107 protein-coding genes and 1 pseudogene (2 of these 108 cut by a window edge) are annotated in these 115343 nt (G+C 34.4%); 23 read left to right on the top strand and 85 right to left on the bottom strand.

From position 1 onward, the window contains the following. Positions 1–1162, bottom strand: a pseudogene (locus tag AC6CHR_RS01185) (rhamnogalacturonan lyase); its annotated part reaches 743 nt to the left of the window's first position; the annotation flags it as partial. A gap of 635 nt (positions 1163–1797) precedes the next feature. Continuing rightward, complete coding sequence (locus tag AC6CHR_RS01190) at positions 1798–2322, bottom strand: nitroreductase family protein (RefSeq protein WP_498246614.1); 525 nt, start codon at positions 2320–2322, stop codon at positions 1798–1800. Positions 2323–2910: 588 nt separating this feature from the next. Between AC6CHR_RS01190 and AC6CHR_RS01195 the strand changes: the two genes are divergently transcribed. Then, a complete protein-coding gene (locus AC6CHR_RS01195; protein ID WP_498246615.1) occupies positions 2911–4686 on the top strand; it encodes a methyl-accepting chemotaxis protein in 1776 nt (591 codons plus the stop codon). A gap of 169 nt (positions 4687–4855) precedes the next feature. Here the strand turns inward: AC6CHR_RS01195 and AC6CHR_RS01200 are convergent, their stop codons facing one another. Then, positions 4856–7147, bottom strand: a complete 2292-nt coding sequence (locus tag AC6CHR_RS01200) for a beta-L-arabinofuranosidase domain-containing protein (RefSeq protein WP_498246616.1) — start codon at positions 7145–7147, stop codon at positions 4856–4858. A 277-nt stretch (positions 7148–7424) separates the two neighbouring features. On the opposite strand from AC6CHR_RS01200, the gene AC6CHR_RS01205 reads away from it, so the two are divergent. Then, positions 7425–8297 carry a helix-turn-helix domain-containing protein gene (locus tag AC6CHR_RS01205; protein ID WP_498246617.1) on the top strand — a complete coding sequence of 291 codons (873 nt, stop codon included), beginning with the start codon at positions 7425–7427 and terminating at the stop codon, positions 8295–8297. A gap of 49 nt (positions 8298–8346) precedes the next feature. Here the strand turns inward: AC6CHR_RS01205 and AC6CHR_RS01210 are convergent, their stop codons facing one another. Together AC6CHR_RS01210 and AC6CHR_RS01215 are read right to left on the bottom strand one after the other, a co-directional pair. Beyond that, entirely contained in the window at positions 8347–10059 is a 1713-nt protein-coding gene (locus AC6CHR_RS01210; protein ID WP_498246618.1) for a methyl-accepting chemotaxis protein, read from the bottom strand. Between the two features lie 132 nt (positions 10060–10191). Further along, complete coding sequence (locus AC6CHR_RS01215) at positions 10192–10572, bottom strand: YbaN family protein (protein ID WP_498246619.1); 381 nt, start codon at positions 10570–10572, stop codon at positions 10192–10194. 149 nt (positions 10573–10721) lie between these two features. Here AC6CHR_RS01215 and AC6CHR_RS01220 point away from each other — a divergent pair, with 149 nt between their 5' ends. The 4 genes from AC6CHR_RS01220 (at position 10722) to AC6CHR_RS01235 (ending at position 14962) form a co-directional block, all read left to right on the top strand. After that, positions 10722–11075 (top strand): ASCH domain-containing protein, encoded by a 354-nt coding sequence (locus tag AC6CHR_RS01220; protein WP_498246620.1) that lies wholly within the window; start codon positions 10722–10724, stop codon positions 11073–11075. A gap of 9 nt (positions 11076–11084) precedes the next feature. After that, positions 11085–11528, top strand: coding sequence for a hypothetical protein (locus AC6CHR_RS01225; RefSeq protein WP_498246621.1), 444 nt, complete (start codon positions 11085–11087; stop codon positions 11526–11528). A gap of 266 nt (positions 11529–11794) precedes the next feature. Then, positions 11795–13129, top strand: a complete 1335-nt coding sequence (gene brnQ, locus AC6CHR_RS01230) for a branched-chain amino acid transport system II carrier protein (protein WP_498246622.1) — start codon at positions 11795–11797, stop codon at positions 13127–13129. A 1086-nt stretch (positions 13130–14215) separates the two neighbouring features. Beyond that, positions 14216–14962, top strand: a complete 747-nt coding sequence (locus tag AC6CHR_RS01235; protein ID WP_498246623.1) for a L,D-transpeptidase family protein — start codon at positions 14216–14218, stop codon at positions 14960–14962. Positions 14963–15075: 113 nt separating this feature from the next. On the opposite strand, the gene AC6CHR_RS01240 is transcribed toward AC6CHR_RS01235, so the two are convergent. From AC6CHR_RS01240 to AC6CHR_RS01250, 3 genes are all read right to left on the bottom strand, one after another. Then, the gene (locus AC6CHR_RS01240) at positions 15076–16245 is read right to left on the bottom strand and encodes a serine hydrolase domain-containing protein (protein ID WP_498246624.1); all 1170 of its coding nucleotides are present in this window, start codon (positions 16243–16245) and stop codon (positions 15076–15078) included. A 208-nt stretch (positions 16246–16453) separates the two neighbouring features. Continuing rightward, positions 16454–17731, bottom strand: a complete 1278-nt coding sequence (locus AC6CHR_RS01245) for a glycoside hydrolase family 27 protein (RefSeq protein ID WP_498246625.1) — start codon at positions 17729–17731, stop codon at positions 16454–16456. A gap of 116 nt (positions 17732–17847) precedes the next feature. Next, a complete protein-coding gene (locus AC6CHR_RS01250; RefSeq protein WP_498246626.1) occupies positions 17848–18738 on the bottom strand; it encodes an AraC family transcriptional regulator in 891 nt (296 codons plus the stop codon). Between the two features lie 247 nt (positions 18739–18985). Here AC6CHR_RS01250 and AC6CHR_RS01255 point away from each other — a divergent pair, with 247 nt between their 5' ends. Further along, positions 18986–19159, top strand: coding sequence for a Fur-regulated basic protein FbpA (locus AC6CHR_RS01255; protein ID WP_498246627.1), 174 nt, complete (start codon positions 18986–18988; stop codon positions 19157–19159). A 552-nt stretch (positions 19160–19711) separates the two neighbouring features. Beyond that, on the top strand, positions 19712–19849 hold the full coding sequence (locus AC6CHR_RS01260) for a hypothetical protein (RefSeq protein ID WP_498246628.1): 138 nt from the start codon (positions 19712–19714) through the stop codon (positions 19847–19849). 42 nt (positions 19850–19891) lie between these two features. On the opposite strand, the gene AC6CHR_RS01265 is transcribed toward AC6CHR_RS01260, so the two are convergent. The 15 genes from AC6CHR_RS01265 to AC6CHR_RS01335 all read right to left on the bottom strand — a co-directional run bounded on the left by AC6CHR_RS01265 (position 19892) and on the right by AC6CHR_RS01335 (position 36441). Further along, on the bottom strand, positions 19892–20104 hold the full coding sequence (locus tag AC6CHR_RS01265) for a hypothetical protein (RefSeq protein WP_498246629.1): 213 nt from the start codon (positions 20102–20104) through the stop codon (positions 19892–19894). Then, positions 20073–20237, bottom strand: a complete 165-nt coding sequence (locus AC6CHR_RS01270; RefSeq protein ID WP_498246630.1) for a hypothetical protein — start codon at positions 20235–20237, stop codon at positions 20073–20075. The genes AC6CHR_RS01265 and AC6CHR_RS01270 overlap by 32 nt, the downstream gene beginning before the upstream one ends. Positions 20238–20492: 255 nt before the next feature. Then, positions 20493–20633 carry a hypothetical protein gene (locus AC6CHR_RS01275; protein WP_498246631.1) on the bottom strand — a complete coding sequence of 47 codons (141 nt, stop codon included), beginning with the start codon at positions 20631–20633 and terminating at the stop codon, positions 20493–20495. 351 nt (positions 20634–20984) lie between these two features. After that, positions 20985–21608 (bottom strand): class D sortase, LPxTATN-specific, encoded by a 624-nt coding sequence (gene srtD / locus AC6CHR_RS01280; RefSeq protein WP_498246632.1) that lies wholly within the window; start codon positions 21606–21608, stop codon positions 20985–20987. Positions 21609–21749: 141 nt separating this feature from the next. Further along, on the bottom strand, positions 21750–23399 hold the full coding sequence (locus AC6CHR_RS01285; protein ID WP_498246633.1) for a hypothetical protein: 1650 nt from the start codon (positions 23397–23399) through the stop codon (positions 21750–21752). Between the two features lie 490 nt (positions 23400–23889). Next, positions 23890–25023 (bottom strand): hypothetical protein, encoded by a 1134-nt coding sequence (locus AC6CHR_RS01290; RefSeq protein ID WP_498246634.1) that lies wholly within the window; start codon positions 25021–25023, stop codon positions 23890–23892. Beyond that, positions 25007–26350, bottom strand: coding sequence for a F390 synthetase-related protein (locus AC6CHR_RS01295; RefSeq protein WP_498246635.1), 1344 nt, complete (start codon positions 26348–26350; stop codon positions 25007–25009). The genes AC6CHR_RS01290 and AC6CHR_RS01295 overlap by 17 nt, the downstream gene beginning before the upstream one ends. Then, a complete protein-coding gene (locus AC6CHR_RS01300; protein WP_498246636.1) occupies positions 26343–27194 on the bottom strand; it encodes an MBL fold metallo-hydrolase in 852 nt (283 codons plus the stop codon). The genes AC6CHR_RS01295 and AC6CHR_RS01300 overlap by 8 nt, the downstream gene beginning before the upstream one ends. Next, positions 27184–28176 carry an NAD-dependent epimerase/dehydratase family protein gene (locus tag AC6CHR_RS01305; RefSeq protein WP_498246637.1) on the bottom strand — a complete coding sequence of 331 codons (993 nt, stop codon included), beginning with the start codon at positions 28174–28176 and terminating at the stop codon, positions 27184–27186. The genes AC6CHR_RS01300 and AC6CHR_RS01305 overlap by 11 nt, the downstream gene beginning before the upstream one ends. Next, positions 28173–29327 (bottom strand): ATP-grasp domain-containing protein, encoded by a 1155-nt coding sequence (locus AC6CHR_RS01310; RefSeq protein WP_498246638.1) that lies wholly within the window; start codon positions 29325–29327, stop codon positions 28173–28175. The genes AC6CHR_RS01305 and AC6CHR_RS01310 overlap by 4 nt, the downstream gene beginning before the upstream one ends. After that, on the bottom strand, positions 29317–30306 hold the full coding sequence (locus tag AC6CHR_RS01315; protein ID WP_498246639.1) for a beta-ketoacyl-ACP synthase III: 990 nt from the start codon (positions 30304–30306) through the stop codon (positions 29317–29319). Before AC6CHR_RS01315 ends, AC6CHR_RS01310 begins: the two co-directional genes overlap by 11 nt. Positions 30307–30610: 304 nt before the next feature. Next, on the bottom strand, positions 30611–32230 hold the full coding sequence (locus tag AC6CHR_RS01320; RefSeq protein WP_498246640.1) for a glycoside hydrolase family 9 protein: 1620 nt from the start codon (positions 32228–32230) through the stop codon (positions 30611–30613). Between the two features lie 462 nt (positions 32231–32692). Continuing rightward, on the bottom strand, positions 32693–34198 hold the full coding sequence (locus AC6CHR_RS01325) for an alpha-glucosidase/alpha-galactosidase (RefSeq protein WP_498246641.1): 1506 nt from the start codon (positions 34196–34198) through the stop codon (positions 32693–32695). Positions 34199–34468: 270 nt separating this feature from the next. Then, positions 34469–35266: an AraC family transcriptional regulator gene (locus tag AC6CHR_RS01330; RefSeq protein ID WP_498246642.1), complete on the bottom strand. Its 798-nt coding sequence runs from the start codon at positions 35264–35266 to the stop codon at positions 34469–34471. A gap of 131 nt (positions 35267–35397) precedes the next feature. Further along, positions 35398–36441, bottom strand: coding sequence for an NAD(P)-dependent alcohol dehydrogenase (locus AC6CHR_RS01335; protein ID WP_498246849.1), 1044 nt, complete (start codon positions 36439–36441; stop codon positions 35398–35400). A gap of 294 nt (positions 36442–36735) precedes the next feature. Here AC6CHR_RS01335 and AC6CHR_RS01340 point away from each other — a divergent pair, with 294 nt between their 5' ends. Beyond that, positions 36736–37350 carry a DUF3298 and DUF4163 domain-containing protein gene (locus tag AC6CHR_RS01340; RefSeq protein WP_498246643.1) on the top strand — a complete coding sequence of 205 codons (615 nt, stop codon included), beginning with the start codon at positions 36736–36738 and terminating at the stop codon, positions 37348–37350. A 76-nt stretch (positions 37351–37426) separates the two neighbouring features. On the opposite strand, the gene AC6CHR_RS01345 is transcribed toward AC6CHR_RS01340, so the two are convergent. The 3 genes from AC6CHR_RS01345 to AC6CHR_RS01355 all read right to left on the bottom strand — a co-directional run bounded on the left by AC6CHR_RS01345 (position 37427) and on the right by AC6CHR_RS01355 (position 40950). After that, the gene (locus AC6CHR_RS01345; protein ID WP_498246851.1) at positions 37427–38452 is read right to left on the bottom strand and encodes a LacI family DNA-binding transcriptional regulator; all 1026 of its coding nucleotides are present in this window, start codon (positions 38450–38452) and stop codon (positions 37427–37429) included. A gap of 357 nt (positions 38453–38809) precedes the next feature. Beyond that, positions 38810–39640: a sugar phosphate isomerase/epimerase family protein gene (locus tag AC6CHR_RS01350; RefSeq protein WP_498246644.1), complete on the bottom strand. Its 831-nt coding sequence runs from the start codon at positions 39638–39640 to the stop codon at positions 38810–38812. A 236-nt stretch (positions 39641–39876) separates the two neighbouring features. Further along, positions 39877–40950, bottom strand: a complete 1074-nt coding sequence (locus AC6CHR_RS01355) for a Gfo/Idh/MocA family protein (RefSeq protein WP_498246646.1) — start codon at positions 40948–40950, stop codon at positions 39877–39879. A gap of 193 nt (positions 40951–41143) precedes the next feature. On the opposite strand from AC6CHR_RS01355, the gene AC6CHR_RS01360 reads away from it, so the two are divergent. Then, complete coding sequence (locus tag AC6CHR_RS01360) at positions 41144–42019, top strand: helix-turn-helix domain-containing protein (protein WP_498246647.1); 876 nt, start codon at positions 41144–41146, stop codon at positions 42017–42019. 89 nt (positions 42020–42108) lie between these two features. Here AC6CHR_RS01360 and AC6CHR_RS01365 read toward each other — a convergent pair whose 3' ends face one another. Continuing rightward, positions 42109–42855, bottom strand: a complete 747-nt coding sequence (locus tag AC6CHR_RS01365) for a sugar phosphate isomerase/epimerase family protein (protein WP_498246648.1) — start codon at positions 42853–42855, stop codon at positions 42109–42111. A gap of 504 nt (positions 42856–43359) precedes the next feature. On the opposite strand from AC6CHR_RS01365, the gene AC6CHR_RS01370 reads away from it, so the two are divergent. Together AC6CHR_RS01370 and AC6CHR_RS01375 are read left to right on the top strand one after the other, a co-directional pair. Further along, entirely contained in the window at positions 43360–43566 is a 207-nt protein-coding gene (locus AC6CHR_RS01370; protein ID WP_498246649.1) for a hypothetical protein, read from the top strand. 170 nt (positions 43567–43736) lie between these two features. After that, positions 43737–44162, top strand: coding sequence for a DUF2621 domain-containing protein (locus tag AC6CHR_RS01375; protein WP_498246650.1), 426 nt, complete (start codon positions 43737–43739; stop codon positions 44160–44162). An 85-nt stretch (positions 44163–44247) separates the two neighbouring features. On the opposite strand, the gene AC6CHR_RS01380 is transcribed toward AC6CHR_RS01375, so the two are convergent. From AC6CHR_RS01380 to AC6CHR_RS01390, 3 genes are all read right to left on the bottom strand, one after another. After that, positions 44248–44733, bottom strand: a complete 486-nt coding sequence (locus tag AC6CHR_RS01380) for a CcdC family protein (RefSeq protein ID WP_498246852.1) — start codon at positions 44731–44733, stop codon at positions 44248–44250. Between the two features lie 371 nt (positions 44734–45104). Further along, positions 45105–45464, bottom strand: coding sequence for a response regulator (locus AC6CHR_RS01385; RefSeq protein WP_498246651.1), 360 nt, complete (start codon positions 45462–45464; stop codon positions 45105–45107). Positions 45465–45676: 212 nt separating this feature from the next. Beyond that, the gene (locus tag AC6CHR_RS01390; RefSeq protein WP_498246652.1) at positions 45677–46384 is read right to left on the bottom strand and encodes a cytochrome c biogenesis protein CcdA; all 708 of its coding nucleotides are present in this window, start codon (positions 46382–46384) and stop codon (positions 45677–45679) included. Positions 46385–46587: 203 nt separating this feature from the next. On the opposite strand from AC6CHR_RS01390, the gene AC6CHR_RS01395 reads away from it, so the two are divergent. Then, complete coding sequence (locus AC6CHR_RS01395) at positions 46588–46767, top strand: Spo0E family sporulation regulatory protein-aspartic acid phosphatase (protein WP_498246653.1); 180 nt, start codon at positions 46588–46590, stop codon at positions 46765–46767. Positions 46768–47132: 365 nt separating this feature from the next. On the opposite strand, the gene AC6CHR_RS01400 is transcribed toward AC6CHR_RS01395, so the two are convergent. The 5 genes from AC6CHR_RS01400 to yneA form a co-directional block, all read right to left on the bottom strand. Continuing rightward, positions 47133–47354, bottom strand: coding sequence for a YneF family protein (locus AC6CHR_RS01400; protein ID WP_498246655.1), 222 nt, complete (start codon positions 47352–47354; stop codon positions 47133–47135). A gap of 85 nt (positions 47355–47439) precedes the next feature. Then, positions 47440–47889, bottom strand: coding sequence for a sporulation inhibitor of replication protein SirA (gene sirA, locus AC6CHR_RS01405; protein WP_498246656.1), 450 nt, complete (start codon positions 47887–47889; stop codon positions 47440–47442). 221 nt (positions 47890–48110) lie between these two features. Beyond that, on the bottom strand, positions 48111–48341 hold the full coding sequence (locus tag AC6CHR_RS01410) for a DUF896 domain-containing protein (protein ID WP_498246657.1): 231 nt from the start codon (positions 48339–48341) through the stop codon (positions 48111–48113). A 156-nt stretch (positions 48342–48497) separates the two neighbouring features. Further along, positions 48498–49154: a YneB family resolvase-like protein gene (locus tag AC6CHR_RS01415; protein ID WP_498246659.1), complete on the bottom strand. Its 657-nt coding sequence runs from the start codon at positions 49152–49154 to the stop codon at positions 48498–48500. A gap of 381 nt (positions 49155–49535) precedes the next feature. Continuing rightward, a complete protein-coding gene (yneA, locus tag AC6CHR_RS01420) occupies positions 49536–49847 on the bottom strand; it encodes a cell division suppressor protein YneA (protein WP_498246660.1) in 312 nt (103 codons plus the stop codon). Between the two features lie 156 nt (positions 49848–50003). On the opposite strand from yneA, the gene lexA reads away from it, so the two are divergent. Then, entirely contained in the window at positions 50004–50627 is a 624-nt protein-coding gene (lexA, locus tag AC6CHR_RS01425; RefSeq protein ID WP_498246661.1) for a transcriptional repressor LexA, read from the top strand. 208 nt (positions 50628–50835) lie between these two features. On the opposite strand, the gene glnA is transcribed toward lexA, so the two are convergent. From glnA to hflX, 4 genes are all read right to left on the bottom strand, one after another. Beyond that, positions 50836–52170, bottom strand: coding sequence for a type I glutamate--ammonia ligase (gene glnA, locus AC6CHR_RS01430; RefSeq protein ID WP_498246662.1), 1335 nt, complete (start codon positions 52168–52170; stop codon positions 50836–50838). 54 nt (positions 52171–52224) lie between these two features. Further along, complete coding sequence (locus AC6CHR_RS01435) at positions 52225–52626, bottom strand: MerR family transcriptional regulator (RefSeq protein ID WP_498246663.1); 402 nt, start codon at positions 52624–52626, stop codon at positions 52225–52227. 99 nt (positions 52627–52725) lie between these two features. Then, positions 52726–54000 carry a methionine gamma-lyase family protein gene (locus AC6CHR_RS01440; RefSeq protein WP_498246664.1) on the bottom strand — a complete coding sequence of 425 codons (1275 nt, stop codon included), beginning with the start codon at positions 53998–54000 and terminating at the stop codon, positions 52726–52728. A gap of 5 nt (positions 54001–54005) precedes the next feature. Then, positions 54006–55277, bottom strand: a complete 1272-nt coding sequence (hflX, locus tag AC6CHR_RS01445; RefSeq protein ID WP_498246665.1) for a GTPase HflX — start codon at positions 55275–55277, stop codon at positions 54006–54008. Positions 55278–55657: 380 nt separating this feature from the next. On the opposite strand from hflX, the gene AC6CHR_RS01450 reads away from it, so the two are divergent. Next, complete coding sequence (locus AC6CHR_RS01450; RefSeq protein WP_498246666.1) at positions 55658–56290, top strand: trimeric intracellular cation channel family protein; 633 nt, start codon at positions 55658–55660, stop codon at positions 56288–56290. A gap of 300 nt (positions 56291–56590) precedes the next feature. On the opposite strand, the gene AC6CHR_RS01455 is transcribed toward AC6CHR_RS01450, so the two are convergent. Then, complete coding sequence (locus AC6CHR_RS01455) at positions 56591–56956, bottom strand: hypothetical protein (RefSeq protein ID WP_498246667.1); 366 nt, start codon at positions 56954–56956, stop codon at positions 56591–56593. A 384-nt stretch (positions 56957–57340) separates the two neighbouring features. On the opposite strand from AC6CHR_RS01455, the gene AC6CHR_RS01460 reads away from it, so the two are divergent. Beyond that, positions 57341–57733, top strand: coding sequence for a hypothetical protein (locus AC6CHR_RS01460; RefSeq protein WP_498246669.1), 393 nt, complete (start codon positions 57341–57343; stop codon positions 57731–57733). Positions 57734–57877: 144 nt separating this feature from the next. On the opposite strand, the gene AC6CHR_RS01465 is transcribed toward AC6CHR_RS01460, so the two are convergent. The 5 genes from AC6CHR_RS01465 to AC6CHR_RS01485 all read right to left on the bottom strand — a co-directional run bounded on the left by AC6CHR_RS01465 (position 57878) and on the right by AC6CHR_RS01485 (position 61575). Further along, positions 57878–58213 carry a hypothetical protein gene (locus tag AC6CHR_RS01465; protein ID WP_498246670.1) on the bottom strand — a complete coding sequence of 112 codons (336 nt, stop codon included), beginning with the start codon at positions 58211–58213 and terminating at the stop codon, positions 57878–57880. Between the two features lie 216 nt (positions 58214–58429). After that, positions 58430–59398, bottom strand: coding sequence for a stage V sporulation protein K (gene spoVK, locus AC6CHR_RS01470; RefSeq protein WP_498246671.1), 969 nt, complete (start codon positions 59396–59398; stop codon positions 58430–58432). Between the two features lie 367 nt (positions 59399–59765). Continuing rightward, on the bottom strand, positions 59766–59990 hold the full coding sequence (gene hfq, locus AC6CHR_RS01475; RefSeq protein ID WP_498246672.1) for an RNA chaperone Hfq: 225 nt from the start codon (positions 59988–59990) through the stop codon (positions 59766–59768). A gap of 38 nt (positions 59991–60028) precedes the next feature. Continuing rightward, positions 60029–60970 (bottom strand): tRNA (adenosine(37)-N6)-dimethylallyltransferase MiaA, encoded by a 942-nt coding sequence (gene miaA / locus AC6CHR_RS01480; protein WP_498246853.1) that lies wholly within the window; start codon positions 60968–60970, stop codon positions 60029–60031. A gap of 320 nt (positions 60971–61290) precedes the next feature. After that, positions 61291–61575 (bottom strand): hypothetical protein, encoded by a 285-nt coding sequence (locus tag AC6CHR_RS01485; RefSeq protein ID WP_498246673.1) that lies wholly within the window; start codon positions 61573–61575, stop codon positions 61291–61293. A 111-nt stretch (positions 61576–61686) separates the two neighbouring features. Between AC6CHR_RS01485 and AC6CHR_RS01490 the strand changes: the two genes are divergently transcribed. Further along, the gene (locus AC6CHR_RS01490) at positions 61687–62028 is read left to right on the top strand and encodes a YolD-like family protein (protein WP_498246674.1); all 342 of its coding nucleotides are present in this window, start codon (positions 61687–61689) and stop codon (positions 62026–62028) included. Between the two features lie 11 nt (positions 62029–62039). Then, complete coding sequence (locus tag AC6CHR_RS01495) at positions 62040–62210, top strand: YhjD family protein (RefSeq protein ID WP_498246675.1); 171 nt, start codon at positions 62040–62042, stop codon at positions 62208–62210. A gap of 468 nt (positions 62211–62678) precedes the next feature. Here AC6CHR_RS01495 and mutL read toward each other — a convergent pair whose 3' ends face one another. The 3 genes from mutL to AC6CHR_RS01510 all read right to left on the bottom strand — a co-directional run bounded on the left by mutL (position 62679) and on the right by AC6CHR_RS01510 (position 68108). Continuing rightward, positions 62679–64595, bottom strand: coding sequence for a DNA mismatch repair endonuclease MutL (gene mutL / locus AC6CHR_RS01500; RefSeq protein ID WP_498246676.1), 1917 nt, complete (start codon positions 64593–64595; stop codon positions 62679–62681). Positions 64596–64698: 103 nt separating this feature from the next. Next, complete coding sequence (gene mutS / locus AC6CHR_RS01505) at positions 64699–67290, bottom strand: DNA mismatch repair protein MutS (RefSeq protein WP_498246677.1); 2592 nt, start codon at positions 67288–67290, stop codon at positions 64699–64701. Between the two features lie 275 nt (positions 67291–67565). Then, positions 67566–68108 carry an outer spore coat protein CotE gene (locus AC6CHR_RS01510; protein WP_498246678.1) on the bottom strand — a complete coding sequence of 181 codons (543 nt, stop codon included), beginning with the start codon at positions 68106–68108 and terminating at the stop codon, positions 67566–67568. 603 nt (positions 68109–68711) lie between these two features. Between AC6CHR_RS01510 and AC6CHR_RS01515 the strand changes: the two genes are divergently transcribed. Beyond that, a complete protein-coding gene (locus AC6CHR_RS01515; protein ID WP_498246679.1) occupies positions 68712–70304 on the top strand; it encodes a diguanylate cyclase domain-containing protein in 1593 nt (530 codons plus the stop codon). A gap of 55 nt (positions 70305–70359) precedes the next feature. Here AC6CHR_RS01515 and ricA read toward each other — a convergent pair whose 3' ends face one another. The 10 genes from ricA to AC6CHR_RS01565 form a co-directional block, all read right to left on the bottom strand. Further along, entirely contained in the window at positions 70360–70794 is a 435-nt protein-coding gene (gene ricA, locus AC6CHR_RS01520) for a regulatory iron-sulfur-containing complex subunit RicA (protein ID WP_498246680.1), read from the bottom strand. Beyond that, positions 70795–72321: a tRNA (N6-isopentenyl adenosine(37)-C2)-methylthiotransferase MiaB gene (miaB, locus tag AC6CHR_RS01525; RefSeq protein WP_498246681.1), complete on the bottom strand. Its 1527-nt coding sequence runs from the start codon at positions 72319–72321 to the stop codon at positions 70795–70797. 277 nt (positions 72322–72598) lie between these two features. After that, positions 72599–73954 carry a YheC/YheD family endospore coat-associated protein gene (locus AC6CHR_RS01530; RefSeq protein ID WP_498246682.1) on the bottom strand — a complete coding sequence of 452 codons (1356 nt, stop codon included), beginning with the start codon at positions 73952–73954 and terminating at the stop codon, positions 72599–72601. A gap of 339 nt (positions 73955–74293) precedes the next feature. After that, positions 74294–74890: an SCO family protein gene (locus AC6CHR_RS01535; protein ID WP_498246683.1), complete on the bottom strand. Its 597-nt coding sequence runs from the start codon at positions 74888–74890 to the stop codon at positions 74294–74296. Between the two features lie 69 nt (positions 74891–74959). Then, a complete protein-coding gene (locus AC6CHR_RS01540; protein ID WP_498246684.1) occupies positions 74960–78613 on the bottom strand; it encodes a multicopper oxidase domain-containing protein in 3654 nt (1217 codons plus the stop codon). 17 nt (positions 78614–78630) lie between these two features. Continuing rightward, on the bottom strand, positions 78631–78939 hold the full coding sequence (locus tag AC6CHR_RS01545) for a hypothetical protein (RefSeq protein WP_498246685.1): 309 nt from the start codon (positions 78937–78939) through the stop codon (positions 78631–78633). Between the two features lie 107 nt (positions 78940–79046). Continuing rightward, positions 79047–79481: a hypothetical protein gene (locus AC6CHR_RS01550; protein WP_498246686.1), complete on the bottom strand. Its 435-nt coding sequence runs from the start codon at positions 79479–79481 to the stop codon at positions 79047–79049. A gap of 28 nt (positions 79482–79509) precedes the next feature. Continuing rightward, the gene (locus AC6CHR_RS01555; protein WP_498246687.1) at positions 79510–80313 is read right to left on the bottom strand and encodes a hypothetical protein; all 804 of its coding nucleotides are present in this window, start codon (positions 80311–80313) and stop codon (positions 79510–79512) included. Positions 80314–80517: 204 nt separating this feature from the next. After that, the gene (locus AC6CHR_RS01560) at positions 80518–80982 is read right to left on the bottom strand and encodes a hypothetical protein (protein WP_498246688.1); all 465 of its coding nucleotides are present in this window, start codon (positions 80980–80982) and stop codon (positions 80518–80520) included. A gap of 20 nt (positions 80983–81002) precedes the next feature. Further along, complete coding sequence (locus tag AC6CHR_RS01565) at positions 81003–81422, bottom strand: hypothetical protein (protein ID WP_498246689.1); 420 nt, start codon at positions 81420–81422, stop codon at positions 81003–81005. A gap of 203 nt (positions 81423–81625) precedes the next feature. Between AC6CHR_RS01565 and AC6CHR_RS01570 the strand changes: the two genes are divergently transcribed. Next, on the top strand, positions 81626–82462 hold the full coding sequence (locus AC6CHR_RS01570) for a hypothetical protein (RefSeq protein WP_498246690.1): 837 nt from the start codon (positions 81626–81628) through the stop codon (positions 82460–82462). An 86-nt stretch (positions 82463–82548) separates the two neighbouring features. On the opposite strand, the gene AC6CHR_RS01575 is transcribed toward AC6CHR_RS01570, so the two are convergent. From AC6CHR_RS01575 to AC6CHR_RS01590, 4 genes are all read right to left on the bottom strand, one after another. Further along, on the bottom strand, positions 82549–83271 hold the full coding sequence (locus tag AC6CHR_RS01575; protein WP_498246691.1) for a hypothetical protein: 723 nt from the start codon (positions 83269–83271) through the stop codon (positions 82549–82551). Between the two features lie 222 nt (positions 83272–83493). Then, positions 83494–85656, bottom strand: coding sequence for a DNA topoisomerase III (locus AC6CHR_RS01580; RefSeq protein WP_498246692.1), 2163 nt, complete (start codon positions 85654–85656; stop codon positions 83494–83496). Between the two features lie 260 nt (positions 85657–85916). Next, a complete protein-coding gene (locus AC6CHR_RS01585; RefSeq protein ID WP_498246693.1) occupies positions 85917–86210 on the bottom strand; it encodes a spore coat protein in 294 nt (97 codons plus the stop codon). A 65-nt stretch (positions 86211–86275) separates the two neighbouring features. After that, complete coding sequence (locus tag AC6CHR_RS01590; RefSeq protein WP_498246694.1) at positions 86276–86479, bottom strand: hypothetical protein; 204 nt, start codon at positions 86477–86479, stop codon at positions 86276–86278. Positions 86480–86806: 327 nt separating this feature from the next. Here AC6CHR_RS01590 and AC6CHR_RS01595 point away from each other — a divergent pair, with 327 nt between their 5' ends. Together AC6CHR_RS01595 and AC6CHR_RS01600 are read left to right on the top strand one after the other, a co-directional pair. Further along, a complete protein-coding gene (locus AC6CHR_RS01595; RefSeq protein ID WP_498246695.1) occupies positions 86807–87523 on the top strand; it encodes a 2-phosphosulfolactate phosphatase in 717 nt (238 codons plus the stop codon). A gap of 43 nt (positions 87524–87566) precedes the next feature. Then, complete coding sequence (locus AC6CHR_RS01600) at positions 87567–88031, top strand: DUF441 domain-containing protein (RefSeq protein ID WP_498246854.1); 465 nt, start codon at positions 87567–87569, stop codon at positions 88029–88031. Between the two features lie 2 nt (positions 88032–88033). Here AC6CHR_RS01600 and AC6CHR_RS01605 read toward each other — a convergent pair whose 3' ends face one another. Then, on the bottom strand, positions 88034–89296 hold the full coding sequence (locus AC6CHR_RS01605) for an MFS transporter (protein ID WP_498246696.1): 1263 nt from the start codon (positions 89294–89296) through the stop codon (positions 88034–88036). A 197-nt stretch (positions 89297–89493) separates the two neighbouring features. Between AC6CHR_RS01605 and AC6CHR_RS01610 the strand changes: the two genes are divergently transcribed. Further along, complete coding sequence (locus AC6CHR_RS01610) at positions 89494–90612, top strand: mandelate racemase/muconate lactonizing enzyme family protein (RefSeq protein WP_498246697.1); 1119 nt, start codon at positions 89494–89496, stop codon at positions 90610–90612. A 222-nt stretch (positions 90613–90834) separates the two neighbouring features. On the opposite strand, the gene comA is transcribed toward AC6CHR_RS01610, so the two are convergent. The 22 genes from comA to AC6CHR_RS01720 form a co-directional block, all read right to left on the bottom strand. Next, complete coding sequence (comA, locus tag AC6CHR_RS01615; protein WP_498246698.1) at positions 90835–91656, bottom strand: phosphosulfolactate synthase; 822 nt, start codon at positions 91654–91656, stop codon at positions 90835–90837. Between the two features lie 90 nt (positions 91657–91746). Further along, positions 91747–92061: a hypothetical protein gene (locus AC6CHR_RS01620; protein WP_498246699.1), complete on the bottom strand. Its 315-nt coding sequence runs from the start codon at positions 92059–92061 to the stop codon at positions 91747–91749. A 325-nt stretch (positions 92062–92386) separates the two neighbouring features. After that, positions 92387–93151 (bottom strand): sulfite exporter TauE/SafE family protein, encoded by a 765-nt coding sequence (locus AC6CHR_RS01625; protein ID WP_498246700.1) that lies wholly within the window; start codon positions 93149–93151, stop codon positions 92387–92389. Between the two features lie 252 nt (positions 93152–93403). Then, on the bottom strand, positions 93404–94279 hold the full coding sequence (locus AC6CHR_RS01630) for a 2-oxoacid:ferredoxin oxidoreductase subunit beta (RefSeq protein ID WP_498246701.1): 876 nt from the start codon (positions 94277–94279) through the stop codon (positions 93404–93406). A 1-nt stretch (position 94280) separates the two neighbouring features. After that, on the bottom strand, positions 94281–96017 hold the full coding sequence (locus AC6CHR_RS01635; protein ID WP_498246702.1) for a 2-oxoacid:acceptor oxidoreductase subunit alpha: 1737 nt from the start codon (positions 96015–96017) through the stop codon (positions 94281–94283). Positions 96018–96337: 320 nt separating this feature from the next. Beyond that, positions 96338–97261, bottom strand: a complete 924-nt coding sequence (locus AC6CHR_RS01640; protein WP_498246703.1) for a dipeptidase — start codon at positions 97259–97261, stop codon at positions 96338–96340. Positions 97262–97416: 155 nt separating this feature from the next. Further along, the gene (gene spoVS, locus AC6CHR_RS01645; protein ID WP_498246704.1) at positions 97417–97677 is read right to left on the bottom strand and encodes a stage V sporulation protein SpoVS; all 261 of its coding nucleotides are present in this window, start codon (positions 97675–97677) and stop codon (positions 97417–97419) included. Positions 97678–98015: 338 nt separating this feature from the next. Beyond that, positions 98016–98810, bottom strand: a complete 795-nt coding sequence (ymdB, locus tag AC6CHR_RS01650) for a 2',3'-cyclic-nucleotide 2'-phosphodiesterase (RefSeq protein WP_498246705.1) — start codon at positions 98808–98810, stop codon at positions 98016–98018. Between the two features lie 363 nt (positions 98811–99173). Then, the gene (rny, locus tag AC6CHR_RS01655; RefSeq protein WP_498246706.1) at positions 99174–100736 is read right to left on the bottom strand and encodes a ribonuclease Y; all 1563 of its coding nucleotides are present in this window, start codon (positions 100734–100736) and stop codon (positions 99174–99176) included. A gap of 631 nt (positions 100737–101367) precedes the next feature. Continuing rightward, positions 101368–102408, bottom strand: coding sequence for a recombinase RecA (gene recA, locus AC6CHR_RS01660; RefSeq protein WP_498246707.1), 1041 nt, complete (start codon positions 102406–102408; stop codon positions 101368–101370). A gap of 282 nt (positions 102409–102690) precedes the next feature. Beyond that, positions 102691–103935 carry a competence/damage-inducible protein A gene (locus AC6CHR_RS01665; protein ID WP_498246855.1) on the bottom strand — a complete coding sequence of 415 codons (1245 nt, stop codon included), beginning with the start codon at positions 103933–103935 and terminating at the stop codon, positions 102691–102693. Positions 103936–103971: 36 nt separating this feature from the next. Then, positions 103972–104550 (bottom strand): CDP-diacylglycerol--glycerol-3-phosphate 3-phosphatidyltransferase, encoded by a 579-nt coding sequence (gene pgsA / locus AC6CHR_RS01670; RefSeq protein WP_498246708.1) that lies wholly within the window; start codon positions 104548–104550, stop codon positions 103972–103974. Between the two features lie 244 nt (positions 104551–104794). Beyond that, the gene (locus tag AC6CHR_RS01675) at positions 104795–105664 is read right to left on the bottom strand and encodes a helix-turn-helix domain-containing protein (RefSeq protein WP_498246709.1); all 870 of its coding nucleotides are present in this window, start codon (positions 105662–105664) and stop codon (positions 104795–104797) included. 16 nt (positions 105665–105680) lie between these two features. Further along, positions 105681–106472: a DUF3388 domain-containing protein gene (locus tag AC6CHR_RS01680; protein WP_498246710.1), complete on the bottom strand. Its 792-nt coding sequence runs from the start codon at positions 106470–106472 to the stop codon at positions 105681–105683. A gap of 217 nt (positions 106473–106689) precedes the next feature. Continuing rightward, the gene (locus tag AC6CHR_RS01685) at positions 106690–106947 is read right to left on the bottom strand and encodes a DUF3243 domain-containing protein (protein ID WP_498246711.1); all 258 of its coding nucleotides are present in this window, start codon (positions 106945–106947) and stop codon (positions 106690–106692) included. Between the two features lie 209 nt (positions 106948–107156). Continuing rightward, entirely contained in the window at positions 107157–107879 is a 723-nt protein-coding gene (ymfI, locus tag AC6CHR_RS01690) for an elongation factor P 5-aminopentanone reductase (RefSeq protein ID WP_498246712.1), read from the bottom strand. A 175-nt stretch (positions 107880–108054) separates the two neighbouring features. Next, a complete protein-coding gene (gene yfmH, locus AC6CHR_RS01695; RefSeq protein ID WP_498246713.1) occupies positions 108055–109341 on the bottom strand; it encodes an EF-P 5-aminopentanol modification-associated protein YfmH in 1287 nt (428 codons plus the stop codon). Then, a complete protein-coding gene (gene yfmF / locus AC6CHR_RS01700) occupies positions 109338–110618 on the bottom strand; it encodes an EF-P 5-aminopentanol modification-associated protein YfmF (protein WP_498246714.1) in 1281 nt (426 codons plus the stop codon). The genes yfmH and yfmF overlap by 4 nt, the downstream gene beginning before the upstream one ends. A gap of 187 nt (positions 110619–110805) precedes the next feature. Further along, positions 110806–112044, bottom strand: a complete 1239-nt coding sequence (gene bcbE / locus AC6CHR_RS01705; protein WP_498246715.1) for a bacillibactin exporter BcbE — start codon at positions 112042–112044, stop codon at positions 110806–110808. Positions 112045–112232: 188 nt separating this feature from the next. Further along, positions 112233–113186, bottom strand: a complete 954-nt coding sequence (locus AC6CHR_RS01710; RefSeq protein WP_498246856.1) for an ABC transporter permease — start codon at positions 113184–113186, stop codon at positions 112233–112235. A 6-nt stretch (positions 113187–113192) separates the two neighbouring features. Beyond that, entirely contained in the window at positions 113193–114242 is a 1050-nt protein-coding gene (locus tag AC6CHR_RS01715; protein ID WP_498246716.1) for an ABC transporter permease, read from the bottom strand. After that, positions 114239–115343, bottom strand: the 3' portion of a protein-coding gene (locus AC6CHR_RS01720) for an ABC transporter ATP-binding protein (protein ID WP_498246718.1). The gene runs 425 nt beyond the window's last position; the window shows 1105 of its 1530 coding nt (coding positions 426–1530); its start codon lies beyond the right edge, outside the window; it ends in the stop codon at positions 114239–114241. The genes AC6CHR_RS01715 and AC6CHR_RS01720 overlap by 4 nt, the downstream gene beginning before the upstream one ends.

Genomic DNA, 115343 nt, shown 5'->3' on the forward strand with positions numbered 1-115343 from the left:
CGTATATAATCTCATCTTTTCCATCATCATCTACATCAGCAACGCTTAAATTATGATTTCCTTGACTTGAATATGCTTCATTACCTGGTGTGTCACTATCAAACGTCCATTCTTTTGTTAATTTTCCATCTCGGAAATTATAGGCTACTAGCATCGTTTTTTCATAATAACCCCTTGTCATAATTAAACTTGGTCTTTCACCATCAAGATAAGCTATACCTGCCAAAAAACGGTCTACTCGGTTGCCATATCCATCTCCCCAATCTGTCACTGCGCCTCTTGCTGGTTCAAAATCAGTTGTCACGAGTTCTTGACCTGTTTCTCCATTAAAGATTGTTAAATATTCAGGTCCTTCTAAAACTCTACCTTCCACATTTCGATAATCTGCATTCGCATCACCAATGACTTTGCCAGTTGAGTCCACTGATCCATCTGCTGTTTTCATCGCAACCTCAGACTTTCCATCTCCATCAAGGTCATAAACCATAAATTGTGTATAATGTGCACCAGCTCTAATATTTTTCCCTAGTCCTATTCGCCATAAATGACTCCCATCTAATTTATACGCATCTATAAATACCTCACCTGTAATCCCATTTTTAGAGTTATCTTGTGAGTTGGAAGGATCCCATTTCAAGATGATTTCATATTGTCCGTCTCCATCAAGATCTCCAACACTAGCATCATTTGCATGATATGTGTAAGATGATCCATCTGGATTTACTCCATCATTCGGTTTTTTAAGTGGCATTGAAAGGTAATTCTCTCCCCACGAATCGACCTCTTCAGATTTTGTTTGTACTTTGCCGCTTTTCACACCTTGTATCGAATAAGAAGATTCAGCTGTACCTTTCTCATCAAGAAAATTTGTGCTTGATTTAATAGGTGATGAATTAACTTTCTTTCCATCTCGATACACGTTAAATGACATATCTTCTGATTCATTACCTAGTAAACGCCAGCTAATAAAAACTCCATTATCAACCTTTACCGCTACTAAACCACGATCTAAATACTCCATTTGATGAGAATTTGTTGAGCTAGCCTTTCCAGGTTTGGCTATTGCCAGGGAAACCTGGGGGACTAGACAAGACGCTACTAATATAGTACTTAATAAGAACCTAGATGCCTTTTTATATCTACTTTTGTTGTTTGATAACATAATATACCTCCAATTTTTTACACTCACTCATAGGTTGTTTTCGATAAAAGTTACATTTTCCGCTATATTACTTTGCCAATAATCTTCAATTAGGTCTGAGAGCAACAAACTTATAGAAAAGGGACAACTACTAAAAATTTCATATTACGAACGTGTATAAAGCGCTTCCATTTTAATCACCTTGAAATGGATTACTCATCTCTTTTCAAGGTGATATCTATCCTATTAAAGTGATATCAGATAAAATCTTCCTATGTATTTATCTTAATGTTGCGAAAAATAGTTCTTTTTGCTATAATACATACAGGAAATAATACCCAACTCCAATTAAAGTCAAGTCCCTCCCTTCACTTACTTCTAAACTTTTATAGTTATCCCATCTCCAAACTACCGGAAATTTTTTTTACCCACAACCAGACTTTTTTGTTTATCCGTGGTCATATAAATATTGCACTATTTTGCATACTAAGATTTTTTTGTAAACTGATCCAACCTATTACTTCTAGTCACTGAATCCTCTATTACAATGATAGAACTCCTAAAAAAAATGTTGTTTAGTTAATCTAAACAACATCTTTTCTCATTAAATATTTGATTACCAAGTTACATACCCTTTCCTTTATTCTAAACTACTATTAACTGAATGATCCATAATGGATAATCTCAGTTTTCTTTGACAATTTCTTTTTATTTGGCTTTTCTTTAGCATAGCCTATTCCTAATATTGCTAGTACTCTTCTGTTTTTTGGAATATGTAGTTCTTCTTTAACAAAATCTTCTCTTTCTACAGATTCCTTTTCATCCATAGCATTAAAAACAGCGCCAAATGCACAGCCTATCCCTTCTTTTACAGCCGCTAACCAAATATAACCCGCTGCTATTGACCCATCTTGAATCCAATACTTACTTATTTCTGGTCTACCTGTTATTACTATGGCGCAATTAGCATCTTTTAACCAAGGAACATAAGGAGTGGTCCTAGAGAGGTTGATAAGTACCTCTTTATCTTTTACAACAATAAACTCTCTTGAAGGCAAATTATTACCCGTCGGCGCTAGCCATGCAGCATCTAATATATTTTCTAACTCATTATTAGAAATACATTGATCTAAAAAACTAGTAATTTCACGTCGATTATGGACAACATCGTTAAAATCCATGATAAAGCCTCCAGTTAAAGTTAGATTAATTGATTTACACTATATTTTTTAGTAATCCTCCTAGTCTATTATACTAGGATGAGGATATATCACTAGCAATATGATTGATTGTGTAACATGGAAAGCAATAAAGGTTTCTCTCGTCGTTTAAGATTCCTTCTAAAAAACCATCTGAACAATAAATTGCTTTTTTACACTTTATACAATTCCCAACGAATTCTTTCAATTATTTTCCCCCTACAATATTTAGATGTTATGCACCGTTTTATTTAATCCCACTCTCATTCTAATACTTTTCTGGATAAATATTAACATAGTTTTACAAAAAGGTTTCACAGAAAGAAACCTTAAAATCCCATATCAACTGCAAATAGCCAATGCCGAGATAATCATCCCATACTTATTTACTATTTAAATGAAAAGAATTGTGAATTGATTTTTCAATGGTTATCTTATAAAAGCTCTAAAATAAACTAAATTGTTTTTAAAACGTACTAGATAAAGTTTGTGATTAAGTTTAATATTAATGTAAATATTAATTACTAATATTTACATAGTGCTTTTAGCATAATCTTGGGGGGGATTTATGTGTTAAAACGTAAAAAGAGGAAAGATGTACAGAATACAAAGATTAACTCAAAAGAAAAAGTAGGTTTTTTTAACTACTTCAAAACCATTCGCGGAAAAATAATCATGTCATTTGGACTATTAACAGTCGTGCTACTTATCTCTGCTGCAACGTCCTACACAAACATGAGTAAGCTCGAGAATGAGATTCATTTTTTGATTGAAAATGATTTAGAAATAAATCAGCGAACACAGGATTTATCAGAAATTTTGTTGAAAATGGAAACAAGTCAAAGAGGTTTTATCATCACAGGTTTAACGGATTTTATCTATCCTTTTGAAAATGGAAAATATGAATTTACTGATGAGTTCGAAGGATTACAGATATTGTTTGATGATAATCCTGCACAACTAAAAAAACTTGATATCATCAAAGAAAACTATGAATTATGGCTTACTTATTCTGATGCTCTTGTAAACACGAGGAAAACAGAAGGTCTTGAAGCTGGAGCAACCATAGTCGAAGCAGGAGAAGGAACCGAGTATATGGGTTCAATTCAAACTGAAGTAGAGATGATCATCAGTAAACAAAAAGAATTACAGGAAAATAGAATTGATAATTTGAATCAACAAGTCTCACTTTCTAAAATCATCACAATTAGTTTAACCCTTTTTGCAATTATCCTAGCTGTCCTCTTTGCCATCAGGTTATCTAGAGGAATTAGGTTAAATGTCAATAAAATCAGTCAATCAATTCTAGAAATTGCAACTGCTGGTGGAGACTTAACAAAAAGGATCCACGTTAACTCACAGGATGAACTTGCTGATCTAGCAAATGATACAAATAAGTTAATTGAAGGAATTGCTGTTATCGTAAGACAGGTATCGCAGATGGCACAAAATGTAACTGCGACTAGTCAAGAATTATTAGCTTCTGCTGAAGAAACAGCGACAACTATCCACTCAATTGCTGAGACTTCAAGTGAAATTGCATCTGGTAGCGAAAATACCAAATCAAAAATGAAAGTATCCTTTGAAAAGATGCATAGCCTTGAGGAAGCAGCTAAATTTTTAAACGAGCAAGCTGAAATGGTTAAAACGAATGCTGTAGAAATGCAAAAGGTAGCACAAAGTGGTGGTAAATCTGTAAGGGCATCTTCGGAAAAAATGATGTCAATTGAAGAAACCATGTCAAATACGAGTCAAACCGTCGAAGTTCTAGGAAAGAAATCCAATGAAATTACATCAATCATTGCAACAATTACCGAAATAGCAGAGCAAACAAACCTGTTAGCACTTAATGCTGCTATTGAAGCTGCACGCGCTGGTGCACACGGTAAAGGGTTTGCTGTAGTAGCTGTCGAGGTCCGTAGATTAGCCGAACAATCTCAACAAGCCGCTCGTGGAGTGAAAGATATCATCTCGTCCATTCAACAAGAGGTACAGGTTATAATCAATCAGAATCAAGACGGAGTGAAAGAAGTTATATCAGGAGTAAGTTTGGCCAATGAGACAAATACTTCTTTTGACGATATTATCAACCAAACACAAAGAACAACTATAGTCGTCACGGAAATGGTTGATCATATTCAACAAACATTGATTCTGAGTAAAGAAGTTGCGGACGCATTTGCTGAAGTCATCGATATTACAGCAGAAACAGCTTCATATACGGAAACAACTGCAGCTGCTTCAGAGCAAGGATCTGCAGCGATGCAGGAGATAACTGATTCAACATCAAACCTATCTAAACAAGCTGAACATCTGATGGGAATTGTTGAAAATTTCAAATTATAAAGGTCATCTAATAGATCTAGACAACTTGTGAAGATCTATTGATTTTGATTATATAACATTACCCTCGTCTCCAGTGAGTACCATAACATAAAACAGAACAGAACAAAGACAGGTAACATAGCATTAACGCTGTGTTACCTGTCTTTATTTAATTATTTTTAGTAATAAACTACAAATCCCCTTCTGTATATCCTTTATCATTTACAATCCTAACACCGTAAACCCCACCTGCAACCTTTCCTTCTTCTGAAGAAAAGGCAACCTCAACTTTATCCTTACCATTTGTAATCGATAATGGGATTTCATAGCAAACATTAAAAAGTTTACCTGGCTTGTTCCCTTCAAGCGTTTGGTGTGCAATAACCGAATTATTTACTTGAATCGTAAAATCTCGTGGATAAGCTTTGCCATCTTCATGAAGTTTTGCATCATTTCCACTATAAGTAACAAGGAGATACATTTGTTCTTCAGGCGACACAGTCATTTTATAGCTGAAATAACCTTCGTTTATACTATCCCGCCACCCCCTATTGAATGTATTTAAATAACCAGATCGAGAACTTTTCTTCTTTATTGAATGATCTACTTCAGGTTGTTGTTCATTTGGATTGACAACATCTACTGTCATTGCTCTTAATCTAGCAGCATCTTCCTTTTCTTTGTCTACGAATGATCGATATGAAATCTCATCCATTACATTCCAATAAATCGTATAACGTTGATGATGCAATTTATAAAACGGAATTAGTGTAACACGTTTGTTTCCTGGCTGTCCGACCGCATCAGTTATAAAAGTTAACGGATCTGAAGTTGGTTTTATCCATTTTGTCAGATCGCTTTCATTAGAAATCAAGTCAGGTACTTCTACTAACGGATGATTGTTTAGTTTGAGATGGTCAGCTTGTATATCTGATTCTGGAAAATTCTCAGTGCCTAGAGCACCAGCTAATACAATTGGTCCATAAAGGATTGCGGATTTATTTACATCATGCTTTGATCTAGTAATATTTAATTCCATTGGAAGTTGAATTTCAATAATATCCCCTGCATTCCACGTTCCTTCAATCGTTAAATAACCATTCTTTGAGCTTGCATATTGCTTCTTTTCATTTACAGCTGCAAAAACTTGACCAGATATCCACTTTGGAACTCTAATATGTAAGATTATGTTTTCGTCTGTAGCACTATCAAAAACTAACGTCGTTTTTTCTGTTTCTGGAAATGTGGTAACTTGTCTAATCATTACATTCTTATCCTCAAGACGAATTTCTGATGCAATAAATAAATTAATATAAAGATCATCTTGATCGCGATAGTAAATTGCCCTATTATATCGTGCAGGATTTTCCATTCCTGTCCCAGTGCAACACCAAAACGATTCGTCAGGTGAACAATATACTTTAAAATGCCCTGGCTGCGTTGATACGAAATACGTTTTCATTCCAGAATCAGGATCTTGAGAAGCGAGTATATGATTATATAGTGCCTTTTCATAGTAATCAATATATTCAACATTTTGAGTCCAATTAAATAAATGTTCGGTTAACTTTAACATATTATAAGTGTTACATGTTTCAGTTGTTGTTATTCCTAGTTCTTCGGTATTCGATGGACCAAAATGCTCCCCAATACTATTTCCACCGATTACATATGAGCGATGATTTGTTACTTGACTCCAGAAAAATTCTGCAATTCTTTTATATTTATCATCACCCGATAATTCAAATAACTTCGCAGCCCCAATTACCTTTGGAATTTGCGTGTTAGCATGCTTTCCCTGAAGATCATCAACTCCTTTAGAAAGAGGGTCTAATACAGCTTGATGATAAAAACGAATGGCAAGGTCTAAATATTTTTGATTATTTGTAATCTTGTAAAGATCAGCCATTGCTTCGATCATTCCACCATGCTCACAAATAAGCATCTTTTGAAATTGATTATCATCTAGTCGATCAGTACCACGCTTTGCCCAATCTGCAAGCTTAATTACAACTGTAAGAGCCTGCTTATTTCCAGTTAGTAGATAGGTATCAATTAATCCTGCATATATTTTGTGAATGCTATACCAAGGTACCCACCCTCCACCTAAACTAAAATTATCAACTTCAAAATCGCCGGTAAATACGTTATCAAAACAATTACGCGAAAACCCACTTACAAATCCATCTCCATCTATCTCTTGAACACTAGCTAACTCGTTAACAGCATATTCAAGCTTTTCCAAAAGTCTGTCATCATTAGATAATGAATACATTGTTGCTGCTGCAGACAACCAATGACCGATGGAATGTCCACTAATACCGGTAGTTTCCCACCCTTGATAACGGGGCTTTTTTGGGGTTTCAGATACACCTTCATAACAAGGTGCTACTAGTCGATCTACATCAAGGTATAATAAATATTCTTTTCCCTTCTCTTGTGAAGCTCTATATATACCATCTAACAATTGAACATTTTGCACAATGATCTCCTCCTTAACCAATTACATCTTACCCTTTCTATTATGAAGAAAATAGGATAGGAAACGGAATTCACAATAAGACATAATGCATATCTTATTTTTCGTTTTTTGTGATATAATTACAAAAAGTTAGCTTCACGTGCAAATTGTCGTACCTTGAAAAAATTGTTTACTCTTTTTATAAAATAATATCAACTATACTATCCTTTAATAGTCAAATAAAAGGATAGATTTGGAACATTTTTGTAAAGTTGAAAATTCCAGAAGGTGATTAAATATGCATGAGATAAAGATAATGACAAACAATCTCCCCCTTATCAGGGAAATAGGTCATATGAAAGATGAAGATGGAACAAGTGGTCACCCTGATCGACTTATGGAAAAGATAAATGTGTTCGTGTATGTAAAAAAAGGACATATTCAAGTATATGAAGATGGGATAGAATACAACCTAAAAGAAGGAGCATATCTCTTTCTCAGAAAAAACATTCCACACTGGGGTAGTTCACTATATTCTCCAGGTACTGAGTGGTTTTATATCCATTTTTACGATTCAACAAATCAAGATAATCCGGAAACCCAGTCAGAATACTTACATTACCAACAGTCTTCATTGATTTTAGAAGAAACCTATGCCTCACAGATTAAATTACCAAAGCACGGTGTGGTTTTTAATTGTGAATACACCGAATTACAGTTAAAGAAATTGGTTGAAAGTTATAATTCTCCACATTCTTTACGGCCTCTCTTTTTATGTACGGTGACATTTCAATTTTTTGTTGATTTATATGCGAGAAAAATTGAAGAGAAGAATAATTCAAAACAAAATCGAATAGTTGGTAAAATGATTGAGCTGTTTATTAACAACTCAAGCAAGAAACTGTCGAGCAAAGATATCGAAACAGCCCTGTGCATGAACTATGCTTATTTATCAACTTTATTTCGAAAAGAAACCGGGAAAAGTATTACGCAATTCCAAGACGAACTATTAATTGAAAAAGCGATCACGATGTTGAAAAATGAATCGGTTAATGTTTCGGAAGTAAGCAATGCTTTAGGGTTTTCGAATCCTTTTTACTTTAGTCGAGTCTTTAAAAAAGTAACGGGTGTTTCACCAACAACGTACTTGAATCAAACATATCGAAGCTAGAAAAGCTGAGTAAGGTGATTTACCTTACTCAGCTTTTTGCATAATATCATTATATTTTAAATTGGCGAATTAATTGTTGTAGTTCTTCAGACATTTTCGCTAAGTTTGTCGCTGACGTTTCAATTTCTTCCATTGAAGCTAATTGTTCTTCTGTAGCTGCTGATACATTTTGGTTACTAGCAGCTGATTCTACTGCAATATCTTTTACTAGTTTAATTGAAGTCGCAACTTGGGAAGAACCAGAAGATAATTGTTTAATTGCTCCAGCTACATCACTTATTTGCGAAACGACACTACTAATAGAGTGTTCAATTTTATCAAAGGATTCTCCCGCCTCTTCAACAATGATAAGACCTGCATCTACTTCAATTGTTGCTGATTTCATTGATTTTAAGGTTTGATTTGTATCACTTTGAATGACATCAATTATTTTTGTGATCTGTTCCGCTGAGTCAGCTGATTGTTCAGCTAACTTTCTTACTTCATCTGCGACAACTGCAAAACCCTTGCCATGCTCTCCTGCTCTAGCTGCTTCAATTGCAGCATTTAAGGCCAAAAGATTTGTTTGAGCGGCAATCGCTGTAATCACTTCATTAATCCGACCAATTTCAGTAGACCGTTCACTTAGGCCATTTATTGCACTACCTAATCCAAGAACATTATCATTAATTTTATTCATTTGCAGCTTAACTTTTACAATTGACTGCTTTCCTTCAACTGACATTTCAGACGTTTCTTGGGCACTTTTTGACATATCATCTGCATTTAAGGTAATTTCTTCTGAGTAATTTGTCATTTCATTGATCACCTGTGTACTATCTTCAACTGTACGTACTTGATGATCCGAACCGACAGCCAACTCTTGGACTGTTGACGAGATGTGTTCACTAGCACGACTATTTTGCTCGGCACTCGCACTCAATTCTTCAGATGAAGCGGCCACCATATCAGAGGTTTCACTTACTGTTTTGATAATTCCTCTAATACCTCCAATCATCGTATTAAAGGAAGAAACCAATTGACCTACTTCATCCTTAGACTTATAGCTACCACTGACTGTAAAATCTCCGTTCTCTGCCTGAGACATTAAGATCTGCAATTGCTTAATGGGGTTAACGATCATTCTTGCAATAATAACTCCAATGAAAAGAGATATGATAATTCCTACACCAATAACGAAAAATAAAATAAAGGAAGAGGTTTGAAACCTATCGCTATTCTCATTCATTACTTTTTCCCCTAAATCCTCTTTAAATATCTGAAGGTCAATGATCGAATCATTTAATGCTGTCTGTTTTTCTTTTACTAGATCAACATAATAGTTATAGGCTTCAGTATTTTTATTTTCCGCTGATAAACCTATTGCTATATTTCTTGCTTCTAGATACTCAAGTAGTTTTTCATTATTTGCCTTTAGCAATTCGATCTCATCAGGAAGTAGATTTGTTTTTTCATATTGTTGGATTAAACTAGCGTTCTCGTTGCTAGCACTATCTATTTTTTCTAGTAACTGCTCAATAACCTGACTATCTTTTGTTATCATTAATTCTAAGGTATATGAATCAATAGCTCGATTATTCGTCCTTATTTGTCCCAGCCAATTTATCGGCAGTAAATGCTCATTATAAATAGTCTCTGAACCACGGGCCATTTCTTTTGTGTATTTGTACCCTGATAAACCTACAATACTTAGCGAAAGGGTAAAGATGACCAAAAGGACGATTAATTTTCTGCTTGTTCTCATGTTGCTTAATAATTTCATCCGATTCATTCTCCTTTAAAGTGTTAGTCTATATTTACTTTATCGGATGTTACTACAAATTATTAAGTAACTATCTATTTAAAAGCTTAGTCTTAAAAGCAACAGAGCAAACAAAAATATTCTTCGTTCATTTTATTCCTTTGGTAACGTCTTTATTTTAAAAATAAAATAGTAATACTTATATCCAACAATTACAAGCAACGCAATTCGAATTATCATATTATCTACTAAGAAAAACGGTATAGCTATCATACAATCGGCCGTTAATAGAATTGTTATTTTCTGGATTTTCGTCATCGCCCTGCTGATTATATAGCTTTCTAAATATTTACTATATAGTTTAGTTCCTTTAAACCAAACTTCAAATTTCTTTGATCCTCTTACAAAACATACAGAAGCTAATAATAAAAATGGTGTTGTCGGCAGTAATGGCAAAATGATTCCAATAATACCTAAACCCATAAAGAAAAAACCAAATAGGATATAAAAGTATTTTCTAAAATGTTTGAACATGGTGTGGTTCCTCTATTCTAAACGTTATATATTTTCACTTATAGTTTGATCATATCATGTTTCTTAAAATAATTTGTACGAACCTCCATTAGATTTAGCGAACTTGTGATATATTTATAAAGATATTATTTTTGAAGGGAGTTTTTAATTTGACGAATAACGAACTAGATAAATCATTGCCACCCAAAACCTGTTCAGTTGATCGGTTAGTTACATTGGAAGAAGATGTAAAGAAGGTAATTTCAGGTATTAAAACGGCGACTCGTAGAAATGGCAGATATGCTGATGTAGGAGAAATCATGGAGCTAGCTGATAAAAAATTCAAAGTAGACCGTGTATATTCCCAATCATTAGGTGAACTAACAGATATACATGCCAAACAAGAAGGATTTTCTACTGTAGAGGAATATAAACAATCGATTTTATCTTATCATCCTGGCATGCCATGGCTTCCACAAATGAGAGTATGGGTTCATGAATTTAGTTCAGTTGATGCTAAATAGGCAAATATAATGGACTATCTTTTATATAGACTTTTAATTTTCATTCACGTTGTGAGTGTGATTGCTGCTATCGGACCTTTCTTTATTCTTTTGCCTCTGATAAATAAACTTAAGACAGCAAAAGATTTACAACTAGATTCTTACTTGGAGATATTCCGCTTTGTTGTTAGACTCTCAAAGCATTCAGGTCATGTCTTAGTCGGGTCTGGAGTTCTCCTTATTTTCACAGGTCCTTGGACATGGGGAACCCCCTGGATTATCATGACGCTTGTTCTTCTTTTTTGTTCACTATTTTTTCTAGCACGCGCCTTTTCACCAACACTTAAAAGGTTTCGTGAACAAGATCAAGACAAGGATGTACTAGCAGCAAAATTAACTCGTACGATTTGGACTTATATAACGCTTTTATTGTTAATGCTTTGGTTTATGGTTGGTAAACCCTCATTATGGTAAACAAAACGAATTACTTATATTTTATTACATAACAGCCTCATGATATCATTCAATTCCTGGAAAGGTTTTTTATAATCTGTAATGTGAAAAATTTACTTGTCCACTATTTGAACATATTAATGACAAGTTCAGAGTCAAAATAGGTAAGATAAAAGATAATATAAGGCATTTTGTTTATATCTATGTTAGGATATGAACGGTGCCTTTTTTCGTTTTTTACTGTTTCCTTGAGAATCGGTATGTAGTAAGTTTTATAGGAGGACTTTATGGGTAACAAACTATCCGGTAAGGAGACAATCGTTATCGGTTTAATGCTTTTCGCTCTTTTTTTAGGAGCAGGTAATATGATCTTCCCTCCCGCAATGGGACAACAAGCAGGTCAACATGTTTGGATAGCAACATTAGGATTTTTAATTACTGGTGTTGGTCTTCCTTTCTTAGGTATTCTTGCTATCGCTCTTTCTGGTAGTGATATTCAAGCAATAGGTAATAGAGTCCATCCAAAATTCGCAATAATCTTTCCAATTCTTTTATATTTAATCATTGGACCTTTTTTTGGGATTCCACGTACTGGAACTGTGGCTTATGAAATTGGAATCACACCCTTTTTATCTGATAATCTTGAGAATAAGAAAATCTGGTTATTGCTGTATACGATCATTTTTTTTGGTAGCACCTTTTTATTAGCGTTAAATCCAAGCAAACTTGTTGATCGTGTTGGAAAAATATTAACACCTTCGTTAATCATCATTATCGTCCTACTGACAATAAAAGCATTAATAACACCGATGGGAACAATAGAAGCTCCTACTGGTGAATACATTGAGAATGCATTTTTCACAGGTTTTTTTGAAGGTTATTTAACGATGGATACGTTAGGTGCCTTGGTATTTGGAATTGTTATCATTACTGCTGTTAAAGAACGGGGTATTGAATCAAGACAAGAAATTACAAAAATTTGTTTAAAAGCAGGTATAATCGCAGCTACCGGATTGATATTTGTTTATGTTTCACTTGCTTATATTGGTGCTACAAGTACCTCTTCTCTTGGTTATCTTGCTAATGGTGGACAGGTTCTGTCAGGAGTTGCGACTACTTTATTTGGTTCGATAGGTAATATTGGTTTAGCACTTGCTATTACATTTGCTTGTTTAACAACAAGTGTCGGATTAGTGTCTGCATTCGGTACTTATTTTGCAAAGTTTTCAGATAAACTATCCTATAAACAAATTATCTTGATCGTGACGGTTTTTAGTACATGTATAGCTAATGTGGGATTATCTCAACTTATTTCAATTTCTATCCCCCTTTTAATAACAATATATCCAATAGCGATTGTGTTAATTATTATCTCGTTTTTGGGTAATATCACAGAACTAAAGCCTATTGTCTATATAATAAGTTTAACGGCAACAACTTTATTTAGTATTTTTGATGGGCTGAAGGCTGCCAAAATTAACATGGGAACAACCTTTACTGAAATCGTTACACTTATTCCTTTGTTTAATCTTGGGCTAGGATGGCTACTTCCGTCAATCATTGGAGCGTTAATTGGCTTTTTGATTTCTGTATGTCAGTTAAAAATTTCAAATTTTCGTTAATATGCTTATTGAAATATTCATCATTTGTAAGCAATCTTGAGTAAAAGTTGATAATTTGAAAATTCAGAGGGACAGATACCTTATACAAGGGTGCTGTCCCTTTTTACGTTTTTTAGTATTATGATCGTTCAATTTATAACCCGTTATGATCAGAAATGACAGGCCTTTGAGTACATTTAAAAATATAGTAATTTCCTCACCCCCGGTTACTATCAATCAACAAAAAAATTTTTCTTTTACAGTACACCAGTATCCTTTTCTTCAGCTAAATCTAGTTATTTTAACACCTTTACTACATATTCATCCCTAGCCTCCATTACATATATTTGCAACGTTATTAAAGTCCCTCATAAGACTATAATTCATCAATCTTTTTAGCAAAATACTAGCTAATTTTCTTCCTGCCAAGAATGGAATTTTATGTTAATTACTTCATCTCCTTAACGGTATCTTCCTATTTATCTCTAATTAGTGAACACATAAATTGTTTTAAGCAAACGATTGAATAGTATTTCATTTGATCGTTTTAACGAATGTACTTTTATTCCTTCAATCTTCCATACAATGTTTATCATCCTAATTAATTAACACAATCGAGATTACTAATATTTCCATATTAAATTCAACGATAATACCGAACCTCAATTTATCCATTCATATAGTTAGTATAACCTTGATTAAATCAATAAATAGTCCTTTAGATTCATTTAAAAACAATATGAGATTACCCAGTTTAACTCAAAGCTAGTCCTATTATCGAAATCGTTAATATTATATGACATATTATTTATTTTTTCGCCATATTCAAACATTTATCGATTTTTTTGTGTTTTTTGTTCGTTATAACTAATTCGTATTAACTATTGTTATTATTTAATTTCTATATTATTTGCGGATCTATTTTTTTAACCTACTCCTTTGGACATATTTTACCTAAACAAGACTAATAGACTACGTCATTTCTATCTTTATATGAAAAAAAAATACAATAAAATAAGAGTTGTTGTCGATTAATTAATACATATAATCAAGGAATTATTTATTTATTTATTAGAAGATCATGAAAAATGAAAGCGAGGCATTTTGATGAAAAAACGTTACATATTATTATTCTTTTCGATCTTTATTTTATTTGGATTTAATAGCAATCATACAAATGCTGTTGATGGTGAACTCATTATTATTAATAAATCAAAAAATGAACTAGCATTTTTTGAAAATGGAAAGTTAGTTAGGGTATTTTCCGTAGCAACTGGCAGACAGGCTTCATATACACCTGAGGGAACGTTTAAAATTGTCAATAAAATAGAAAATAGACCATACTATTCAGGGAATGTTGCAGGAGGAGATCCTAACAATCCTCTAGGTAATAGGTGGTTAGGTATAAACCCAAGGGGTACAAATGGTGACACCTATGCTATTCATGGTAATAATAACCCCAGTTCAATAGGGACATATGCAAGCAGCGGCTGTATTCGTATGTTTGATGAAGATGTCGAATGGCTATATGATCATGTTAGTGTAAATACAACTGTTATGATCACAAGCTCTTCTAATACTTTCGAAGCAATCGCTGCATCAATTGGTTTCAATACAGAAAGTCATTCCACTGCTGTTGTAACTGATAATCATTTTTTAAAAATCGGAAGTAGAGGATCGGCAGTACGTGAAATTCAAGAATCCTTAACAAACTTTGGCTATCACACAAACGGTATTGACGGAGTATTCGGAAAACAAACAGAACAAGCTGTGATTAATTTTCAAAAGGATAATGGATTACTGCAGGATGGTGTGGTCGGTCCGATGACTAAGAAAGCACTAGGTACACAATAACCACGAATAATTAGGAAAACCAGGCATCTCATTAATTTTGAGACAGCTTGGTTTCTTTTAGGTTCGCTTCATCTAATGCTGTTTTTCGTACTATTTTTTCTATACTGATAAGATTAGATCGCTCCATAAATAACGGAACGCAGTCTAGGCTGATGGTACGCTTCTAGATTAGGCATCATCTGTTGCATGTAAACGGCAGAAAGTTTTTCTTTTGGGTCGATCAATACCCAAGTGCCCAATAAACCTGACCAACCAAATTCACCAACCGAACCATTATTTCCTCCTATAGCAGGGGTTATCATCACTCTAACTCCGAGCCCATAACCATAGCCTGCTAGGTAGTCCCAATTGTAGAACTGACTATTTTCTAATGTTAGATGATTAGTAGACATTAAATCAATTGTTTTGCGACCGATAATTCGTTCTCCGTTTCGTTCACCACCACAAGCTAACATATGGGCAAATTGACTATAATCTCTTAATGTTGATAATAATCCACCTCCACCACTTTCGAATATAGAATGTGGCTGAATATGAGTATCCATTTCAGAATTTTTTTCAAGAGAACCCTTTTCATCACGGGTATATAAACTACAAAGTCGATCAATGTTTTCATTCGACAATCTAAATGATGTGTCCTTCATATTTAATGGCTCAAAAATCTCATCTTTCAAAAACTGACCAAACGTCTTACCAGAAATGACCTCAATTAAGGTGCCTAAAACATCGTGACTCAAACCATAATGCCATTTTGTCCCTGGATCAAATGCCAACGGAATAGAAGCTACTAAACGAGACAACATTCGAGCATCTAATCCGTCTCCCGCGTCTTCTTTTTGTTGCAATTGCGACATAACCTTTGAGATTTGACGTTCTGTTTCATTTGAATCACCTGGATAGGTTATTCCTGAGGTCATTGTAAATAGATCCTTTATTTTAATGGAAGTAGCTGCTTTTGTTGTATAGACTTCGCCACTCTCAGTTTTACGGAACACTTGGAGATTCTTGAACTCTGGTAGATATGCTTCGAGCGGATCATTTAACAAGAATAATCCTCTTTCATATAACATCAAAGCAGCAGTACATGTAACAACCTTTGTCATTGAATAAATACGATAAATAGTATCCAATTCTATTGGCCTCTGTGTTTCAATATCAGCTAAACCTACGTATTCTTCATATAGATTCTTGCCTTGATGAGTAACAGAAAAAGCACATCCGGTAGGTCCTTTTTCTACAAAGCTTCTTAACAGTGGATTAAGTTTATTTTGTAATGAATTCAAATATTTTCTCTCCCTTAAAGAATCTCTATTTTATCTTTTGGCTCTTTCCAAAAAGATACTCTATCTCAAGCTTAAGAATTTCACATTAGGCTTTTCCTTTTAGAAACTACCTACCTATAAAATATTCTGCTTAGACCTTGAAAACCCTTTTAATTGAAAATAGGTAAACAAATTCATACTTAATCCTATTTCTGCCGCTCCAAGTCGTTTAATATAATTTAAGTAACATTGAACCATGGGCTGGAAGTGAAGCTTCTATAACATCCTTAACGATACCTTCATCTTCTTGATTCCATAGATTTAGATAATCCTTAGGTTCTGACAATCCTAACTGTTCTAGAGTAACTTTTACAGTCGTCGTTTGATCTGTTGCATTAAATAAAGCAACATATGTATTATCGTCCTCACTAGCTGTCCAGACAATCTTATCGTCCTCATGGTAAACAAGTTTATTATTTTGAATATTTTGGTGCATGCGTTGTACCTCTTTATTCGTCAACAAAGATAATGTCCAATCGTCATTATCTCGTAGCTCTCCTCCAAACATTAATGGTGATTTAAAGATACTCCACAATGTCATCATTGTTAGTTGTTCGTCTTTGGTAAAGCGTGTCCATCGGTCACTTCCTCCGCCATCGACTGACCTTATTCCAATATGACCTAACGGAAGCATATCGCAATCTGGCCAATTTCCTGCACCGATATGCTCACTCCATTTTCCACATCTCTCAAACATCGCATACAAGAGACCCCAATGATCCCAAAAATCATCCGTCATTCTCCACATGTTCGCATACTTCTTAAGCTCTTCTGCATGTTCTAGTGGAGCAGGTCCAGGTGATAAACTTAATACAATATCTCTTCCACATTTGTCAATTGCGTTTCGAATTAGTTCAATTTCTGGGATATGAATCGAATAAAGCTTAGATGCAGCTATATCATCAACCTTAATAAAATCTACACCCCATTCAGCATATAATTGAAACAAAGAATCATAATATTCTTGAGCACCTGGTTTTGTGGCATCCACACCATACATATCCGTATTCCATGGACAAATTGAATTAGTATGAGCTATGTCTCTAGCTCCTATAGTAGTGCCAAGAATCGGAGTATTTGCATGAACTGCCTGACGTGGAATTCCACGCATAATATGGATCCCAAGCTTTAACCCCAGGTTATGAATATACGTACCTAATTCTTTGAACCCCTGTCCGTTAATAGCAGATGGGAAACGATTACCTGCAGGAATTAAACGCGAATATTCATCCATTTCTAATGGAACAAACGGTCTATACGCTGAAGATACGGCACCTGGTTCATACCATTGTATATCTATTACTACATATTCCCATCCAAATTCTTTTAGATTGTTTGCCATGTATTCAGCATTTCCTTTTACTTCTTCTTCTGTTACCGTAGCCCCGTAACAATCCCAACTGTTCCAACCCATTGGAGGAGTTTTTGCTATTTTTAGATGATTCATTCGACACTCTCCTTTATCCTATATTGCTATTTAAAACTATCATAAAGGAGGACCTTTCTATTAATCTACAATAATTTTTTGCCTAGGTATGTATTATATTGCTATTTATAGAAGACTTAATCAAATTTCAGCTGGGTTATAGTAGCAAGATCCTTACCTAATCTAAATTCTCCTGGTGAAAAGCGCAGCCATTGCCTAAATACCTTTATGAAATAACTTCCATTTGAGTACCCGATAGCTTTAGCAATGTCCTCAATCGTTAAATCTGTTTGTCTGAGTAAATAAACAGCTCTTTCAATCCGAATCTTTGTTAAGTATTCAATTGGGGTATAACCTGTCGTCTTTTTAAAAATTCGGGTGAAATGATATTTGGACAATCCTACAGATGATGCAATATCTTCAAGGCTTTGTAAATCCGCGTAATTTCTTTGTAAATAACCTACAGCTGTTTGTATTTTTGGGGGCCAATTTTGTTTTTCTCTTTTATGTACATTACTAAATCTATACAATTCCATAATGAACTGATAGACAATTGTTGAGGCCAGGAATCCATCAGAGATACGATTTTTACCAGCATCAAGAAAAATATTTTTCAAATAGATTATCGCTAAATTGTCCAGTGGTATATTTAGAACTGGTCCAAGCTGTTCCACGAGTTTATTCCAATGTTCAAGTATACTCGTTGGACGAATGAGAATATAATAAAACTCCCAGGAAGAACTATTTTCTGGTAGGTAATATTTATGATTACTTGGAATATCCACCATAAAAGCTATTCCTGGTTCTACTCGGCAAACCTTCTTATTAATTTCCACTATACCAAACCCTGAGACGGTATATTGAAATAGAAGTAATGGTCCATCTATACGCTTAAGTCCATCCCAATGATAATTATGATCTGTAACATTTTCAAATCCCACAGCAAATAGCTGACAAAATGATTCATTCAAGGTGTCTTGAAAACGAAATCCATATGTTTCGTAATCTAGTTTCCATCCATTTCCCATAATACCGACTGCCTCCAGTTGTAAATAAATAAATATAATCCTATTTTAACTTCTACATTAACTTTGTTGTTTTTTTACCAAAAATGCAACAGTAATTGAAAGATAAAATTATTTACTTGTAAAATAACTTCCCCTTCTAGGAAAGGATAAGAACAACAAACTTTTTTAAAAGGACATTATTAATTGACAAATAACAGATAATTAGTTATTATTAATTTGTAAACGCTTACAAATAAGGAGTGATTTTATGTCTCAAATCACAGAGCTAACCAATAACAACAAGGTAGAGATTATTGATGAATTGCTACATAGAAATATGTACAAAATGCCTGATGGACGACAATTCTATGAGGCCTCGGAAAAGGAATTAGAGCATGTTCTTTATACACAAACTACATCAGAACAATTCTGCTCAATCTAATAGTTAGAATTCTCATATAAAGTTTGTAGCTCTTTGATGTATGACTATAAGTAAAATCAAGAGAAAGCGACTAATACTTATCCAGAAAGTAAAGCTACGTAGTTTAACTACATTCATTGTGAAATCAACGAATATTATATATATCACCTTAAATGGCCAATACAATTACGAAATATTGGCTTTTTATTTTTGTCTAAAATAAGATATTTAATTTCTGATCTCCTCTTTATTTCGTTCTGTTTCTCTTCTCCCATTTATTCATTCTTTACCTGCTAATAGTGTTTTAACAACCAAATAAAAATTATAAAAATATACCCTTAGTAAGGAATTCTCTCATTAAATCAGTGTGTATAAAAAGAAAAGACTAAAGCATTCTAAGAACAAAAGCATAAGTCTAATTCAGCCTATATGAATAATACTCACTTGAATTGAAGGTGTTTTATATTCTTTCAGTTGCTGACGACTTTTTTTAGGCATACTTCTGAATATGATGAAGTGCTTATCCCAGTACAAATATTTTTTAAAGTGAAAAAAAGGGGGGGGGGCAAACAAATGAAAGATGAAAACGAAATAAATTGCACAGAAGATGAAGAACAGGATTATTTAAACCACCTACTTAATGAGCAGATAACACGGATATGTGTTAGAGAAGAAGAAGAGCGTATTAGAGAAGATAATATTAAAAATTGACAACACAAAAGCACCTTTGAGTTAAATACTCTATTGGTGTTTTTATATGAGGGGGTTTTTCTGAAAGTTAGTTGCTATCACACCAAAAAAATCGGTTATTGTATTTTTCCCCTTAATTAGAGCCCAAGCTTGAATTTGAATATTTTCTAATCGACAATGTTCATTGATTCCAAAAGCAAAGTCTATGTCTGTTCCGTCCTTTTGGTTAACCCAAACACCTTGTTCAAGCAAGTGAATTCGCTTTAAACTTAACAATCAATGGTTCTGAATAATAGGCATTTAGTAATTTCATTAACGCTGCACTCATATTCGAAACACCAAAGTTTCTAAATTTACCAGATGCTTTTACCGTTTCAAATGCTTCAGAAACTTTTTCGAGTTCTACCAATGAATCTGGTCGATGTAATAATCAAATCAAACATCATTATATACGGTATGTATTTTGTTTACTATTCCATCAATTGAATTCAGAATATGCTGTTTAGAAACATCAAATTTGTTATGGTTGTTCCGCCTCAGGAACCGAATTCCATATTTGGATTGGATAATAATATTTTCTCTTAAATTTGGTTGTTTCTTCAATATACCGCCAAGATCGTCTCAGCCATTCCCATCTTGTAAATTTCAGTATGATCGAACATGTTTATTCAGTTGATAAAGCAGCATCTACCTCCTTTTCTGTGGTCAAAATGTCTTCATTTTTAATTGGATTATGATACCAACCTCCAACAAAATCCCTACATCCTAAGACAAGACCGCTAAAAGTGATTTCTCTTTTCTCCAATGGCATTTGTTCTCATTCTGCTTCTCCCTTCGATTTCACATCATGTATTAGTCGAAATAGAAATTAGAGACTATACCCCTATTTTCTATGTTCCTTAAATGTCCTCCTATTACATTTATCAAACTCAACATTAACGGCAACATTAATTATAATTCACAAAAAAATCAGCAGGCTAATTGCTGAAGGTTTTCAAGGAGATTTTAATTAGAGCCAAAGATCTCACTGAAGTTACCGTGAGTATCTATTGTTATAAATTCACAATAATATGCTCTCACTTTTTTAAATATAGTTGAGGCTGAATAAAGAAACACTCTATAGGTCCAGCCTCTTGATCATTTTTATTAGCAACAATTATTCTAATTCAGCTTGAATAATATATCTGTCTGGAGCAGAACCGATAAAATCAAACGGGTAGCAAGTTGTTAACGTTAAAGTTGGTTTTTCCTTTTTAACAATCACTGTCCGATCATCTTCATGAGTTATCCAGATATCTTTGATGTGATAGGTATAGATCTGATCTTCATATTCAAGTGTTAATATATCACCCAATTCTAACTCTCTAAGTTCAGTAAAAACAGTATCCCGATGTCCACTAACGACAGTATGACCACCAATCTCGTTTGGTATCGTCGTCCACTCGCTGACATACAACCCAACTCCTTTAGCAAGAGTCGATTCATCCGTATTCCAAAATACATTAAAGTTTGAATTTATTTTGGGGATTTTTAAATTTGCGATCTTTTTACCATTTTTATTGTCAAATTTCAAAGTAGACATGTCTTCAATTGTTTTATTATTGCTTTTTTCAATTGACTTTTTAGGGCTTAGCTCTGTTGTTTTTACTGAAACTGAATGAGTTTCTTCAATTGCCTGTACGGATTGCTTACTTTCCCACCAATTATATAAATTCCATGCAGAATAAGATATTCCACCAATTACTAGTATTAATGCAACAAATCCAAGGATTCGGGACATTATTAGCCTCCCATCATAATTATTAAAGAGGACGATTTCCGTCCCCTCATTTTACGAACTATTAATTTTCAGAGCGAAGTGTTTTTTTCTCTGCTCTAGCCCATGTTAACTTTGGCTTTTTGTTATTCTTTAAAGCCACTATTATTTAGAATTGGTATAATTCGGGAGTCTTTTTCTTACTGCAAGTATAAATGCTCCAAATGCTGCAATGGCTCCACCCATTAGAGCACCTACCGGGTCAGTTCCTGCTGTTTTTGGAAGTTTTCCACCTTGTATATCATCATTATCTTTTTTATCACTTACTGGTGTTACTGTTATCTTATCTTCATTGTCGTCTTGACCTTGATTGACATTATCATTATTCTTATCGTTATCAATATCAGAACCTGAATTGTCATTACCTGGTTTTTCGTTAGTATCACCCGGTGTTTCATCATTTTCATTTTCTTCATTATCATTTCCTTCATATTTTACAAGTTCAATTGGTGTCGTAATTTCTTCTACAACTTCATCTCCACTTGTAAGTGTAATTTTAACTTTTAATTCTTTAATTGCATTTAAACTCTGAGCACTTTCACCGATAGCCGAGAAGAATCCCTGGAACATTGTTCCAGATTCAACTGCCCCAATATCAACTGTTGCAGTATTTCCATTCCAATCAAGGTCTAATGAAGTAGTACCTAAACCTAGATCGCCACCACCTAGAAAATCATCTAATGCATCTGGAGTGTCTCCCTCTTTATAACCATCTGGCTCATGAATTTTTACACCCTTTGGTACAATAAATTCAATATTAACATTATCAACATTTTCAAGTGTAAGGTTTTGAAGTTTAAAACCGAATTGCATGCCAAATTGATTATCAGCTAAGCCTGGGAAGTCTGTAACAGCTTGTGCTTTCCCATCAAAATACATAGCTTGATTCATTGATCCATAATCAAGGTTGCTAGTACCTGAGATTGGTCCAATAGGGTCAAAAGTACCATCAATACGGTAAATATTAATTGAGTTAGTTAAACCTTCTCCAGTAGTCTTTCCTATTACCGGAATATCAAGGGATACATTCTTTGTTTCCCCAGCGCTGATTTTATCGAGAGAAACAGCTAATACATTACCTACTCCTTCTTCATCTAAAATTTCGATGCCATCTGGTGTTTCATCAGTTGAAAGTATCATAATATCTTCTGGGATATCTAATCCTGCATAAATATTTTCTATAGCTTGTGTAGAATTGTTCGTAACATTTACGTTAACACGTAATGTATAGTAACCTTTCTCTACGTCAAATGAGGATACTTGTCCACTAATGGATCCTTTCATAACTTCAAGAATTTCTAAATCAGTTAATTCTTGCTGATCTTGATCCTCATCTGTATCTTCTGTATCCCCACTTACTTCTTCTGAATTGTCACTTTCTGCTGGTACTTCTTCATCAGTTGTTGGATCATTATTCTCTCCTTGTTGATCTTCTTCAACTACTTCCTCTTCATCTTCAGGTATTTCCTCGCCATTTACATCTTCTGCTGGAACCTCTTTATCCGAAACCTGATCATCGGCTGAAACTTCCTCAGTTCCTTCTTCGGAGCCATCCTCAGGAACAGATGCATCTTCACTATCTACAGGAACAACTTCACTTGCACTGTTAGTTGTTTCTTCATCTTGCATTGGATTCTGATCTTGTACCTCTACCTGTTGTACTGGATTCTCACTTTCCTGCTCTGCTGCTAGTGCAGCTCCAGGGCTTACCGCTACTACAAGTCCTAATGTAACGATCGACGCTTTTTTTAACATTTGCTCATCTCCTTATTTTTAGCTACCAAACCTGTGTCCTATCTTATTCTCCTAAAATCTGAAACAAATAACTAAGTAACTTTATGTAAATTTCAGTATATAAATTGAAAAGATATCCAAACTTGGTAACTTAGCTCAATCAAATGATAAATCAATGTTTTGTCTATATCAATTGCCTCACAGACAAATAGATAATTAGTCTTAGTATGATGAAAATTGTAAATGTAGTGGAATTTCTCTTAACTATCCTTTCAATATTTTATTGAAATCATTGAATTGACTGGGTTTACCTTCTATAGCTATATGTGAATAGATACTTCAAAAACAATGAATGCTTATTTTAAAACAGGAAAATTTTACTATCCAAGCTTTCGTCTTCTTTGTGAGAAAGATAGTATTTGAGAAAACACATCAAAAAAATCTCCCAGTAAATACTAGGAGATTGATTCGATCTTTTACCGTTTTCTATTTAACATTTGCCTTTTAAAGACTAAAATTTCTTCTTCTTAGCTAGAGGTACTATAATAATATCCATAATCAACTTAATGCTACACCAGGCAACTCTTGAGATAAGAGATAAATGCTTTTGATAAAAATATGAATATTCTATTTCTTGAACAGAGCCCCGATTTCTCTTAAATTCACTTGCTCCAGCACTCCGATGTCCGAAATATTGTTTATCAAGAATTTCCTTTGTAATCAAGCCAGATAACACTCGGTATAATCCTAATTTTTTGTCACTCTCTACTACATAACCTAAGATCGGAGTTGTGAGGACACCATCTCTAATGATATTTCCAGTAACTCCAATTATCTTTGAATTTTGACAAAGAAGCTTGAAGTGGAACAAATGACGTTCATTTGTATATTTAATGAACTCATGAGTGAATTGAGGATTGTTGATTGAATATTTATCAATGTATAATTGTTTGTATAAATTCTCTATGATAAGATAATCGTCATCCTTCTCGATATCTTTAATGTTATAATTAAATTTGGTTATTAGTTTCTCATCTTGATACAGAGCCTTTTTCTGTCTTTTAGTTAATGGCAGAGAGGGATTAAATAAATAGATTGAGCGGGACATGATGCTTTTATAGCCTTCTTCTTTTAATCCTTTAATCATTTTGTTGTGTAGGGTTTGATTAATAGATCGAAAAAGAATCGTGTGCTGTGGAAATTCCGCTACTAGAAACACTGTTAACCTTGTAATCTGTGTATTTGATAAAGTTGGATATAAATTCGTTGACAGGAACCAGTTATTCACAATAACAACCTTGTTAATATTGCTTTTTTGAAGCACTATTCCAATTAAATCAATAAATCGTGAAAGTAACGCTTCCAAGTGCTTATTACCTAACTCCCATAACTCTTCCTTGGCATAGCTAATATAATGTGTATACGGTGAAACAACATATGAATTAGTGAATTCTTGCGTATTGACAGAAATCGGCAGAATCACATCATCAATTTCTAGTAAATAAATATCTGTTGCGATGTTTTTAATATACTTTTTTATTCCATGCTTCATCAATGGTTCAAAATAGTTTCGAGTTACTTCCCCGTCTCTTTTGGTTGCCCATTCAATCAAATCAATACTATTTTCATCATACAATTTTACCATGAAAGTCTTCCCTCATCTCATTCTCAATCCGTTTCCGTTTTTTATCAGATGGAACCAAATCATAGGGAGCAAATTGAAACTCAGGAACAACTAATTCTTTTTGATTCCACAACTTTGTTAACTCTGAGACAATGCTAATCTTAACTAAATCAATAGTAGCTGCAACCTTTATCTTAACTTCAATTTTCCTTATGCTCTGTTGCGTCACTTTATATTCAAGGATTTGATCGGAACTTAACATGATGGCTCTCCTTATAAAGTCGGGAAATAATACGTCTGTGCCAGATCCGTTTAATTTATCGCCATAAAATAAGTCATCACAGCGTCCATCAATTCTATCTAATGCTAGAAAAGGAGAACCACAGGGACAAGGGGTCTTTCGCTCAATTAAAAGATCATTTAAACGGTACCGTATAATCGGCTGTGATGTTCTAGTGAAATCTGTTAAGATCGGTACAAAAATCCCCTTTTCCTCATCCAAATAATCCTTTTGTATCGCTACTAAATCCTCATTCATATGCAGCGTTCCATATAAGCAAGTTGTAGCTAAAAATCCTTCCGTACATTGGTAAACTTGATGAAGGGTTAATTGGAAAATAGCTTCAATAAACTCTTTATCAATATCCTCTAACACTTCTGCTATAGAAACTATTTTTATTGGACGTATCTTTATTTTTTCTTCAATCTGCCATTCAGCTATTTTCCTTAACATAGAAGGTGGAGCGATGACAATTGTGGGTTGTAGATCATTTAATCGTTGTATATGAATTGAAAATCGATCCATTAAGTCAAAAAAGGCAAACGAAATTTGACCATTTTCAGTTGAACCATACAGATTATTATTAGCTCTTAGAAAGAAGGCAATTTTTTGCTTATGAAACAAACTACTAGGTAGGACCTTTGCTAAAACTGTGCCAGCCCATCTTGCAGATTCCTTATCACTTACTAAAAACAACCCCCTATTTCCACTTGTTCCTGAGGATAATCCAATTGAAATATTATCTGATTTTGGCGAAAAGTCCCTCGTTTTCTCCGCTTCAAAAGCTATTTCATAAGCCTTCTCTTTATTTATTCCAACTGTATTAAAATCATCAAAACGGTCCATCATTAGTGATTTATCAATCATTGGTAGCTCTCTCCAACGATTTTCTTTTAATTCTATTTGGTAATCTTCATAAAACTCATAATAAAACGGTGAATTTTTTAAAACAAATCGCAAATGATTTTTTATCTTCCTATTTTGATAGCTTTGCAAGGTATCTAAGTTTGAGAAATTTTGTCTGTATTTCGTTAACGCATATTGTTTTAGTAACCACAGTTTATTCAAAGACAACCTTCCTTTTTATATGTTCCCATGTTTTATGACAATGTGTTGGTAAGATCGCAATTTCTGGATTTACTTTTGATAAGTGATGAAGTTTAATCATATTGTTTTTATATTCGGCTTGATCCTCTATTAATAGATTGGTAATCTTGTGGGGGAAAATTAACTGTTCAAATGCTTGACTCACCCACACAGCATCTGCACATAGGAATACACGTTTTCCACTTTGAAGATTAACGAATATCCCATATTGTCCAATAGCATGTCCTGTTAAATCTACACCGATAATTGATTGATCACCAAATACATCATAACCCGTATTAAACTCTCCATAACTATCGCCTAATTGAATTTCGTTTGTCTGTTCTAAGAATGAGATTCTCTTATCTAAATCTTCAGGTAGCAATTCTAGTAAGCATCCTTTTGTTAGGGCACCGAATTTACTTAATGATTTAATATGAACATATCCCTTTTTACTCGAATAGATTTTTGCATGAGGGAAATCCTTGAGACCACCAGTATGATCACCATGAAAATGTGAAAGGATAATGGTGCTTATTTCATCTGGGTTAATACCATCACTTTCTAGTTGGTTTTTTATTGATTTCTCATCTGAAAAATATACAGGTGTTAGTTTTGCATATAGTGAATAAGGAAATTTCTTTGTTGCATGGTTAAAATATGATGCATAACCAGTATCAAATAAGATATAGCCCCTTTTCGGATGGTTTAACAAACCGACAATAGCTGGAAACTTTATTGGTTTCATCGACCCATTTGGTAAAACAATTTTTTCTGGGTGAGTACAATACCCACATTCATATAATTTCAGCGAATTAATATTCACGATTTTTCCACCACTTTACGAATTCTTTTGTACCCTGTTCGATCGAAATTTTAGGGTTATAACCCAAGTCTTGTACAGCCCTTTCGATCGATAGTGTTTGAGTTTGTGATAATACACTAACTGTATAACGAGTAAGTAATGGTTCTTTTCCACCCAATAATATGGTAGATATATATTCTAGCAATCTAGCAATAAAAAATGCCTTTTTATAGGATATATTCTTGTAGGTAACAGATTGATTTAGCTGCTTCATCACATTTTCAATCATTTCATAAAGATTAACATTTACCCCATTTGTTATATTATATTTTCTTCCTAACGTTTCTTCAGAAGATGATTGACATAGTAATAAGGCATCAACAACATTTTCTACATATGTAATATCTACCTCAACATTTCCATTCTCAATCATTGGGAGTCTGCCCTTTTCGCATACTTTAATTAATCTTGGCAGAATCGCATTATCTCCTGGACCAAATATAGCTCTAGGACGGATGGTTATCGTAGGTAATCCTTCTTTAAACGCTTTATCAACCGCTAGCTCTGCTAAATACTTGGTTTTTGAATAATGATTAACAAACTTTTTTGGTAACAAGTCTGTTTCTTTTACATTTCTTTGCTCATTATAATAAAATGATAGACTTGGTGTTGAAACATGGATAAGCCGTTTTACATTCCACCTTTTACAACCGTCTATGACATTTTGTGTTCCACTGACATTTGCTGCGTAAAAATCTTGATACTTCCCCCATGGTGAAGAAAGTGCTCCACAATGAAACACATACTGTTGTCCATTACATAATTCCATCATCTGCTCCCTATCATCTAATGCTACTTGTTTAAAAAGAATACCGTGATCAATTAAATTCTTACCTATCTCTTTATTGCGACCTACACCTGTTACAACATATCCAAGAGAAGCAAGTCGTATCGCTAATTTCTGCCCTAAAAATCCTGTAGCTCCTGTTACTAGTACGTTCACGACTCCTCACCATCCCAGCTTAGGTCAAATGTTGACTGTTCTAACATTGTTACTTGATTCTCTTTACTTTCCTTCCATATATTGAACATGCTAATGAATTGATAAAAATAAGGTTTTTTATCATGGTAGTGATATATACTATCTTTAAATGTAAAGAGGACATCGCAAAATTGTTTGGCTTGTTTTAACGATTTAATTTGTAAAACACCGTATAGTAAAACGGCTAATTTAATTGCTTGTTTTGTATCTTTTTTGGGGTAAAGTGTACAATCTTGTTGATCATTTATCACATTTGTTATTTCCTTACCAAATAAATGCAACCCACTTGTTGCTCGAGGATTGCATTCAATAGGGATCGCAACATCGTCTTTATTTATAATAAAATCAAATGATATTTGTCCAGTAAATGATAGCTCTTTTACGATTTCACGAACGAATGTTTCAATATCTTTTCTGTCGATATATTCGAATGTCAGTGTTGCTCCTAAACCCGCAGTAAATTCAGATTTATAGACTGAATGAGCAAGTAGCTTTCCATTTTTTGCAATCCCATATGAGCAATATTGTTGTCCTTCTATTCTTTCTTGTATGATCCATGTCGAGTCGTTACTTACTTTTTTAGGTAACTTTGCACCATGTTTGTAAAATGAAACAGAATCCGAAAAGCGTGAATAAACCTTCTTCAACACAAAATCATTGTTTAATTCAGATAATGTCGAACGATTTAATTCAGGTGTAAGTAAGGTTGTTCTAGGTGTGACAAATCCTAATTTTTTAACAAATTGGATAAATCTTTCCTTATTGTGAAGGAGATTCATTTTCTTAAATTCATCTACTAATACCTTATTGTATGATGATAATTTTTCTTGATACATTGATATATAGAAAACTTCTTCACAAGTCGGTAATAAAATATCAATTTGCCTCTTTAATTGAAAGTCTATTAAACAATTAATAAATTCATCAGTTTGGTATTTTGGTGAAGGATATAGTAAAAACGCACTAATACTGTTAGAAGATTTCGATAGAGCATAATCCACACTGTCACCCACATAAACATCCATACCGCCTTCATTCAGAATTCTAGCTAAATGCAATGTGATAGGTGCTCTTGCTCCTGTAATCAATACTCGTTTTCTATCAGTATTCAAGAACAATGCCTCCTATTGAAAAACCTGCTGAGGTCCCTAAGAGCAATATTTTATCTCCTCTCCTTACCTTTCCTTGGTTAATAGCAATACATAAAGCCATTGGAATTGAAGCAGCAATCATGTTGCCATAATCACCAATAATATTGATAAACTTTTCTTCATCTACACCGAGTTTTTTTCGAATAATGTTCATCGCCGATGCACTTGCTTGGTGCGGAATCACAATATCCATTTCTTTAATTGAAAAGGCAGTATTTGAAAATAACCGCTCGATAAAACCAGGAAGGAGTCTAAAAGAATGTTTGAAAATGGCTTTACCATCCATGTCGAACAAAAAGTCTTCTTTCGTTTGTTCATTATGCTCTCTAGGATGAATCCTTGTTCCCCCACCTCTAACCTCTGACAAATGTGCGCCTTCACTATATGTTTCCATTTGTGAACAGATAATCTTAGAATTGTCGATTGATTTTGATAACACAACCGCTGCGGCTCCATCACCAAATAAAATGCTGCTTTCTTCCTGTTTCCAGTTTAATCCGACAGATGAAATCTCTGAAGAAATAACTAAAACGTGTTTGTACTTACCGCAATCGATAGAAAATGAAATCATATCTAAAGCTGCAACAAAGCTTAAACAGGTAGAATTAACATCAAATGAAGGAATGCCAGATCTTTGTAGACCTAGTTGTTCCTGAATTAATGCAGCATTACAAGGAATCGCTTGCTCCATTGTTCCACTTCCACTAATTATGCAATCAATATCAGACAGTGTAAGTCCTGCATCTTGAACTGCTATTTTAGCAGCCTCTGCCGCCATAAATGAAGCTGTTTCATCGACAACAAAATAACGTTGCTTAACACCTGATTTTTTTTCTGACCATCCTTTTTTTACACCAATCAATTCATCTATTTCTGTTGCCTTTACAACCCGTTTAGGTAAATAGGAACCTATTCCATTTATTTTCACTTTACGCTTCATCCACGTGCTCCTCTAAATTATTCTGTTTTTAAGCTAAAACCTAGAAATCTAGTATCATCTGCTCTTTTAGGTTTTATCTTATGTTATCTTACCGCTTTTTGTTCATACCGAAAATAACGTTTTGAAATTATTTTAAATATTCGAAACCTAACTTAATACAAATTATCATACTGGAGCTTAAAGTATAAGTAATTATCCACAGAATAAGAAGTATTTTATAAATTCCTTAACAGTTAAAAAGTATGCTAGATTTAAAATTCTAATCCAGCATACTTTAACTATATTAACCTATGTGATTAGTTATTTACTTAGCCCAATGAGACAAAACAAACACTGCAGGAGAATTCCAATAGATTGTTACTTCATTGGTTGAGTAACTTTCTTGATGGTCGATATAAGCTTGTGCAGCGGGTTTCCCCTGCAAATACTCACGAGAGTATTCATCGTTTAGACCTTTGTCTGGACCACCTGAGACCAGACCTGGAACGGGATCGACAACTTCATCTCCAACAGAAGGACGATGATGTAAATTCATGACAGGTCGATCACCAAATCCTGTCACAAAACTTATATCTAACACATTTCTTCCCAATAAATAATGGATATGCTCTAATGCGCATGTTTCGAAAATAGGATCATTTGTAAAATGATAAGCTAATAATAAATGCATGGCATTGTTCATCACAATCATATTACTGCCCCATATATAGTCATCCTCGGTTAAGGAAATCATATATCCATCATTCTTACTTCTACTGACAAGTTGGATAGCAGTCTTTATCAATCCTTCCCTTAATTGTGAATAAAGGGTTTTATCTGTGTTAGTTTCACCATTTAATAAATAGGCAATTGTCCCATAACCACCTACTTCTGTCCAACCCAAGTTATACTTGTTAAAATCCTGTTTACTTATTGTCAGTAATGCATGATGGTAGTCAACATGCGTAGTTGTTCGGTAAAGTTCAGCAGCTGCCCAAAAGCGTTCATCCCGGTCGTCTGGATCACCGTATTCACCCGTATCTATATCTGGTGGATTTTTGAATCCAGTTTTATCCTGATGCTGTGTTAACCACTCCCATGAATAGATCGCTGCGTTTAAACAACGGTCAGCAAAACCTACATCATATTCCTTGTAAACTCTAGCAGCCATAGCCATTACAGCTGAAAAAGTGGCAGTAGCAGTCGCTGAAATTGGCGAAAAGTATAAATCAGCACTATCATCCTCAGGCATAACATCTAAGTCTGGAAAATTCAACGTCGTTAATTTATGGAAAACACCGCCATTAGTAGGATCCTGCATTTTAAACAACCATTCTAGCTCATAACGACATTCATAGAGAACATCAGGTGTGATTGAATCCGTTTCCGGAATTGGAATTGGTTGATCATACGCTGTTGGATACAGTTCAAAAGCCAATAATAAATCAGCAATTGCCTTTGCGCCAGCAACAGTATATTTTCCATAATCTCCAGCATCATGCCAACCCCCAGAGCTATCAAGGATTCTTTCTGGCTCACCATAGACAATCCCTTTCGTTAAATGACAAGCATTGTGTTTCCATGGACCAGCATATTTCTCCTCTAATTCCATACCACAGCGAAAAAAATAGAACGCTTTCAAAAGACTCTGATGTAGTTCTTGGTAAGGCTTGTCCTCTATAGTAAAAACTGCAGAAGTGCCATCCTGTGAGATCCGGTATGTTCCTGGTGTAGTAAACGTTGAAAAATCTCCTTGGTAAACTGTTTTACCACTTGCATTATCAATGATCGCTGCATTTGTTTCACCATGAAATACGATTTCGTTTGAGGCCACATTGACAATTTGAAAAGAACCTCCCATTGAAGTAAAAACAGCTGTTTTCATTCCTTCGGTTGGATACCCTACCTGGTTAACTGTAATCGAACGAAATTCTCTTTCAATCATAATGTTCATCTCCCCTTTTAAACAGTCTATTTTTCCTAGCGTTACCTTAAAGTTACTCTACCTAATAACGGAAATTATCTATTTTAACAATAGCATTTTTTCTTTGACTTGTTTGTAATAATTATTAGCAATGGTAACTTAAACAACTTTCGGTTTCTACTTTTCAGAATCTATTTCACTCTAAATATCGATTTAAATTCACTTCAAGACAGGCTATTTTCGCAAAAATTGTTATTTTCCGTAGAAAGAACTAATGTACACACCCTAAATTACTCTGATATCCCTCTAGAGATAGCTACAATTTACATCATAAAAATCCAAAAGTCGATTTTTATAAGTACTATATAACAACCTTTTAGAAAAGAGCCTATAGTAAAAAGGATGCATCCGAGCCTTCATGCACCCTGTAAGTCAAACACTTTTAAATGAATGTTTCAAAATAAAAACCTTTGTTTTTAACTATTAGTTTACAGCCGAAGGACGTTCCTTAGCTTTATCTGATTCACCTGCATTTTTGGTTGCCTCGTCTCTATTTTTAGCCATCTCTTCCACCGTTTTTACTTTTAAACGAGCGGCACCTTCATAATTCTTTGTCGGCAACAAATCTCCTGCTGCCATACGATTTTTAGCTTCAACGATCGCTTCTTGGTATTGTGGGAGCCATTGTTCCTGAGCTACGAGCATTTCGTCTGTCATTTGCCATATTTCCTTAGGATTACAAACAGCTCCAACAAGTGGATCCATCATCATAGCTTGACGAAGGAGGAAATCATCTCCTTTAATTGCTGCTTCAACAGCTAATCTTTGAACGGAGATACTTACATTACAAACAGCTGCACAACCTAATGGTAAGTCACCAACATGTGGCATATTGATACCATTACGATCCACATATCCAGGAGCCTCAATAATGGCATCATCCGGTAAATTTGCTATCACTCCATTATTCACTACATTAAAATGCCCTCGATAAACACGTCCTGTTTCAAGCGCTTCGACAATATATGAACCGTGCTCTTCTCCACGATTTTCTTGCTTATATTCCATAGCTGGCTCTTTCAACCAGTTTGGAAAATCCGTTTCAAACCAGTTTCGTCCTTCTTTACAAACCCGTAAATAACCGCCTGTTTCACCATTTATCCATGTCCCTAAGTCAATCCAATCATTAATTTCATCTGCACGTTTACGGTACCATGGTACATACTCACTCAAATGGCCATTTGATTCGGTCGAATAATAACCAAAACGTCTAAGCATATCAATTCGCACTTTTTCCGTGTTACTAAACTCAGGATGTTTCTCAAATGCCTCCAGTATTTCCCCTGTCATATCTTTCCCCTTATGCTTGACACTTACATACCATGTTTGGTGATTAATTCCTGCACAGATGATGTCCACTTCTTCTTTTTTAAAGCCTAATGCATCTGCAATTTGTCTGTGTCCACCTTGAACACCGTGGCAAAGTCCAATTGTTCTTACTCCACCATATGTATTACATGCCCAAGTTAACATGGCCATTGGATTAGCATAATTAAGCAATAAACAATCCTTTTCTGCAACTTCACGGATATCTTTACAAACTTTCATCATTTCAGCTATTCCACGCTGTCCGTACATGATTCCTCCAGCACATAGCGTATCACCCACACATTGATCAACTCCATATTTTAATGGAATATCTACATCATGCTGGAAAGCCTCAAGACCACCAATTCTTACCACTGAAAAGATATATCGAGCGTCTCTTACAGCTTCCCTACGATTTAATGTTGCATGTATCTTAATATTTAATCCATTCTCATCTATGTCGCGTTGACAAAGCTGTGTGACCATATCAAGATTTTGAGCGTTTATATCTGTAAAGGCAACTTCTATTTGATTAAATTCTCCTACTGCAAGTAGATCTCTTAAAAGCCCTCTGGTAAATCCAATACTACCTGCCCCTATAAATGCTATTTTAAATGACATTTTACAGCTCTCCTTTAGATCGTTACTTGATTTCAATTTAATTACATTGTAACAAGAACAAGCTAAATACGTTTTCAAATTAATAACTTTATAATGTAAAGGATTTTAACTTTTTATATCCAACTAAGCTGTCAGCTTAGTTAAAATAAAGCTAAAAACTCCAAAGGTTGAATTAAACAAGGAATAATCTAATCTGAGTAGTTTAGAATGGAAAGTAATTTCTAATTATTTAAAAAATGGAAAAACAGCTGTATTTAACAACTGTTTTACTTAGAAATTATGTTTTACAATCGTCTTCTTTGCAGATTTCCGATACTCAACCGGTGTGTTATTTGTATGTCTTTTAAATAAAAGGCTAAAGTATTGTCTACTATTAATACCAACATAATGTGAAATTTCAATGATTGGTATTTCTGTATCTGCTAGTAGCATTTTTGCCTTTTCAATTCGATGAGACGTTAAATAATCCATAATTGTACATCCCATCTGTTGTTTAAAAATCCGATGTAGATAACCTGGATGTAGATTCACTGATTTCCCAACATCTTTCATTTGAATATCACAATCATAATTTTGGTGAATATACTCAATTGCTTTTTTTACATAGACATTCGTTTGCTGATATTCTCGATCTTGTACTTTTTCCTCTACAACCATCCTTGCTATTTGGATAAGCAATTGCGCAAAAAGGATCTCCACCATTAGATCATTTTCTGCTTGCTTCTTATCCATTTCTAAAACTACATTTTTAAGGGTATGGTAAATTTCATTAGGATCTTTTAATACAACATACTCGTATCCTAATTCTAATAATTGGGTTAAACTTTTGTTTTCAGAAGCTAACTCCTTGATAGACAGAAATTTTCCCTTCCTCTGAACAAAAGAGAATTCAATATTTAACATTCGACAAGGATTATTCTTATCCACTAATAAACGATGTGCCACATTCGCATCAAGTAAAATAAAGTCACCCTTTTTCATCGAAAATGATTCTTGTTTCGTATCAATGATGCACTTTCCATCAATTACATACATAATTTCTACTTCTTTATGAGTATGGAATTCCATTTCATGACTATCCCATTGTTTATAGTAATAGGCACTTATTTTTGGATGAAAATGGTCTGCTAATAATTCACGTTGATAGAGACTAAATCTGTTTATAGCAATTCCCTCCCATAATCATTCAAATTAGTAAGCTATTTGTCTAACAATCCATTTGGATAAACAATTACCTTTAAGCTAGATTTTTTATTAAGTCGAGCTCTTTCCATCGCAGCCTTTGTTTCATCAAGGGAGAAACGGTCGGTAATTAAACTTTTTAAATTATGATCTTTCAAAAACTGAATCCCTTGGTAATATGTATTTGCATATCGGAATACCCCATATATATCTAACTCATAATCTGCTATTAGTGAAACATTCAATCCAATTTCATCTTGTGGAGGTAATCCGATAATCGCGAGCTTTCCACCACGTTTAACTGAGGCCAAAGCAGTCTGTAGTGCTTTTGGATTTCCTGCTGTTTCAAAGGCAACGTCAACACCCTTACCCTCAGTAATAGCCATTATTTCCTCGTTTGGATCTTGCTCTAAAATATTTATCGCATGTGTAGCTCCTAAATTCTTTGCTGCTTCCAAGCGATTATTTTCTAAGTCTGTGACGATAATATTTGTGGCCCCAAACGCTTTCACAGCTGCTATTGCTGTTAAACCAACTGGCCCCATTCCTAAGATAGCGACAGTTGAACCAGGTTGAAGGTTCGTTCTGTTTGCAGCATGTATCCCTACAGAAAACGGTTCGACAAGTGATGCCTCTTCAAAAGACAACTCATCAGGAATTGGAAATAGAAAATCCTCACGATGTTTAATATACTGAACAAAAGCTCCATTAATAGGCGGCGTTGCTAAAAACTGTACCTCTGGACAGAGATTGTATCTTCCCTTCTTACAGTAGTCACAACGACCACATGTAATCCCTGGCTCTATTGCTACACGATCCCCGACTTTTACTTTAGTTACTTGGTCTCCAACCTTTGCAACAACCCCTGCACATTCATGACCTAAGATTATTGGCTTCTCTACAACATACCTTCCAATCCTTCCATGCTCATAATAATGAATATCTGATCCACAAACTCCAACTGCCATGACTTTTACTAATACTTCATCACCACTAATTTGTGGAACTGCGATCTCCTTCATTTCAATCTCATAAGGTTTATTCATTACGGCAGCCTTCATCAAAGGTGGTACGTCCAATGTTTGTTGTGGTTCTAATTCCTTACTAGTTTTTGTTGTCAAATTAATTCGCCCCTTTTCCTTATTAATCAACAATGATAACGTTATCAGTTTTAGGTAATTAAAAACCATTAATCCTATTCATAATCACTTAGTTAAAGGATACCACCATCGTTAATAAAGTTAAAGATTAAGAATATAGCTAAAAGGTTACTCCATGTCTTTAAAAGCAATTGAACACAATCCATATAAATGAATAAGATAAACTAAATATGCAAAAAGGAATGTGTTTTTTTAATGGAGAATATTAACCTGCCTATCCCTATCCAAACGATGTTGATCTTTGCCCCAACAAGTAAAATATATTATCCTCAAATTCAATGGTTGAAAAATCCCGTTATCCAAAGCAAAATAAATAGGGCGATCGTAAAAAAGGTTAAACAAATGTTCAATAAAAGTTATCAACAAGATTACATGACAGCATTCACTGGAGGTTATGAGGTCAAAAATAACCAGAGAGGGATTATAAGTATAACGATGAATACTTTTGCCTCTGGACCAAAGCTTGCTCATCCGATTGATCAGTTAACATCGATAACGACAGATATTCGAACTGGTAAATTATATTCTTTATCAGATCTATTTACACCAAATAGTCCTTACATCGAACGTCTGTCAGACTTAATAAGGGAACAAATTAATAATAGAAATATGAGTACCTTTCAAGAATTTGATAAAATAAATAGTAATCAGTCCTTTTATATAACTGACAAAATGCTTATGATTTATTTTAAAAGATATGAAATCGCACCACGTCCATTTGGATACCCGACATTTCCAATTTCTATTTATGAACTAAACGATATCATTAACAAAGATGGACCACTTGAATTTATGCTCTCGGATTATTAATAGTATTCTACTTGCAAATGCTCGCTCTTGTTACAGAGAGCGAGTGTTTCATTCATGCTACTCATCTAACAATTATTTAAATCGATTTACATGAATTTCTAATTATTAACTTTGAACCTATTTGAAAGTGATTGGATTCGACTTTCATACCTTCTACAGCATCTACGATATTTGTTGTCAGCTTTTGCATCATTTCATCAAAATTGACCCGTAAAGTTGTTAGTGAAGGTGATGTATGTTCACTTAACATATGGTCATCGAACCCAATAATTGAGATATCTTCGGGTACTCGAATAGAAAATTCATTGAATGCCTGAATAGCACCAAAAGCAGTACTGTCGTTAGCTGCAAAAAAGGCTGTCGGAAGTTCTATGTTCTTTTGTAGAAATTTTTTAGTAACGTCATAGCCCGATGCTTTACTGAAATCACCTTCTAGTACCCATTCTTGATTAATTGGTAGACCATGTTTTTTTAAACCCTTTATATATCCCTGATATTTCTGAGGACCCGCAATTCTATTCATATTTCCATTAATGACACCAATTTTTTTATGACCTAAACTAGCTAGGTAATGAATTGCTTTCATTGCTCCCTTTTCATTATCAAAATTAGCAACAATTCGATTAGGCTCATTTACACCTGGTAATAATTGATCTACTATGCCAATTACAAATTTTTCTTTAATTAGCTCTTCAATTAACGGCTCATAATTATTCGCACCAATAAAGATTCCACCATCTACTCTTCTTTGAAAAAAGACTTCTTTTATCTTATCAATCGTATTATGGTTATTCGTATCACGGATTATATTTGTTAAAACGTAGTAACCCAATAGTGATGCGCTTTCAATTATGCTTGTGATCAAAAAGTTTGATAGACTATCCCCCGAAACCTGACCTCTTTCAATAATAAAGAGCCCCAATGTTCCTGTTTTTTTACCTGCAAGCACCTGGGCTGATAAATTAGGATAATAGTTTTTTTCATGGATAATCTCCATAATTTTTTTCCGAGTAGCTTCTGGAACATTAGGATAATTGTTTATCACCCTACTTACTGTACTTCTTGAAACACCTGCTAATCTCGCAATCTCAGTACTATTCACTTCCTTCAAAGAATTCCACTCCTATAAAACATCGTTTCTAACTCGAACAGGAAAAAATAAATTTGTTTTTTCAAGATAAACACGTGTTTATACAAATTAAAGTAATTTGTATTATTATACCATAATATATATAGTTTCAAATGAATCGCCGAGAGTTCATAATAAAATAAATACGTATTTATAGTTTAAAAAACAATAGCATTTAAATTAACTACCATTGGCTCACATTATATAAATTAATGTAGCAGAAATATATAAATTAAAGCTTCTTAGCTCTCCATGCTAATTCTTTCCAAAATAAGAAGCAGTGGTTGTCTTAACCAACTGCTCCTTGCTCGTAAACGATAAATATACTTTCTATAGCTTAGAAAAAACCTTATCATATCCATTCTTAGTACGTCTTAATAACTCTTCAACTGATTCTGTAGGGGTAGTAGTTGTAAGAACCTCTTGGGCTATAGGGCCAGTATACCCTGTTCGCTTAATACTATTTAAAAATAAAGGTAAATCAATAACGCCTTCCCCTGTAATTAGTCGATCATTATCCTTTAATTCCTTTATTGGCAGATTATATGCGTCATTAATATGAACATGGACAATTTGATGTTCAGTTAAGTTTGCCAAATCTTCACTTGTTAACCCCGTAGTATACCAATGGTAGGAATCAAGTAGTAAACCGACATTCGGTAAGCCAATCGCATCTATAAATTCTAACGTTTCTTGCTGTGTCCAAATAAATGGATTTGCCCATCTGTTCCTCAAATGATGTGGACCAACATATTCAAGACCTAAGCGGATACCATATGATCCTAAAATATCAGCACAAATTCTTAATCTCGTCACAGCAAGACTCATAAAGTTTGCTGATTTTAGGTCTGTAGATGGTAAAATATATGTACAACACCGTGTAATTCCTAGCTCTGCAGCTGCTTCCGCTACAGAAGCTAGCTTAGTTAGATCTTGGTTGAACTCTTCTGTTGATGTCCGCCACTCTACAGGGAGACCAATAGAACCAACTATCATGTTGTTTTCCATTAAAATTCCTCTTGCTTTTTCAAGACCATATTGATCTACGAAACTAAAAGCATCTAAATCAACTGATTGAAAACCAAATTCAGCAGCTAACTCAATGAACCGTTTATCATCTGAGATATTTCCCAAACCAGCTTTAGTTATTCCTCTTAACATGTCATCTTACACCCTTTCATGGAAAAAATGAGGTACCCAAAAGGGTACCGAATAGTAAATCCATTTTATTGTTTTCTTAGTAAAGCTGACTTTAAAAATTAGAATAAACTATTTTTCGCAAAGATTGTTTCTTCGTATAAAACACTACTGGCTCTTATTGCATAATTACTTTGACATTTTCATTGAAAATAGCTTAAATTCATATGAGTTGCATCTACTTTCAGAAAAGGACTACATTAAATATTCCAGTCAAGTAATACTTCGCGTCCTGTTTTGGATGACTCATAAATTGCATCTAGTATTAGATTATTTGCTAATCCAGTCATAGCAGATGTAATAGGTTGTTTTCCTTCATGAATACATTCAATAAAATGCTTACTTAAACGGACTCGTTCCTCTTCTTCATTTCCATTTTGCGAGAGGTCGAGATCAATTGGACGATCAAATTGTTCCGTTAATATTTTCCCAGTATTTCCAGATAGAGATGCCCCACCTTCTGTACCCATTAGATGAATAAATGGTTCATTACTAGTATCCATATGAACAGCCCAACTTACTTCGAGTGATAATGTAGAGCCATTATCCATTTTAATTAAAGCAGTTGCCAAGTCCTCCACATCGTAATGACCATCCCAGTTAGGAGTTCCCCAATTTCCAATTCCCTTTTTCTTTGGTCCAAATTCAGCATACGTAGAACCATAAACAGAAACTGGTTTAGGGTTGCCCATTAGATAAAGAGCTAAATCCACCATATGTACGCCAATATCAATTAAAGGACCTCCGCCTGCTTCTGATTTCTGAGTAAACCAGCTGCCCCAGCCAGGTATTCCCTTTCTACGGAACCATCCTGTTTTAGCATTATAAATTTCACCTAAAGCTCCTTTTTCAACTTGTTCCTTTATTTGTTGAAATTGCCATTGCCATCTCATTTGATGTCCCACCATGACAACCTTTCCAGACTCACGCTGTGCTCTCACAATGTCTTTTGCAGCATCACCGTTTATCCCCATAGGCTTTTCAACTAGAACATGCTTTCCAGCCTTTAACGCCTGTATTGCTAAGGGTGCATGCCATTTATTTGGTACGCCGATAATAACAGCATCTATTTCTGAATCATGAATCAATTCCTCAGTACTTGTATAAACCTTTTGGATACCGTATTCCTTAGCTTTTTGCTCTGCTAAAGGCAAGTATACGTCTGTAATACCTTGAAATACAATATCATCTGTGAGCACTCCAAAGGTTTCCAAATGAACACTCCCTATAGCGCCTGCACCAATCATACCTAATTTTATCTTTTGTGTTCCCATAAAAAATACCTCCATCTTATGTATTATTAAGTTTAGTTCACTTTTAACAATCATTTTATTCTACTTTTAATTGAAGCTTTTATTTCTAGTTGTTATAACGCTTACATAGTATGATAAAATAAAACTGTTATAATTGCAGATCATATTTTCATATGTTTATCTCATTTTTTCTGATAGGGAGGTAACTAAATTAATGACGACATTCCCAAAATACTTTTCTGAATATCCAAATATGAATACTACATTTCCTTTTCATTTATCTATTAATGAAATTAAATCAACTTTTCCTTCACATCGTCATGACTATCTTGAATTTTCTCTTGTAATAGAAGGTGAGGGTTTTGAAACAATAAACGGTAAAAAACATAAAATGAAACCTGGGACATTTACGTTTATCCTTCCGTACCAAATCCATGAGATTACTGCGGAAAGGGATACACCATTATTATTATTCAATTGTATGTTTGATTTAAGTCTCATTCATGAAATTGGATTACAAGATTTACTCTCAACTTCAGAAGAATATGAGTTGATTCCCTATATAAACTTAAAAAAACAACAGTTTTTGAAGATGAAAGAAAATTTATATGACATGCTTAATGAGTACTGCACAAAAAAACTTTATAAAGAAGTAGTAATAAAAGCAAAAATGGCAGAACTATTTGTTTTATTTGAAAGATTTCGTAAGGGTTCAGAACCCAATTTTCTATCAAATAAAAAGACGATGAAAAAGGCAATCATATGGGATATTATTCAGTATCTTCATCTTCATTATGTTGAAGAAATCACATTACCAAGTTTAGCGAAGCAATTTCATGTAAGTGTTCCCTATTTAAGCGAGTTGTTTAAACAACATATAGGACTAACCTTCGTTCATTTCTTACATGAAGTAAGACTTCGCCATGCTTGCAGTCTATTAACCTCAACTAGTATTCCTGTAACCGATATAGCATTGGAAGTTGGTTATCAGTCTTTTCAAACATTTTCTCGCGTTTTTAGAGAGCAAAAAGGAATTACGCCCACCACATATCGAAAAAAACATAAAGGTTTAAACCTTTTGCTAGATTAGATAAATATCTGAGCATATATATGGTTACTAAACATCATTTAAACGTCCAAATAAAAGGTATACCTACTTAGGTATACCCTTTTATTTTATCAAATTTTAGCTAATGTTTGTTTTAAATAATTGATACTAATTTCAATACTTTCAAATGGGGAACGTTTACATCTATCTTGTTCAACAATCCACCACTGTACTTTTGCCTCTTCACTCTTTTTAAGAATGGCTTCTATATTTACTCCACCAGTTCCTAATTCAGCAAATGTCTTCTCATCATCAGTCGTCATGTCTTTCAAGTGAATTAAAGGCATACGTCCATTATATCTATCCATCCACTCAAGAGGATCTTCACCTGCTAGTGTTAACCAATAAACATCCAACTCAGCCTTAACATATTCCGGGTTTGTTTCGGTAAAAAGCATTTCAAGATAGGATTTACCATTATTTTTTTCAAGTTCAAAATCATGGTTATGGTAACTTAATGCTATCCCTTCCTGTTGGCTTCGTTCTCCAAATTTATTTAAGGTCTTAGCTAATTTTGAATAATCTCCACGTTGATCTTCTTGCAAAAATGGAACGACAATATTTTTGCAGCCAATTGTTTTCAAATATGCTAATTCAGCCTCAAGATCTTCCTCCATTCTAACTAGTGAAACATGACTACTAATTGCAGTTAAACCAAGGTTATCAAGAGTTGTCTTTAAATCCTCAGCTTCCTTGCCCCAATAACCTGCTAACTCGACACCTGTAAATCCTAATTTAGCTACCTTTTCTAAAGTACCATAAAAATCTTCTTCACATTCAGCGTTCAATGTGTATAATTGTACTGCAATCGAATTCATTATGTATCATCCTTTCCCCATTTTGTACTAACATTTATTATAATAACAAACAAATCGGATCTTTACATTAAATTTCAGGAAAACGGTTTCTTTTTGTTTGATTAAGTACCTTCTAACAACTAAATTTTATGAAATTGAACCTTCACTAGCATAATTAAACCTAGTTAGTATATAATATTAATATCCCTTCCGAGACATTCGCTTGTTGCGGGACACTTAACCATGTACGGATCGGAAGGGATTAGTGCCTGATTTTATATCAGGCACTTTTTTGTGTTAATAATGAGTGATTATCTTTGTTTAATCTGATATTATTGGATTTAGATATTGTCTATTCTTAAGGCTATTAACTGATAAGTTTAACAAAATAACTTTCATGCTTTCACAACAATTTGATAAATGATAGGAAATAGCCTTTAAGATTCCATATCATTTTTTAGCTGTAAGAACCTAGCGATACATATTACCCTAAATTTTAACTAGATATTAAAAGGAGGCGCTATAATGATGCGTATATGTGAATTTGTATATTTACCAACCGATGTTGGGACAATCCGACTTGATATCCACACAAAAAATTCTTTGTTTTATGTTCATGCAGAGTTAAATGAATTACTAGCATCATCTTATGGCCGCAATAAAGTGAACGCTGTAAAAAAGGCTATTCTTATTTTAGCTAAAGAGCATCATTCTTTTGGGCATCAAGAATAGTTTTCAAGATTACTATCCCTTGTGTATAATAAGACTAGCTCTTAATAATCATTCCTTGTTTTAATATCTGTTTTTAAAATAAGTTATTTCTTGAGTAACAATTTATTGAAATGATCAATTTCAAACCTAAATGTCCGTATTAAGTTTGATAGTAGTAAGAGGTGAAAGTAATGTTAAATGGTTGGTTTCTATGGTTTATCATGTTTTGGGTTGTCTTCCTAGTCTCCATGCTAGCTATAGGTGGCTTTTTTATGTTCCGAAAGTTTCTACAAAGGCTGCCAAAAGAGGATGGAAAGTCTGAATTGGATTGGCAGGATTACTATCTGAAAAAAACCAGACACCTGTGGAATCGAGATGAAAAAAATTTACTGGAAGATCTAGTTGAACCTGTTCCTGAGCTCTTTCGTGATGTAGCAAGAGAAAAAATCGCCGGTAAAATAGGTCAGTTAGCCTTAAAAGAACAAGCGACAAGTATTACTCTTGACCTTGTCATACGCGGATATATTATAGCTACCCCAAAGCGAGATCATAAATTCTTAATGAAACGATTAGACGAGAAACAAATTGATTACTCTTCTTATAAAGCCTTATTTTAGAAGAACAGTAAAAATATCATAAAAAAACAGAAACGAAATTCGTTTCTGTTTTTTTTGTCTTTTGTTTTTTACAAAGACCAAACTATTATGATGTCGGAATATTAGTTGGGGTATCTAATTGATCCTTCACCCTTTTAAACGAAATGAACATAGCAATTCTCCATGGCACAATCATGCCGAAGGCCAAAATCCAAAACATTCCACTTAATTCTCCAATATCGATGGTGGAACTTAAATAGGTTTTCATTATGATTCGAATTAATAATAATCCGATCAAAATAAATGCAAAAGCCTTTGACCGTTTAAGGTATATATCATTACCTCTAACTTCAAAATTTGAGGTTTTAATTAAAAGGAGTGAGAAAACCATCCCAACTAATATTGCCTCAAAAAACTCTGAAACCGTTACTCGAAACATAGGATGAATAAACATTAGTGCCCCAGTACTCATAAATAGTGGAGGTAATATAATTTTTTTTGCGCTCGTAGGTTTATCAGCTGATTTTATACGAATAAATAAAACAAATATTGCCATCCCTACTGCAAAAATTGAAGAAATAATTGTGACCAAATAAATCAATCCTTTACTATGCAACTACTATAATTAGTATAAACGAACTTCTCCTAATTACCTACAAGAACATTTATATGTATTATTTTTGTTTAACTTTTTATAGTTAATCTTAACTTAATGCTCGCTACTATCACTTTAGAATGAAGAAAAACGTAAGTACCGTTTAGTGAGAATGAACTGGAGCATTACCTATAGAATAAAAAAACACGAAGAGCGGCAGTTTCGATATTGACTTAGGGAATGAAGGTCAAGTTACTTAGTACTGGGCTCTGAAAAAAAGGTGTCAAAGCAGTTACCCACAGTATAAGTATTTCTTTAATCCAAAAATAAAAAACCATTTAAGAACTTCTTAAATGGTTTTTTATTGCTTATCCTAAAACACGGCTAATTGCTTCAATCACTCGATTCTCATCAAAGGGTTTAACAATAAAATCTTTAGCACCGGCTTCAATTGCTTCTACCACCATTTTTTGTTGTCCCATAGCTGAACACATAATAATTTTCGCATCAGGGTACTCAAGTTTAATTTCTTTAAGAGCTTCAATTCCATTTTTTTCTGGCATTGTGATATCTAAGGTTACTAGATCTGGTTTTTCTCTAACAAAAAGTTCAATTGCCTCAACACCGTTTTCTGCTTCGCCGACAACTTCATGATTGGCCTTTATTAAAATATTAGATAAAGTCATTCTCATAAACTTGGCATCATCAACAATTAGTATTCTGGCCATGCCTAGTTCCTCCCCAAAAATGATAAAGTAATGCCTGATTTATAGTCAAACTCATATGCGTAGGCGATCGCCTCTTGGAATTAGACACATATTTAAGTCTCATATATCCACATTCGCAATAACTATCACTAATTCCTTTATTATATCAAAAAATTCCATATTTTATAGTAAAATTGGATCAAAAGTAATTTTTACTAATAATCTCTTAAGGACTAAAAACCTGTAAAGCCCCCAAATATTTCTGTTAGGTAAATAATGATTAATGTCATTAAATCAAAAAATAATAAAATCCCCATGATAATCATTAGATAGCCACCGAATTTCATAATCATAAGATTATGTTTTTTAATCCATCCAAATCTACCGATAAAGAAAGACAACAGTAAAAACGGTATTGCAAAACCTACTATATAGGCTACCATATAAATCATTGCTGAGCTAGGATTAGTTGCAGCCAACCAAATTACTGCTGAAAGAATTGGTCCCGTACAAGGTGTCCAACCAGCTGCAAAAGCCATTCCAATTAGAGCAGAACCTAAGTATCCAGCTGGTCTGTTTTTAAATTCAAAACGACGTTCTTTCATTAAAAATTCTGGTGTGAACACACCAACAATCATTAACCCAAATACAATAATTAATATTGAACCAATCTGGCGAATAAGATCTTGATAGTTTTGAAAGAATTCTCCAATAAATGAAGTACCAAATCCAAGTGCAATAAAGATTGAAGAAAATCCAAATAAAAAACATAAAGTATGTAATAAACTTCTCCTTTGCAATAAGGCATTTTCAGTTTTTAATTCTCCTACTGATACCCCAGTAATATAGGATAAAAACGCTGGATAAAGTGGTAAGCAGCACGGAGAAATAAAGGATAAGAACCCAGCACCGAACGCTAAAAAAACATTAATATCTGTCATGTTATTCCCCCTAGAAATATAGATATTCTCTATTCTAGCAAAAAGAATCTTTATTATTGGTTTTACATGTTAAACTTTCATGTCATTTTAATTAAGTAAAATATTGCAGCAAATAATTTCAACAAAGACTACCTTTGAAATTATTCCAATAAAAGGGTATACTTATATTAGAAATATACTTAAAAAAGAAAGGACAATTTCTTTTGTCTAAACAAGAAATGCTTAAAGTTATTGAAAAAAAAAGAATAGAATTAATTGATATCGTTTTAAAAAATGGGATAAATTCAAATGAATCTATTAAATATAGTCAAGAGTTAGATTTATTGTTAAATGAATACATTAAGGATGATCATTCAAAAAATAGTTCTGTCTTTTTTTATTGAGGATGTAAATCATTTTTCATATTAAATATAAATTAAAGATTAAAATATTTTCTTTAAAAACACTTATTGTATATAACCTACATGCAAAACTCTAGCATTACCAATTAAAAACCACTTTTTCTCCAGAAAAAGTGGTTTTACTATTGTTATAGGAAAGGATAAGTAATTTACCAAGACATTTTATGACCTCGGAAAGGATAAAATAAAATAAGAAAGGTTGTCCCAACAAAAAATAATTGAATGATTCAATCCTTTTCAAAACCCCTAAATACTTGAAAACTGCAACCCAATAGAAATGACCTCTTTAATAAGTTACTGATTTCTATTATTATTAGAGTTAATTTCAAAACCTTATTATATCAATATTATTTTCCCATTTGTCCGTTCATAGCTTTCATCATTTGATTGATCTTCTTTTGAGAAGGTTTCTGACCCATTTGCATCATCATCATTTTTAACATTTGCTCATTGATTGGTGGATTTTTCTTTAGATAAGTCATCATATATTTACGCGCAATGAAAAATCCTAGCGCAACTCCAGCAAGTAGTGCTAGAACGCCTACTAGAATAACAACCCATAATTCCATTATATTTCCTCCTTCATGTTGTCTATCTTACAGTGTACTAAACCCAAGGATATTATACAACATTTGTCCCGTAATTTCCTTATTTTCATACAAAATTTCTTTCTTTGATAGGATTTAACCAACCATACCTTTCTCCCTGCAAGTCCATTGCTAAAAATTTTGGATCAAACTTTCTAAGTACTTCAAAAAAAATCGTTTCTGCTTCATAGCTTCCGTCTGATGAAAGCTCCAAATAACGATCCTTCACAATTAAAGTAGCATTACCACGATTACGTTTCAATTCAATTTTATGGATATGATGCGTATTCGAATAATCTGATCGATTTACCAAATGAGTATTTAGTAACTGATGTATAAATAAATGCGGAATAGGCTTTGTAATATAATGAATTTGTTTCTCAAGGGTATCAACAAGGTTGGATCGAACAGTCGTCCAATAAAAGTCCTGAAAAAGGTGATAAATTTTAGATTCACGACCAAAGTAGTGACTTGCAAATTCTTCCTCTATTAAATAAATGTAATAGTGTCTCACCATTCCATTCCTCCTCTATCATTCCTTTTCTCTTATTATAAGAGATAGATAAAGCAAGAATTGTCTTAAAGCGGAGAAAGAAGACACTATTTTTGTCGAAGTGTTTGAGATTCTTTTGAGTTATGATTATTTAAGAATTCCTGTAAAAGGAAATGAAAATAAATAAATCTAGAAAAAGAGACGTTATTAGTCAAAAAAAGAATAAACCATAAAGATTTATTCTTTCAATGAAGATTATTTTTCTTATCCTCTTTTAATTTCTTCGGTGTAACATCATTTCCATTTGGATCTACAATTGTTACACCTTTTAAAGTATTCTTCATTGAAGAACGGAACGTTTTTAGATATTGTTCTCGTAATACTTGTTGTTCTTCTTTTTCTACTTCAGTCAGACCTACTGACTTAGATTTTTTTGATAATTCATTTATACGTGAAAGTTGATTTTTAGGTAACATAATTAACTATTCTCCCCTATATATTTCATACATGTCATATTACTAAAAGGAGTAAAGAATAGCAACTTAAATGGTTTAATCGTCACCATTATTCTAAAAAGTTATTCATTCATTTTAATGAGATAGGATATAAGGTGTAAATGAAGATCCTACTAGTTAGTGAGGTTCTTTTGACTGATTATCTAGATACTCTTTGTATCTTCTATGGACGGTTGCTTTACTAACATCATATCCTAGACCCTTGAGAATTGCAGCAATTTCATGAAATGTAAGCTTTTTATTACGAAGTTTTATGATTTCATCGATCGGAACAGAAAGTTTTTCACGACCTCCACCCCTATCAAGATTGGACAAATTATCTTGAGGTTTATATCCATTTTCAATAGCTCGATGCATCCCCCTTTTTATTTTGTAATTCACAAGTTTTCGCTGAAATTCTTCAACAGCAGCAAGAATATTTAAGACCATTTCATCACTTTCTGATAATTCTGGTTCCCCCTGCTCAGTAAGTGTAAAAAGTGTTGCATCTAATTTCTTTATTTCATGTAAAAGGGCTATTTTAGCATGCCCCCTTCCTAGACGGGTATCATCCTGTACAAGAATAATTGAAGCCTGTTTGTCTTTTAACATAGCAAGTGCTTCAATGATTCCATCCCGATCAACAGCATAACCACTATGGCGCTCTTCTATTATCTTTATCACATCTATTTTATGGATTTTTGCTAATATCTCTAGCTCCTCTCTTTGTCTTATTAAAGAACTATCTTGTGTTTTTTTATCGGTACTTACTCTGCAATATATAATTGCCTTCATTTTCATCATCCTAGCTATAAAAAGATTAATTTCATTTCTATTAATCTCTGGAAATTATCCTTAAAACTTTCAACCACATGTATCTTAAGGTTCGCTCGAAATTTGGTTATATATATGGAAAACTAATCATTTTATGTAAGGGTCTTTTCTAAAAGTTTGTTGCTACCAAAACTAGTAATGTCGGCCTTTGGATAGTACCCAGTAACTTCGGGATTAAGATATTACCTAGTGGCATTAAGATATTACCTTAAAAATAAGTCATCGGTTTTTTTATAATTAGAAGCTATTTAAAAGAAAATGGGCTAAGTCATTTAATGAAAAGCAGCAATCTTTGCGAAAACACCTTTATGTGAAAAATCATCTATTCATATTTAACTTTAACTACTCACTAGCAATCTGTTCAAATTTCATTTGGTGCCCTTTTTCTAAAGGTACAAAAACTAGATCACCTGGCTTGATAATACTAGAGTGAAGTTCATTTTTATCTTGAACCCATTCCACAAAATCTTGTTTAGATATATTTGCATTAGTATGAAACTTATCAGCGATACTCCATAAACTATCACCTTCTTCTATTTCTACTATATAAAAATTTTCTAAATTCTCATTTTGATTAGTATATGATATCGCACCTGTGATAGCTAATAATACAACAATGAATGATAGGATATAAATGATAGATTCTTTTTTCAATTCTCTCACCTCATAGGAATATTTGTTCGTATTTATAAAATAATCATAATACGAACAATTGTTCCAGTCAACACTTTTTTTCGAACTTATGTTTGTACGAACAGGAAAATGATGCTATACTAAACATATATTACAGGAATCCGAGGTGTCACAAGGATGACGAAACTATCAAAAAGACAACAAGATATCTTAAGTTTTATCAAAGATGAGGTACAAAAGAAGGGTTATCCACCCTCAGTTCGTGAAATTGGGGAAGCTGTTGGTTTAGCTTCAAGTTCAACTGTACATGGTCACTTGGCTAGATTAGAATCTAAAGGTTTGATTCGAAGGGATCCAACCAAACCAAGAGCAATTGAAATTTTGGAAATAGAGGATTCTTCTACCATTCCAAAAAGCAAAGTGGTTAATGTACCTGTTATAGGTAAAGTAACAGCTGGTGTACCTATAACAGCAATAGAGAATGTGGAAGAGTATTTCCCCCTACCCGACAGATACGTAAATGATGACGAACATGTTTTCATGCTCGAAATTATGGGTGATAGTATGATAGAAGCAGGTATCTTAAATGGTGACATGGTCATTATTCGTCAACAGCCAACTGCTAATAATGGTGATATTGTTGTCGCGATGACTGAAGAAGATGAAGCAACCTGTAAACGATTTTTTAAAGAAAAGGATTATATTCGCTTACAGCCTGAAAACTCTACAATGGAACCAATTATCTTACGAAATGTAAGTATATTAGGAAAAGTAATAGGTGTTTATCGTACTATCCACTAAAAGTCTTGCCCCTGGGCAGGCTTTTTTTCTGTTTAATTTCGTTTTTTCTATCTCTCAAAGTTTTTTTCATTGATTAAGTGTTAGATTTTGATATTGAAATTGTTAAACCCAACAACTTAATATAAAAAACAAAAAAGGTGACAAATATAGAAAGAAACCTAGTTTCAATCGTATATTTGTCACCTTCAATATCAGGAAAACTTCTTATTTAATACATTGACATGTATTGTTCTCTTTCCCATGGGTGAACTTGGGTGCGGAACATATCCCACTCTATTTCCTTGGCTTCAATAAAATGCTCGAATAAATGTTCTCCTAAAGCATGTTTCATTGTACTATCTGTTTTTAGTAAATCTAGAGCTTGAGCCAAAGTAGCTGGTAAATCTACGATGCCACTCTCGATACGCTCTTCTTTTGACATAACGTAAATGTTACGGTCAATTGGTTTAGGAGCTGCAAGCTTGTTTTTGATTCCATCAAGACCAGCTGCTAATAATACACTCATTGCTAAGTATGGATTTGCAGCGGGATCAACACTACGTACTTCAACACGCGTGCTTAAACCACGTGATGCTGGGATACGAATTAATGGACTTCTATTTTGAGCAGACCAAGCAACATAACATGGTGCCTCATAACCTGGTACTAAACGTTTATATGAGTTAACAGTAGGATTTGTTATTGCAGTAAATGCTGATGCATGTTTAATGATACCTGCAATAAATTGTCTAGCTGTTTCACTTAATTGAAGATCTGCACTTGTATCTAAGAATGCATTTTCTCCATTGCGGAATAATGATAAGTTCATGTGCATACCAGATCCGTTAACACCGAATAATGGCTTTGGCATAAATGTTGCATGTAAACCATGCTTACGAGCAATTGTTTTAACAACAAGTTTAAATGTTTGAATATCATCACATGCTCTGATTGCACCAGCGTATTTAAAGTCAATTTCATGTTGACCAGGTGCTACTTCATGGTGGGATGCTTCAATTTCAAATCCCATTTCCTCAAGTTCCAGAACGATATCACGACGGCAATTTTCACCTAAATCAGTTGGTGCTAAATCAAAATACCCACCATTATCGTTTAGTTCAAGTGTAGGCTCTCCATTTGCATCTAATTTAAATAAGAAGAATTCCGGCTCAGGCCCTAAGTTAAAATCTGTGAAACCTAACTCTTCCATCTCAGCTAGTAGACGACGTAAGTTATTACGTGGATCCCCTGTAAATGGCGTTCCATCTGGATTATAAATATCACAGATAAAACGAGCAACTTTTCCCTTTTCTGCTGTCCATGGGAAGATAACAAAAGTATCTAGATCTGGATATAAATACATATCAGATTCTTCTATACGTACAAACCCCTCGATTGAAGATCCGTCAAACATCATTTTGTTATCCATTGCTTTATCAAGCTGACTTACTGGAATTTCAACGTTTTTAATTGTACCAAGTACATCCGTGAATTGTAGACGGACATATTTAACATTGTTTTCTTTCACTAAACTAATAATATCTTCTCTTGTATACTTAGACATTGAAAATCTCCTCTCTTCATTTAAAAGCTTATATTTAAATTTAAATTACTCACTTTAATGAAAAAACCTTGTCATATCACCCTGTCTTAATGTTGGTCGATTAAAACGACCTGCTTGCATTAGTTCGGATTTCAATAATTTACGTAACTCAGCATCACTTAAACTTGGTTTTTCAACTGTTTTAGGTTTCTCTTGTTCGTCTTCATTATCCGCATCATTACGTGAAAAGATCTGCTTAATTCCGGCTAAGTTGACACCTTGTTCAATTAAATTCCTTATTTCTAATAACTTATCAACATCATTAAAGGAAAAAATTCTGCGATTTGTATCAGTTCTTGCAGGAAATATCAGTTCGTTCTCTTCATAGTATCGAATTTGCCTGGCAGATAGCTCTGTCAGTTGCATAACAATTCCGATAGGAAATAGGGGCATTGAGCGTCGTATATTATCACCCATGTTATTCGCTCCTTATCTTTATCTATTTTGATTATAACCCTTGTTATATTATCTGTCAATAACATGTGAGGAATTATAACATCAATTTTCAAAAACTAGTTATCTATTTATTGAGATTAAATTTTGTTCTAATAGTGAATCGATTGCAGAACATACGGCTATCTTTACATGTGAGTAGGTCAGACCCCCCTGAACATAAGCAACATATGGTGACCGAATAGGTCCGTCTGCAGATAATTCAATACTTGCCCCTTGGATAAAGGTACCCGCAGCCATGATAACATCATCTTCATAGCCAGGCATATAGTTAGCATAGGGAGTGACGTGTGAATTTACTGGTGAAGCATATTGAATCGCTTGGCAAAAAGCTACCATAAGATTAGGATCATTAAATTGGATCGATTGAATTAAGTCTGTTCTTGTTAGATTCCACTTCGGATTTGTTTGCAATCCAATTTCCTCCATAAATGCCGAAGTGAAAATTGCTCCTTTTAATGCTTGTCCTACAACATGTGGCGCTAAAAAGAAACCTTGGTACATTTCTTGTAGACTATAAAGGGATGCTCCAGCTTCTGAGCCTATTCCAGGAGATGTCATACGATACGAGCAAGCTTCTACTAATGACTTCTTCCCAACAATATAACCGCCAGTTTTCGCGATCCCTCCACCCGGATTTTTTATAAGTGAACCGGCCATTAAGTCCGCACCTACATGACAAGGTTCGAGTTCTTCTACAAACTCACCATAACAATTATCGACAAAAATAACAATATCTTCTTTTAATTCTTTTACAAACGTTATCATTTCTTTAATCTCAGATACTGTAAAAGAAGGTCTATTAGCATAACCTTTAGATCTTTGGATACCGATCATCTTTGTTTTAGATGTAATGGCTTTCTTAACAGAGTCAAAATCAACTACACCATTGTCTTTTAAGTCTACTGTTTGATAATCAATCTTAAATTCCTTTAAGGAACCATTGCCACTTCCTCTAATTCCTACAATTTCTTCGAGTGTATCATATGGCTTACCTGTAATATAAATAAGTTCATCTCCCGGTCTTAATACACCGAATAATGAAATTGAAATCGCATGGGTACCAGAAATAATTTGCGGTCTTACTAAACCCGCCTCTGCTCCAAAGACATTCGCGTAAATTTTCTCTAATGTATCCCGCCCTATATCATCATATCCATAACCAGTTGTAGGAATAAAATGCGAATCACTAACACGGTGCTGCTGATAACTTTGCAGGACTCGGAATTGATTAGCCTCACTAATTCTGTCTATATTTTGGTGTACCCCTTTGATCATTTCTTCTACCTTATAAACAAGGGGTGCAATAATTGCACCCTGCTTTAAAAACTCAAACATATTCATTACCCTTTCTGAGCATACTTCTCTAGTTGTCCATTTATTGAGTGAAACGGAAGAACAAACCCTTCAGCTTCATAAACCTCATCGTCTTCATTAAATGTTAATTTTTTAATTAATGTATCAGTTTTTAGTTGAGATATGAGTTTCCCCTCACTAGCAGGTACGTTAATGTAATATTGATTCATTGCATCTTTTGTTAATTTTTCAACGATATGCAATAGCTTTTCTAAATCCTCTTTTGAAAACGCTGTGATCTGAATATTAGTTTCATTTGGTGATGGAACAAATGATCCAAGAGCATTATCCTTCTTATTGTATACCGTTAGCATAGGTATATCTGTCGCCTCTAACTGATCCAGTAGTTTGTATACTGTTTGCTCATGATTTGGATAATCCTCATTAGAGCTATCAACTATATGTAAAATTAAATTTGCCTCTTTTACCTCCTCTAATGTGGAACGGAAGGCAGCTACAAGGGTTGTTGGTAGATCTTGAATAAACCCTACGGTATCCGTAATGAGCGCTTGATAGTTCGAAGGCAATATAACTTTTCTTGTCATAGGGTCTAGTGTCGCAAATAATAAATCTTCTTCAAAGCTTCCAGCTGTTGTTAATCGATTAAATATCGTCGATTTTCCGGCATTCGTATACCCTACTAGAGCTATTTGGAATGCTTGATTTTTTTTACGTCTTTCTCGATAACGGTTACGATGACTAACGATCGTTGCTAATTGCTGCTTAATCTCGTAAGTACGATTTCTAATATGCCTACGGTCTGTTTCTAGTTGCGTTTCACCAGGACCTCTTGTACCAATTCCTGCTCCCTGACGTGATAAAGCAATACCTTGCCCTGCTAGTCGTGGTAACAAATATTGTAGTTGAGCTAACTCAACTTGAAGCTTTCCTTCTTTAGACTTAGCTCGCTGTGCAAAAATATCTAAGATTAATTGGGTTCTGTCAATGACTCTAGTATCTAAAGTAGAAGTTAAGTTACGAAGTTGACTTGGTGACAATTCATCATTAAATATCACTATATCTGGTTCCAGTTCCTCAACCAGATTTAATAACTCATCTACCTTTCCTTTGCCTATATATGTAGCAGGATGAGGACGAACTCTTTTTTGCATAAGATTTATAAGAACTTCACCATTCGCAGTTTTCGTTAAGGATGCTAATTCCTCCATAGAGTATTGAAAATGCTCATCTGACATGGTTTGAAGTTGACAACCAACAAGTATTACTTTTTCTTTTAGTACATCAATTGGATTATTCAAAATAGACCCTTTCCTTTCGCAGTTTAGCATATTAATCATAACAAACATTTGTACAATTCTCTAATTATTTCTGTAGTATAGACTAAATCGAGTGTGTTTATCTTGTGTCAATATAACTTCATAACTGGTATTTTTTCCAAAGATAACCTTATCAAACATTTATATAATATTAGGGGAATCCTTTCTACAAGTATAGTCGCTTTAATAAGAATAATTGTATATTCCTTTTCTAGCGACCAGCTCTATCTGATTATATTTATTTTTTCTAAATAAAGACTTTCTTTTACTTAACGTTATTCAGAAAAATTTATATTGACCTTTTTATTTCAGGGCTTTACAATCAATTCGTCTATAGTTTAACATTTGGGGGTTCAACGAATATGACTTGGGATGTTTTAAGTATAATAGGTACGATTGCCTTTGCAATCAGTGGGGCAATTGTTGCAATGGAAGAAGAATATGATATTTTAGGGGTTTATATATTAGGAATCGTTACAGCTTTTGGAGGAGGCGCAATCCGAAACCTTTTAATAGGTGTTCCAATTACTGCTTTATGGGAGCAAGGGATTCTTTTTCAAATTGCACTCTTTGCGATGACTATTGTTTTTCTATTTCCAAACAGTTTATTAAAACATTGGCATAAATGGGGTAACTTTACAGATGCAATCGGCCTTTCGGCGTTTGCAATACAAGGTGCATTATATGCTGTTAATATGGGGCACTCAACAAGTGCGATAGTTGTTGCTGCAGTTCTGACAGGGAGTGGCGGAGGAATTATAAGAGATCTACTAGCTGGACGAAAACCCCTCGTACTTCGCGCAGAAATTTATGCATTTTGGGCGATAATTGCTGGTCTACTCATTGGATTTAAGGTAGTACAACAACCAATGGAATTATACTTGTTGTTCACAGTAATCGTTATTTTACGGGTACTATCCTATACTTTCGAATGGAAATTGCCTAATCGTAGCTTTCAAACACCACCTAAAAGGTCTCAAACATTATCCAAATAACACCTAGACCTTTGGCAGCAACCCCGACATATCAAAATAAGTATCTATGTGTAACATTTATTTCCGGGATAAGAGCGCATTAACGTATTTCTTTTATAAAAGAAATTATAGCTAGTTCAACGGCTCCTCTGTCCCCTTCTTTTCTTTTCGATTGCCTTGTTAAATTCCTCAAGATCATTTATGTGAATTTCTGAAAATCTACTATAAAAGATAAACATAAAACTAACCTCATGAAAATATTTTTTCCAATAATTACGAAATTATGTATTTGTTGATCTATTATCGTTTCCATAGACCAATTTATTTATTTTGTGTTTCCCTCACCATATCTCTGTTGGATATTAATGAACGACGAGTTTCATTAACTTTACATTTAATATAAATTTGTGTTGTTTCAAACATTTCTGCAACATAGAGTGTTGCACCATAATAAGTCCTATTATCTGACATTTCCTTACTAACAAGATAGTTATAGATTGTTGCTTCGATATCTTTAAAAAATGGCACTGTTAATTTATTTGATTGTAAAATTTGATAAAGTTCTATTATTAGAGAAGTATCTTTTGAGAATCTCTCCTGTAGCTGTTCGATTATATACTCATTTAGTGAAAGATCATTTAAAACAAGATATTTAAGCTCTTCCATAAGTAATTTGTTATCGCTCATCTCAATCACTCCTTCTTATACAATGTATCTTAACATTGCACGAGGTTGTTTGGAAGCGTTTTCAACCATCATTCCTATAGCTTTATTCGAACGAAAACCAATCGTTTAATGCTTTTAAAACATGATTATGTATAAAAGCACACAATAAACAATAAAAATACACATTGAATCTCATCAGATGACAAATGTAAATATACAAATTAAGTACTCAAATTAATATGGATGAAAAAACCTTTGTATTTTTATATATTAGATATTGTATCTTTCACATTCTTTCTTACTACTAATTTTCCATTATAGCTTAGGAACCAGTATTAATGTAGATTCACATTATCCTTTTATAAGGAATAAGCTAGATGTGAACCTTTGAAAGGTGTGAAATTCATGAAATGGAGGAATTATGGTCTTTGGGTGTCAATTGCCTCTGTTCTGTATATGGTATTAAAGGATTTAGGATTTACAATTGATCTAACACATTGGCATACGTATGTTACAGCCATATTAGGTATACTTATCGCTTTAGGGATCGTATCAAATCCGGAAAGTGGTAAAGGCTTTTTCAATACCAAAATCTCTCCTTCATCTAATACGGATCATCCAATTAACACAGACCTAGGAATAAAGGAGCTAAGTTATCAAGCAAATAGTATTGATGAGCAACCTGTAAAGCAAATACTTGATCCAAACACTCAATCAAATCAAATAACTAATTCAATAAATTCTCAGGATTCAGAACCTTTAATCCCTTATCGCAGAAACCCACCAAATGAAAAATAACTTTAAAAGTATATTAATGGTACAAGGCAATTACCGCTAATAGTGTAATTCCTGTATAAGTAGAGCCGCTAAATCAAAGGTGGATGGTTGTTATGACCTTTTAACAGTCATCCACTTTTTAAAATTACAACTTTCTAGAAGTATTTACTGTAGTTTTTCTATTTTCACAAGACCATCAACGAGATTTTCTGATTCCATATAAGCCAATATTTTATCATTAACATCTAATGAGTCTTCGATTGGATATTTAACATCTTCACTATTAAAAAATATTTTCGTTTTTCCGTCAATAGATTGACCATAATAATCATTCCCACTTACTTCAGTAATGATATATGTTAGGGTTTTATAAGAATCTTTTGTCTCCTCTACTATTTTAGGTTGATTGGTTTCTTGTATACTCCTTGGCTGAGATATGTAAAAATAAAGTGATAGAAGCAAACAGAGTAGAATTAGTAGAGTAATAAGTTTACCTTTCATATTAACCTCCAAAAATGTTCTCTCTATCATTTATGATGAAATTGACAAAAAAAGAACGACAAACAAGAAGAAAAGAAAACCAATAGACTTAGTTGATGATCTAATTCACTACTAAGTCTATTTTTCAATTCTCCGCTTCCTTACTATTATCCATACCACTATTAGAAAAATTGCAATCATAAAAGTCTCTATTTATCCTGTAAATTGAATAAGCAACTAGTTAGCCTTTTGATCAGCGATAACTAAATCATGTCCTTTAATCATTAATAAATCCTCACGATTAAATTTATCTGTTAATAACAATCTCATAGCTTGGGACCTAATTGACTTTTCGATAATATTACGTACATAACGACCATTACTGAATTTTGAAGGATGTGTAAGTGTTTTTACTGACATTAGATGTTCCCTAAGCTTGTTTAATGCTTCATCATTAAAGCAGTATTCACGTTCTGACATCATTCTATTTGAAATTTCCATCAGATCTTCCACTGAATAATCCGGAAAATCCACCACTAATGGAAATCTTGATAATAGCCCTGGGTTTAACGATAAAAAATTATCCATTTCACGAGGATATCCCGCAAGTATTAAAACAAAATCATGTTGTTTATCTTCCATATGCTTTACTAACGTATCAATAGCTTCTTTACCAAAATCCTTCTCTCCCCCTCTTGCAAGAGAATAAGCTTCATCAATAAACAAGATCCCACCAAGTGACTTTTTAATTAAATCTCGCGTTTTTTGAGCAGTATGTCCGATATACTCTCCTACTAGATCTGCTCTTTCCGCCTCAATTAGATGACCTTTTGTTAAGACATTCATTTGAAAAAACAATTTACCTACTAAACGGGCAACAGTCGTTTTTCCAGTCCCGGGATTCCCTTTAAACATCATATGAAGTGCTTGTTTCCCGGCCTTTAAACCGTGCTCTTCTCTTTTCTTATTAATAAAAATCCATGCATAAATTTCTTTTATCAGCCTTTTCATTTCATTCATTCCAACTAAAGAGCTCATCTCATCCTCAATTTCCTGAAGAACCGCATGTTTCGCTTCTACTTTTGGTATTTTCAAGTCATATGAGGAAGATCTTACTTGATCTTCAACACTTTCTTTTGACTGGTTATTTAAGATAATATTAATCTGTCCATTTGTTTTATATGTGACCGCACGATCCTTTTCCACTGATGTTCACCTCACAATCTATTACTAATTATTCGTGAGCTTTTTATAGTTGTTTATTTAATTTACTACCAATATTGCTTTTCAAATTAATCTGTTAAATTCTAGGGTTGTTAAAAAATGCTACTTATTTATGCTTTCTCAATAACTAGTCATTCTTTTATTTATATTCATAAGTTTTAAAATTAACACCCCAAGTAAATATTTGTAGCTCTAAATAGTGGGACGGGTAACTTAATGGCTGATTATGGAATTAAACTACCGTCAGGAGGATAAATATAAATAAAAATATGTTTGAAGTACTCTATACTACTTGAAATAAGGCAAAAAAATAAAGCAGATCTTATAGTAAGACCTGCTCCTTTTATGTTTATTCAAGCTCTAATTGTATATTTTTTTGTGGAGAAAAAGTTGAGATTGCATGTTTATAAATAAGCTGCTGTTTCCCTTCAGTTTCCAATAGAACCGTGAAGTTATCAAAGCCTTTAACTAGGCCTCTTAATTGAAAACCATTAAGTAAGAAAACAGTCACAAATGTACCATCCTTACGTAAATGGTTAAGAAATTGATCTTGAATATTAATGGATTGTTTCATGTTTCGTCCTCCTCTTTTCTCTATACCTTATAATTCGATTAATGTTGTAGCTTTCCTGCTATGTAAGTAAAAATTTCATCAAACTTTTTATTATATTCTATAGGTGGTGTCATATCGAACCACTTAACATCCATTTTATTTCGAAACCATGTTAACTGGCGCTTTGCATATCTTCTAGAATTTTGTTTTAGCTGAATGATCGCATCTTCATAAGTAATCTTGCCATCAAAGTAGTTATATAGCTCTTTATATCCAATCGCTTGAATTGCTTGAGTATGACGGAGACCATGGTCGTATAAACTTTTCACTTCATCTATTAAGCCTTGGTTAACCATTTGATCGACACGTTTATTAATACGTTCATACAAATCTTCGCGATTCATTGTTAAACCAATAATTACAACATCGTAAAGCAGTTCTTGCTCTTGTTTCTTAATGGATTCTGACATTGTTTTGTTTGTACAGTGATAGAATTCTAGTGCGCGAATGACTCTTCTACTATTATTCGGATGAATCTTACTTGCAGACTCGGGATCAACCTTTTCTAAAAGTTGATGGATAACATGTTCACCTTTAACCTTTAACTCTTGTTCAAGAAGCTCCCTATATTCAGGATCTGTAGGATTATCGGTAAATTGGTAATCATATAAAACAGACTGTATATATAACCCTGTCCCTCCAACAATCATTGGCATTTTACCGTGTTTGCTCATTTTATCGATTAAAGGTCGAGCTGTTGATTGAAACTCCGCAACCGAATAATCTTCATTGGGATTTTTTATATCAATTAAATGATGAGTAATCCCAGCCATTTCATGTTCATGTATCTTCGCTGTCCCAATATCCATCCCTCTATAAATTTGCATTGAATCGCCACTTATAATTTCAGAGTTTAGTCGCTTAGCTAAATCAATGCTCAATTTAGTTTTCCCAACAGCCGTTGGACCGATGATGACAACGAGTTTTTTCTTCTCCACAATAACCACTCTTTCATAACAGATAGATTCTTTCTATGTCCACCATCTTAACATGTGATTATCTTCAATTCCACTCTATTATCACCTTTTTAACCTAATTGTAAACATTGAGATTCATGAAATTTACCCTAAAAATAAACAAGTCTTGCTTAGAGTGTATCTTTGCATTTTTGTTAATAAGTTGCCCTTCAAAATCTTATGAAATTTAATACACTACCTTTTTCCTATTATAGATTTTATTGATAAGAATAAACAAATCATTTTCCCCAGTAAATATTCTTAAACAAAGTGTTAAAAATGCGCTATTTTCCTATAGTATCGTTCTAATAATATAAATTCACACAAATTCTTATATACTTCTTCTCTCTTAAAGTAAGCTCATTGCTACCATAATTGACCCCTTGTCTATTTCTTTTCTTTGCAGCTGATAAAATGTTCGAACGCTTAAATAAACGTGGCTGTCGCTTTAAAAGGCAATATGTTTGAATATAATCAACTTGAATGTCTTTCACTATAACTGTTCGATGCGTAATTTCCCCTTTACCTGATATATACAACAATTCTATGGGCATTTGTTCCTCTTTTGATGTAAGCAATAGGCCATTCATTTTATCAGCTCCTCTTCTATAACATTATTATATACGAACGTATATTCCATTTCAATTGAAAATACGAACAAACTTTCGTATAATGAAAAAGTGATATTTTAAACATTAAGGATGGTAATAATGATAAAAGACCGAGGATCAATGAAAAGGACTGTGATGACGCTACCGGAACACGTTAAAATGTTAAGCTATCTTGATAAAGCACAGGACAAAGTAGATAAGCCTATTCTGAATGAAGATCAGTTAGAAGACATTAATCAAACAATCTATGAAGCATTGGAATATAACAAAGAACTAGTCTTTACTTATTTTGATAACGGAGACATGAAGTTATATGTTGGCCATATTCATTTTCTAGATGACATTAAACAAGAGTTAAGACTTATGAATGGCCATGGTGATAAATTCAATATGAAGCTTAAGGACATTCTAAGGGTAGATTACCACAAGTAAACTTTTGAGGTGTGAATATAAAGGAACCGTTACCGGACCATGTAAAGAATCTAGTTCACAATTACATCATAAGGAGTAATTTAATTGATGCCCTGGAGAGTGATCTCATTATGATAAGTAAAACAAACTTTAAGCTGTATGAACCTTATACAAACTTAGTTGAAGAAACACTGCTAAGGTAAAAGAGAAGACTAAAGGTGGATTTAGAACTAAAAAGAAGCTCAAATTAAAGCAGTTGAATTGAAGTTTTAGTCAATGTGCACTCTGTAATTCAAACCCAAGAAGTACCTATAAAAGGGTTGGTTTAGAGAATGGTTAATTGTGTATGGAGTTCAATGTCAAACTAGTACATTAAAAAACAGGGAGAATCACACTAACTATCATATTATTACTAAAGTATGATATATACATTTAGGCCCATAAACTCATTTGGATTATCAAAAGTTTATTAATAGACTTTTAGAAAAAACTAAATCTGCACCATATTTCCCTTCATGGATTACGTCATACACACGTGATCATGCCTTTGGAAAGTGGTGCAGATATTACTTCATATAACAAAAAAGTATGAAGAAGAAAATGTATTTAAGTTAGTGCGTTATTTAAATAGTTAGGTGGGCAAATACTAAACTTAACTACTTAAAAGCGTGCTACATAACCCGCTTAAACATCTTCTCCATCTCATAGGTAGAATAGTGCACAATAATTGGCCGGCCATGTGGACATGTGAACGGATCTGATGTTTTTCTTAACGTTTCTAATAAAGCAAATATTTCATCATTACGTAAATGACGATTCGCTTTAATGGACGCTTTGCAACTCATCATAATGGCTGCTTCTTCACGTAACTTCTTAATATCGATTTTCTTTTCATCTAATACTTGTTGGATTATTTCTTCAATCGTTATTGATTCATCTCCTTTTGGAAACCATAGGGGATGAGATCGAACGATATAGCTATTTCGTCCGAAGGGTTCTAGGAAAATCCCTACTTCTGTGAGATTATCGAGATTTTCTTCAATTACCATCGCTTCATCATTAGAATATTCAAATGTAAGTGGAACTAATAACTCTTGCACTTCTGAATCAATTTCCCCTACCTTTTCACGATAAAATTCATATTTTATTCGTTCCTGGGCAGCATGTTGATCAATGATAAATAAGCCTTGTTCATTTTGTGCTAAAATATAGGTACCATGCATTTGACCAATGGGGTATAAAGTAGGTACACGATCTCTTGCCTCAATTGATGGCTGTTGTTGCAGATCAAAGGTTGTTTCCGTATCGCCAACTTCCTCAATATCCAAGGAGTGGTCCCGTCCATGTATTGGTTTCTCTTTATCTATCTCGGCAAAAGAATCATTATATTGATTTTCAATGAAGTTAACTTCATTTGATTCTGTCTTTGTAATCGTTGTACCGATAGAATCCTCTTTGACTACTGTAGATTCATTCGTTTGTTTAGGCATTTGCTGAACCTCTTGTGGCCGGATCCCAGATGAGTGATTAAATGTAAAATGTTGTTGTTCATCTGTTGGTTTACTTCTATGTGGTTTAGGAATATCAACTGTTGGGATCAACTGCTGTTGTCTAAATACATCGCGAATCCCATTTGTAATAAGCTCATTTAACTCTGCTTCTTTACTTAATCTAACCTCTAGCTTAGACGGATGAACATTGACATCAACTAAAATTGGATCCATCTTTATATTTAAGAATACAATTGGAAACCGTCCAATTGGTAGCAACGTATGGTAGCCTTGTTGGATTGCCTTAACAAGCGAATAATTCTTAATAAAACGTCCATTGATGATTGTAGAGATATAATTACGAGATGCTCTGGTTATTTCTGGAAGTGCAATATATCCATCCACTGTAAAATCTAAAGATTCTAACGTAAGTTTTTTCATTTTTTTCGCAATCGATAATCCATAGATTGCAGCTAAAACTTGGCGTACATCTCCATTTCCATTTGTGTGTAATAGCTTTTTACCATTATGGACAAGACGAATGGAGACCTCAGGATGTGAGAGAGCGATTCGGTTTACAATGTCAGTAATATTGCCAAGTTCGGTATGGACAGTTTTCATATACTTCAACCTAGCTGGTGTATTAAAAAATAGATTCCTTATCGTTATATCTGTACCTTTTCGGCTTGCAGTAGAAACGTGTTTTTCAATTTTTCCACCAGTTAATACAAGATTCGTTCCTGCACCTTCCCCAGTGCTTGTTTTCATATCAAGTAAAGAGACAGAGGCGATACTTGGTAAAGCCTCCCCTCTAAACCCTAACGTTCGGATCCGAAATAAATCATTTTCGTCTTTTATTTTACTAGTAGCATGACGATGAAAGGCATTTAAACAGTCATCTTCTTCAATTCCCTCTCCATTATCGAGAATGCGAATTTTACCTAGCCCTGCTTCTTCTATATCAATTTCAACAATTGTACTATTTGCATCAATTGCATTTTCTAGTAGCTCTTTCACTACAGAAGCTGGTCGTTCAACAACCTCACCTGCTGCAATTTTATTAGATAACTGATCATTAAGGCGAATAATCTTACCCAAGAATCTCACCTCCAATTAAATTTCAGAATACTAATGCCTCGTAAGGTAGATATTTAATTGTTCCATTGTTAACATTAAAATTCAAAAACAGCTTTTTAGCGAGCTATTCTTTTACCTTTTTTTGCAACTGATACAGTTCATTCATTGCATCAAGTGGTGTCATTTCTAACAGATTCATTGATTTTAGTAATTGGACAACCACTTGCTCCTTTTTAGGTAAAGAAGCTGCTTTTTTTGATACAGGCTGTTCTTCATAAAATAACGTAAGTTGTGACTCCGCAATAAAATCATCTTTCACAATTGGCTTTCTATCGATAGAAATAGTTTCTATTTTCTCTGCCTCTAGTTCGGCTAAAATTTCTTTTGCTCTGATAATTAATGATTTAGGAAGGTCTGCAAGCTCTGCAACATGTATTCCATAGCTCTTATCAGCAGCACCTTCTTCAATTTTATGCAAGAAAACAACTTTTCCATTCTCTTCAATTGCTTTTACATGAATATTCTTCAGTGAATTTAATTGCTCTTCTAAAATAGTTAATTCATGATAGTGTGTAGAAAATAACGTTTTTGCACCGATATATTCATGAATATATTCAATAATTGCTTGTGCTAATGCCATTCCATCGTACGTTGACGTACCCCTTCCAATTTCATCAAAAAGAATTAAACTTTGTGATGTTGCATGGGCAATTGCATTTTTCGCTTCAAGCATTTCTACCATAAATGTACTTTGTCCTGAAATTAAATCGTCTGCTGCACCAATTCTAGTGAAAATTTGATCAAAAATCGGTAGGACCGCTTCTGAAGCAGGGACATAACAACCGATTTGAGCTAATATGGCTGTTAATGCAACTTGACGCATATACGTGCTTTTCCCTGACATGTTAGGACCCGTAATTAAAAGCATTTGACGCTCGTCACTAAAGTCACAATCATTTGGGACATATTCCTGTGAATCCATAACTTTTTCCACTACTGGATGTCGACCATTTTTCACGAAAAGCTCCCCAGTCTGTGAAAAATGCGGCTTACAATAATGACGGTTCTCACTAATCGTTGCAAAACACTGCAGAACATCCAACTCACTTAATCGCTTCGCTAAAATTTGTAATCTAGGAATATATTGTTTTACTTGTTCTCTTAGGTCGACAAAAAGCTGATATTCAAGCTCTACTATCCTTTCTTCAGCTTCTAAAATAAGCGTTTCTTTTTCTTTTAAATCAGGTGTAATAAAGCGCTCCGCATTTGTTAAAGTTTGCTTCCGTTCATACATTCCTTCTGGTAATAAATGCAAATTAGCTCTTGTTACTTCAATATAGTATCCAAATACTCGATTATAGCCAATTTTTAATGATTTAATGCCTGTTTTTTGGCGTTCTTGTTGTTCGAGTTGCGCAATCCATGTTTTCCCATTGCGACTCGCATCACGATACTGATCAAGTCCAGCATGGTAGCCATCTTTAATAATATTCCCATCTTTAACAGAAAGTGGTGGGTTATCAATAATTGCTTCCTCTAATAAAAGACTAAGGTCATCACATGGGTCAAGGCCCACGGATTTTTCATCGTTTACTAATGACTGACAGAGCTCGTCAATAGCTGGTACTTGTTGAAGAGATTTATTTAACTGAATTAAATCTCGAGCATTTACATTCCCGAACGCCACTCTACCAGCTAGCCTTTCTAAGTCGTAGACCTCTTTGAGAAGATTTCGCAAATCCTCTCGTTCAAAATAGTGGGCAATAAATGTTTCAACCATTGTGAGGCGTTTTTCTATTTTCTCACGGTCAACAAGAGGTTTATCCACCCACTGCTTTAACAATCTTCCTCCCATTGCCGTCTTAGTCTCATCTAAGAGCCAAAGCAGAGATCCCTTTTTACCTTTTGAGCGAATGGTTTCTGTTAACTCCAAATTGCGTTTAGAATAAAGATCAATTTTCATAGAATCTTGTAAATAATAGACGGTTACCTTTTGCAAATGATCGAGACTACGCTTTTGCGTACGTTGTAAATAGGCTAATAATCTACCAAAGGTTTGAACGAATCGCTTATCTTGTATATCCTCAACAATCTCAACAAATTCTTGAGATATTGATGTTTCCATTTCATATGATAGTGTCGCTTGACATCGGTCAATCAATTGCTTTTTCCACTCTTCTGGTATGTCTGTAGAAACGACAACTTCTTTAGCACCAACTGAATAAATTTCGTTTAATAATTCATCAAAATTAAAGCAGATAGCTACAAGGTTTTCACCAGTAGTTAAATCACTTAAAGCTAGTCCTATTTGAGAATCAAATCCTGTAATGGATGCGATATAGTTATTTTCTTTATCATGAATTCCCTTACCATCCATTACTGTTCCAGGTGTAATAAGCTGGACAACTTCTCTTTTGACTACACCTTTAGCTTGCTTGGGATCCTCTGTTTGTTCACATATTGCTACTTTATGTCCTTTTAAAATAAGTTGTTCAATATAATTAGGCGCAGCATGGTGTGGAACGCCACACATTGGAATACGTTCTTCTCCACCACCGTCCCTACTTGTAAGTGTTATTTCAAGTTCCTGAGAAGCTTGAATGGCATCTTGAAAAAACATTTCATAAAAGTCACCTAAACGAAAAAATAAAAAGGCATCTTGATAGTCTGCCTTAACCTTTAAATATTGCTGTATCATCGGCGTGTAAGTAGCCATATTAATCCCCCAATATCACCTAAACGTACTTTAAAAATCCCTATTCATTATATCATAAATCGACAAATTCCTGTGTTTTAAACAATAGGGAAACTTAGGTATCTATTGAAATATTTATTTTAAACATGCTACTAAACAACATTATGTTTGAGAAAAACTAGTCCAACCTACTTGAGTGATTTTGATTCAAGGGAGAATATTTGATACTGCAGATAAGATATCAACAGCTGTTTTTGTGGAAGCTAAATAAAAAAACTAGAGGGAACTCCCCCTAGTTATTCTTCAACATCGCCTATTAAGAACTCTGGATTCAAATCTTCAAACTCTTCATCCAATTCATCTTCCCACTCTTCATCATTATCACAGCCATCTGGATTTACATGTACACACACTTTCGTTTCACCAATGACTTCTGCAAGGTGTTCTCTCTCCGCTTGAACAATAATTTTGTTTCCATTTGGTGAAATAGTCACCTCTAAGCAATTAGGCTGTTGTAGTGCTTTACAGATTACTTCATGCTCGTCATCGATAAAATGGTCATCTTTATATCTTAATCTGATGACATCAACGTATTCGACACTTTCTGTTACAACTTCTGTTTTTGTGTTTTCGTTGTAAGAATACCAAACGTTAATATCGTAAGTACCTTCTACTTCAACAGTTTTTCCATTTTTTTGAGCATCATAATTATGATTAATGATCCAGCCACCTAATATACTAGCTGGTTTTTGCGTTGGAGTAATCGTATGTGTACATTGTGAAAATTTACGACCTTTCGCAACTACTGCTTTTGTTATAATCTCTCTGTATTCAGACATTCGAGCATACCCTCCTCAATGAATCTTCTTTTAATCCTATGCTGGGCTAATAACAATTGTGCTAATTAATTACCAAAACAACTATATATTACTCCATACAAGAAGCCGTATAGTTTATTGTATGCTGGGATTAGTAAATATTTGCCTATAAAATTTGATTAAAACAAAGGATTTCAAATAGAGTAATGCCAGGGTTAATTATGAGGAAATGTGATTCAATTATCGGAGTAGAGGAGCAATAACTCATGAAGATGGTTCATTTTTCTAAAAAGGGAGGTACAGAATCCTGTATGTCTCTATAATAGAAGTTAACTATATTAGTATGAATCCTATCCCTTCCCTTATACATTTTAGTTCATTGGACCTAGTTCATATGAACCAATTTGTGTTAATATTATTTATATTACATTTTCATTTTAGTTCTCTCCATCATAATATACTACCAAGAACCACTGTTATTTTATACAGAACCAAACCGTTAAATAATATGTTAGAACAAAGATTGATCATTAAGAAAATAAAGATAATATCCTGTCATAACTAGCTAGGCTTATTTCCTAGAAATAAGCCTAAATACTTAAATTGAATTTTGAGGTGCCAATAATGAAATTAGTTGTTTTTCACTTTATCGTAAGTTTTATTCCTTTTTTATTTTTGTTTACAATGGCAGGGGAGGTTTATTTTCGCTCACCTAAAAGCAGTTTTCATCGCAGAACTGCTTTACTCATCATGTTTCTAAGCTTTGTTTTTCTCTCTGATTACAGTTCAAATATTCTTCCACCTGAAGAAGCCTATTATTTTGCGTTCGTGTTTAAATATTGTAATTCTTTTGTTTTGATGTCCTTGTCCATTTATTTTTTTAAGCAAATCAGCAATATTAACCTAACTGGGAAGTGGCATTTTATTTTTCTACTCCCTTTGTCCGGTATTATTTCGCTTATATTATTCCCTTCATCTTTTAATTTTGTTATCAATGATACAGCAACGGGCCCGACTGATGTATTGAGTACACCTTTTGTTCTGTTAACAATAATAGCAAGCTTTTACACCATTATTTGGAGTTTCTACTTTTTAAGAATTGGGTTTAAAAGAGCTCAATCTGAAGACAGTAGTGACCTATATAAAAAGCGTATTTCGTTTATTAAAAAAGGCAGCATTTTAACCATCATATCATTTCTAATAACCATCTTTATAGCGGTAGTAGGTGCATTCTTTGGTGTTTCTTTTGCCTTTTTGTCTCCATACGGGGTATTAGTTTTTGCTTACATCATTAGATACTCTATGATTCACCTTGATTGGTTACCTACATATGGTCATAAGTATAAATTATTATATGAAATAAGCTCAAACGGCATCCTTTTAGTGAATTTTCAAGGATGTATAGTCGATGCTAACCCTGCGTTTAATAAAATGGTTAATCTAGAGAAGGATTCAATTATCGGGACTGAATTTTCTCAATTTCTGACCAGCAAGGATCAGTATACTTTTCTAGATTTATTTCGTTCATATTATGTTTCTTCAAATCCTATGAATATCGAACTTACTATTGAAGTTGAAAATGGTCTAAAGGCAATACATGTCGTTTTACTATCAGATTATGTTGTGATTGATGATAAAAAATATGTTTATTTTGTATTAACAGATATTAGTCATCAGAAAAAATATGAATATCAACTGAAACATTTAGCCTTTCATGATCCCTTAACAGGATTAGGTAACAGATTGTATTATCAAGAACAGGCAGTAAAGTTACTTCAAGAAACTTACAAAAGCCAAAAAATTCTGGGAATTGTTCTAGTTGATTTAGATAAATTCAAAACAGTTAATGATACGTATGGACATTTAGCAGGTGATCAATTACTGATCCATGTCGCAAAACAAATGATTAAGTCGATTCCTGTTAATACATACCCTTATCGTATAGGGGGAGATGAATTTGCAATTATTATAGTTGAAGAAAAGAAAAGAAATATCATTGCTTATGTAGAACGATTATTAGATAATTTAAATGAAAATTTCTTCTTCAATGATTCAAAAATTTCAATAACTGCAAGTGTTGGAGTAAGTTTTGCCCATGAAGATGGAAGTGATTTAGGGACCTTATTAAATTTTGCTGATAAAGCAATGTATCACGCTAAGCGAAAAGGCAGTAATCAATATTGTCTATATTCAGCAGAATTAGAACTAAATGATTGAGAGTAAAGAATAAAGAGGCTGACATTTTAAATGTCAGCCTCTTTATTCTTTATCATTATGAACAGCTACCACCAGATGAACTACGAACCTTAGATCCAGTTTCACCCGCTAATAGGTCTCCACCAGTTGCCGTAATAATTTCATTTGTTACTTTGTTTGAAATTGTGTGTGAAACGAGCTGTAATAGCTCATTTACTTCAATTTGTGATTCTTGGAATTCCTGTATAATTGGAATTTCATCTAATTCATTTTGGATCTTTTCAATCTTATCCTCGACTTGCTTTAATGCCTCATGTTTACTGTAGTGTTGGAAATTAACAGCTTGCTTTTGTAAACTTTTAATACTAGCAATCATTTCACGAATTTTTTGATTTTCATTAATTTGTGCTTCCGCACGCTTAAAGAAGTCAACTTCCTTTGATTCAGATATTACTTGTGCAAGTTCGCGAGCTTTTGCTACAATGTCTTCTTTAGTATATAATGTTGTCATTTATTTCACCTCAACCGCTTCTTCTATCATATCTCCATTAAGCGTCCACGTTTTTGCTTTCGTAATTTTCACCTTTACAATCTGTCCGATTGCAGATTTAGGCGCTTTAAAGTTTACTAACTTACTTTTTTCTGTATAACCAGCTAAAACTTCTGGATTATTTTTACTTTCACCTTCAACAAGTACATTTACAATCTCGCCTTCATACGCTTTTAATTTCTTAGCAGATGTTTCATTTACAAGAGCGTTTAATCGTTGTAGGCGCTCCTTTTTCACTTCCATAGGGACATTATCCTGCATTTTTGCTGCTGGTGTACCTTCTCTAGGTGAGTAAATAAATGTATATGCACTATCAAATTCAACTTCACGATATAAAGATAATGTTTCTTCAAACTGTTCATCTGTTTCATTCGGAAAGCCAACTATGATATCTGTTGTAAGTGAAGCATTTGGCATTGCTTGTTTAATTTTGCGAACTAACTCTAAATAATGTTCTCGACTATATTTACGTGCCATAATTTTTAATACATCTGTACTACCAGATTGAACTGGTAAGTGAATATGGTCTAAAAGGTTACCGCCTTTACCTAAAACTTCAATTAAATGATCATCAAAATCGCGGGGATGGCTTGTTGTAAAACGAATTCTTGGGATATTAATCTTAGAAATTTCTTCCATTAATTCACCTAACCCATATGAAATGTCATCGAAATCTTTTCCATAAGCATTTACATTTTGACCTAACAACGTTATTTCTTTATAACCTTGTGCAGCCAAATGGCGTACTTCTTGAATAATTTCTTCTGGACGACGACTCCGCTCTTTGCCACGGGTATAAGGAACAATACAATACGTACAGAATTTGTCACAACCGTACATGATGTTTACCCAAGCTTTAATGTTACCTTTACGGACCTTTGGAAGGTTTTCAATAACGTCACCTTCTTTAGACCACACTTCCACAACCATTTCTTTTGATAGGTATGCTTCATTTAAAATGTTTGGTAAACGATGAATATTATGAGTACCAAAGATCATATCAACAAACGGATGAACCTTTAAAATACGATTAACAACTGATTCCTCCTGTGACATGCAACCACATACACCTAATAATAGGTCAGGCCTTCCCTTTTTTAATGTTTTAAGGTGCCCTAGTTCACCAAACACTTTGTTTTCAGCATTTTCACGAATCGCACATGTATTTAGTAAAATAACATCGGCATCATCGACACCATCTGTTGGCTCGTAACCTAAGGCCATAAATAGTCCTGCCATTACCTCTGTATCGTGTTCATTCATTTGACATCCGTATGTGCGAATATAAAATTTACGACCATTACCCATTCCTTTCAACTCATCAGGAATTGAAAATCCGTCGTACTTTACTTCTTCTTTTCCTCTTTTTTTCGCATCCTTTAAAGAAGGAGGCATGTACACGGCTTGAAAATACTGGCTGTAGTCCTTATCGGATTTTTTGTCCGAAGGGTTTACTTGAGTATTTTCCTTACGCTGTTGTTCATTCATCATGTCAGTCTCCTTTCAAACAATCCTGATCTCTGACTATTAAAAGCTATGTCCGAAGACAACAATTCTTAACGAGCTTATGCTTAATAGTCTGTTTAAAATTGATATTTCTATTGAAACATACAACTTAATAGTATATCGATTATTTTGTAAGAAGACAATCTTTTATCTACTTTGTCTAAAATTATTCATGTTTCGTTATACTTTTCCCCCAAAAAAATTCATGCGTAACTTCATGCTGAAAAAAATAGAACATTTTTAGCATTGTTGATTCAACTTAAAAGCCCGCAAGCGCTTTTGCATACTTTAATGGGGTTGTATGAAGTGTTTGAATTAATTCATTGTCTTTCATTATATAAAGACTTCTCTTCCCATACATATTATTCACTTCAAGTACCCATGGTATATGGTTATGATCTATAATAACATCAATTGCAACATCTCCAAAATGTCCTAACTTCTTGTCTAAAAGGTTACATAAATCAATACACGAATTTATTGTATCATCAAGAATTAATTTAGCTTCTGTATGACTTACCTTAAAAATGATTTTAATAGCCTTTTCTCCAGTAGAAAGATGCGCAACATGATTTAAGTTGGTTACAATGCTCTCTTCCTGTGCAATTCTCCCGATTGAACCTTGACATATCCATTTTTTCTTCTTTGTTTTTTGAAAATACAACCTAAAATCAAAATGTTTATTCTTGTAACTAGTTGGGATTCCCTGCTGAATAATATATCCCTTTTTTATTTTATTTCCTACAAATTTCTCAACTTCTTTTATTGTTTTTAGTAAGTATTTATCCTTTTGGTGGTTAATTAGGATGAATCCATTAGGATCTTGTTTCACTAGATAAATACCGATTCCTTTCATTCCCCTTATTGGTTTTAAATAAACTGTTGAAAACTTATCAAGCATTGCCTCCAAATCAGCAACTGTTTGATACTTTTCTGTAACAGGAAGAAGTTTTCGAACCTTTTCATCAGAGGAACATGCCTTCCAAAGGTCTAGCTTACTAAATGAGTTGGTATTAAATACCTTATTTCCGAGTGCTTTCCTCAAGTTTACTTCCTGTTTACTTGGTATCCTAATCTTTTTAAAGACAGCGTCAGGATAAGGAAATATACCTTTTAGCCAATTTTCATTAGCCTTTTCAGTACTGGGATTATAATAATAGCCACTAATCGTTTGTTTATTAATATCAATGTCTTCACTCGAACAAATCAACACAAGGCCATTGATTGTTTTAAAGTGATTAAACCTACTTTTATAATCTTCTAGATTTTTTTCCGATAGATGGTGGGAATTTTTTTTGGCTATAAAGACAATAAATGGGCCAATGTGTACAATATTCCCTTGCACTTTTATCTCAAAAGAAAGTGTTTCAGGGATAGAAATAGCGAGGCTACCTTTTGGTAATCCGATCTCTTGATCTGATAACGTATTGTCGTTCATAAGTTTGAATTCTTGCTTCCAATGTCCAAAATGAAGAATAATTTTATCAAAATTAAGCTGATACTTTTTTATAAAGCCATCTGATAAGCGTATTTTTTGGAGTTCAATTTTATCTTGCTTATTAATACTACTTTTTTTTAGTGGCTTACTGCTGTTTAAATAAACGATTTTTATCATTTTTATCGCACCCCAACATGTATTAAATGCTCATGTATAGTATGAGGGAGTGTATATTTATGGTATCCATATTTCAATAAATGGGTGATAACCCTTCTGTGAACCATGATTAAGTAGATATTATTTGAAGGTAGACTAACTCTGTAAAGTAGTTGATGTGAAAAAACAGTTATTCGATATACTAACTTTGAAACTTAAAAAGAGGCTGTCCGAAAAGTGGAAATCCCTCAAATACAATAAACAAGAAAGTTGATATATTTAGGTTCTGAAACATTAAATAGGCTATCCCAAAAGTCGAAATACAACTTTCTGGATAGCCCCGCCGTTAATGCTTATTAACTATTTATCCTGTACCAAATGCTTAATATCCTCAATTATTTTTTCCTTTTCTACTGTCTTTGTGGAACTTGCCATATCATAAAGAGCGCGAATCTGGTCCTCCTCATCTATTAAGTACATTGTAATTGAATGAGAAAAGAAATCTCCTTCTAGCTTTTGATAATTCATTTTTAATTTGTCAGCTATTTTTTTCGTTTGCTGTGGTGTCCCTCTTAACCATTTCCAACCAGTTGGATCAGCTTCAAATGATGCTGCATAATTCTTTATAATCGAAGGCGTATCATTTTCAGGGTCGATTGAAATTGCCACTAATTCTACTGTTTCCCCAAAATATCCTTCATTCTTTAGGACTTCTTGTAGCTCTTTATAGTCAACCATTGTTAGGGGACAAACGTCTGGACAATTTGTATAGAAGAAGGTCACTAGTTTTATTTTTTCATTTGTTGATTGATACTTACCTCCGTGGACATCATCTAATTGAAAGCTATCCAACTTATCTAATATCGGTAATTGTCCTCCTTGTGGCCATAACCAAGAAATAAGCAGAAATCCGGTAACACTCAGGATCAGAAAAATAAAATATTTTTTTCCCCTCATTCAACTTCACACCTTATGAGAAATCGTTGCTGTCACTCATTATAGAAACAAATTGATCGTTTGTATTGCTTAATTAAGCGGTGGAAGATGCTTTTGCTTTTTCTTGTGCACTCTTAGAATCCCCCACATCCCTTGCTCGATATCCCAACGAATATTTCCTGAACGATACATATAGTCTCCCGGGAAGTTAAAATAACTACCTGCTCCATAATGCAATGCAAGATCTCTCGCATGCCCTAATACAATATGGTCCTCTATTGACTTAACTTGTGAAAAAATATCTCGATCATCTGTGTTCCAATAATGTCCATGTAAGTGGAAGGTATGTGCACGTCTACGTTCTGATGGATTGACCAATCTAATCGTAATTGGGTCACCTGGATATGCTTCAAAAACAGGTGTGGAAGGATCACCATGGACTTTTGAACTAAATAAATCCTTTAACACTGGATGCTGTCTCAGACGATTTATTAATCGTTCCGTTCGATAGTTAAAGCCTCGAGATCCATTATCATACGTATCTACTAGATCACCAATCTCGTCAGGATCAACTCCCGTTAAGATCCCATCAACTGGATCAATGATAACACAACCATGCTTATCTTCTAATCTAGCACCATCATACAAAACGAGAACAAATTCTCTGATTTTTGGTAAATAAGGATTTTTTAAGATAACACTCTCCTGTGTAATTAAGGCTGGTGTTGTTGTCATTGGATCTAAAATTTGTGTTGATCTAGGCTCTGCAATAAAAACACCAAATGTTCCCAGTGATCGATGGTTTCTGATATCTGCCATATCCCACATTCCACAAGCTCCAACCGCTACATCTACATACCAACGATACATAATTGTTTCACCAGGACCTACCGTTTGATCAGGATTAAATCCCACTGTTTCACCTGATGATGATTTCACATCATATTGAATCAATTGAGGGTGCAATGATATTCTGACAGACGGTGGGTAGAAAGCCTGTTCCTTCACAGGAGGATAAGGCCAAATCCCGTCTGGAAATGGAAACTGATCTTCCTTTAAACAGCTTGTTAAATGGATTTCTACTACATCCCCTTGATTTGCTCTTATGATTAGCGGAGTAGGAGTTTTCTTACCACATAGAATGTCATCCATATCCTCCTCTAATGCAAAAATAATACCAAAGGGATCGTGTTCTCCCCATTTGCTATAAAGAATAGGGATGTGAAAGGCTACAATATTAAAACATTTTACAGGTGCGTTTACTGGTGCATCAACTAAGACACATTCAGCTGGAGCTGGAGGTTCTCCCGTACATATTGGCAATGGTTTCGTTCTCACAGGTGGACAAGGACGGTCTGGCAAAGGAATAAGAAAATCGACTTCTTCATCATATGCACGTATTAATCCCCAGCAACCATTCCATAGATCCTCTTCAGTCTCAAATGCCCAGAGATAATCTCCTGATCTAGGAACTTCCATCTCAAAAGTAAAGGATTCCGATATCCCGATATGTTCTTGAGATTGAAATTCTGTCTCGACATCTGGCCGTTCCTTTTTCCACCTAAGTCCATGAACATTAAAGCTATGGGATTCTTCCTGTGCCCCCTGCAATATTCGAATCCGTACGGGATCTCCTTCATAACAATGTAATATTGGTGTGACTGGATCTCCATTGACAAATGAGCTAAACGAATAAGCTGGATCACAACCTTTTCCTAAACGGAATTGTAAAGGTTCATTTTTATAATTCACAGCGAATAAACCCGGATCATCCTGTGAGCCTGGGAATTCTGGAGGATTTAACGGACAGCCATTTTCATCAAAGAGCAAAGCAAAATCTTGGACCATTAATACAAAATCTCGATAATCAGGAATAAATGGGTGAGTGACTGTAATTTGAGCACCATTGCTTACTTCCTCACCAGTTTGAGAATCAAGAAATTGCGAAAACCGTCCGTGTATTACACCTGCACCAAATACTCCATGCTGTTGATGATAGGACGCAAATAAATGATCATGTAAGAACCATGCTTTTAACTCAACATCGGCAAAGTATTCATAAGTGATCGTTTCACCCGGAAGAACACTTGAATCATAATTCCAGCCAACATTGGCACCATCGCTAACTAATACATCAAATTTGACAAAATGTACGTGAAAGGCTGTTTCGTATGTTCTGGTCACAAGCTGAAAGGCATCTCCTCCAGCTACTTCATGAAGCCGATTGGTAAAATTAACGGAAATACAAGAACCTGCATTCATATGAAGAACAAGTGGCTCTGGTTCCTTTCTGCCTGCTAATACATCATCTATATCTTCATCGAGAACATAGATCCTACCTTTAGGATCATTCCAGCCTTGCCGGTTATACACAATCGGGAGCTCGATAAGTGAAACATTAAACTCCTGCAATATTGGATTTTCTAAAACAATACATGGGTCAACAAAAACCGCTCCTGGCCTTGCAGTTGGAACAGCAGCATTACGCTCAAGCTCGGTTAGACCCCTTCCGCCAACAATCCCAAGTGGTGGCCTTGGTGCTTTAAAACCTACTTTTCCTGGTATGAAGTTAGGAAATCCTGGTTTTTCCTTGGTTGGTTTAGGTGGACATGGACGATCTGGTAATGGCTGTAATGCTTTTATTGGTACACCATTTGGATAACATTGACTTCCATCTTGAAGTGTATCAAACACTCTATTTAACGCCCACATACCTACGCCAAAATGTGGATATAAGTGACAATGGATAATTGCATCACCTATTGCTCCTTGGAGTGAACCTAAACCGTAAAGCGGTTCAACTGTATACCAGCTTTGTGGGCTGATTGCCTGTGCATCAAACACATCAGAATCGGTATTCTGAGGATCTCGAAACCAGGTATGGACATGATAATGAAAAACATGAGTTTCTTTTACCCCACCATGAACAAGCCTAACTTTCGCGGGATCACCTTTATACCCGCGGTAGATTGGTGTGGCTGGATCGCCAAATACCCAAGAGTCGTGATGAACCTCTTCACCTTGACATTCAGGACAGACGACACCTTCTTCAATTAATTTTTGGCGATTCTGAAGTGGCTCATAACGATAATTTATCGCATGTGTTGACTCGCTTTCCTGATTTGTTTCAGGATCTAGTGGACGGTTTCCTGTTATATCCTTCGTTGACATTTCATCATGAAAGATAAATCCATACTCACGGAATGAAGGTGAAAACGGATGATGAACATCCGCATTGGCCCCACTATGTAGAGGTCCGCCTGTTTCTGGATCTGTCCACCATGAACCCCGTCTTTGAACAAATAAACATCCAAACAAACCATTAATATTTGTTCCCTCATCACTACTATCAGGATTACCTAGGTCTGTAAACAGGTAAACTCCTTCGTGATTCATTTGAATACGATATAGTATTTTCTCACCAGGGTCCGCTAGTGAATCAGGGTTAAATCCTACATTTGCACCATCAGAATCTAGTACATCATAGTCAGCTTCTTGAAAATGCATACCTGTTGCAAAATGGATTTTATTTTCAAAAAGTATTTCTACCGTATCTTCTCGATTTGCGCGGATACAAAGAGGTTGCACAAGATCAACTGGACTAAACGGATTCTTTCTTACCGCTTGCTTTACTTTTTCCTCATTTTCTTTTAATACATACATCATACCCGTATCATTGTAATCACCAAAATTGTTTAATACAATCCGAATTGGTATCGCAACAATGTGATAAAATCGTTTCAAATGATCTCTCCCTCTTCCTAGATATCATCATTTAATTCAGGAATTCTCGGTAACCCCTTTTGCTCGATATAAAACACTTCAATTGAATGAACATGAATCGACCATACTCTATTCTCCAATTCTCCTATTGTCGTAACCCTGACATCCACCACAACATGATCTCCTATTACATCCATGATTCTTCCAATCATTATAAACGGAAACGAAGGAGTCATGATAAATACATTTTTCCCTATTCCTAACTCAAATTCCATGATTAACGCTTCATCATGGATTTCATTATTAGATGGTATAGTTATTTCTGTAAAGTCACATTCATTCTTCATAAACAGACCCCTCCTTTAAAAACAAAACAAATTAAATATAACGAATTTTATAAGAATTAGCAGGCATGCTATTACGAAATTCCACCCATAAGTCAAAAGACTCTAAATTATGTCAAGGGTATTCGTTGATTACAATCAAAATTAGGTGTGTATTGGGCGATTTTTTCAAGTGGTATACTTAAAGGTGTTGGGAACTGGAAAAATGGTGCATTAATCATTTTTATATTTACTGGAAATAACGTGACATCCCCCTGTGTAACGGTCAAGATTGTTCCGCAAAATATCGGCCTAAATGCCTGACCAAATAAATTTAGTTGATCAGATTCTGTTATAATTAGAATACTCGTATCTATTAGACCTTGTAATTCTTCAACAAGACGATCTTCAATATCTACTATTTTGACACGGATTTCACCATCAAAAACCCGATCATCATCGTGCTTTCTTTCCTTTTCTTTTGGTAAATCCTTGTTTTCTTCATGTTGTTTATTATCTTTATCTTGTTTTCTATTTTCCTGACTTCCTCTTTTTCGATTTGCCATTTACACTCCTCCAATCAAACAGCATGAATTAATTTTCAGATTTTTTTTCCGAATGCTTAAACATATAGGTAAAAAGCGATAATAGTCTTATCGTTTCGACGTATTGAACATCTTTTAAATTCATATGTTCTTCTTTTCCAAAAAATGCAATATGAAGGATATCGTCTTTAGAACTTACAATTTTCCCAACTTTCTTTTGAATTTCATTTAGATGTACGACTACCCAAGTATCCTTCCAGGAATCTAAATTTGTTTGCATTGATTCTTCATAAAATTGTTGAATTAAGATATCTCGTTTTGCGACGGTTTCTCCAAACTGTTGGATCAACTTTTTCCTTAATTGATTATCGTAAAGATAATGTTGATGCGTATTGGAGTATGTTGGAATTCCGAATGGGTTGTTTGCCGATTCAATCGTTGAATATGGTATCCAAACCCTTTCCTTTAGATTAGTCAACATCACAAAGTCTCGACCAATCGTGCTAACCTTTCCCTCCTTATAACGTGATTCAGATCCACATTTTGAATAGATCTCTACCTGTTGGTTTCGTTTTGATTTTAAAAATTTCCTTAACGTTAGATTTTTCCCTCGTCTGACATCTTGCTTTGAGATCGTAAATATATTTGCTTTATCAATATAATCTGTTAAAAGCCTAGATTCCTCGGTTGTTGTTCCAGTAGTTGGTGATGTGAGTCCTTTACCATTACGGATATTAAATTCGTTAATGATATCCATTTTAACAACTTCAGACATTTTCCTCTCCTTCAGTTCCTTTTTATAGTCGTTAAAGTAAATTTTTTTACCCTTTTTAGTTGATTTACCCTCTTTCATATCATCACCCCAATTAAGAAAAGCGCAAGCGCCTTGATTAGCCTAGGGCAAATAAGACACTAATGAAATGGAGGTGTTCTTTCCTTCAATTCATTAGTGGCTTATGACCTAGGAAAAAGTGAATTTTCTTTTTCCCTCGAGTGGCTAGGCACTAAACCAAGTACAAAACGTTTACTTCCTTTTCTTTCGAAAAACCTTGAAAGATTAAACCTTTAACGAATAATGAACTAAGCTGATTGTGCTGATCACAAGTGCTGTACCAAATAAACTGAAGATGATCATATTCTCTTCTACACTAGCAAGATAAGTAGCAGGCAAGCTGCAAATAGTTGGATCTTTAATCACCACTCCTAGCATATTCCCCATCAAACTTCCAGTAACACCATGTGTAAACCCTGATAATATTGATTGGAATTTCACTAATGAACCAAAAATAATACCCATACAGCCGCCTATGATGATCGTGAAAACAACTATATTTACCATGTCAATGGTGAATAAGAATTGCATAATCATTGCACAATTCATGCTTAAGACTCCGCTGATACTCATCGACATGATCATAGCAAAACGATCAATATACAATTTCCGCTTCTTAAATAGAATTCGATACATAACAATAGCTATCAAACTGTTAATGAATAATAAAACGAGAAGAAAAAATAGCATGTATCACACATCCTTTCCTACTAGGTATGCTTGGCAGAAAGGATAAATAATAGGATAGAAGCAAGAAAAATAGCCTCTAAAAAAGTTAAAAAGATAAGGTTACCTTGAGCCGCTGCTCCGATCATTGGGGACATTATTCCCATCATTAAGCCATTACTATAACCCGTTAAAAGAGTTTGATAATCAAATAACCCCCCAAATAAACCACCGACAATCATTCCAATTAGCGTTGTAATCACAGTAACTAAAACAAACTTTAATGGAAATTGGTAGATTAAAATCACTCCGGTAACGATCGATAAAAAACCTCCAACCATGTTGGAGATATTCATACCTAATTGGAATCCTATTAGTTTACGGATACGAAAAAGGTACATATATATTAAGGTCAGTACTAAAATATTTCCATAAAGCAAGAGTCCCAAAACGCCACTTACCATACTAAGCTCCCCTTATCTGTCCTATTATTAATTTTTATGAGTCTACGGCTTGTCGATATTCTTTATTAGTGTGATAAATATGGATTTTTTTGTTAACGTTGAAGGGATAATCTGGTACCTTTACTTTTTTATTTTGTTTTTATGAGCGCCCATACCAAAATTCACTCAACCCATATAGTAGGTATATGAACGATGAAAGGAGAGTGTTTACAATTAGTCGATACAGTAGAAAAAAAAGAAGTGGTCCATTTGATAACATTGAAGTGAATGATTTCTACTGCCCACATTGTTTCGAATCAAAAGGTGAAGATGAGTCCTTTTGTTCTTCTTTAATGTGTCCGGAGCGAATACCACAGCCTGAAATCCCTTCGGCCAACAGTACCTTATCTCCTGAGGAATTAGAAAGGTTAGAACAATGTATATCAGAAGCAAATGAATTATTACTTAGTATTGGCGTGGAGAGAGACAAGGAAAACTTTCGATCGCTTCAAAAAGATTTAGTCAAGCTTAAAAATCAATTTGTTTGTGTTACTGTTAATTGCAATGAGGAAGAGGGAAAAACTCTTAATGGATTGTTTTTAAATGCAGGATTAAATTTTATTTTATTAAAATCAGACATTGGAAACTTACTTGTTATTCCTTTTGAGAGACTTCTATTTATAGAGAAACCTAGTCCTTTAAATATGATGAACAATCAAGAACAAGAATTACTGAACATTAATGACTGCCTTAGACGCAACTTAACACTCCATTTTAGTGAGGTTGTTTCAAAAAGTCCATTTCTCATTAATCTCTTTTATGGCTTAGAACTCAAGCTATTCCTAACAAGTTATCTTGATTGTTTTATTTATGTAAAAGTCGATAATGAAGTAATGGAAAAAGACGGATTACTTCTAATAGTAAATGATCGAAGAGTTGAATTAGAGATCGACAATGAAACACAAGGGATTGACTTCGATGAATTATGCTTTATAGAAATTGAACAAGAAGCAATAACAAAAAATGCATTACTTTGCAACAGTACGCCCATTATCACATAGAATTTGAATGACAAGAAATTATAAATCTTAAGTTAAAAAGCCTTCGGATTGTTCCCGAGGGCTTTTGTTTGTTTGATATCATTAGCTTAATTGACGCCTATTTTCACTCTGCAACCTTTATGCTGAAGTAACTTAAAATTAACATCATCAGTGAGACCTGCGAGCCGTAATTCAATTCGATCATCACAAAATGGAATAGGATGATCAAAGAAACATGTTATCCTCTGGTGGCAAATATCATGCTGGTGATCATTGGCTATATCGTTTTTATGACATGCTGGACAATGATCCTGTTTTGTCATATATTCACTCGAACAATGTGGACAAACCTTTGAGGCACGTTTATTGAACCGATTGCGTTTCTTAGATCGCATTGTCGAATCACTATGAATATACCCGAGGTTATCGTCACATTGACAAGAAATCAGATGACATGTTTGGCAGATTCTATTGTGTGTATTCATTTTTTGTTGCTGCCTCAGTCCTTGTCGATCCTTACATTCTGTACAGCATTCTGATTGTTCACATTTAGTGTGATCACCAATACATCCTGTATTGATTTTTTGACATTCCGGGTCGTCCCAACTTATATCGGTAATTTTATCAGTTAGAATCGTTATTACACTATTGTTATCTTGTAATAAATCAACAAAATTCAAGCCTACTTGGCAAATTGTTCCTTCGATTAAAAAAGGGAAACCTCCCTCATCTTCCTCATTTGCTGTTTTGAATTTTATTGCTTCTGGTCCAATTTTAATTCTCATTTCATTTCTACATAGATTATCTTTCATCTCTTGTTTCCTAAACAAACGAAATCCCTCCTTAGTGAATCAATGTAGCATATGAGAGATCCATAAATTGGGTTCAATAATGAGGTGTTTGCCTATATACCGAAAGCGCAAGACGGCCGCATATCGGCGAAAAGCATAAGACAAGGCGGCTGAAAGGTTGCTCTTTTTAACCTTTTGGACGGATCGGCTTATGCCTCGAGCCGATGGCGCCTGGAGCTTTCTTTTCTCCTAAAAAAGACCTTAATTACGTTCCTTCGCGTTTTCCTCAAAAAGAAATCCAATCTTTCCATCCTTCCATTCTAGTTTTGCATCAAACGTCTTTTCTCCTTTTTTAAAACCTTTAATTAAGCTTGAATGGCCATCTTTTAATAGTTTTTGAACATTTGATAATGATAGTTTCTGCCCTAAAATTTTCTTAGATAGTGTAAAGGTACATTTATTGACTTTATAGTTAGAACACCCATAAAATTCTCCCTTATCAACCACATCACCATTACAGAGCTTACATGGACCAACCTTTTTACCTATGGTAAATCTCGATGTTGTCCTCTGAATCGTCTCTACTTTCATACCTACAAAGTTCCAAGTAGGCGCAACAGTAACAGCATCATTGACAATTTTAGTCGACAATTTTTTTGTGAGTTCCATAAATGTACCAGGTGATGCTTGTCCTTCACCTATCTCAGAAAGTCGTTGTTCCCATTTTGCAGTCATTTCTGGTGATGCCAATATTTGATCACCAACTGCCTCTATGAGAACTTTCCCTTTGTCTGTTGCAAAGACTTGATTCTTCTTTATATCAATATAGTTCCGATCCTTTAACATCGTAATGATGCCCGCTCTCGTAGCCTCTGTTCCTAATCCTTCAACCTTGCTTAATACCTTTTCCAATTCATCATTATCTAAGTATTTCCCGGCAGTTTTCATCAAAGTAATTAATTGTCCCTCTGTATATCGCTTAGGAGGCTGCGTTTTACCTTCTTTTACTTCAACTTTGTCTACACGTCCTTTATCTCCTTTGATAATATTTGGAAGTAACTGATCCTTCTCTTTATCATTTTGGAATATCACTTTACGCCAGCCCTCTTGAATTTGTTGCTTACCTTTTGTAATAAATTCAGCTCGTCCGTCAACAAGTGTTAGTAAAGTAGAATAATCAAAGATCGCTTTAGGATAATGGGCTGCTATTAGTCTACGAACAATCATGTCATACATTTTTTGTTCATCTGCCGGTAGTCTTTTAGGATCCTTCACTTGTTCAGTAGGAATGATTGCATAGTGATCGGTTACCTTCTTTTCATTGACATAACGTGTATTATTAACAATTGATGATATTGGTAATGGAAATAAATCCTTAAACTCATCAAAGGCACTTAATTTGGCTAGTGTATCTGGAAAAAGCTCTGCTTCACCTTCTGTCACATAGGTAGAGTCACTACGAGGATAGGAAACGATCCCTTTTTGATAAAGAGACTGCACTAGATCCAGTGTTTTTTTGGGAGAAAACTTAAACGCTTTGTTCGCTGTAGCCTGAAGGGCTGACAAATTAAACAGCGATGGGGGTTGATATTCCTTGCGCTCTGTTATTAACTCTTTTATTACTGCAGATTTATCATTACAAAATTCAGCCATTTTTTTTGCTAGTTCTTCATTCATTACTCGTGACTGTTGATCCTTTTGCCATTTCCCTTTATACTTCTTTCCATTCACCTGGAAAGTAGCTATAATTTCCCAAAATTGCTCCGGTTTAAATGCATCGATCTCATTTTCTCTTTTTACAATTAGTGCAAGTGTTGGTGTTTGTACACGTCCCGCCGAAAATACATCATTCATACCTTTTTCTTTTAAAAGGAGTGAGTACACCCTTGAAGCATTCATCCCTACTAGCCAATCAGCACATGCTCTTGAATATGCTTCATAGTAGAGATTTTTCGTTTTATCATCATCAAGTAGTTGACGAAAACCTTCGTAGATAGAAGCTTGAGTTAACGATGAGATCCATAATCTTTTTAACGGTTTTTTCACACCAGCTACTTGAATTATGTTGCGAATGATTAACTCTCCTTCTCGCCCAGCATCACCAGCATGAATAATTTCAGTAACCGCTTGATTTTTTAAAAGTTGTTTTATAACATTAAATTGCTTTATTTTTGATTTAGATACTTCATATTTAAATTTGTCAGGAATCATTGGTAACATTGTCAGTGACCACTTTTTCCATTCTGGCTTATAACCTTCTGGTGCGATCAATTGTGTAAGATGACCAATCGCCCAAGTACAATATGCTCCATTCGGAAACAGTTCATTCGGTTTTATTTCGAAGTAACCATCCCGCTTAACTCTTTGGAATCCAGCACATAGGGTTGAGGCTTGGTCAGGTTTTTCTGCTATTATGACTTTCATTATTAATCACCTTATATTTGATTCATATTTTCTATCAGTCTAGTATAGTTTACTTTATTTCTCATAGGAAGAAAAATAAACGAAAATACAGTTTATTATCCTATATGATCATTTTCTATTATTGATGTTTAAATTGTTATAAGCTTTAGTACTATCTACCCGCCAACTTTTTTATACTCATCCACGTTAAAAACCCCAAAAGGATCCTAACCCTATCTGGGGTAATCTTAGATTGTTTTCTAACGATTGTAGTAAAAAGCTTAAAACTTGTTATCTGGATGTAAATTATTTTGCATCATGCTCTGAACATTACCTATTTGTTTTGTTGTGGCCACTTCTGTTTTATACCAACCTTTTTCCTTCATAATATCATACAACTTATATTGGTTATTGATCGCGTTATCAAAACATTGTTGATATACTTCCCGTAATTCGCTATGACTTGTTTCTACTAGTGTATTGCTAATACATCGACAGCGCCCTTTTTCTAATTCTAAACACAGCTGGATCATTTCCCGATCTGTTAAACCACGACCTTCGATATTATTTGGCATTTTATCTATCTCCTAAAAGTTTTACGTTTATTTTATAAAATTATCCATTTATATAGAGAAAAACATTAATGGATATTTCCAGATCTATTGAAGTATTGAGAAAGATCGGCGATTTTCAATTGATGATGCTCTGCTAACTGTTCTAGTGATTTTCTAAGATTTTGATCTGTACATTCGGATGCACACCAATTCATTGTTTTTGCAATAATTTCCTCTGCTCTTATTTCATCCTCAATAAATGCTAACTCTTTTGTTGTAAACTCAGTCATTTACTTTCACCCCCTAGGTGGTAGTCTATCCACTATTTAGTATTCATTTCCTTCTATTTTTTTATCCGTTAACTATAATGTCTTAAATTTCAAAAAAAATAAGTGATAAAGAATAAGTTCCCATCCATTCATACGAGAGTATGTACTATTTCTATTGAAAAAGGTCGTAGGTCCCTCTTTAGATTGGGTAACGAAAAACAAATAAAAGTAATACCTTTTAAGTAGGCTTTTAAAATTCATGCTAAAAGATCCCATTACTGTAAACATTTTTTCCTGAATGAATCATATATTAAATTGATTAGCTTCATGAATAAAGGAGGAAATTATTTGCGAATATCTACGGTTGCAACCGTTGATGGAATCAATAAAGAACTCGTAAGTGGTAGGACTGTAATTGTTATTGACGTTCTACGAGCATCTAGTACTATTGTTACAGCTCTATACTTTGGATACGCAAGTGTTATTACTGTTAAAACCCCAAAAGAAGCTTTTGCATTACGTTCATTACATACCATTCTAGCTGGAGAAAAACATTGTAAAAAAATTGATGGTTTTGATTATAACAATTCCCCTACTTCCATTAAGGATGTGGACTCTAAGGCTAAGCATCTTGTCTTAACAACAACCAATGGGACTAATGCGATTGAAAACGTAAAAAATGCAAACAAGGTGTTAATTGGTTGTCTTTTAAATGCAACTGCATGTGTGAAAGAAGCAATTAAACAAAATCGTGATATTACAGTTTATTGTGCTGGTACTAGAAGTGAGTTTGCTTTAGAGGATGGTCTGGCTGCTGGGTTAATGGTTCACATAGCTAAAAAAATAAATACCGATATTATCACTTGTGATTTCTCTGATGCAATGGAGGCATGTTATCTTCAGCTTCTTCAACAAATTCCAGCTATTTTGTTTTCAACAATAACTGGAAAGAGATTAGTAGAGCACCAATTCACCGAAGATATCTTGTACTGTGGCCAAGTTGATCATTTTGCAGTAGTCCCATTTGTGAAAGGAAATAGAATACTTTCTATGTTACGAACATAGAACTGTATAGTAGAAATGGGACAGGGGTTGGATAACGATGAACATATCTTCAGGTGAATTAGCACTTGTTATACTTATAATAATTGGAATTATCGGACGTTCTCCAATAATTGCTACTGCTGCCAGTGTATTGTTGGTATTAAAATTATCTTCATTGGAGCGTTTATTCCCGATGCTAGAACGTCGTGGTCTAGAACTTGGGCTATTATTTTTAACCATTTCGGTGTTAGTTCCCTTTGCAAGCGGAAAAATATCAGGGAAAGACATATTACTCCTCCTAACAACACTGTCAGGAGCTGTTGCTATTGCAGGAGGAGCTATTGCTACATACATGAACGGAAAAGGATTAGAGATGCTACGAGTCGAGCCACATATGGTCGTTGGGCTTGTTGTAGGTTCTATTATTGGTATTGTTTTTTTGCGCGGGATTCCAGTAGGTCCGCTTATGGCTGCTGCAATCACTGCTTTGTTAATGAAAATTATTTACGTCATTTCAAAAATATTCTAAGATTAGGTAGTCGGTATTTTGTTTCCCTTTTTAAAGAGGGTAGCTGTTTTTTCTGCTTTTTCCTTTTCTCCTTTTTTATTTTTACTGGGCTTTATAAAAAAGAACGCTAAAAGTAAAGTCACAAAACTTAAACCTGTCATACTGAGAAATACAGCTTGATGAGATATTCCCATTAACCAACTAAAAAGTGGAGGACCAAAAGCTACCCCTAGAAAGCGAACACTACCATATAAAGACGTAATCATTCCTCTTTCTTCTTTATCAACAGCACCAGTAATTAGTGTATTTAAACATGGTAGTAATAGACCAGTTCCAATACTGCCCAATGTTAAAAGCCCTATCATAATATAAATTTGTTGAAAGAAAGAAACAGATAACATTGCGCCAGTTAAAAGGAGTAGTCCAATCATCATGATTCTTCTAATTAATGGTTTGTTTTGCTTAATCTTGGCACCTGTAACATAGGCAGTAACCACCATCCCCAATAAAGGAATAGCAAGAATTCCACCTTTTAGTATCCCATCAATTTTGAGAGTTGTTTCCAACATATCTGATAAATAAAATAATACCCCAAAGAGGATAAATAGTCCCACAGCACCAACAAAAAATGCTGGAAATAACCATTTTCCTTTCATTTTAAATATGTGTTTTAAATCTTTAAGATATATTGGTAAGGGCTCCCCCTTCTCTTTTTTCTTTTCTTTCACGCCAAACCAAATAAAGAGTGCTGTTGCAAAACAGAGAATTGGAAAAGTAAAAAACACTGCATACCATATAATTAAAGCAATTAATGATCCAATGATTGGTGATAAAATTTTTCCTAGTCCATTGGTTGACTCAATTACCCCTAAAGCTTTACTTTCCTTCGCTCCCGAGTATATATCACCAATTAATGCCATCGCTATCGGAGAAGTACCAGCTGCTCCTATTCCCTGAATAATCCTTCCGATTAATATCACCATATAGGAATTATCCATCTTCCACGCCGCTAAACCTGAGACGATCCCACCAATCCCATAAATGATTAACGAAATAATGATGATCCATTTACGACCAAATCGATCAGATAGGTATCCTACAAAAGGGATGATTAAGCCTGCTGCTAATGAAAATACTGTAATAATTAAACTCACTTGAAATTGAGTTAAGTCCAGTTTCGTTTTCATAGTGGGGAGTACAGGCACTAGCATTGAGTTCCCTAAAACCATAACTAAGGGAATAAGGGCAATGGCAGTCAGGCTTGCAGTTCCTTTTTTTGCGTCCATTTACTTTCCTCCAATATTAATTGTTCTATGTTTACATTTCCCTCAACTAAATTTTTGATACAAGTCAAGAGAGGAATACATCTTAATCACTTTTTTCCATAACCTATTTATTATGTTTCTTTTCAAAAGCGATTATTTCATTATCATCATAATAAGAAGGCTGTTAACTTTTTAAACTTTGAAAGGTAGGAATTATATTGAAAATAAAAAAAGTTGAAACATTTCCATTACTTTATCACCTTACTGAGCCATATGGAGATGCAAATGGGTATAAAGACTATCGCACATGTTATTTAGTAAAGGTTACAACAGATACAGGGTTACATGGATGGGGAGAATGTATCGACTGGCTTCCAACCCTAGAAAAAGGTTTCAATGATCGTATAATACCCTTTCTATTAGGTAAAAAAGCTACAGATCGTCTGCATATTATCAGTCATATAAAAAAATGGCATAAACGTTCTGCCTCTGCTATAAGTATGGCTCTAACTGAAATCGTAGCAAAATCCGCTAATCTTTCTATTTGTGACCTGTGGGGTGGTAAATTAAGAGAAGAGATACCTGTTTATGCATCTTTTCAATCTTACTCTGAACGAACTGACTGGATAAACCATTCAATGAATATGATTGACCAAGCTATCTATAGTGGGTATGACAAAATGAAGGTGAAAATTGGTGGTAAGACCATGCAAGAGGATTTAGTTCATATTAAAGCCATCCAAGGTAAACTTGAAGGGAAAATTAAACTAGCACTTGATGCAAATCAAAGCTATGACGCTGCTACTGCACGTATATGGGAACAATATTTTTCAAGTTGGTCAAATATGTTATGGTTTGAAGAACCAATGCCTTTGGACAGGCTTTCAGATTATAAATTACTACGGAATTGTCTTTCGATTCCAATTGCTGGTGGAGAAAATCTAAAGTCAATTGCACAGTTTATTCCTCTCTTTAAAGAAGGTGCTGTTGATATTATTCAACCAGATGTGATGCATGAAAACGGAATAGATGAATATCGGGAAACGATGTTACTATCGAGGGCTTTTGGTTTAAGATGTTCTCCACATACATTTGACGGACCACTTTCTAGGCTTTACGCTTTATTTGTTCAAGCTTGCCTTCCACCCTGGAGTAAAATGACTAATGACGAGATTGAACCTGTTGAATGGGATGTTATGGAAAATCAACTTATTTCTCTACTATCAATTCACCCCACCAATAGTACAGTTGAATTACCTAATGGGATTGGTATTGGTACAGAAATCAATACCGAGATATTAGAAACATATCGATGGGATGGTTCAGTTTATTGGTAACATTTACTTGATGATTGTTAAAATTAATACTTTTGTTTACCATCTTTTAAACGTTTTCAGGATATAAATGAAACTAGAGCCGTTCCAAAGGGTCATTAATTCCCCTGAAGAATGGCTCTATTATAACGTTATGAATATTTTATAGTAATAAATTAGTTATGAAAGGAAACACAAGAAATTAAAAAATTTGAAAAATCCATTTGAGCAATTCACTATTTTCATTTAGTCTAATAACATAGTTTTTGATCTGTGTGTTGGAAAAGTATCGAATCTCAAGCCTCTTCTAAGGCATTCTAGATTATAAACATCTTCACATTGAATATTCCCCATATTAACGTTTCTACCCCAAAAATGAATTAAATCTATTTGTTGTTTTTTTTGTGGCGCTTCCCAAATGAGGTAATTTCTTAAATGAATCGGAATCGTTTGCTCAATTTCCTGAAGGAATTCTTTATCAATCAATCCTTGATCATTATAAATACCAACATTCTCCCCGGATTCCCTACCTTCTACAATTACATGCTTAGCACCACATTCAAGGTCTGAATAAAGGGTTCGTTCCAATTCTTTCACTTCAAAATGACTGCCTAATGCTTTTTTTCCGCATTCAGTTATCACTGTAAACCCCTTAGCAACTGCTTCTACTATTATTTTTCGTCGCTTTTTATTAGGTAATTCTATTGTACCGTCAGAAATTTCAATATGATTAAAACCTAGTTGCTGTAAAAATTCGAAGTATTCGCTTAGAACACCTTTATGAACCGCTATCTCAAATAATGTGCCCCCTGTGTAAAGGATAACATTTGATTTTTTCGCCAATAAGAGTTTTTTTTGTAAAAGTTCGGGCGGATACAGTACAGAAGTACCAAAACCTAGCTTTATATATTCAATATACTGACCTGCTTGCTCTAAAAGTTCTTCAAATGAAGAGATTCCTATTCCTTTATCAATTAACATGGTTAAACCTAGTTCATCTGACTTACTGATCCTTTCTCCTGATGGATCAATAAGTTGGGGATGACAGATATTATGAAGATGTTTCACAAAACGTTCCCTCCTAATGGGTAAAATGTCTATGGAAACATCCTATGCATCAACATCTGTAGAAGTTCTTTTTAACTCTTAATGTCCTTTTTATTCTTCTTTATTTTTTCCTTTCTCTTTGTCCTTCTCTTCCTGATTATAATTAATTACTTCGCCTCCAAGGTGGATAAATAAATTCGGCTCCTTCTCACCATCTAGAAGAATTGATTTTTTTATCCCTTCGATATATCTAGAGGTAATATCAAGGTAGTTCTGCTTCTCCCCCTCATTATCTAGCTGCCCCATAACATAAAGATCTTCTCCATTATACATATAGGCGATATACCCCACTGCTTTACTATTTGCATCTATTACATTAATGATTTCCCCTTGTTGGTTACGAAACTCAGGTTGAAAATAGATCATTTGTCCAAACTCCTTCCTTTATTAAATTCCAAACTAACTTGTTAAATTTATATTTTCCCTACTATCAAATATTGATAAAGGAAATAAAAACCAATAAAGCGTCCTTACCTAAGTTTTTTACAAATCTTTTGTTATTTCAATCAACCTTGTTAAATAAGCAATTGTTTCATTATATGGTGTCTAAATGTCCAGAAAAAAATACGCAACCGACTCTTGGTAGCGTATGTACATAAAAATTTGCTATTTCTCATTGGTGGTTTTTCATCTTTTCCAACCTTTGTACTTTTCTCTTATGCGGCAACATATAGAACAGTGACTGATGTTATTATATAAGTTTGAAACCACTGATAAGAATCAACAATGCAACAATGGTTTGAAGAGGTCTAGTAGGAACTTTGACGGAAAGTCTACTGCCTATTAATACACCTGGAATTGAGCCAATAAGCAGGTTAACTAATAGTAAATAATTTATGTTACCGACTCCTATATAGAATAATCCTGCGACAGTAACTAATAAAAATGCATGAGCAATATCTGTCCCAACCAATTCAGAAGCTTTTAGTTGATATAGATAAAGGACCACAACAATAAACAACGAACCAGAACCAATTGACGTAAGACCTACTATAAAACCTAAAAACATACCAATAACAATTGTTAGCCACTTTTTTTGTTCAATAGTCATTAATTGTACATAATTGGGTTTTAATTTTTTATAAAAAAACACCCGAGTAAAAATAGATAGTGCAACTAAAATTAATACATAACCAAGTACATTTTTGATCAACTGGTCTTGATTAATGAAGCTATTGTCAAAATAATTAATAAAAGTTATCGTAATAGCTGTACTTGGAAGACTACCAAACGCAAGATACTTCACTAAACTGAAATTTATTGTTTTTTGTCTCCAATGTTGAATTGTCCCAAAAAACTTCGTTAACGAATTGTAGACCAAATCAGTTCCTACAGCAATAGATGGATTAATGCCTGTAATAATTAATATAGGCGTCAAGATAGCTGCACCACCTACTCCAGTTAAACCAATCAGAAAACCCACAAGTAGACCAACTATAACCATTTCAATACTCATTATTTTTTCAACTCGCTCACTTTTATACCTCTTTCTTATACTTTACTAAATGAATCCTTTGCTTATAGGAATATATTTATTGGTATATGCCTTTGCATAAAAAATGGTGTGAAAGTCGAAGTATCTTTACAAGTAGAATCATTTCAAGAAGTTTGTTGCTTATCTAAGTGAATAAAGCCGCAATAATTACAAAAACAGCATGCAAAAAGGACCAATGAGATATTAACTCATTAGTCCTATATTGAAACCCAGTTACATAAATTCTGCTACCAATTTATCAAACTCTACTTCATTTATCGACAAATCCGCTTCAGATAATGGTTTGTCGCTATATCCATCAATGTGTTCTTGATAAGACCTTTGCTCTGTATTTTGGTAAATTAAGCCGGTTACTAAGCCGTTATGTTTCATAAGGGTTTGCATGGCTATTTCTTTATTATTTGCATCATAATCAGTTACATCGTTCAATTTTGTCAAGTTCTGTTTAAACCAATCATAAGTGTTTACTTTGTTGTATGTCACACATGGACTGAATACGTTGATTAACGAAAATCCCTTATGTTTAATACCTGCTTCAATTAAAGATGTTAAATCCTTAAGATCGGTTGAAAAGCTCTGAGCGACAAATGTTGCCCCAGCAGTTAAAGCCATTTCCATAACAGACAAAGAAGATTCGATTGAACCCTTCGGTGTACTTTTCGTCACAAAGCCTGCATCACTACGTGGTGAGGTTTGACCTTTTGTTAAACCATAGATTTGGTTATCCATAACTATATATGTGATGTCAATATTACGACGAATCGCATGAATAGTGTGACCCATTCCGATCGCAAAGCCATCCCCATCTCCACCAGAAGCAATAACTGTTAAATCTCTGTTAGCCATTTTCACACCTTGCGCAATTGGTAAAGATCGTCCATGAATACCATGAAAACCATATGAATGAACATATCCGGATATACGTCCAGAGCAACCGATACCAGAAACTAAAGCAAGCTGCTCAGGTGTTAAACCCACATTAGCAGCAGCACGTTGAATAGCCGCTTGGACTGAAAAATCACCACAACCAGGGCACCAATTTGGTTTAACATTATTACGAAAGTCTTTAAAAGTTGTAGTTGTAGTCATCTCAGATCAACTCCTTGCTTTTCAAATGAATTTCATACGGCAGGAATGGGTTTCCATCATATTTTAATATCGATGAAATTTTGTTAGCATACCCAACATTCATTTTCAATAAATTTGCTAATTGTCCAGTGGCATTGTTTTCAACAACGATGATCTTCTTAGCTGATTCAACTAATGGTAGCATCTCTTCAGTTGGAAATGGATGGATAAGGCGAATTTGTGCATGATTTACTTTTACACCCTCAGCCTCTAAACGGACCATCGCTTCCTCAATCGTTCCTCTTGTTGAAATAAAACCAACTAGCAAGATATCTGGTTCATTATGTCTAGCGTTTTTATGAACTGGATTTTTAAATTGAATGTTGTTAAGTTTTCTTAACCGTTTATCCATTTGATCAATTCTATTTCCTGATGCCTCTGATGGTTTGCCTGTTTCATCATGCTCTACTCCTGTTACATGATGAATTCCATTTTTCATACCAGGTATGACACGTGGTGAGACACCATCCTCAGTTACCTCAAAGCGTTTAAAGTATGATTTATTTTCAACTGCTGGTAGGTCTTCTATTTGAAGCTTGCCACGTCTAATTTCTATTTTGCTATAATCTAACGGTTCAACTGTTTGTTTGCCTAGGGATAGCTGTAAATCTGTAAGAAGAATAACAGGTACTTGGTATTCTTCTGCGATATTGAACGCCTCGATCGTATCATAAAATGCTTCTTGCACCGTACTTGGTGCCATTACAACTTTTGGTATTTCACCATGGGTACCATATATCATTGCCATTAAATCTGATTGCTCTTGCTTTGTTGGAAGACCAGTACTCGGCCCTCCACGTTGTGTATCTATTATCACAAGAGGTTGTTCTGTTATTCCAGATAACCCTATTGCTTCCATCATTAAGGATAACCCTGGACCAGCAGAAGCTGTGAACGTGCGAGCTCCAGCATAGTTAGCTCCAATGGCCATTGTACAAGCAGCAATTTCGTCCTCTGTTTGAATAACAGCTCCACCAAATTTAGGAAGTTTGTCAATTAGATACTCCATAATTTCTGATGCAGGAGTAATTGGATAGGCTGCCATAAAACGAGAACCTCCAGCTATTGCACCTAAAGCAATTGCATCATTACCAATCATGAACATACGCTTTTGTCCGTCCGCTGGTTCTAAATACATATCTTGACGGTCAAACTGAAGTTCATTTTTCAAATAATTGGATCCTGCATTAATCGCCTGCATGTTTTTCTCAACTATTTTTTCGCCCTTTTTCCCATATGTATCTTGAACAACTTCTAGATATTGATCTGAATCTAGATTAATTATTGCACTAGTTGCACCGATCGCAACCATATTTTTCATCAAAGAAGTTCCTAATTCAGCTGCAATTTCTGTAAAGGGTACAGAATACAGTGTTACATTAGATGCATCAGGAATCGTTGGCTTAAATTTTGCATCCGCTAGAACGATTCCACCAGTTCTTAGCTCATGAAAATTCACATCAATTGTTTCTTGGTCAAAAGCTACTAATATATCAAGTTCATCTGAAATTGCACGAACTTGTGACGTACTAACTCTAATTTTATTATTGGTGTGCCCACCTTTAATTCGTGAAGAAAAATGTCGATATCCATATAAATAATAGCCTTGTCGGTTTAATGCAATTGAAAATACTTCACCTGTACTTTCAATACCTTCACCTTGCTGTCCACCAACTTTCCATGAAAGCTGACTTATCATATATTTACCCCCTCTAAAACATCTATTAAATTTAAAAATTGTTTCTTTATTGAATACAAAATGAAGAAATAACTTTTTACTTTGCTCCTTAAGTCTATAAGAAGCGTCTAATTAGGTCTACCAATAAATATAAACCAGAGTAATTTGATTGGAATTATACTAAACGCTTTTAATTTTAGACCCTACTATTTAAAAAGACAAGGTTTTCTATTAAAATAGTAAAAAAAAAGCCAATTACAATCTTTGCATTGACTTTAGAACTAAGCAAACCAGAACAGAATTTTTGATAGAACTTTAAATACACAGTGATGAAACATTAATTAGAATGGAATGTTGTCAAGAAAGTTTTGATAAACAAACTTATTGACCAATCTTTCTGGATAGTTCTTATTTAATTGATTGATAAAATTGTAGTAACAGGAATAGTCCTCTAAACCAATGATTGCTTCATCAATTCCATCAAAATCCGAACCAAAGCCAATGTGGTTTTCTCCACCTAAAGAGCAAAGATGGTCTATATGCTTAAGTAAATCTGCTATCGTGGTCTGTGGAGCAGTAGATGTGAAAAATGGAACAAAGGTTATACCAATCATCCCTTGTTTTTTGAACATGGCTATAATTTGCTCATCCTTTAGATTACGAACATGAGGACAAAACTTGTAAGCATTCGAATGTGAGGCAATAGGGTGTTCCGCTATATCAAGAGCCTCCCAAAAACTTCTCTCACTTGTGTGAGATAAATCTGTCCATAGCTTGTGTTGATTCAAATTAGTGATGACTGTTTTCCCAAAGTTAGTTATCCCACCATTACGCTTTTCAAGTGCTCCATCTGCGACAAGATTCGCAAAATTCCATGTTAATCCTACTGATCGTATCCCTAACTGATAAAAGATCTCTATTTGTTCTAGCTGATCTCCAATTGCATCACAGCCCTCTAAAGTTAAAATTGCTCCGATCTCGTACTCTCTTAAATGATCGATATCTGATTTTGTTTTTATTAATTTAACCTCTGGGTATTTATTTAGAACTGTTTGATAGAAAATTGATATTTGTGATTGAGCTACTGCTAATCGATTCATAAATGGAATATCTTCAGGGACAAATATAGCAAAACATTGAATAGACTTATTCATAGATTTAAGTTTAGAAATAGTTACATGAAGGGCTTTATCATCAAACACGTTTAATTTAGGATCTCTCCAAAGCTTATATAGCATATCACAGTGTGCATCAAACACATTCATACTAATTTCCCCCTCATTTTTAAAATAAGTGGAAGTCTAAGCACTTTCCAAACTAAGTGATAGTTACATGAAAACCTACTTTCTTACAATAAACAAGGGTTTGACTCTTTTTTCCGAGTCAAACCCTAATCATTTATTAAGTCATTCGTACTTTATTATCTCGGCTCAACTATGAGTTTAATTGCCGTACGTTCTTCACCATCTATTTGGATATCAGTAAAAGCAGGTATACAAATTAAATCAACACCGCTTGGTGCAACAAAGCCCCTAGCGATCGCTACAGCCTTAACAGCTTGATTGAGTGCGCCAGCTCCAATAGCTTGGATCTCTGCCACTCCTCGCTCTCTTAAAACGCCAGCTAATGCACCAGCAACAGAATTAGGATTAGATTTTGCTGAAACCTTTAATATATCCATTTCTAGCTCCCCCTTATTTTCAATGAATCCTTGAGTGTTCATTAGAACATCCCTAGCATAATTTGTTTAAAAGGCTTCCCCTTTTCCATTTTAAACAGTATTAGTTAATCATCCATTGATACTATATTCACTAAAAATGGAAAGTATTCCTGCTTGTTCGTATATTATTCTGAAAAATTATCTCTTTATAATTGCTGGTTTATAATAAGGGCGATTCTGCAAATAACCGTACTTTAGTTTTTTAAACTTTAATTTTGATCGACCAATACTCACCATACCATAAAAATCCAGATGCCGGTTTTATAAGTTGCAGAGCAACAAACTTTTAGAAAAGAGCTTTATTCAAAAAACATATGGTCATCATTAATAAGTATTCTATCAATTTTTTTCGACTGTCCAGTTTTATCGTCAATATCAATTACAACGGCACTTAATTGTGTTCTGCCTTCTGCAACATCATGCCGTACTGGCAGGCTCGTCAAGAATCTCTTCAGAATCATATCTCGATTTACACCTAATATTCCATCGTAAGGGCCTGTCATTCCCACATCTGTAATGAACGCCGTACCCTTCTGTAAAATACGTTCGTCAGCAGTCTGGACATGTGTATGCGTTCCAACTACAGCTGATACCTTGCCATCTAAATACCAACCGATCGCTTGTTTTTCGCTAGTGGCTTCACCATGAAAATCTACAAAAATTATTGGAGTTCGTTTTTGGGCTTCTTCAACTAGTTCATCCGCCTTTTTAAACGGACAATCCGATGGCGGTAGAAATACACGACCCTGTAAATTAATAACTGCTACTTCTTTTCCTCCCACTTTAACATAAGTGATACCCTTTCCAGGATTATTTTCAGGAAAATTTGCAGGGCGAATCATATTGTGAGCACGATCAATAAAGTCGAAAATTTCACGGTTATCCCATGTATGATTACCCATTGTAATAACGTGTGCTCCACTTTCAATAAACTGCTGATACATTTTTTCTGTTATCCCTTTGCCATGTGCAGCATTTTCCCCATTGATAATCACTACTTGTGGTTTATATTTAGTCTTTAACTTAGGTAAATATTCCTTAATCATTTCGCGTCCTGGTGAACCAAATACATCTCCAACAAACAATATTTTCATAATTGAAGCCCCTCTATCTATAAATTCTCATCTTTGTCAAAATACATCAACATGCTTATTTCATTATTTTGTCTGGGTAAAGGATCCACTTTTCCCCTTTAATCTAGCTATCCTGTTTAAATAGATTTTTTCACTAAATGCTATTATATTCATATAGTTCTACTTTACTTATTTAGAGCCTTCTTGCTCTTTCCTCGTTACTGTGATTTTCTTTTAGAACGTCATTATTTCAATCGATCAACTTAATCACATATCAACAAACTGTAAGAAAAACTCATAGTTTTATAATACTTCAAGCTTTAGATCTCTCTATAGTTTTGCACAGTTTCTACAAAAAATAAAGCGGCGCATTTCTGCGCCACTTTATTTTGCATATTCAACCGCTCTTGTTTCACGAATAACTGTTACTTTGATATGCCCTGGATAGTCCAGTTCTTCTTCAATTCGTTTTCGGATGTCTCTAGCTAAGCGGTGTGCTTGAAGATCATCTATGCTATCAGGTTTGACCATGATACGCACTTCACGACCTGCTTGGATCGCAAAAGATTTCTCAACACCATCATATGATTCTGAGATTTCTTCGAGTTTCTCTAGGCGACGAATGTAATTTTCAAGTGTCTCACTTCGTGCACCTGGTCTGGCAGCTGATAATGCGTCTGCTGCTGCGACAAGAACAGAAATGATTGATGTAGGTTCTGTGTCACCATGATGTGATGCAATACTGTTAATTACTACAGAATGCTCTTTATACTTCGTTGCAAGCTCAACACCGATCTCCACATGACTTCCTTCTACTTCATGGTCAATCGCTTTTCCGATATCATGCAAAAGCCCTGCTCGTTTAGCTAAGAGCACATCTTCTCCTAGTTCAGCGGCCATTAAGCCCGCTAAGAAGGAAACCTCCGTCGAATGCTTTAATACATTTTGACCATAGCTAGTTCTAAACTTCAAGCGACCTAATATCTTTATTAAGTCAGGGTGAAGTCCGTGTACACCAACTTCAAATGTAGTTTGTTCGCCGACCTCGCGGATGTATTCGTCCACTTCACGACGAGATTTTTCAACCATCTCTTCAATACGTGCAGGATGAATGCGACCGTCCTGAACAAGCTTGTCTAATGCAATTCTTGCCGTTTCTCTTCGAATTGGATCAAATCCAGATAAAATTACTGCTTCAGGTGTATCATCAATGATTAGATCTATACCCGTTAATGTTTCCAATGTACGAATATTACGTCCTTCACGTCCAATTATACGGCCCTTCATTTCATCATTCGGGAGATTTACAACAGAAACCGTCGTTTCGGCTACATGATCTGCTGCGCAACGTTGAATAGCAAGCGAAAGGATTTCTTTTGCCTTTTTGTCAGCTTCTTCCTTAGCACGATTTTCGCTATCCTTGATCATAACAGCGGTATCATGTGTAAGTTCTTTTTCAACCTTATCAAGAATGATTGACTTTGCTTCATCTCGTGTAAGGCTAGATATGCGTTCAAGTTCTGTTTGTTGTTTACGCACCATCTCATCCACTTTGCTTTCCGTCTCTTCAATATGTTGTTGTCTTTCATTCAGAGAATCTTCCTTTTTCTCTAGCATAACTTCGCGTTTATCTAAAGACTCATTCCTCCGGTCAAGATTCTCTTCCTTTTGTAATAAGCGATTTTCTTGTTTCTGAAGTTCATTTCTTCGCTCACGAACTTCTTGCTCTGCTTCTGTTCGCAACTTATGGATTTCATCCTTTGCTTCAAGAAGTGCTTCCTTTTTCGTTGCTTCTGCATCACGTTTTGCTTCTTCAAGAATTTGTCCAGCTGCATGGTTTGCACCAGCAATTTTCGCTTCTGCAATGGATTTACGAACAAAATAGCCAACAACTGCACCGACGATTAGGCCAAGCAAAATGGAGATGATTATCGATACGATGTCCATCATTACACCTCCTCTTGCTGTGAACTTTTTTCTAGATTAAAGTGTCGGCATGTACATTGTTCAATTTTAAGTTGTCAACATACAGCACAAAGCTTTGTTTTTCATGTTGAACTTTGCGTCTTATTAAGTTTTTTTTAGGAAGACAAATTCAAGTACCAACATTTTTGCTTTCAAAATGCTTCAATCATCATTCTACAAAATTGTAAAATATACATCCTAATTGTAAATCTGTGAATTTTTCTTGTCAAGCCTGTCTATATAACGATTGTAGGTACATAAACAAATACCATGGATTATCTCTCGACAAATAATTAATGATCAAAAGGCGAATTTTGTAGTTTTGTTCATGTTTTACTTGATATACCTTACTATAATTATCAAGATTATATCCATACATGAGATCATTTTATACGGATAATCGAACTATTTTTTTATTTTAACTAAAGCTGTTTTTTTATTAAAAGAATACAAATTTCATATAATGCACATGTTGAAGAGGTTATTTTTTAAAGAACTTTCAAATAAATTTACATCTTTTCAGTGTGGAATTATGTTGTAAAGGTAAATTTAATAGTCTTTTAGAATGTAATTAAACTTTATTATTACAAAAAAAAGGGCAAAATAGCCCTTTTTAGTCTTCTAGTAAATTTAATTCTTCTTTACTTTCTTCAGGAACAACACCCTCTGTATCGAGGCCATAATGATTGCGGATTTTCCCTTGAATCTCGAGACGGATAGTTGGATTTTCTCTTAGAAACAACTTTGCATTTTCTCTTCCTTGACCTAAACGTTCTTCATTGTATGAAAACCATGAACCACTTTTTTGAACGATATCAAGCTCTGCTCCTATATCGATAATCTCACCTTCTTTTGAGATACCTTCACCGTACATAATGTCAACTTCTGCAACCTTAAATGGTGGCGCAACTTTATTTTTTACAACTTTGATTTTTGTTTTATTTCCAACAATATCATTGCCTTGTTTTAATGCTTCAGCACGACGAACTTCTAAACGAACAGTAGAATAGAATTTCAAAGCACGTCCACCTGGAGTAGTTTCTGGATTACCGAACATTACACCAATCTTTTCTCGAATTTGATTGATAAAAATAGCAATGGTATTTGATTTATTAATAGCACCAGATAACTTACGTAACGCTTGGGACATTAAACGAGCTTGAAGTCCCATGTGTGAATCACCCATCTCACCTTCAATTTCAGCTTTTGGAACCAAAGCAGCAACTGAGTCTACTACAAGGATATCAACTGCACCACTTCTTACAAGTGCTTCTGCAATTTCAAGTGCTTGCTCGCCAGTATCAGGTTGAGATAACAAAAGCTCATCTATATTTACCCCAAGTTTTTGAGCATAAACAGGATCAAGTGCATGCTCAGCATCGATAAATGCCGCTTGTCCACCTTTGTTTTGTACTTCTGCAATCGCATGAAGAGCTACAGTTGTTTTACCTGAGCTTTCAGGACCGTAAATCTCTATTATTCTACCACGTGGGTATCCACCTACTCCTAATGCTGAATCAAGCGCAAGGGAACCACTTGGAATAGTTGATATTCTTCTATCAGTTTGTTCCCCTAATTTCATTATCGAACCTTTACCAAATTGCTTTTCTATTTGTTTTAACGCCATATCTAAGGCAGCTTGACGATCGCTCACTAAAATTTCCTCCTTCAAATACTTCAATTACTTCTATACTAAATATAACTCCTTTTTAACTGTTTGCCAAGTAATAATCGAACATTTATTCGTTTTTTCTACTTGAAATAGATTATACTTTTCAATTTCCACTGAAAAGTAATGAAGTTTTCAAAGTGATATCTAGGTAGATAATTAAATTTTACATATTTTAATAACTAATTTTGGAGCACTAAGTAAAATAGGGTCTGATTAATCAGACCCTATTTTTCAGCGTTCAAAGTTTGTGCTGAATCAATTATATCACTCTATTTGTGTTAATAGTTTTACTAAATAATGACAACCATACTTTACCGATTTCATACGAATACCCTTTCTGGATCCTGCTAAATTCAGCTTGTAAATTTGTGTTTCCATATTATCCATGGATATACCAATAAATACAGTACCAACAGGTTGCCCCTCATGTGGTGCTGGTCCGGCAACTCCCGTGAAACTTATTCCAATATCACTATTTGATAGTTTACGAATTTGCTCAGCCATTTCCTTTGCACATTGTCCACTAACCGCTCCATCAACATCAAGCGTTTGCTGTGAGATTTTAAGGACATTCGACTTCATTTCATTGGTATAGCAGACTATACTACCTTTAAGCTGTTGTGAAGCACCCTCCAATTCTGTTATCTGTTCAGTGAATAGACCTCCAGTTAAGCTTTCAGCTGCAGAAATCGTCAAGTGCTTTTCAATTAAGCGTTTTTTCAGCTCTTGTACAAGAGTAGATTGCTCATACCCATAGAAAAACTCTCCTACTCGCTCATTAACTTTTTGTTCAATGTCGTTTAATAATCGCTCTGCGATTCCTTCATCAACATGCTTTGCAGTTAATCGTAATGTTACTTCTCCATCGGATGCTAATGGAGCAATGGTTGGATTAATTTGTTCATCTATTAAGTCTTGAATATCTGTCTCAAGCTGTGATTCACCTATCCCAAAATAACGTAATACCCTGGAGATGATTTTTTCTTGAAATCCAAGCTTATTCAGAAAATATTCACGACCGTAACGTTCAAACATCGGTTTCATTTCACTCGGCGGTCCTGGTAGCAGCATATAAATTGTATCATCAACTTCTAACACCATACCTGGAGCCATTCCATGATGATTCTTTAGTATGTATGAACAATTAAGTACTAGAGCTTGCTTTTTGTTGTTTTCTGACATCACTCTTTTAGTTTGTAGAAAATATTGTTCAATACTTTCTAATGCTTCCTGATCATAAACAAGTTTCTTATCAAGAATAGTTGCGATCGTTTCTTTCGTAAGATCATCTTTAGTAGGCCCAAGTCCACCAGTAAAGATGATCACATTAGATCTTTCTTTAGCAACCTTAACTGCTTGTTCTAATCTAGTATGATTATCTCCAACAACTGTATGATAATAAACATTCATACCAAGCTCTGCCAGTTGCTTAGATAAAAATTGCGCATTGCTATTTACAATTTGACCGAGTAATAATTCTGAGCCCACTGCGATTATTTCTGTTCGTATATTCAAACTATTAATCCTCCCCTATAGCTTATAAGATCACTTTGAGTTAATAAAAACATGCTTATTTTTACTAAAATAATCCCAACCAGATAGAACAGTAAAAAAGGTTGCAACCCAAAGTGCTATTTGAGCAAATGGTAGGTTGATAAATTCAAAAGGTAAGTTATGCAGTAGTAATGCAGAAATGGCAATAATCTGTGCCCATGTTTTTATTTTCCCAAGCATATTCGCTGCAACAACTTCTCCCTCACCTGCTAAAATAGCTCTTAATCCTGTTACAGCGAACTCGCGGCTAATAATCAATATAACCATCCAAGACGGGGCAAGTTCAAGCTGCACCAAAATAATCAATGCTGCAGAAACTAGGAGTTTATCTGCTAAAGGATCTAAAAATTTCCCTAAGTTTGTCACTTGGTTCAACTTTCGGGCATAATATCCATCAATCCAATCAGTTGTGGATGCAATAATAAATAAAAGCGCTCCAACAAAATGAGTCATTAAAATTGTTTCAGTTCCGAAAGTTAATTCTCCCCAGTCAAATGGTGCTAGCATAATAACCATAAACACAGGTATAAGAATGATTCTCGAGACCGTTATTTTATTAGGTAAATTCATGTTATTTCCTCCAAATTTCTTATTAAAATTATAAAATTTCTTTATGCAAACCGCTTCTTAATCCTCACTGGTAATAGCAACTGTGTGAACTCTCAGTCTCCCCAAAACACCTACAAGTTTAGGAACATCTCTATTTTTCACACAAAAGGGGACGACTCAAAATATGTAGACTAGCACCACCAACTTATATAGCGACACACTTACTATATAAGTTGGTGGTGCCAGTCAATACATGAGCCAGTCCCTATTCTTTACTATAGATAATCGTTATATTTTGTGGTGTTGCCTTGGTATCCTCATATTGTAGTAGTTCACCATTGATTTTAAGATCAGTACCGGGAACATTACCTACTCTTACAGTAATTTCTGATTCAGCTGTAAGATCTGTAACTTCTGTTTTTCCTACTGGGATTTCCTTACCATAAAATGTTTTACCTTTTCCATTTTTCACACTTACCCACGTTCTATCTTTTGCTGTTACCTCAAGTTCAAACTTCTCTGTTCCTGTAAGTTCATACGTTGTTGTTGTACCTGACACACCTTGCATCGTTACAGTTTGAGTGAGTGTATCTTCCTCTGTAACTGTATCCTCTTGTATCTCATCTTCAGCATCTTCAGGCTCATTTTCTACATCGTTACCAGTGGCGGTCTCGTCCACATTGTTTGCATATTCATTATTATTCTCAACTTTAGTAGTGTCCACTTCTGGGTCTTCTGGAGCTGAGTTTTGCCTCCAAAGCCAAAATACAATGGCAATGGCAACAATGATGATAACAATTAAAATTCTCGGAAGTAGTTCAAGGAACTTAGATGCAGATTTGGGTAGCTCTTTCTGTGTTTTTACTCTTGACAGTTGTTCAGGTAAACTCTCGTGATATGTACTGGGAACTTCATTTTTAAACTCTTCAAATACTTCTTCGGGATCTATGTTTACAGCCTCAGCATACTGCTTTATAAAAGCTCTAATGTAAAAGTTCCCAGGTATTATCTTGTAATTCCCTTCCTCAATAGCAAGTAAATAACGTTTTTGTATCTTTGTTATTGATTGAAGATCATCCAAGCTCAATTTCTTTTCTTCTCTCGCCTGTTTCAGTCGATTTCCTAATTCACTCAACCGTAACACCCCATAACTAAAAGTCAAAGCCTGAAAGACTTGAAGAGTCAAATATCATTTGAGTATCCTCGACATCTTTATATGTAATTTCCTCATCAGGCTCATTACGAATTTCTATTATATAATCAAAATCATCTATTGTATATTCTGTATTCCTCACAAAAATATCAGGATGCTCAACTACTTTCGTTGCTGAGAGTCGCATTATTTCTCTTACTAGTTGAAGATGTTGTTCCGTGCCGCGCCTAGTTGAAACAATACCATCGATAATAAATAGATTATCTTCATGGTATTCATCAGCAATTAACTGACTTCTGATTGTTTGCTTTAACAGGGTTGACGATACAAATAGCCATTTCTTATTAGCACAAACACTTGAGGCAACAATTGATTCGGTTTTCCCAACCCTTGGCATACCCCTAATTCCAATTAATTTATGTCCATCTTGTTTGTATAATTCTGCCATAAAATCGACTAATAGTCCAAGTTCATCTCTTACAAATCGGAAGGTTTTTTTATCGTCAGCATCACGCTGTATGTATCTTCCATGTCTTACCGCTAATTTGTCACGTAATTTTGGAACTCTTAGCTTTGTAACTGTTATATTGTCCATTGTCTTTAAAATTGATTCAAGTCTAAGGACTTGATCTTTACTATCACATGTCAATAATAAACCACGCCTAGAATCATCCACTCCATTAATAGTGATTATATTAATCGATAACATTCCTAATAAAGAGGATATATCACCAAGAAGACCTGGACGATTATTTTGTATTTCATATTCGAAGTACCATTCATAAGGCATGAAAAAAACCTCCTAATAACAACACACCACTTTATACTATAATAAATGATTTTTCTTAAAGAAGAAAGAACAATCATAATGAAGAGGTGTAAAAAAAACATACGCTACATAAATATAGCCACATACCGTTAATTACTATTTCCCCAAAAAGATTTTGCAAAACATCTTTCTTATTTATCTATCCATATAGAAAAAGAGAGGAATCTCTCCTCTCTTTTTAGCGCGAACCGTTATTTTCAACAAGCTTTACCATCATATTTGCAATAGCATGTTGTTCTTTTTCATCCGCTACACTCCAAAGATCAGCTAAGACTCTTTCTTGTGTGTTTTTTGGGTCTACTTGATTTGCTAAGTAGTCGCCTACTTCAAATGCTAGGTTATTAATAACCTTTCCATCCATTCCTTCATTTTCAGCACGATTTAAACGGTCCCCAAGGAAATTTTTCCACTCATCCCAATTTTCTAAAACAGACATAGGATTTCCTCCTTTTTAATTGTCGGCTATTTTCGCAAAGATCGTTAACCCTGATACTCTTTTAGCTCATTAACTTTTGATTTAAAGAGTATGACCTTAAGCAACAAACTTTTTGAAAGCCTAATTGTTACTAACTTAGTGTTCCTTTGGGTCTTTGTTTTTATGCTAATTATTTTTTATACAGTCCATTTACCTCTCGAATATATATTCTAGACCCAACCACCATTTACAGATAATATTTGTCCTGTCATATAAGAAGCTCTATTGGATGCTAAATAGACTACTGTATCTGCAATTTCATCAGGATTCCCTAATCGTCCCAATGGAATTTCGTCTTTTAGTTGGTCGATTTCTTCAATTGAAAAGTGAGAAAGCATTTTCGTATCAATTGCTCCAGGCGCAATTGCGTTTACCCGAATTTGGCTTGGGGCTAGCTCTTTTGCTAGTGCTTTTACAAATGAATTTTGTCCACCTTTTACCATAGAATACATCACCTCACACGATGCACCAACCAACCCCCATACTGAAGTAATCACAATGATGTTTCCTGCTTTATTACTTATCATCGAGGGAATTAATTTCTGCGTTAACCGAAAAGGACTTGTGATATGTAAGGTGACCATCTGCTCTATATCAACATCTTTCATATCTGTTATTAATCCATAAAAACTCATACCACTATTCAACACTAGTAAATCAATTGGCATTTTTATTTCATTTAGGAGCTTATTTGCACCTGAGTGGTTTGTGAGATCTGCTTGTATTGGTGTCATCATGACATTCTTTTGCTTAGTTGAGTCGATAAGTTCATCTATAGCTTGTTTATTTTGATGATAATGAAGATATAAATGATACCCCTCATCTAATAGTCTTCTCGCAATTGAGGTACCGATACCACCACTCGCTCCTGTAATTAAAGCATACTTTTCCATCTATTCCTCTCCTAAATAGAGGAGAATACTAAATGAAAGGGTCAGACGCCTCATAATCAATAAATGAGCCTTAAATCGTTCGGGCTCAATATATTGTTTGAGGGGTCAGACCCTTATTTAGTCAACCTCTTTGCTCTATTCTTCTCTTTGGATCAAATGATAACAAGTGATCAATTTACTTAGGCAAAACCTGACAAACAGTAAATAGATCCTCTTCAATTGCTTCTTTTAAGATTTTTGTAATATCTTCTTGTGATAATGATTCAAGAGTTGGTACAACATCGAATAGGTTCATATCGTTAAACGCATAACGAGTGAATTGATTAGCAATATATTCTGGTGAATTAATTGCTCTTAAAAAAGCACCAATTTTTTTGTTTTTTGCAGCAGCAAAGGTAGAAAAATCAACACCCTCATTTTTTGCAGTGAATAACGCCTGTTTTATTTGTTCCGCTAGTTCATCAGGTTTTTCTGTGTCTCCGCCAATCATGGCAAAACCAAACCCACTTTCTTCTGTATAATCATAGCTAAATGTATCATCAATAAGTCCCTCTCTATAGAGGTATTCGTATTGTTTTGAGCTTTTACTAAATAACATATCTAAAATTATGTTCATCGTCAGCTCATACTTTAATAATTCTTTACCTGATCGAGTTGGATTTTTAGCTTTTAATCCAACTAAGCATTTAGGACTTTGCACATTCATTTTTAATTTCTCTATCTTTTTGTTTACTCCTACTGGCTCATCGGGATATTCTCTTTTTATATCTGTTTGAGCTGTAAATTTCTTTTTCTGTTGGTTATCCCTTACTTGCTTAAGAATTTTCTCCGGTTCGATATTACCAACAATGAATAGAAGCATATTACTTGGATGATAGAACGTATGATAACACTCATATAACGAATCTTTATTAATCTTAGCAATTGAATCTATGGTGCCAGCTATGTCTATTCTAACAGGATGGTTTTTGTATATATTTTGAATTAACCCAAAGTATAGTTGCCATTCTGGATTATCATCATACATGTTAATTTCCTGACCGATAATCCCTTTTTCCTTTTCAACCGTTTTTTCTGAAAAATATGGTGTTTGGACGAAATCCATTAACGTTTCTAAATTCCGGTCAACATTGCTAGTGCTCGAAAAGAGGTAAGCTGTTCTCGTAAACGAGGTGAACGCATTAGCAGAAGCACCCTGTTTACTAAATTGTTGAAACACATCACCATCTTCTTTTTCAAAAAGCTTATGCTCCAGGAAATGTGCTATCCCATCAGGTACTTTTTTACCCTCAGTTTCATTTAATGGTATGAATTGGTTATCAATAGAACCATACTTTGTTGTAAAGGTTGCATATGTCTTGTTAAATCCCTTTTTAGGTAATACATAAACATCGAGTCCATTTTCCATTTTTTCGTAATATAATTCTTCTTGCAGCTGGTCAAAACGAATAGGATTTATCATACATTTCCCCCCGTCCCTTTTAAGAAGTATATCGTATCTAATTCAATTTTATCTGCAACTGTTAAAACATCATCTTTGGTAACATTTTCGATCCCTTCTAAATAAGCCTCAAAGGTACGATTCGTTTGTGAGATGACATTATGATAAACAATTTCCGCTAACCCATATGGAGTATCGATAGTTTCCAATAGTTGATTTCGGATAACAGCCTTTGTTTGTTCAAACTCTTGATCTGTAAAATCACCTTTTTTCATTGCCGTCATTTGTTCACGAATAATTGTAACAGCTTGCTGGTAGTTTTGCTCCTCAATACCTGACATAACCATAAGTAAGCCCTTGTGGCTCTCCACCCTAGAAGCAGCATAGTAAGCTAAGCTAGCCTTTTCTCTAACGTTTATAAAAAGCTTCGAATGTGAGAACCCTCCGAATATGCCATTAAACAATTGCAAGGCAAAGTAATCCTCATCACGATATGTACTATTTGTACGGTATCCAATATTTAGTTTCCCTTGTTTAACGTCCTGTTCTTCGATGACCTCATTTTCTTTTACTTCATGCTTCTTAGGCGTCTCTTTTATGACTGGTTGATAGTTATTGTTAAAACGAAAGTACTTCGCAACATATTCCTCTAAAGCCTGTTCATTTAGATCACCAACGACATACAAATCAATTTTGTCTGATTTAATAACCTTTTGGTAATATTCGTACAAAGAACTTGATGTAATATTATCAATGTCATCAAGTTCGCCATTTACATGCAAAGCATATGGTTCATTTTTACACATTTCTTGCACTAGACGTAAATTTGAGTACCTCATTTTGTCATCATAAACAGCTTGAATACGTTGTTTTAATGTCCGCTTTTCCTGATTTACAATATCATCCTTGAATCCTTGCTCTTCAACAACAGGATCTAAGATAATTTCAGATAGTAACTTTAACCCTTTTTCTAATAATGGTGTTGAATTAGAAAGGAATTTTTCATTCGCAATATCCATTCGAAATGAAATAATATGATTTTCACCTTTTTTGGCAAGATCTACATGTAAAGTTGCACCGTAAAGTTCGTCTAAATATTGTCTTAAACTTGTACTAGTCGGCAAGTTTTTTGTCCCTCTTTGAAGGACATAAGGAAGTAACGCTCTTAAGGTAACATCCTGTTCGTTTAATGGAGCTAATAGCTTTAAAACAATTGTATTCGTTTTAAATTTTTTGGTAGAAATCGTATGCAGTGACAATCCATTAACATCATTAAGCTTTTCATTAATAAACGACATTAGAAGCCTCCTTTGATTTCTTATTTGCTAGTTATTATATCAATAACAGGATAATAAAGGAAATAATACACATTTTCCCGGCTTTTTAACTTTTTTGATTTAGAATAAAACGTGTATTCTTCCTAGTAGTGAACACCAGTATAAAAAAGGATCAGCTAATAGAATGGATAGATCTTCTATCATGATCCTATGCAAGCTTTGGAATTCTCTTGGATTCAGTTTCATTCTCTGGATCACCCTTTGGTTTTATGAGTAGCAGTGCAATGACAACTGCTAAAAGACTCACTGCTGCCGAAAGATAATAAATAAGGTGCTCTGATACCATCATAATATACGAGTATACTGGAGGTCCTATTGCAACTCCAATAAATCTCATTGAACTATAGATCGAGGTAATTGTTCCCCTCTGTTCTTTTTTTATCCCTTCTGTAATGATAGCATCTAGGCATGGTAAGGTTATGCCGATACCAATTCCGGTTATGACTAAAAAGGCCACTAAAAAAAGAAAAGAATGTTGTACTCTTAGTGCAATAAACGAGACCGTTACCAAGCCCATTCCTATGACAATAACGGTTTTCATCAGACTTTTGTTTTCTCCAATTTTCTTTCCTGAAATGTAGGAACTCGTAGAAAGAGCTAACAACGGAATTGCTAGGACTAAGCCCTTCTTTATTCCATCAATGTTGAATTGCTTTTCAAGCATATCTGATAGATAAAATAAAATCCCAAATAAAACAAACATAATAATACATCCCACCGAAAATATTGCAAAAAGCCATTTCCCGTTTTCCTTAAACGTCTTTTTAATAGAATGGGTAAATTGTTTTAATGTCTGCTTCTTTTTCTCTGGTTTCTTCGGGACCTTAACTAAAAAGGCCACTAATAACACGCTTACTAAACTAAAAAAAGGAATAAACAAAAAAGGAAGAAACCAAATAACTGAGGCCAAAACTGCGCCGATAATTGGGCTTATAACCTTCCCTGCTGTATTAGCTGTTTCGGTTAATCCTAGGCCTGCACTAATTTCTTCATCTCGTTTAAACATATCACCTACTAAAGGAATGACTACCGGTGCCGCTCCAGCAGAACCAATACCTTGTAAGACCCTACCCATTAGAATAATCATATAAGGATCTGCCATTTTCCAAGAAGCCCATCCAGAAAGTGCCCCACCAATACCAGAAATAATTAAACAGGGTACCATGATCTTTTTCCTACCATATCGATCTGATAAATAACCTGCAATCGGTATTAATATGATTGCAACAATCGAATACACAGTAATGATTAATGACACTTGGAATGAATTAATATTTAGTTTCTTAGCGATTAAAGGTAAAACTGGGATTAACATTGAATTTCCTAGTGTCATGACCAGCGGAACGGATGATAAGGCTAACAGATCGAGCTTCTTACGTGATTCCATCTTCGCTTCACCTTGTCCACATTTTTTTTTATACAAGTACATTTTGTGTAGAAATCACCTAACATATACTGGGATTATGTAGCAATCTAGACTATTTGTGTTACCTAACAAGATGAAGTGCTAAATTCATAGTATTTTATCAAAAGGAAAAACTCCCCTAACAAATGTTAAAGGAGTTAATATTACATTTATCGCTTACCTTTTTCATAAGGAGTACCATTAGCTTTCGGTGCTTCTGCACGTCCAATAAATCCAGCTAAAGCAAGAATTGTTAGTACATAAGGAAGGATCAACAAGTATACTGTTGGAATATCCTTAAAAAACGGAATTGTTCCCCCAATTATACTTAAACCTTGGGCAAGTCCAAAAAACAATGCAGCCCCCATTGCACCTAAAGGATGCCATTTACCGAAAATAACAGCAGCTAAAGCCATAAAACCTTGTCCACTTATAGTAGCATGACCGAAATCTCTTGAAATAATTTGTGCATATACTGAACCACCAATACCCGCAAATGCTCCACTTAGCATAACGGCTATATACCTCATTCTTGTTACATTTATCCCCATTGTATCTGCAGCCATCGGATGCTCACCTACAGAACGGAGACGCAAACCAAAAGGTGTTTTGTATAGAACATACCAAACTACCACTGCAGCAAGTATCGCAAGGTATGATGTAATATAACCACCAGAGAAAAGAATGTCGCCAATTATTGGTATATCACTTAATAATGGTACATCCATTTTATTGAAGCTCATGGTGATTCTATCTGTTTGACCTTTATCATAAATATTTTTCACTAAAAACAACGTTAACCCTAAGGCTAAAAAGTTTATAGCAACACCACTAACTACTTGATCTGCTCTAAAGGTAATTGAAGCAACAGCATGTAACAAGGAAAAAATCGCCCCTGCAATCATAGCTGCTAAAATTGAGAGCCACGGTGTAGCACTACCAAATATATCAACAAACGTTAAATTAAAAACGATGCCAACAAATGCACCAACTATCATTAAACCTTCAAGACCAATGTTTACAACACCTGATCGTTCACTTAAAACACCACCGATGGCAGTGAAAATAAGTGGAGCGGCAACAAATAAAGCTGTTGGAATAATAATTTCTAATGCTTGCAATATGCTCACTTATTTCCCCTCCTTTTTAAACCGTAGTAAAATCCAACGAATAAAATAGCTTGATGCTACAAAGAAGATGATAAGTGCTATGACAATTTCAACAAGCTCATAAGGTACGCCAGCAGGCTCTGATGGCATATTTAGCGCCCCCACCTTTAAACCACCAAATAATGCTGCTGCTAAAACAATCCCTATTGCCGTATTTCCTCCAATAAGTGCTACAGCAATTCCATCAAAACCTATACCTGTAAAGCCACTTTTAACTGATGCATATTCAAATGTACCTAATCCTTCCATTGCTCCAGCTACACCAGCAAATGCACCTGAAATCACCATTGATAAAATGATATTTCTGTTAACATTCATACCAGAATAGTGTGATGCATCATGGTTAAACCCTACAGCACGGAGTTCAAAACCTTTCGTTGTTTTTTCAAGTAAAAACCACATTATGAATGCTGCGATTAAGGCAATGAAGATTCCATAATGCATACGAGAAAAATCAGTTATTCTTTCAAAGAACTCTGAACGTAATGAAGCCGATGGGAACACTTTGTCCGTTTTATCAGCGTTATCAGTAATAACACCTCTTATTAATGCATTTGTAACATGTAGTGCAACATAGTTCATCATAATCGTAACAATTACTTCGTGTACTTTAAATCTTGCTTTTAAAAACCCTGGAACAAAACCCCAAAGCGCACCAGCTATAGCCGCTGCTATTATTGATAGTGGAAGATGAATGACTGCGGGTAAATCAAATGCAACCCCAACCCAAACTGCTGCAAGCCATCCTACGATAACTTGTCCTTCAACACCAATATTAAAAAGTCCAGTACGGAAAGCAAATGCTACAGCCAAACCAGTTAAGATGTATGGTGTTAATTGTCTTACTGTTTCGCCGATATAATATGTTTCGCCGAAAATCCCATCCCACAAAGCACTATAGCCTAAGATTGGGTTATACCCGCTGACTAACATAATAATTGCACCACATACTAACCCTAAAACAATTGCAATAATTGGAACTAGTAAGTTCATAAAACGATTTAAATTCATGACTGCTCACCTACTTTCTGACGCTTGCTACCAGCCATTAGTAGCCCTAACTCCTGTTCAGTCGTCACTTTAGGATCAACAATATCAACTATTTCCCCTTCATAAATAACAGCAATACGATCACTAACATTGATAATTTCATCTAATTCAAAAGAGATCAGAAGTACGGCTTTTCCATTATCTCGTTGCTCAATTAGACGATTATGAATAAATTCTATAGCCCCAACATCTAATCCACGTGTTGGCTGAGCAGCAATTAATAAATCTGGATTGCGATCAACCTCGCGACCAATTATAGCCTTTTGTTGATTTCCCCCAGACAGTGCTCTAGCAAGAGTAGTTGTACTAGGTGTTCTCACATCAAATTCCTTAATTAATTGCTTGGCTTTAGCATAAATGGTCTTATAATTTAATATTCCACTCTTTGCAAAAGGACGTTGATAGTATGTTTGTAAAACCATGTTCTCACCAATAGGGAAATCAAGAACAAGTCCATGTTTGTGACGATCTTGTGGAATATGCCCAACACCTGACTGGGTAATTTTTCTAGGATGCATATTTGAGATGTTTTTATTATTTAGAATAATGCTTCCAGAATTAATCCTTCTTAATCCTGTAATCGCTTCAATTAATTCGGTTTGACCATTCCCATCTACACCTGCAATTCCTACAATTTCACCTGCTCGAACTGATAAGCTTAAAGAATTAACCATTGTCACTTGGCGATTATCTTTCACAACTAAATTCTCAATCGTTAAAACGTCTTCTTTTGGAGTTGCAGGTATTTTTTCAGTGGTAAACGAGATTTCACGACCTACCATTAATGAAGCTAGCTCATTAACATTTGTATCAGCTATATTTACTGTTCCAATACCTTCCCCTTTACGAATAACTGTAACTCGATCACAAACCTCCATAATTTCTTTAAGTTTATGAGTAATTAAGATGATCGATTTGCCCTCATTTATTAATGTTTTTAGTATTTGGATTAACTCTTTAATTTCCTGAGGAGTCAGTACTGCTGTAGGTTCGTCAAAAATCAGAATTTCTGCTCCGCGATACAATGTTTTTAATATTTCTACACGTTGTTGCATACCAACT

The sequence above is a fragment of the Metabacillus sp. GQ13 genome, assembly GCF_059758525.1.

Coding starts and splice junctions, on each gene's coding strand:
- AC6CHR_RS01620 (WP_498246699.1), bottom strand. CDS start 92,061: ATGATCTATTTTCAACCTGAGTTTCGTAACCAACAAGGGGAAATCATT.
- AC6CHR_RS01485 (WP_498246673.1), bottom strand. CDS start 61,575: ATGAATGGCCTATTGCTTACATCAAAAGAGGAACAAATGCCCATAGAA.
- glnA (WP_498246662.1), bottom strand. CDS start 52,170: ATGTCTAAGTATACAAGAGAAGATATTATTAGTTTAGTGAAAGAAAAC.
- AC6CHR_RS01215 (WP_498246619.1), bottom strand. CDS start 10,572: ATGTTCAAACATTTTAGAAAATACTTTTATATCCTATTTGGTTTTTTC.
- AC6CHR_RS01580 (WP_498246692.1), bottom strand. CDS start 85,656: ATGAAAGTCATAATAGCAGAAAAACCTGACCAAGCCTCAACCCTATGT.
- AC6CHR_RS01565 (WP_498246689.1), bottom strand. CDS start 81,422: ATGGTAAGTGGCGTTTTGGGACTCTTGCTTTATGGAAATATTTTAGTA.
- yfmH (WP_498246713.1), bottom strand. CDS start 109,341: ATGATAAATCCTATTCGTTTTGACCAGCTGCAAGAAGAATTATATTAC.
- AC6CHR_RS01550 (WP_498246686.1), bottom strand. CDS start 79,481: ATGGCAAATCGAAAAAGAGGAAGTCAGGAAAATAGAAAACAAGATAAA.
- AC6CHR_RS01245 (WP_498246625.1), bottom strand. CDS start 17,731: ATGAATCATCTAAAAATAGCAAAAACTCCTCCAATGGGTTGGAACAGT.
- AC6CHR_RS01325 (WP_498246641.1), bottom strand. CDS start 34,198: ATGTCATTTAAAATAGCATTTATAGGGGCAGGTAGTATTGGATTTACC.
- AC6CHR_RS01435 (WP_498246663.1), bottom strand. CDS start 52,626: ATGGGTGATAATATACGACGCTCAATGCCCCTATTTCCTATCGGAATT.
- AC6CHR_RS01450 (WP_498246666.1), top strand. CDS start 55,658: ATGACTTGGGATGTTTTAAGTATAATAGGTACGATTGCCTTTGCAATC.
- AC6CHR_RS01530 (WP_498246682.1), bottom strand. CDS start 73,954: ATGATAAAAATCGTTTATTTAAACAGCAGTAAGCCACTAAAAAAAAGT.
- srtD (WP_498246632.1), bottom strand. CDS start 21,608: ATGTCCCGAATCCTTGGATTTGTTGCATTAATACTAGTAATTGGTGGA.
- AC6CHR_RS01250 (WP_498246626.1), bottom strand. CDS start 18,738: ATGGGAAATGGATGGAAACTAGATTACGAAACATATGGATTTCGTTTT.
- AC6CHR_RS01605 (WP_498246696.1), bottom strand. CDS start 89,296: ATGGACGCAAAAAAAGGAACTGCAAGCCTGACTGCCATTGCCCTTATT.
- AC6CHR_RS01355 (WP_498246646.1), bottom strand. CDS start 40,950: ATGGGAACACAAAAGATAAAATTAGGTATGATTGGTGCAGGCGCTATA.
- AC6CHR_RS01545 (WP_498246685.1), bottom strand. CDS start 78,939: ATGAAGAATGAATGTGACTTTACAGAAATAACTATACCATCTAATAAT.
- AC6CHR_RS01350 (WP_498246644.1), bottom strand. CDS start 39,640: ATGTTAAGAGGAATAACTAAAGCTGGTTTGGGAAATATCTCAGATGAT.
- sirA (WP_498246656.1), bottom strand. CDS start 47,889: ATGGTGAGACACTATTACATTTATTTAATAGAGGAAGAATTTGCAAGT.
- AC6CHR_RS01210 (WP_498246618.1), bottom strand. CDS start 10,059: ATGAAATTATTAAGCAACATGAGAACAAGCAGAAAATTAATCGTCCTT.
- AC6CHR_RS01400 (WP_498246655.1), bottom strand. CDS start 47,354: ATGGAATTATGGGTTGTTATTCTAGTAGGCGTTCTAGCACTACTTGCT.
- AC6CHR_RS01285 (WP_498246633.1), bottom strand. CDS start 23,399: ATGTTAAAAAAAGCGTCGATCGTTACATTAGGACTTGTAGTAGCGGTA.
- AC6CHR_RS01715 (WP_498246716.1), bottom strand. CDS start 114,242: ATGAATTTAAATCGTTTTATGAACTTACTAGTTCCAATTATTGCAATT.
- lexA (WP_498246661.1), top strand. CDS start 50,004: ATGACGAAACTATCAAAAAGACAACAAGATATCTTAAGTTTTATCAAA.
- AC6CHR_RS01370 (WP_498246649.1), top strand. CDS start 43,360: ATGATGCGTATATGTGAATTTGTATATTTACCAACCGATGTTGGGACA.
- bcbE (WP_498246715.1), bottom strand. CDS start 112,044: ATGGAATCACGTAAGAAGCTCGATCTGTTAGCCTTATCATCCGTTCCG.
- AC6CHR_RS01340 (WP_498246643.1), top strand. CDS start 36,736: ATGGAGAATATTAACCTGCCTATCCCTATCCAAACGATGTTGATCTTT.
- AC6CHR_RS01590 (WP_498246694.1), bottom strand. CDS start 86,479: ATGACTGAGTTTACAACAAAAGAGTTAGCATTTATTGAGGATGAAATA.
- AC6CHR_RS01235 (WP_498246623.1), top strand. CDS start 14,216: ATGAAAAAACGTTACATATTATTATTCTTTTCGATCTTTATTTTATTT.
- AC6CHR_RS01560 (WP_498246688.1), bottom strand. CDS start 80,982: ATGCTATTTTTTCTTCTCGTTTTATTATTCATTAACAGTTTGATAGCT.
- AC6CHR_RS01680 (WP_498246710.1), bottom strand. CDS start 106,472: ATGCCTTATGAATGGTACTTCGAATATGAAATACAAAATAATCGTCCA.
- AC6CHR_RS01440 (WP_498246664.1), bottom strand. CDS start 54,000: ATGTTTGAGTTTTTAAAGCAGGGTGCAATTATTGCACCCCTTGTTTAT.
- AC6CHR_RS01685 (WP_498246711.1), bottom strand. CDS start 106,947: ATGTCTGTTTTAGAAAATTGGGATGAGTGGAAAAATTTCCTTGGGGAC.
- yfmF (WP_498246714.1), bottom strand. CDS start 110,618: ATGTCGTTTATTAATGAAAAGCTTAATGATGTTAATGGATTGTCACTG.
- rny (WP_498246706.1), bottom strand. CDS start 100,736: ATGGACATCGTATCGATAATCATCTCCATTTTGCTTGGCCTAATCGTC.
- AC6CHR_RS01315 (WP_498246639.1), bottom strand. CDS start 30,306: ATGAAGCGTAAAGTGAAAATAAATGGAATAGGTTCCTATTTACCTAAA.
- hfq (WP_498246672.1), bottom strand. CDS start 59,990: ATGAAACAATCCATTAATATTCAAGATCAATTTCTTAACCATTTACGT.
- AC6CHR_RS01365 (WP_498246648.1), bottom strand. CDS start 42,855: ATGAATTCGATTGCAGTACAATTATACACATTGAACGCTGAATGTGAA.
- AC6CHR_RS01460 (WP_498246669.1), top strand. CDS start 57,341: ATGAAATGGAGGAATTATGGTCTTTGGGTGTCAATTGCCTCTGTTCTG.
- AC6CHR_RS01635 (WP_498246702.1), bottom strand. CDS start 96,017: ATGATAAGTCAGCTTTCATGGAAAGTTGGTGGACAGCAAGGTGAAGGT.
- AC6CHR_RS01260 (WP_498246628.1), top strand. CDS start 19,712: ATGAAAGATGAAAACGAAATAAATTGCACAGAAGATGAAGAACAGGAT.
- AC6CHR_RS01375 (WP_498246650.1), top strand. CDS start 43,737: ATGTTAAATGGTTGGTTTCTATGGTTTATCATGTTTTGGGTTGTCTTC.
- AC6CHR_RS01385 (WP_498246651.1), bottom strand. CDS start 45,464: ATGGCCAGAATACTAATTGTTGATGATGCCAAGTTTATGAGAATGACT.
- AC6CHR_RS01630 (WP_498246701.1), bottom strand. CDS start 94,279: ATGACTACAACTACAACTTTTAAAGACTTTCGTAATAATGTTAAACCA.
- AC6CHR_RS01510 (WP_498246678.1), bottom strand. CDS start 68,108: ATGTCTGAATACAGAGAGATTATAACAAAAGCAGTAGTTGCGAAAGGT.
- pgsA (WP_498246708.1), bottom strand. CDS start 104,550: ATGAATTTACCTAATAAAATAACGGTCTCGAGAATCATTCTTATACCT.
- ymfI (WP_498246712.1), bottom strand. CDS start 107,879: ATGGAAAAGTATGCTTTAATTACAGGAGCGAGTGGTGGTATCGGTACC.
- mutS (WP_498246677.1), bottom strand. CDS start 67,290: ATGGCTACTTACACGCCGATGATACAGCAATATTTAAAGGTTAAGGCA.
- AC6CHR_RS01290 (WP_498246634.1), bottom strand. CDS start 25,023: ATGGTAAAATTGTATGATGAAAATAGTATTGATTTGATTGAATGGGCA.
- AC6CHR_RS01490 (WP_498246674.1), top strand. CDS start 61,687: ATGGTAATAATGATAAAAGACCGAGGATCAATGAAAAGGACTGTGATG.
- miaB (WP_498246681.1), bottom strand. CDS start 72,321: ATGAATGAACAACAGCGTAAGGAAAATACTCAAGTAAACCCTTCGGAC.
- AC6CHR_RS01455 (WP_498246667.1), bottom strand. CDS start 56,956: ATGAGCGATAACAAATTACTTATGGAAGAGCTTAAATATCTTGTTTTA.
- ricA (WP_498246680.1), bottom strand. CDS start 70,794: ATGACAACATTATATACTAAAGAAGACATTGTAGCAAAAGCTCGCGAA.
- AC6CHR_RS01360 (WP_498246647.1), top strand. CDS start 41,144: ATGACGACATTCCCAAAATACTTTTCTGAATATCCAAATATGAATACT.
- AC6CHR_RS01585 (WP_498246693.1), bottom strand. CDS start 86,210: ATGCCAAATAATATCGAAGGTCGTGGTTTAACAGATCGGGAAATGATC.
- spoVS (WP_498246704.1), bottom strand. CDS start 97,677: ATGGATATATTAAAGGTTTCAGCAAAATCTAATCCTAATTCTGTTGCT.
- AC6CHR_RS01205 (WP_498246617.1), top strand. CDS start 7,425: ATGCATGAGATAAAGATAATGACAAACAATCTCCCCCTTATCAGGGAA.
- AC6CHR_RS01330 (WP_498246642.1), bottom strand. CDS start 35,266: ATGGAATTCCATACTCATAAAGAAGTAGAAATTATGTATGTAATTGAT.
- AC6CHR_RS01320 (WP_498246640.1), bottom strand. CDS start 32,230: ATGATTGAAAGAGAATTTCGTTCGATTACAGTTAACCAGGTAGGGTAT.
- AC6CHR_RS01625 (WP_498246700.1), bottom strand. CDS start 93,151: ATGAGTATTGAAATGGTTATAGTTGGTCTACTTGTGGGTTTTCTGATT.
- brnQ (WP_498246622.1), top strand. CDS start 11,795: ATGGGTAACAAACTATCCGGTAAGGAGACAATCGTTATCGGTTTAATG.
- AC6CHR_RS01225 (WP_498246621.1), top strand. CDS start 11,085: ATGGACTATCTTTTATATAGACTTTTAATTTTCATTCACGTTGTGAGT.
- AC6CHR_RS01255 (WP_498246627.1), top strand. CDS start 18,986: ATGTCTCAAATCACAGAGCTAACCAATAACAACAAGGTAGAGATTATT.
- AC6CHR_RS01555 (WP_498246687.1), bottom strand. CDS start 80,313: ATGAAAGAGGGTAAATCAACTAAAAAGGGTAAAAAAATTTACTTTAAC.
- AC6CHR_RS01515 (WP_498246679.1), top strand. CDS start 68,712: ATGAAATTAGTTGTTTTTCACTTTATCGTAAGTTTTATTCCTTTTTTA.
- AC6CHR_RS01415 (WP_498246659.1), bottom strand. CDS start 49,154: ATGAAGGCAATTATATATTGCAGAGTAAGTACCGATAAAAAAACACAA.
- AC6CHR_RS01410 (WP_498246657.1), bottom strand. CDS start 48,341: ATGTTACCTAAAAATCAACTTTCACGTATAAATGAATTATCAAAAAAA.
- AC6CHR_RS01335 (WP_498246849.1), bottom strand. CDS start 36,441: ATGAAGGCTGCCGTAATGAATAAACCTTATGAGATTGAAATGAAGGAG.
- AC6CHR_RS01465 (WP_498246670.1), bottom strand. CDS start 58,213: ATGAAAGGTAAACTTATTACTCTACTAATTCTACTCTGTTTGCTTCTA.
- AC6CHR_RS01390 (WP_498246652.1), bottom strand. CDS start 46,384: ATGACAGATATTAATGTTTTTTTAGCGTTCGGTGCTGGGTTCTTATCC.
- AC6CHR_RS01190 (WP_498246614.1), bottom strand. CDS start 2,322: ATGGATTTTAACGATGTTGTCCATAATCGACGTGAAATTACTAGTTTT.
- ymdB (WP_498246705.1), bottom strand. CDS start 98,810: ATGAAAATATTGTTTGTTGGAGATGTATTTGGTTCACCAGGACGCGAA.
- AC6CHR_RS01640 (WP_498246703.1), bottom strand. CDS start 97,261: ATGAATGTGTTTGATGCACACTGTGATATGCTATATAAGCTTTGGAGA.
- AC6CHR_RS01535 (WP_498246683.1), bottom strand. CDS start 74,890: ATGAGGGGAAAAAAATATTTTATTTTTCTGATCCTGAGTGTTACCGGA.